This window comes from Pseudomonas nitroreducens, assembly GCF_010994165.1.
In the GTDB taxonomy this organism is placed as follows: Bacteria; Pseudomonadota; Gammaproteobacteria; order Pseudomonadales; family Pseudomonadaceae; genus Pseudomonas; species Pseudomonas nitroreducens.
The window spans coordinates 339,016-454,358 of record NZ_WMBX01000003.1 but is presented as its reverse complement, the minus strand read 5'-3'; the positions used below and the strand labels follow the sequence as shown (position 1 = coordinate 454,358).

The 115,343-nt window shown below is 63.4% G+C and carries 93 protein-coding genes, 4 tRNA genes and 1 pseudogene; 43 read left to right on the top strand and 55 right to left on the bottom strand.

What is annotated here, in order from left to right; all coding sequences use genetic code 11:
• Window positions 1-49 precede the first annotated feature (49 nt).
• The 5 genes from GJV37_RS15430 to GJV37_RS15410 all read right to left on the bottom strand — a co-directional run bounded on the left by GJV37_RS15430 (window position 50) and on the right by GJV37_RS15410 (window position 5,326).
• On the bottom strand, window positions 50-1,213 hold the full coding sequence (locus GJV37_RS15430; protein ID WP_065083946.1) for a type III PLP-dependent enzyme: 1,164 nt from the start codon (window positions 1,211-1,213) through the stop codon (window positions 50-52).
• Between the two features lie 592 nt (window positions 1,214-1,805).
• Window positions 1,806-2,972 carry an osmoprotectant ABC transporter ATP-binding protein OsmV gene (locus GJV37_RS15425; protein WP_170859531.1) on the bottom strand — a complete coding sequence of 389 codons (1,167 nt, stop codon included), beginning with the start codon at window positions 2,970-2,972 and terminating at the stop codon, window positions 1,806-1,808.
• A 2-nt stretch (window positions 2,973-2,974) separates the two neighbouring features.
• Window positions 2,975-3,640 (bottom strand): ABC transporter permease, encoded by a 666-nt coding sequence (locus tag GJV37_RS15420; RefSeq protein WP_024765896.1) that lies wholly within the window; start codon window positions 3,638-3,640, stop codon window positions 2,975-2,977.
• A gap of 1 nt (window position 3,641) precedes the next feature.
• Window positions 3,642-4,583, bottom strand: a complete 942-nt coding sequence (locus GJV37_RS15415; protein WP_170859532.1) for a glycine betaine ABC transporter substrate-binding protein — start codon at window positions 4,581-4,583, stop codon at window positions 3,642-3,644.
• Window positions 4,584-4,609: 26 nt separating this feature from the next.
• The gene (locus GJV37_RS15410) at window positions 4,610-5,326 is read right to left on the bottom strand and encodes an ABC transporter permease (RefSeq protein WP_038803232.1); all 717 of its coding nucleotides are present in this window, start codon (window positions 5,324-5,326) and stop codon (window positions 4,610-4,612) included.
• 448 nt (window positions 5,327-5,774) lie between these two features.
• On the opposite strand from GJV37_RS15410, the gene GJV37_RS15405 reads away from it, so the two are divergent.
• Together GJV37_RS15405 and GJV37_RS15400 are read left to right on the top strand one after the other, a co-directional pair.
• Entirely contained in the window at window positions 5,775-7,046 is a 1,272-nt protein-coding gene (locus tag GJV37_RS15405) for a cation:proton antiporter (protein WP_038803231.1), read from the top strand.
• A gap of 115 nt (window positions 7,047-7,161) precedes the next feature.
• Window positions 7,162-8,745 (top strand): peptide chain release factor 3, encoded by a 1,584-nt coding sequence (locus GJV37_RS15400; RefSeq protein ID WP_024765609.1) that lies wholly within the window; start codon window positions 7,162-7,164, stop codon window positions 8,743-8,745.
• Window positions 8,746-8,971: 226 nt separating this feature from the next.
• Here GJV37_RS15400 and GJV37_RS15395 read toward each other — a convergent pair whose 3' ends face one another.
• Window positions 8,972-9,985, bottom strand: a complete 1,014-nt coding sequence (locus GJV37_RS15395) for a M14 family metallopeptidase (RefSeq protein WP_170859533.1) — start codon at window positions 9,983-9,985, stop codon at window positions 8,972-8,974.
• A 105-nt stretch (window positions 9,986-10,090) separates the two neighbouring features.
• Between GJV37_RS15395 and GJV37_RS15390 the strand changes: the two genes are divergently transcribed.
• Window positions 10,091-10,714, top strand: coding sequence for a TetR/AcrR family transcriptional regulator (locus GJV37_RS15390; RefSeq protein ID WP_024765611.1), 624 nt, complete (start codon window positions 10,091-10,093; stop codon window positions 10,712-10,714).
• A gap of 145 nt (window positions 10,715-10,859) precedes the next feature.
• On the opposite strand, the gene GJV37_RS15385 is transcribed toward GJV37_RS15390, so the two are convergent.
• The 4 genes from GJV37_RS15385 to GJV37_RS29670 form a co-directional block, all read right to left on the bottom strand.
• Window positions 10,860-11,609, bottom strand: a complete 750-nt coding sequence (locus tag GJV37_RS15385; RefSeq protein ID WP_054906668.1) for an ABC transporter permease — start codon at window positions 11,607-11,609, stop codon at window positions 10,860-10,862.
• A gap of 13 nt (window positions 11,610-11,622) precedes the next feature.
• Window positions 11,623-12,333 carry an ABC transporter permease gene (locus tag GJV37_RS15380; protein WP_015475765.1) on the bottom strand — a complete coding sequence of 237 codons (711 nt, stop codon included), beginning with the start codon at window positions 12,331-12,333 and terminating at the stop codon, window positions 11,623-11,625.
• A gap of 81 nt (window positions 12,334-12,414) precedes the next feature.
• A complete protein-coding gene (locus tag GJV37_RS15375) occupies window positions 12,415-13,200 on the bottom strand; it encodes a transporter substrate-binding domain-containing protein (RefSeq protein WP_054906669.1) in 786 nt (261 codons plus the stop codon).
• A 69-nt stretch (window positions 13,201-13,269) separates the two neighbouring features.
• Entirely contained in the window at window positions 13,270-15,333 is a 2,064-nt protein-coding gene (locus GJV37_RS29670) for an aminotransferase class I/II-fold pyridoxal phosphate-dependent enzyme (RefSeq protein ID WP_193452708.1), read from the bottom strand.
• Window positions 15,334-15,611: 278 nt separating this feature from the next.
• Between GJV37_RS29670 and arnB the strand changes: the two genes are divergently transcribed.
• The 8 genes from arnB to GJV37_RS15330 are packed head-to-tail and all read left to right on the top strand — an operon-like array spanning window position 15,612 to window position 24,497.
• Entirely contained in the window at window positions 15,612-16,751 is a 1,140-nt protein-coding gene (gene arnB, locus GJV37_RS15365; RefSeq protein WP_065084835.1) for a UDP-4-amino-4-deoxy-L-arabinose aminotransferase, read from the top strand.
• A gap of 7 nt (window positions 16,752-16,758) precedes the next feature.
• Window positions 16,759-17,763: an undecaprenyl-phosphate 4-deoxy-4-formamido-L-arabinose transferase gene (gene arnC / locus GJV37_RS15360; RefSeq protein WP_024765616.1), complete on the top strand. Its 1,005-nt coding sequence runs from the start codon at window positions 16,759-16,761 to the stop codon at window positions 17,761-17,763.
• Window positions 17,760-19,781, top strand: a complete 2,022-nt coding sequence (gene arnA, locus GJV37_RS15355) for a bifunctional UDP-4-amino-4-deoxy-L-arabinose formyltransferase/UDP-glucuronic acid oxidase ArnA (protein WP_193452707.1) — start codon at window positions 17,760-17,762, stop codon at window positions 19,779-19,781. Before arnC ends, arnA begins: the two co-directional genes overlap by 4 nt.
• Window positions 19,778-20,665: a 4-deoxy-4-formamido-L-arabinose-phosphoundecaprenol deformylase gene (arnD, locus tag GJV37_RS15350; RefSeq protein WP_162484001.1), complete on the top strand. Its 888-nt coding sequence runs from the start codon at window positions 19,778-19,780 to the stop codon at window positions 20,663-20,665. The genes arnA and arnD overlap by 4 nt, the downstream gene beginning before the upstream one ends.
• Window positions 20,662-22,308: a lipid IV(A) 4-amino-4-deoxy-L-arabinosyltransferase gene (arnT, locus tag GJV37_RS15345; RefSeq protein WP_024765619.1), complete on the top strand. Its 1,647-nt coding sequence runs from the start codon at window positions 20,662-20,664 to the stop codon at window positions 22,306-22,308. The genes arnD and arnT overlap by 4 nt, the downstream gene beginning before the upstream one ends.
• Entirely contained in the window at window positions 22,305-22,649 is a 345-nt protein-coding gene (gene arnE, locus GJV37_RS15340) for a 4-amino-4-deoxy-L-arabinose-phosphoundecaprenol flippase subunit ArnE (protein WP_024765620.1), read from the top strand. Before arnT ends, arnE begins: the two co-directional genes overlap by 4 nt.
• Window positions 22,646-23,074, top strand: coding sequence for a 4-amino-4-deoxy-L-arabinose-phosphoundecaprenol flippase subunit ArnF (gene arnF, locus GJV37_RS15335; protein ID WP_024765621.1), 429 nt, complete (start codon window positions 22,646-22,648; stop codon window positions 23,072-23,074). The genes arnE and arnF overlap by 4 nt, the downstream gene beginning before the upstream one ends.
• 40 nt (window positions 23,075-23,114) lie before the next feature.
• Window positions 23,115-24,497: a UDP-glucose dehydrogenase family protein gene (locus GJV37_RS15330; RefSeq protein WP_193452706.1), complete on the top strand. Its 1,383-nt coding sequence runs from the start codon at window positions 23,115-23,117 to the stop codon at window positions 24,495-24,497.
• 99 nt (window positions 24,498-24,596) lie between these two features.
• Here the strand turns inward: GJV37_RS15330 and GJV37_RS15325 are convergent, their stop codons facing one another.
• From GJV37_RS15325 to ptsP, 3 genes are read right to left on the bottom strand one after another with little or no spacing between them, the layout of a single operon-like run.
• Window positions 24,597-26,351, bottom strand: coding sequence for a PTS fructose-like transporter subunit IIB (locus GJV37_RS15325; RefSeq protein ID WP_065084840.1), 1,755 nt, complete (start codon window positions 26,349-26,351; stop codon window positions 24,597-24,599).
• A gap of 26 nt (window positions 26,352-26,377) precedes the next feature.
• The gene (gene pfkB / locus GJV37_RS15320; RefSeq protein ID WP_193452705.1) at window positions 26,378-27,325 is read right to left on the bottom strand and encodes a 1-phosphofructokinase; all 948 of its coding nucleotides are present in this window, start codon (window positions 27,323-27,325) and stop codon (window positions 26,378-26,380) included.
• Window positions 27,325-30,219, bottom strand: coding sequence for a phosphoenolpyruvate--protein phosphotransferase (gene ptsP / locus GJV37_RS15315; RefSeq protein WP_193452704.1), 2,895 nt, complete (start codon window positions 30,217-30,219; stop codon window positions 27,325-27,327). Before ptsP ends, pfkB begins: the two co-directional genes overlap by 1 nt.
• A gap of 203 nt (window positions 30,220-30,422) precedes the next feature.
• Between ptsP and cra the strand changes: the two genes are divergently transcribed.
• On the top strand, window positions 30,423-31,415 hold the full coding sequence (gene cra / locus GJV37_RS15310; RefSeq protein ID WP_024765626.1) for a catabolite repressor/activator: 993 nt from the start codon (window positions 30,423-30,425) through the stop codon (window positions 31,413-31,415).
• Between the two features lie 4 nt (window positions 31,416-31,419).
• A complete protein-coding gene (locus tag GJV37_RS15305) occupies window positions 31,420-32,199 on the top strand; it encodes a TatD family hydrolase (protein WP_193452703.1) in 780 nt (259 codons plus the stop codon).
• 227 nt (window positions 32,200-32,426) lie between these two features.
• On the opposite strand, the gene GJV37_RS29830 is transcribed toward GJV37_RS15305, so the two are convergent.
• The 5 genes and pseudogenes from GJV37_RS29830 to GJV37_RS15285 form a co-directional block, all read right to left on the bottom strand.
• Window positions 32,427-33,131, bottom strand: coding sequence for a methyl-accepting chemotaxis protein (locus GJV37_RS29830; protein WP_376784831.1), 705 nt, complete (start codon window positions 33,129-33,131; stop codon window positions 32,427-32,429).
• Between the two features lie 153 nt (window positions 33,132-33,284).
• A pseudogene (locus GJV37_RS29825) lies at window positions 33,285-33,488 on the bottom strand (HAMP domain-containing protein); the annotation flags it as partial.
• Between the two features lie 1,195 nt (window positions 33,489-34,683).
• Window positions 34,684-35,526 carry a regulatory signaling modulator protein AmpE gene (ampE, locus tag GJV37_RS15295; protein ID WP_193452702.1) on the bottom strand — a complete coding sequence of 281 codons (843 nt, stop codon included), beginning with the start codon at window positions 35,524-35,526 and terminating at the stop codon, window positions 34,684-34,686.
• Window positions 35,523-36,095 carry a 1,6-anhydro-N-acetylmuramyl-L-alanine amidase AmpD gene (gene ampD, locus GJV37_RS15290; protein ID WP_024765629.1) on the bottom strand — a complete coding sequence of 191 codons (573 nt, stop codon included), beginning with the start codon at window positions 36,093-36,095 and terminating at the stop codon, window positions 35,523-35,525. Before ampD ends, ampE begins: the two co-directional genes overlap by 4 nt.
• Window positions 36,096-36,170: 75 nt before the next feature.
• Window positions 36,171-38,468 carry a DUF1631 domain-containing protein gene (locus GJV37_RS15285; RefSeq protein ID WP_170859541.1) on the bottom strand — a complete coding sequence of 766 codons (2,298 nt, stop codon included), beginning with the start codon at window positions 38,466-38,468 and terminating at the stop codon, window positions 36,171-36,173.
• A gap of 278 nt (window positions 38,469-38,746) precedes the next feature.
• Here GJV37_RS15285 and nadC point away from each other — a divergent pair, with 278 nt between their 5' ends.
• Complete coding sequence (gene nadC, locus GJV37_RS15280) at window positions 38,747-39,595, top strand: carboxylating nicotinate-nucleotide diphosphorylase (protein ID WP_170859542.1); 849 nt, start codon at window positions 38,747-38,749, stop codon at window positions 39,593-39,595.
• 100 nt (window positions 39,596-39,695) lie between these two features.
• Window positions 39,696-40,712 carry a UDP-glucose 4-epimerase GalE gene (gene galE, locus GJV37_RS15275; protein ID WP_170859543.1) on the top strand — a complete coding sequence of 339 codons (1,017 nt, stop codon included), beginning with the start codon at window positions 39,696-39,698 and terminating at the stop codon, window positions 40,710-40,712.
• A gap of 58 nt (window positions 40,713-40,770) precedes the next feature.
• On the opposite strand, the gene GJV37_RS15270 is transcribed toward galE, so the two are convergent.
• Window positions 40,771-40,846 (bottom strand) — tRNA-Thr (locus GJV37_RS15270).
• A gap of 163 nt (window positions 40,847-41,009) precedes the next feature.
• Between GJV37_RS15270 and GJV37_RS15265 the strand changes: the two genes are divergently transcribed.
• From GJV37_RS15265 to GJV37_RS15250, 4 genes are read left to right on the top strand one after another with little or no spacing between them, the layout of a single operon-like run.
• Window positions 41,010-42,314, top strand: coding sequence for a nucleotide sugar dehydrogenase (locus GJV37_RS15265; RefSeq protein WP_170859544.1), 1,305 nt, complete (start codon window positions 41,010-41,012; stop codon window positions 42,312-42,314).
• A gap of 8 nt (window positions 42,315-42,322) precedes the next feature.
• Entirely contained in the window at window positions 42,323-43,015 is a 693-nt protein-coding gene (locus GJV37_RS15260; protein ID WP_170859545.1) for a class I SAM-dependent methyltransferase, read from the top strand.
• Entirely contained in the window at window positions 43,012-44,070 is a 1,059-nt protein-coding gene (locus tag GJV37_RS15255) for an ATP-grasp domain-containing protein (protein ID WP_170859546.1), read from the top strand. The genes GJV37_RS15260 and GJV37_RS15255 overlap by 4 nt, the downstream gene beginning before the upstream one ends.
• Window positions 44,052-44,963: a lysylphosphatidylglycerol synthase domain-containing protein gene (locus GJV37_RS15250; protein WP_170859547.1), complete on the top strand. Its 912-nt coding sequence runs from the start codon at window positions 44,052-44,054 to the stop codon at window positions 44,961-44,963. The genes GJV37_RS15255 and GJV37_RS15250 overlap by 19 nt, the downstream gene beginning before the upstream one ends.
• Here the strand turns inward: GJV37_RS15250 and GJV37_RS15245 are convergent.
• From GJV37_RS15245 to GJV37_RS15225, 5 genes are all read right to left on the bottom strand, one after another.
• The gene (locus GJV37_RS15245) at window positions 44,958-45,782 is read right to left on the bottom strand and encodes a polysaccharide deacetylase family protein (RefSeq protein ID WP_193452701.1); all 825 of its coding nucleotides are present in this window, start codon (window positions 45,780-45,782) and stop codon (window positions 44,958-44,960) included. The genes GJV37_RS15250 and GJV37_RS15245 overlap by 6 nt on opposite strands.
• On the bottom strand, window positions 45,782-46,870 hold the full coding sequence (locus GJV37_RS15240; protein WP_170859549.1) for a UDP-N-acetylglucosamine 2-epimerase: 1,089 nt from the start codon (window positions 46,868-46,870) through the stop codon (window positions 45,782-45,784). Before GJV37_RS15240 ends, GJV37_RS15245 begins: the two co-directional genes overlap by 1 nt.
• A gap of 1 nt (window position 46,871) precedes the next feature.
• The gene (locus GJV37_RS15235) at window positions 46,872-47,747 is read right to left on the bottom strand and encodes a glycosyltransferase family 2 protein (RefSeq protein ID WP_170859550.1); all 876 of its coding nucleotides are present in this window, start codon (window positions 47,745-47,747) and stop codon (window positions 46,872-46,874) included.
• Complete coding sequence (locus GJV37_RS15230; protein WP_170859551.1) at window positions 47,748-49,439, bottom strand: hypothetical protein; 1,692 nt, start codon at window positions 49,437-49,439, stop codon at window positions 47,748-47,750.
• A gap of 266 nt (window positions 49,440-49,705) precedes the next feature.
• Window positions 49,706-50,107, bottom strand: a complete 402-nt coding sequence (locus GJV37_RS15225) for a pilin (RefSeq protein ID WP_170859552.1) — start codon at window positions 50,105-50,107, stop codon at window positions 49,706-49,708.
• A 225-nt stretch (window positions 50,108-50,332) separates the two neighbouring features.
• Between GJV37_RS15225 and pilB the strand changes: the two genes are divergently transcribed.
• The 5 genes from pilB (at window position 50,333) to yacG (ending at window position 55,005) form a co-directional block, all read left to right on the top strand.
• Entirely contained in the window at window positions 50,333-52,036 is a 1,704-nt protein-coding gene (gene pilB, locus GJV37_RS15220; RefSeq protein WP_170859553.1) for a type IV-A pilus assembly ATPase PilB, read from the top strand.
• A gap of 3 nt (window positions 52,037-52,039) precedes the next feature.
• Window positions 52,040-53,257 (top strand): type II secretion system F family protein, encoded by a 1,218-nt coding sequence (locus tag GJV37_RS15215; protein ID WP_170859554.1) that lies wholly within the window; start codon window positions 52,040-52,042, stop codon window positions 53,255-53,257.
• Complete coding sequence (locus GJV37_RS15210; protein ID WP_170859555.1) at window positions 53,257-54,129, top strand: prepilin peptidase; 873 nt, start codon at window positions 53,257-53,259, stop codon at window positions 54,127-54,129. The genes GJV37_RS15215 and GJV37_RS15210 overlap by 1 nt, the downstream gene beginning before the upstream one ends.
• Before the next feature lie 64 nt (window positions 54,130-54,193).
• On the top strand, window positions 54,194-54,802 hold the full coding sequence (gene coaE / locus GJV37_RS15205; protein WP_170859556.1) for a dephospho-CoA kinase: 609 nt from the start codon (window positions 54,194-54,196) through the stop codon (window positions 54,800-54,802).
• Window positions 54,799-55,005 (top strand): DNA gyrase inhibitor YacG, encoded by a 207-nt coding sequence (gene yacG, locus GJV37_RS15200; protein ID WP_024765636.1) that lies wholly within the window; start codon window positions 54,799-54,801, stop codon window positions 55,003-55,005. The genes coaE and yacG overlap by 4 nt, the downstream gene beginning before the upstream one ends.
• Before the next feature lie 176 nt (window positions 55,006-55,181).
• Here the strand turns inward: yacG and GJV37_RS15195 are convergent, their stop codons facing one another.
• From GJV37_RS15195 to GJV37_RS15185, 3 genes are all read right to left on the bottom strand, one after another.
• Window positions 55,182-55,397 carry a hypothetical protein gene (locus GJV37_RS15195; RefSeq protein ID WP_193452700.1) on the bottom strand — a complete coding sequence of 72 codons (216 nt, stop codon included), beginning with the start codon at window positions 55,395-55,397 and terminating at the stop codon, window positions 55,182-55,184.
• A 106-nt stretch (window positions 55,398-55,503) separates the two neighbouring features.
• Window positions 55,504-56,193, bottom strand: a complete 690-nt coding sequence (locus GJV37_RS15190; RefSeq protein ID WP_024765638.1) for an energy-coupling factor ABC transporter permease — start codon at window positions 56,191-56,193, stop codon at window positions 55,504-55,506.
• A complete protein-coding gene (locus GJV37_RS15185; RefSeq protein WP_037011476.1) occupies window positions 56,190-56,624 on the bottom strand; it encodes a hypothetical protein in 435 nt (144 codons plus the stop codon). The genes GJV37_RS15190 and GJV37_RS15185 overlap by 4 nt, the downstream gene beginning before the upstream one ends.
• Before the next feature lie 121 nt (window positions 56,625-56,745).
• On the opposite strand from GJV37_RS15185, the gene GJV37_RS15180 reads away from it, so the two are divergent.
• From GJV37_RS15180 to GJV37_RS15170, 3 genes are all read left to right on the top strand, one after another.
• The gene (locus GJV37_RS15180; RefSeq protein ID WP_024765640.1) at window positions 56,746-57,375 is read left to right on the top strand and encodes a DUF1780 domain-containing protein; all 630 of its coding nucleotides are present in this window, start codon (window positions 56,746-56,748) and stop codon (window positions 57,373-57,375) included.
• Window positions 57,376-57,469: 94 nt separating this feature from the next.
• Window positions 57,470-57,640 carry a DUF3094 domain-containing protein gene (locus tag GJV37_RS15175; protein WP_037011479.1) on the top strand — a complete coding sequence of 57 codons (171 nt, stop codon included), beginning with the start codon at window positions 57,470-57,472 and terminating at the stop codon, window positions 57,638-57,640.
• A 53-nt stretch (window positions 57,641-57,693) separates the two neighbouring features.
• Window positions 57,694-58,992, top strand: coding sequence for an NAD(P)/FAD-dependent oxidoreductase (locus GJV37_RS15170; RefSeq protein ID WP_193452699.1), 1,299 nt, complete (start codon window positions 57,694-57,696; stop codon window positions 58,990-58,992).
• A 221-nt stretch (window positions 58,993-59,213) separates the two neighbouring features.
• Here the strand turns inward: GJV37_RS15170 and cyoE are convergent, their stop codons facing one another.
• The 13 genes from cyoE to GJV37_RS15105 form a co-directional block, all read right to left on the bottom strand.
• On the bottom strand, window positions 59,214-60,101 hold the full coding sequence (gene cyoE, locus GJV37_RS15165; RefSeq protein ID WP_170859557.1) for a heme o synthase: 888 nt from the start codon (window positions 60,099-60,101) through the stop codon (window positions 59,214-59,216).
• 11 nt (window positions 60,102-60,112) lie between these two features.
• Window positions 60,113-60,478, bottom strand: coding sequence for a cytochrome o ubiquinol oxidase subunit IV (cyoD, locus tag GJV37_RS15160; protein WP_024765643.1), 366 nt, complete (start codon window positions 60,476-60,478; stop codon window positions 60,113-60,115).
• Window positions 60,478-61,119 carry a cytochrome o ubiquinol oxidase subunit III gene (cyoC, locus tag GJV37_RS15155; RefSeq protein ID WP_081517364.1) on the bottom strand — a complete coding sequence of 214 codons (642 nt, stop codon included), beginning with the start codon at window positions 61,117-61,119 and terminating at the stop codon, window positions 60,478-60,480. The genes cyoD and cyoC overlap by 1 nt, the downstream gene beginning before the upstream one ends.
• A gap of 4 nt (window positions 61,120-61,123) precedes the next feature.
• Window positions 61,124-63,106 carry a cytochrome o ubiquinol oxidase subunit I gene (gene cyoB / locus GJV37_RS15150; protein WP_170859558.1) on the bottom strand — a complete coding sequence of 661 codons (1,983 nt, stop codon included), beginning with the start codon at window positions 63,104-63,106 and terminating at the stop codon, window positions 61,124-61,126.
• Between the two features lie 6 nt (window positions 63,107-63,112).
• A complete protein-coding gene (gene cyoA, locus GJV37_RS15145; protein WP_170859559.1) occupies window positions 63,113-64,105 on the bottom strand; it encodes a ubiquinol oxidase subunit II in 993 nt (330 codons plus the stop codon).
• A 923-nt stretch (window positions 64,106-65,028) separates the two neighbouring features.
• Window positions 65,029-66,630: a TolC family protein gene (locus GJV37_RS15140; RefSeq protein ID WP_170859560.1), complete on the bottom strand. Its 1,602-nt coding sequence runs from the start codon at window positions 66,628-66,630 to the stop codon at window positions 65,029-65,031.
• Window positions 66,631-66,634: 4 nt separating this feature from the next.
• A complete protein-coding gene (locus tag GJV37_RS15135; RefSeq protein WP_338109289.1) occupies window positions 66,635-67,894 on the bottom strand; it encodes an HlyD family type I secretion periplasmic adaptor subunit in 1,260 nt (419 codons plus the stop codon).
• 64 nt (window positions 67,895-67,958) lie between these two features.
• Window positions 67,959-70,148 carry a type I secretion system permease/ATPase gene (locus tag GJV37_RS15130; RefSeq protein WP_081754039.1) on the bottom strand — a complete coding sequence of 730 codons (2,190 nt, stop codon included), beginning with the start codon at window positions 70,146-70,148 and terminating at the stop codon, window positions 67,959-67,961.
• 263 nt (window positions 70,149-70,411) lie between these two features.
• The gene (locus GJV37_RS15125; protein WP_024765650.1) at window positions 70,412-71,311 is read right to left on the bottom strand and encodes an OmpA family protein; all 900 of its coding nucleotides are present in this window, start codon (window positions 71,309-71,311) and stop codon (window positions 70,412-70,414) included.
• Between the two features lie 99 nt (window positions 71,312-71,410).
• Window positions 71,411-79,888 (bottom strand): Ig-like domain-containing protein, encoded by an 8,478-nt coding sequence (locus GJV37_RS15120; protein WP_193452698.1) that lies wholly within the window; start codon window positions 79,886-79,888, stop codon window positions 71,411-71,413.
• 341 nt (window positions 79,889-80,229) lie between these two features.
• A tRNA-Lys gene (locus GJV37_RS15115) sits at window positions 80,230-80,305 on the bottom strand.
• Between the two features lie 6 nt (window positions 80,306-80,311).
• A tRNA-Pro gene (locus tag GJV37_RS15110) sits at window positions 80,312-80,388 on the bottom strand.
• A 9-nt stretch (window positions 80,389-80,397) separates the two neighbouring features.
• A tRNA-Asn gene (locus tag GJV37_RS15105) sits at window positions 80,398-80,473 on the bottom strand.
• 216 nt (window positions 80,474-80,689) lie between these two features.
• Here GJV37_RS15105 and GJV37_RS15100 point away from each other — a divergent pair.
• Both GJV37_RS15100 and GJV37_RS15095 read left to right on the top strand, forming a co-directional pair.
• Entirely contained in the window at window positions 80,690-82,990 is a 2,301-nt protein-coding gene (locus tag GJV37_RS15100; RefSeq protein WP_170859274.1) for a DUF1631 domain-containing protein, read from the top strand.
• Window positions 82,991-83,001: 11 nt separating this feature from the next.
• The gene (locus GJV37_RS15095; RefSeq protein ID WP_024763102.1) at window positions 83,002-83,355 is read left to right on the top strand and encodes a PilZ domain-containing protein; all 354 of its coding nucleotides are present in this window, start codon (window positions 83,002-83,004) and stop codon (window positions 83,353-83,355) included.
• 105 nt (window positions 83,356-83,460) lie between these two features.
• Here GJV37_RS15095 and clpB read toward each other — a convergent pair whose 3' ends face one another.
• From clpB to rluD, 3 genes are all read right to left on the bottom strand, one after another.
• Window positions 83,461-86,025, bottom strand: a complete 2,565-nt coding sequence (gene clpB / locus GJV37_RS15090; RefSeq protein WP_024763101.1) for an ATP-dependent chaperone ClpB — start codon at window positions 86,023-86,025, stop codon at window positions 83,461-83,463.
• 275 nt (window positions 86,026-86,300) lie between these two features.
• On the bottom strand, window positions 86,301-87,026 hold the full coding sequence (gene pgeF / locus GJV37_RS15085) for a peptidoglycan editing factor PgeF (protein ID WP_170859273.1): 726 nt from the start codon (window positions 87,024-87,026) through the stop codon (window positions 86,301-86,303).
• Window positions 87,023-87,982 carry a 23S rRNA pseudouridine(1911/1915/1917) synthase RluD gene (rluD, locus tag GJV37_RS15080; RefSeq protein ID WP_024763099.1) on the bottom strand — a complete coding sequence of 320 codons (960 nt, stop codon included), beginning with the start codon at window positions 87,980-87,982 and terminating at the stop codon, window positions 87,023-87,025. The genes pgeF and rluD overlap by 4 nt, the downstream gene beginning before the upstream one ends.
• A gap of 147 nt (window positions 87,983-88,129) precedes the next feature.
• Between rluD and GJV37_RS15075 the strand changes: the two genes are divergently transcribed.
• From GJV37_RS15075 to GJV37_RS15060, 4 genes are all read left to right on the top strand, one after another.
• The gene (locus GJV37_RS15075; protein WP_024763098.1) at window positions 88,130-89,155 is read left to right on the top strand and encodes an outer membrane protein assembly factor BamD; all 1,026 of its coding nucleotides are present in this window, start codon (window positions 88,130-88,132) and stop codon (window positions 89,153-89,155) included.
• A gap of 155 nt (window positions 89,156-89,310) precedes the next feature.
• Window positions 89,311-89,553, top strand: a complete 243-nt coding sequence (locus GJV37_RS15070) for a PP0621 family protein (RefSeq protein WP_170859286.1) — start codon at window positions 89,311-89,313, stop codon at window positions 89,551-89,553.
• Complete coding sequence (locus GJV37_RS15065; RefSeq protein ID WP_170859272.1) at window positions 89,543-91,132, top strand: sensor histidine kinase; 1,590 nt, start codon at window positions 89,543-89,545, stop codon at window positions 91,130-91,132. Before GJV37_RS15070 ends, GJV37_RS15065 begins: the two co-directional genes overlap by 11 nt.
• Before the next feature lie 15 nt (window positions 91,133-91,147).
• Window positions 91,148-92,485: a sigma-54-dependent transcriptional regulator gene (locus tag GJV37_RS15060; protein ID WP_024763095.1), complete on the top strand. Its 1,338-nt coding sequence runs from the start codon at window positions 91,148-91,150 to the stop codon at window positions 92,483-92,485.
• A gap of 15 nt (window positions 92,486-92,500) precedes the next feature.
• Here GJV37_RS15060 and thiO read toward each other — a convergent pair whose 3' ends face one another.
• Window positions 92,501-93,610 (bottom strand): glycine oxidase ThiO, encoded by a 1,110-nt coding sequence (gene thiO / locus GJV37_RS15055; protein WP_170859270.1) that lies wholly within the window; start codon window positions 93,608-93,610, stop codon window positions 92,501-92,503.
• 194 nt (window positions 93,611-93,804) lie between these two features.
• On the opposite strand from thiO, the gene GJV37_RS15050 reads away from it, so the two are divergent.
• The 7 genes from GJV37_RS15050 to GJV37_RS15020 all read left to right on the top strand — a co-directional run bounded on the left by GJV37_RS15050 (window position 93,805) and on the right by GJV37_RS15020 (window position 101,831).
• A complete protein-coding gene (locus tag GJV37_RS15050; protein ID WP_170859269.1) occupies window positions 93,805-94,317 on the top strand; it encodes a GspH/FimT family pseudopilin in 513 nt (170 codons plus the stop codon).
• A 151-nt stretch (window positions 94,318-94,468) separates the two neighbouring features.
• Complete coding sequence (locus GJV37_RS15045; RefSeq protein ID WP_170859285.1) at window positions 94,469-94,969, top strand: GspH/FimT family pseudopilin; 501 nt, start codon at window positions 94,469-94,471, stop codon at window positions 94,967-94,969.
• Window positions 94,966-95,439, top strand: coding sequence for a type IV pilus modification protein PilV (pilV, locus tag GJV37_RS15040; RefSeq protein WP_170859268.1), 474 nt, complete (start codon window positions 94,966-94,968; stop codon window positions 95,437-95,439). The genes GJV37_RS15045 and pilV overlap by 4 nt, the downstream gene beginning before the upstream one ends.
• On the top strand, window positions 95,436-96,113 hold the full coding sequence (locus GJV37_RS15035) for a PilW family protein (RefSeq protein WP_276511416.1): 678 nt from the start codon (window positions 95,436-95,438) through the stop codon (window positions 96,111-96,113). Before pilV ends, GJV37_RS15035 begins: the two co-directional genes overlap by 4 nt.
• Complete coding sequence (locus GJV37_RS15030; protein WP_170859266.1) at window positions 96,110-96,586, top strand: PilX N-terminal domain-containing pilus assembly protein; 477 nt, start codon at window positions 96,110-96,112, stop codon at window positions 96,584-96,586. The genes GJV37_RS15035 and GJV37_RS15030 overlap by 4 nt, the downstream gene beginning before the upstream one ends.
• A gap of 11 nt (window positions 96,587-96,597) precedes the next feature.
• Window positions 96,598-101,385: a pilus assembly protein PilY gene (locus GJV37_RS15025; RefSeq protein WP_170859265.1), complete on the top strand. Its 4,788-nt coding sequence runs from the start codon at window positions 96,598-96,600 to the stop codon at window positions 101,383-101,385.
• Window positions 101,386-101,408: 23 nt separating this feature from the next.
• Entirely contained in the window at window positions 101,409-101,831 is a 423-nt protein-coding gene (locus GJV37_RS15020) for a type IV pilin protein (protein ID WP_170859264.1), read from the top strand.
• Window positions 101,832-101,886: 55 nt separating this feature from the next.
• Here the strand turns inward: GJV37_RS15020 and ispH are convergent, their stop codons facing one another.
• The 6 genes from ispH to murJ form a co-directional block, all read right to left on the bottom strand.
• A complete protein-coding gene (gene ispH, locus GJV37_RS15015; protein WP_170859263.1) occupies window positions 101,887-102,831 on the bottom strand; it encodes a 4-hydroxy-3-methylbut-2-enyl diphosphate reductase in 945 nt (314 codons plus the stop codon).
• Window positions 102,832-102,928: 97 nt separating this feature from the next.
• A complete protein-coding gene (gene fkpB / locus GJV37_RS15010) occupies window positions 102,929-103,366 on the bottom strand; it encodes an FKBP-type peptidyl-prolyl cis-trans isomerase (protein ID WP_170859262.1) in 438 nt (145 codons plus the stop codon).
• Entirely contained in the window at window positions 103,359-103,868 is a 510-nt protein-coding gene (gene lspA / locus GJV37_RS15005) for a signal peptidase II (RefSeq protein ID WP_170859261.1), read from the bottom strand. Before lspA ends, fkpB begins: the two co-directional genes overlap by 8 nt.
• Window positions 103,861-106,695, bottom strand: a complete 2,835-nt coding sequence (gene ileS / locus GJV37_RS15000) for an isoleucine--tRNA ligase (protein WP_170859260.1) — start codon at window positions 106,693-106,695, stop codon at window positions 103,861-103,863. Before ileS ends, lspA begins: the two co-directional genes overlap by 8 nt.
• 21 nt (window positions 106,696-106,716) lie before the next feature.
• Window positions 106,717-107,655 (bottom strand): bifunctional riboflavin kinase/FAD synthetase, encoded by a 939-nt coding sequence (gene ribF, locus GJV37_RS14995; RefSeq protein ID WP_037015657.1) that lies wholly within the window; start codon window positions 107,653-107,655, stop codon window positions 106,717-106,719.
• A gap of 106 nt (window positions 107,656-107,761) precedes the next feature.
• Window positions 107,762-109,300, bottom strand: a complete 1,539-nt coding sequence (gene murJ, locus GJV37_RS14990; protein WP_169888694.1) for a murein biosynthesis integral membrane protein MurJ — start codon at window positions 109,298-109,300, stop codon at window positions 107,762-107,764.
• 253 nt (window positions 109,301-109,553) lie between these two features.
• Between murJ and rpsT the strand changes: the two genes are divergently transcribed.
• Entirely contained in the window at window positions 109,554-109,823 is a 270-nt protein-coding gene (rpsT, locus tag GJV37_RS14985; protein ID WP_009617555.1) for a 30S ribosomal protein S20, read from the top strand.
• A gap of 130 nt (window positions 109,824-109,953) precedes the next feature.
• Here rpsT and GJV37_RS14980 read toward each other — a convergent pair whose 3' ends face one another.
• The 5 genes from GJV37_RS14980 to rplU all read right to left on the bottom strand — a co-directional run bounded on the left by GJV37_RS14980 (window position 109,954) and on the right by rplU (window position 113,714).
• Window positions 109,954-110,409: a CreA family protein gene (locus GJV37_RS14980; RefSeq protein WP_170859259.1), complete on the bottom strand. Its 456-nt coding sequence runs from the start codon at window positions 110,407-110,409 to the stop codon at window positions 109,954-109,956.
• An 11-nt stretch (window positions 110,410-110,420) separates the two neighbouring features.
• Complete coding sequence (proB, locus tag GJV37_RS14975) at window positions 110,421-111,539, bottom strand: glutamate 5-kinase (RefSeq protein WP_065084213.1); 1,119 nt, start codon at window positions 111,537-111,539, stop codon at window positions 110,421-110,423.
• Between the two features lie 203 nt (window positions 111,540-111,742).
• Window positions 111,743-112,963, bottom strand: a complete 1,221-nt coding sequence (cgtA, locus tag GJV37_RS14970; protein ID WP_024763079.1) for an Obg family GTPase CgtA — start codon at window positions 112,961-112,963, stop codon at window positions 111,743-111,745.
• 158 nt (window positions 112,964-113,121) lie between these two features.
• Window positions 113,122-113,379 (bottom strand): 50S ribosomal protein L27, encoded by a 258-nt coding sequence (gene rpmA / locus GJV37_RS14965; protein ID WP_017521622.1) that lies wholly within the window; start codon window positions 113,377-113,379, stop codon window positions 113,122-113,124.
• 23 nt (window positions 113,380-113,402) lie between these two features.
• Window positions 113,403-113,714 carry a 50S ribosomal protein L21 gene (gene rplU, locus GJV37_RS14960; RefSeq protein WP_015475683.1) on the bottom strand — a complete coding sequence of 104 codons (312 nt, stop codon included), beginning with the start codon at window positions 113,712-113,714 and terminating at the stop codon, window positions 113,403-113,405.
• Window positions 113,715-113,956: 242 nt separating this feature from the next.
• On the opposite strand from rplU, the gene GJV37_RS14955 reads away from it, so the two are divergent.
• Complete coding sequence (locus GJV37_RS14955) at window positions 113,957-114,925, top strand: polyprenyl synthetase family protein (RefSeq protein ID WP_065084212.1); 969 nt, start codon at window positions 113,957-113,959, stop codon at window positions 114,923-114,925.
• 170 nt (window positions 114,926-115,095) lie between these two features.
• Complete coding sequence (locus GJV37_RS14950; RefSeq protein ID WP_024763077.1) at window positions 115,096-115,320, top strand: PA4570 family protein; 225 nt, start codon at window positions 115,096-115,098, stop codon at window positions 115,318-115,320.
• Window positions 115,321-115,343 lie beyond the last annotated feature (23 nt).

The window sequence follows — 115,343 nt, the reverse complement described above, 5'->3', positions numbered from 1 at the left end:
AGAATGAAAAAGCCCCGCAACGGCGGGGCTTTTCGTGGGGCATTCAGCGTTACAGGTAGAACGCCTTCAGCGGCGGGAAGCCGTTGAATTCCACCGCGCTGTAGCTGGTGGTGTAGGCCCCGGTGGACAGCCAGTACAGGCGGTCGCCCGCGGCCAGGTTCAACGGCAGGCCGTACTTGTAGTGCTCGTACATGATGTCCGCGCTGTCGCAGGTCGGGCCGGCGATCACCACTTCTTCCAGCTCGCCTTTCTTCTCCACATGGATCGGGAACTTGATGGACTCGTCCATGGTTTCGATCAGGCCGGAGAACTTGCCCACGTCGGTGAACACCCAGCGCTCCACGGCGGTACGCGACTTGCGCGCCACCAGCACGACTTCACTGACCAGGATGCCGGCGTTGGCGATCAGCGAGCGGCCCGGCTCGAGGATGATTTCCGGCAGGTCGTCGCCGAAGTCTTCCTTGAGGAAGCGGATGATCTCTTCGGCGTAGGTTTCCAGGCTGTTGGTCTTGGCGATGTAGTTGGCCGGGAAGCCGCCGCCCATGTTGATCAGCTTCAGCTCGATGCCGTCTTCTTCCTTCAGGCGCTCGAAGATGACCTTGACCTTGGCGATGGCCGCGTCCCACACGCCGATGTCGCGCTGCTGCGAACCCACATGGAAGGACACGCCGTAGGGCACCAGGCCCAGGTCGCGAGCCAGAACCAGCAGGTCCATGGCCATGTCGGACTGGCAGCCGAACTTGCGCGACAGCGGCCAGTCGGCCGAGGTGGAGCCTTCGGTGAGGATGCGTACGTAGACCTTGGAGCCCGGCGCAGCCTTGGCGATGTTGCGCAGGTCGGCCTCGGAGTCGGTGGCGAACAGGCGCACGCCCTTCTCGTAGAAGTAACGGATGTCGCGGGCTTTCTTGATGGTGTTGCCGTAGCTGATCTGCTCGGCGCGCACACCGGTCTTCATCACCTTGTCCAGCTCATAGATGGAGGCGATGTCGAAGTTCGAGCCCTTGTCGCGCAGCAACTCGGTGATCTCGGTGGCGGGGTTGGCCTTCACCGCGTAGTAGATCTTGGCGAACGGGAAGCAGTCGGTCAGCTGGTCGTAGGCATCGGCGATGGTCTGCTTGTCGATGACGACGAAGGGGGTTTCCTGCTTGTCGGCAAACGCCTTCATGCGCTGGAAGGTGTCGGGGGCGAAGTAATCCTCGACCTTGATGGACATGGTTGGGACTCCAAATGGCAGAACAGGTTATTCGTAGGGGTGAAGCTGAACGTCGAATCCGTTTCCCCACTTTGGTTCGCCTACTTCCCAAGGCATGTCGCCGAGCATTACCGATACCGGGGCAAGGCACCGGCTATCTCTCGTCGTCAGTACTTGAGCCGGATGGATCGTTTCCAGCATGGACGTTCGGGCGCGAACTTTAGGACCTGAAGTTCGTGAGTTCAACCCTGAATTGCCGCTTTTTTACATCCCTTTGTCGCACTACCGGTTGACTGTTTTGGATACTCAACAAAATGCACGGAATACCGCACAGAACGGGGCTTTCGACGGGTTTCAGCATCATCGGCCTACTGAGTTAACGACCGGTGTCAGAGGGGGGAGTTCAGCTGTTCGGGATGGGTGGTGCGGGTGGGGATATCGTGGAGGGTGAACGGGGAAAATCGGAGCTGGGCACTCCCTCTCCCTGAAGGGAGAGGGGACCGTTCGGCACCGGCTGAAGCTGCTGCGTCAGCCGGCACGATCAGCGCCCTCTCCCTTCAGGGAGAGGGCGGGGGGAGAGGGAACCATCCGCAGCGGGGGTACGGGTAACACCCTACGATGCCTGGGCGACTTCAGCCGGCGACACGATATTGGTCTTGCGCCCACGCGAGCGTCCGGAGCTCAGGTAGTCCGCGATGGACTCCTGCGTCACCTCGCCGAGGAACTGCCCGTCCGCATCGAGCACCGGCAGCCACGAGCTGTTGAACTCGTACATGCGCGACAAGAGGATGCGCAGGTGTTCGTCATGGCTGGCGGTCACGCGGAATTCGTTGAGGAAGTCGCTGCATACACCGTCCTTGCGGCGCATGTCCTTGCGGCGCACGTAGCCCAGGCCCTTGCCGTTGGCGTCCACCACGACGAGGTAGCGGCGGTCGTCCTCCTCCATTTTCTCCAGCGCTTCAGCCACCGTGGTCTGCGGGTGGGCGGTGACGATACTGCTGTCGGCGGCATCCTCGGCGCGCACCAGCAGCAGGCGCTTGAGCGTGCTGTCCTGGCCGGTGAAGGCGCTGACGAATTCGTCCGCCGGGTGCGCCAGCAGCGTGTCCGGGTGGTCGAACTGGAGCAGGCGGCCGCTCTTGAACACCGCCACCTTGTCGCCCAGTTTGATCGCTTCGTCGATGTCGTGGCTGACCATGATCACGGTCATGCCCAGCTTGCGCTGCAGCTCGAAGAACTCGTTCTGGATCGACTCGCGGTTGATCGGGTCCACCGCGCCGAAGGGCTCGTCCATCAGCAGCAGCGGCGCATCCGCCGCCAGCGCGCGGATCACCCCGATGCGCTGTTGCTGCCCGCCGGACAACTCGCGCGGATAGCGCGACAGGTACTGCCTGGGTTCGAGCTTGACCATGGCCATCAGCTCGCGCGCCTTGTCCTTGCACTTCTGTTTGTCCCAGCCCAGCAGGCGCGGCACGACCATGATGTTTTCCTCGATGGTCATGTTGGGGAACAGGCCGATCTGCTGGATCACGTAGCCGATGCGCCGGCGCAGGGTCACCTCGTCCAGTTCGGCGGTGTCCTGGCCGTCGATCAGCACGCGCCCGGAGGTGGGCTGGATGATGCGGTTGATCATCTTCAGCGTGGTGGTCTTGCCGCAGCCGGAGGGACCGAGGAACACGCAGATCTCGCCCTTGTCCACGGTCAGGCTGACCTTGTCCACGGCGCGGAATTCCTTGCCGTCCTTTAGGGTGAAGGTCTTGGTCAGTTGGTCGAGTTCGATCATGTTCAGTCTCCTGTCTGCGGGCGCAGGCCCTTCGGGGTGAGCGCACGCTGCAACCACTGCAGCAGCAGGTCGGCGGCGATGGCCAAGAGGCTCACCAGGACCGCGCCGACCACCAGCATGGGCATGTTGGATTGGCTGATGGAATTGAGGATGAGCACACCCAGGCCGCCGGCGCCGATCACCGCGGCGATGGTCATCACGCCGATGTTCATCACCACGGCGGTGCGCACGCCGGCGAGGATCACCGGCACGGCGATGGGGATGTCGACCATGCGCAGGCGTTGCCAGAAGGTCATGCCGATGCCCTTGCCGGCTTCGCGGATGCCGGGCTCGACATTAGTCAGGGCGAGGTAGGTGTTGCGCAGGATTGGCAGCAGCGAATAGAGGAACACCGCGGTGATCGCCGGCAGCGGTCCGAGGCCCTGGCCGATCTTCGAGTAGAGCGGCAGCATCAGGCCGAACAGCGCGATGGAGGGGATGGTCAGCACCACGGTGGCGGCCCCCTGCAGCGGCCCGGCGAGCCACTTGAAGCGCGTCATCAGCACACCCAGCGGCACACCGACGACGATGGCCAGGCCCACGGCGATGGACACCAGCATCAGGTGCTGCAGCGTCAGCTGGCCGACCTGCACCCAGTCGAGGCGGGAAATCACGGTCATGAAGTCCATGTCAGTTCTCCTCCTTTGTGGGCTGGTCCTGTTCAGGTTGAGCCTTGTCGCCCAGCAGATCGTGCTCGCGCAGGAACTGCTGCGCGACGCGCTGCACCGGCTCCTGCTGGATATCGACCTGGGCGTTGAGCGCCTGCATGGTCTTGTCGTCGAGTAGCCTGGCGATGGGATCGAACAACGTCTTCAGCTCGGGATGCTTCTGCAGCAGATCGGCACGCATCACCGGCGCGGCGTTGTAGAACGGGAAGAACTGCTTGTCATCCTGCAGCACGCGCAGCTTGAAGTCCTTCAGACGGCCATCGGTGGTGTAGACGAGGCCGACGAATACCTGGCGATTCTTCAGCGCCGTGTACACCAGGCCCGCATCCATCTGCCGCACGTCGTCGCGGGTGAAACGGAAGCCATACAGCTCGCTCATCGGCGCGAGGCCATCCGGGCGGCCGGCGAACTCCGGGTCCATGGCGAACAGGTGGGTCTGCTTGTCGCCCTGCTCCTTCATCACCCGGGCGAGATCACTGAGGGTGCGCACGCCGAGCTGTTCGGCCTGTTCCTCGGGCATCGCCAGCGCATAGGTGTTGTTGAACGGCGCGGGCGTGGGCCAGACCAGCCCCTTCTTGCCGTCCAGTTCGCGGACCTTGGCCAGCGATTGCTCGGCGTCCAGCTTGTCCTTGACCTTGTTGTAGACGATCAGCGACGAGCCGGTGTATTCCCAGACCAGGTCCAGCTGACCGCTCTGCTGCGCGCTGCGCGCCAGGGTGCTGCCCAGGCCGTTGGTGACCTTCACCTCGTAGCCCTTGCTTTGCAGGTACTGCGCGGTGATAGCGGTGAGCAGGCGCTGCTCGGTGAACGGCTTGCCGCCGATGCGGATCACATCGGCCGCCTGGGCGAGACCGGTTGTAGCGGCGAGCACAAGGCCCAGCGCGCCGAGCAGACGTCGTGTCATGCGGGTTCCTTTCAAACAACTCCCGTTCATTTCGCCAGCCCCCGTTCCAGGAAGCCGCGGCTGAACAGCACCACCAGGCCATCGAGCACCAGCGCCAGCAGCGCAGTGCACACGGCGCCGAGCAGCAGCTTGGACTGGTCGTCCAGGGCGATGCCGGGGAAGATCAGGCTACCCAGGCTGTTGGCGCCGATCAGGAACGCCAGCGGGGCGGAGCCGACGTTGAGCGCCAGTGCAATGCGCACACCGCCCATGATCAGCGGCACCGCATTGGGCAGTTCGACGCGCAGTAGCACCTGGCGCGGCGTCATGCCGATGCCGGTGGCCGCTTCCTTGAGCGACGCCGGCACGGCGCGCAGGCCCTCGTAGGTATTGCGCACGATGGGCAGCAGCGAGGCGAGGAACAGCGCGAGGATCGCCGGGCCGTTGCCGATCCCGACGATCGCCAGGGCGATGGCCAGCACGGCCAGTGGCGGGATGGTGTTGCCGACGTTGAAGATCTGCATCAGGCGCTCGGCCTGTCCTTGCAGGGCGGGCCGGCTGAGCAGCATGCCGGCGGGGATGCCGACCACAATGGCGGCGAACATGGACGCGAACACCAGGATCAGGTGCGCCTGCAGGTAGAACAGCAGGTCTTCGCGGTACTGCCACAGAGTGGCGGGGGTGATCCAGTGGATCAGCAAAGCCAGCACAACGACTGCGAAGCAGACGCCGAACAGGGCCTTGCCCGTGGTGGACTTCACCATGGTTGGGGGACTCCCTTCGGGTGCGCGGCGACTGGCATCGCCGCGCTCACGTGACGCTCGATCCCGTCCTGAGACTTACCTGGGACCTCGATTAAACGCGACGAGAATCAAGTACTTGCGAAAGCGCCTACGGATTGTCGTCGCGAAGGGGTGGACCCCCGTGCGCGCCGTTACGTTCAATAAAATTGCCATCCTTGTGCCACCGCGCGGCCGCGCATTCGGCTTCAGCCCCCATGGTCCGGGGGCTGTGGCGGACAAACTTTTTTTCGAAAAAAGTTGCGATCGGGCTGAACCATCGGCCCCCGCCGCTTGCCCAACGGCGGATGCGCCCGGTGAAAACATACGCGACTTCGCCCAGCGGTTATCATCGGGATCCTTTCGCGTGCCCCCGACCCATGGATAGGTCACTCGGGGCCGGCGTTCTTGCCTACCACGGAGATCCATCGCCATGCTTGATCTGGCCGCGGCGTTCATCGCGCTGACCACCCTGCTCACCTACGTCAACTACCGCTTCATCCGCCTGCCGCCAACCATCGGCGTCATGGCCACCGCGCTGATCTTTTCCTTCATCGCCCAGGGCATGTCGCTGCTGGGCTACCCGGTGCTGGAAGTCGAGATGCAGCAGATCATCAGCCGCATCGACTTCTCCGACGTGCTGATGACCTGGTTCCTGCCCGCCCTGCTGTTCGCCGGTGCGCTACACGTGAACCTCGCCGACCTGCGCAACTACAAGTGGCCCATCGGCCTGCTGGCCACCTTCGGCGTGCTGATCGCCACCACGGTGATCGGCTACCTGGCCTACTACACCTTCGCCCTCTTCGGCTGGCACGTGGACTTCATCTACTGCCTGCTGTTCGGCGCGCTGATCTCGCCCACCGACCCCATCGCGGTGCTGGGCATCCTCAAGTCCGCCGGCGCGCCCAAGCCGCTGGCCACCACCATCGTCGGCGAATCGCTGTTCAACGACGGCACCGCCGTGGTGGTCTTCACCATCCTGCTGGGCATCCTGCTGGCCGGCGAAACGCCCACCGCCTCGACGATTGCCTGGCTGTTCGTGCAGGAAGCCATCGGCGGCATCCTGTTCGGCGCGGCGCTGGGCTACGGGGTGTTCCTGATGATGCGCGGCATCGACCAGTACCAGGTGGAAGTCATGCTGACCCTGGCCCTGGTGATCGGTGGCGCGGCGCTGGCGGCGCGGCTGCACGTGTCGGCGCCCATCGCCATGGTGGTGGCCGGCCTGATCATCGGCAACCAGGCGCGCCACTACGCCATGTCCGACGAAACCCGGCGCTACATCGACAAGTTCTGGGAGCTGATCGACGAGATCCTCAACGCCCTGCTGTTCGCCCTGATCGGCCTGGAGCTGCTCCTGCTGCCGTTCAACTGGCTGCACGTGGTGGCGGCGTTCACCCTGGGTGGCGCGGTGCTGGTCTCGCGCCTGCTCACCGTGGCCCCGGCCATCGTCGTGCTGCGGCAGACCGAGAACGGCCGCCGCCAGGTGCCCGCCGGGACCATCCGCATCCTCGTCTGGGGCGGCCTGCGCGGCGGCGTCTCGGTGGCCCTGGCGCTGTCCCTGCCGCTGGGCGAGCAGCGCGACCTGATCCTCAGCCTGACCTACGTGGTGGTGCTGGTGTCGATCCTGCTCCAGGGCCTGTCCATCGGCCCGCTGGTGCGGCGTATCTACAAGGGCGCCGAGCCGGTCGCCGACAGCGACCACTGACAGCCCCGAGCCTTGCGTCGCCGGGTCTGCCGGCGACGCCTCGATTCAGGCTATAATCCCGCGTTTTTCGGGCCGCTCGCTGCCCGTCTTCACCGAATCGACCAGGCATCCATCCATGAGCATCCAAGCCGCCGAAGTCGCGAAGCGCCGCACGTTCGCGATCATTTCCCACCCCGACGCCGGTAAGACCACCATTACCGAGAAGCTCCTGCTGATGGGCAAGGCGATTGCCGTCGCCGGTACCGTGAAGTCGCGCAAGTCCGACCGCCACGCCACCTCCGACTGGATGGAGATGGAGAAGCAGCGCGGCATCTCCATCACCACCTCGGTGATGCAGTTCCCCTACCGCGAGCACATGATCAACCTGCTCGACACCCCCGGCCACGAAGACTTCTCCGAAGACACCTACCGCACCCTCACCGCGGTGGACTCGGCACTGATGGTCCTCGACGGCGGCAAGGGCGTCGAGCCACGCACCATCGCCCTGATGGAAGTCTGCCGGCTGCGCGACACGCCCATCGTCAGCTTCATCAACAAACTCGACCGCGACATCCGCGACCCCATCGAGCTGCTCGACGAGATCGAGGCGGTGCTGAAGATCAAGGCGGCGCCGATCACCTGGCCGATCGGTTGCTACCGCGACTTCAAGGGCGTGTACCACCTCGCCCAGGACAAGATCATCGTCTACGTGCCGGGCCACGGCCACGAGCGCATCGAGACCAAGGTCATCGACAAACTGGATTCGGACGAGGCCCGCGCGCACCTGGGCGACCTCTACGACAACTTCCTCGAAGAGCTGGAACTGGTGCAAGGCGCCTGCCACGAGTTCGACAAGGACGCCTTCCTCAAGGGCGAGATGACCCCGGTGTTCTTCGGTACCGCGCTGGGCAACTTCGGTGTCGACCAGGTGCTGGACTGCATCGTCGACTGGGCCCCGCAACCGCTGGAGCGTGGCGCCCACGAGCGCACCGTGGCGCCGACCGAGGAGAAGTTCTCCGGCTTCGTGTTCAAGATCCAGGCGAACATGGACCCGAAGCACCGCGACCGTATCGCCTTCATGCGTATCTGCTCGGGCAAGTACGAGAAGGGCATGAAGATGCGCCACGTGCGCCTGGGCAAGGACGTGAAGATCGCCGACGCGCTGACCTTCTTCTCCAGCGAGCGTGAGCAGCTGGAAGAAGCCTTCGCCGGCGACATCATCGGCCTGCACAACCACGGCACCATCCAGATCGGCGACACCTTCACCGAAGGCGAGGCGCTGGGCTTCACCGGCATCCCGCACTTCGCCCCGGAACTGTTCCGCCGCGTGCGCCTGAAGGACCCGCTGAAGTCCAAGCAGCTGCGCCAGGGCCTGCAGGAACTGGCCGAGGAAGGTGCCACCCAGGTGTTCTTCCCCGAGCGCAACAACGACATCATCCTCGGCGCCGTCGGCGTGCTGCAGTTCGACGTGGTCGCCAGCCGCCTGAAGGAGGAATACAAGGTCGAGTGCGCCTACGAGCAGATCAACGTCTGGTCCGCGCGCTGGATCGAGTGCCAGGACGAGAAGAAGCTCAAGGAGTTCAAGGACAAGGCCTTCGAGAACCTGTCCGTGGACGGCGGCGGCCACCTCACCTACCTGGCCCCGACCCGCGTCAACCTGAGCCTGATGGAAGAGCGCTGGCCGGACATCACCTTCCGCGCCACCCGCGAACACCACTGAGTTCGCCGCTGTTCGAAAACGCCCGCCTTGTGCGGGCGTTTTTTGTTCTTCCTTGTTTGCATTTGAGTCGAGATGCGCGGGTAAGAGCCCCTCACCCTAGCCCTCTCCCGCAAGCGGGAGAGGGGACCGTTCGGTGCAGGATGAAACCACAGCGTCAGCCCGCACAATCTGCCCCCTCTCCCTCTGGGAGAGGGTTGGGGTGAGGGATGCCCCGTACAGAAGCCGATTACGGATCGAGCGCGCCGGAGCTCCAGGTACTCGAAGGCGCCGTACCGGTGAACTTGCCCGCGATGGCGCCCTGGGGAATCAGCCGGTCACGGTAACGGGTGGCGAACAAGCCACTCTGCGGCGCGCGCAGGATGTGTTCGCTATCAGGGTCACCCGGACGCGAAACGATGCGCGCGAAGCGCTCACCCGCCTCGAGGTATTCGCCCAGTTCTCGCTCGAACACCAGCACGCCGGCTGCAGGCGCGAACACGGTTTCCATGAAGCCCATGGGCGTAGCGACGCCCTTCCACTCCGGCAGTGGCCCGGCGTCGGTGACCACGCCACGGGCGCCGAGAAAACGGTAGAGTCCCTCGGCATCCTGCTGCGCCAGCGCGTCGCTGACGTCGCCCTGGCCGCGCAATTCGACAGTGGCCACCAGGCGCTCCGTAAAGCGCTGTTCGGCCAGCCATGGGGCGATCACCACTTCTTCGAACGCACCGTCGCCATCGCCTTCCCAGATGATCGCCAGATCCGCGCACAGCGCAGCGGCGAGGTCCTGCGCGGCCGGCCAGAAGCATTCGTGGACGTAGACATACTGCAGCGCCTCGTCGTCGGTGTGCAGGTCGAGGACGATGTCCGCCGGCGCGGCCAGTTCGGCCAGGCGCTTCTGCCACAGCGTGAGGTTGTCCAGGGTCCCGCTGGCCGCTGCCGAGGCGATGAAGCCACGGTTGAAATTGCGCGACGTGGCGTCGTGGTTGCGGCCGAGAATCCGCCCCTGGCGGAACTGCCCGATGCCGATGGGATTGGCCTGCGGCACCAGCGTCACGCTGCCATTGAGCGCGCCACGTTCGGCGGCCTCGCGCAGGCGCGGCAGCAGTTCGTGGAGCACCAGCATCCCGGCGATTTCATCGGCGTGCACGCCGGCCTGCAGGTGTACCCGCGGCCCCGGCTTGCCGCCGTCGATACGCCACGCCAGAACGCGCAGCTCCGCGCCGGAGTCACCCGGCACGCTGAAGGACACATCCTCGATCATCAAGCCCTCTCCTCTGTCCGAATCGCCCATGGAAATCTTTGCCGGCGCCTCCTAGTATCGACTCCAGTCGCCGGTTTCCGGCACGCCGCAAAAGGACCTCGCACCGTGGACATGCCCCGCCAGAAAGCCCAGCGCGCCACCTCCGAGGAACGCCGCGACCATCTGGTGCGCGCCTGCCTCAAGTGCCTGGTCGCCGATGGCCACGCGGGCATCTCGGTGCGCCGCATCGCCAAGGAAGCCGGCGTCGCCGTGGGCCTGGTGAACCACCATTTCGGCAGCATCGACGCGCTGGTTGCCCAGGCCTACGAGACCCTTGCCAGCGAGGTCACCCAGGCGCTCTACCAGCAGGTGGACGCCGTCGGCAGCGATCCCGCCGCACGCATGGAAGCCTTCCTCACCGGCTCCTTCTCACCGCAAGTGCTGGACCCCGACCTGCTCAGCCCCTGGGTGGTGTTCTGGAGCCTGATCCGCCACTCGCCGCCGGTGAACGAGGCGCACGAGCGCGGCTATCAGAGCTACCTTGCCATCCTCGAAACACTCATCAGCGAGCTCGCCCACGCCGAAAACTTCAGCGTGGCGCGCCCGCGCCTGGCCGCCATCGGCCTCTCCGCCATGCTCGACGGGCTGTGGCTGGAGTGGTGCCTGAACCCGAGCAACTTCAGCGCCGCCGACGGTCTCGAACTCAGCCGCTGCTGGGTGGAGGGCCTCCGTCGCGGCGCCTACGCCTGAGGTTTGGCAACGATCTGCTGCGCGTCGGCTGGATTAGGCGAGCGCCGCCCTCAGGTGCTCATTTACTGGGGTAAACTCCGCTCTTCGAGCGCCGCCCGCCTAATCCAGCTCTAGCTCGCAAGATCGTAAGGCGAACTGTGCATTATCAAACTGCCGTCCTTGCCCTGCGCTTGCCCAACCATGATCGCTGCGCCGGCTTCTGTGTTTCGCGGCGAACCGGCGTGGTGCGCTCCAGCACGGCGAACAGCGCCTCGATGATGAAGGTCAGGCAGACATAGATCGCCGCCACCAGCAGCAGCGGCTCATACACCTGGAAGGTCTGCGCGCGCACCACGTTGGCTGCGCCGAGCAGGTCGACCACGGCGATGGTGGACGCCAGCGCGGTGGACTTGAGCAGCATCACGCTCTCCCCCGCCAGGGTCGGCAGCAGCAGGCGGATCGCCCTCGGCAGCCACACACGGTAGAGCACCAGCGTGCGGTTCATGCCGAACGCCGAAGCCGCCTCCAGTTCGCCGCGCGGCACCGCCTTGAGGCCACCGCGAACCACCTCGCCGACGTAGGCGCCGACCGAGAGGATCAGCGCGATCACGATGTACCAGAAGCCATCGCGCAGGTAGGGCCAGAGGAAGCTGCCGCGGATCAGCGGGAACTGCGCGAACAGGCTGCCCAGGCCGTAGTAGAAGATGTAGATCTGCACCAGCAACGGCGTGCCGCGAATCACGCTGGTGTACGCCAGCGCCAGGCGCGAGACCAGGAAGTTGCGCGACATCCGCGCCAACGCCACGACCAGCGCCAGGGCGAAGCCGAGGATGGCGGAAATCAGCAGGATCACCAGGGTGGTGCCCAGGCCCTTGAGCAGCAGGGCCCCATAGACGAATAGCCAGTGTTCGTTCATCGCCGCGCCTCGTTCAGACCGCCGGAATCCAGCGACGGAAACGTCGCTCCAGGTAGCCCGCGAACAGGTTTGAAAGCACGGTGAGCACGTAGTACAGCGCCGCCGCGGTGAGGTAGAAGGTCAGGTAGTGACGGGTCGAGCCGGCGGCCTGCTTGGCCGTGTAGAGCAGCTCGTTGGTGCCCACCACGCTGATCAGCGCACTGTCCTTGATCAGGTTGACCCACAGGTTGGCCATGCCGGCCAGCGCGTTGGGCGCCATCATCGGCAAGGTCACCCGGCGGAACAGGCCGAAGCCGTGCATGCCGTAGGCGCGCGCCGCTTCGATCTGGCCATAGGGAATCGACTGGATCGCGCCACGGAAGATCTCCGACGCGTAGGCGCCCTGCACCAGGCCAAGCACGACGATGGCCACCATCATGCCGTTGAGCTTCACCTGGCCGTAGCCGAGCCACTCGAAGAACTGGTTCAGGCCCATGGAGCCGACGTAGAACAGCAGCAGGATCAGCAGCAGTTCCGGTACCGCCCGGCACAGCGTGGTGTAGCCGCGCGCGAGCATCGCCAACGGGCGCGGACCACCGATCTTGGCACTGGCCGCGGCCAGGCCGATCAGCAGGCCGACCAGGAAGGCCCCGACGGAAATCTGCAGGGTGACCAGCAACCCCTTGAGCAGGGCCGGGCCCCAGCCGGTAGGACCGAAGCCGATCAGGTCGAAGATGCTTTGCATGGCCGTCTCCAGGAAGGGAGGCTCAGGTTCGTGCCCGCGCGCCGGACAAGCGCGCGGGCGCTGAAGCGGATCGCGCCAGAGTTACTGCTTGGGCGCGACGCTCATGCCGAAGTACTTGTCCGACAGCGCCTTGTAGTCGTCGCTGGCGAGCAGTTTGCCGATGGCCTCGTCCATCTTCGCCTTCAGCTCGGTGTCGCCTTTGCGCATGCCGGCGCCAACGCCACGGCCGAACAGGGGGTCGTACTTCACTTCGCCCTTGTTGACGATGCCGGCAGCCTGGGCGTCCGGCGACTTGACGAAGGACGCCACGGCAATGCCATCGGCCATCATCAGGTCGATGCGCCCGGCCACCAGGTCGGCGTTCACCGAGTCCTGGGTGTCGTAGTAGCGCACGTCGGCGATCTTCTCGTAGTACTTCTTCAGGTAGTTGGAGCTGACCGTGGAGATCTGCACGCCGATCGCCTTGCCCTTCAGGCCTTCGGGGCTGATCTGCACATCCACCGCCTGGGGCGCGGCGACGGCGACCGGGGTGTCGTAATAGGGGCGGCTGAAGGCGATCTGCTTCTCGCGCTCGTCGGTGATCGACAGGGAGTTGAAGATCACGTCGATCTTCTTCGCCAGCAGCGCCGGGATGATGCCGTCCCAGGCCACTTCGTCGATCTCGCAGGTAGCCTTCATCTCGGCGCAGACCTTGTGGATCAGGTCCGGCTCGAAGCCGACCCAGCTACCGTCGGGCTGCTTCTGCGAGAACGGTGGATAGGGTTCGGCGGCCAGGGCGAAGCGGATCGTCTCGGCCTGGGCGCTCGCCGCGCCGGCCATCAGCATCGCCGCACCCACCATCAGATTGCACAGACCTTTCTTGCTCATCGTGATCCCCTGCGTTGTTTTCGTTTGTTATGGGTCACGCTCATCGATGCGCCGGCAGCGCGGCATCGGTCAGCGATTCTGGTGCGCGTTGACGAACTGCCGGCAGCGCTCGCTGCGCGGGCGCGAGAACACTTCCTCGGGCGTTCCCTCCTCCTCGATCAGGCCCTTGTGCAGGAACGCCACGTGGCTCGATACGTCGCGGGCGAAAGCCATCTCGTGGGTGACCAGGATCATGGTCCGCCCCTCCTCGGCCAGCGAGCGGATCACCCGCAGCACTTCGCCCACCAGCTCCGGGTCCAGCGCCGAGGTCGGTTCGTCGAACAGCATCACTTTCGGTCGCACGGCCAGCGCGCGGGCGATGGCCACGCGTTGCTGCTGGCCACCGGAAAGGAAGGCCGGGTATTCGTGGCGTTTCTCCGCCAGGCCGACACGTTCCAGCAACGCCTCGGCGCGCTCGCGGGCCTCGGCCCTGCTCTCGTGGAGGACGAAGGTCGGCGCCTCGATCAGGTTCTCCAGCACGGTGCGGTGCGGCCACAGGTTGAAGCTCTGGAACACCATGCCCAGCTGCGAGCGGATACGGGTGAGCTGCTTCTGGTCGGCCACCATCGGCTCGCCCTGGCGGCTCTGAGCCAGGCGGATGGTTTCACCGTTGACGGTGACCGAGCCCTGGTTGGGAATCTCCAGCATGTTGATGCAGCGCAGCAGGGTGCTCTTGCCCGAACCGCTGGCGCCGATCAGCGAGATCACCTCGCCCTCGCGGGCCGACAGCGAAACGCCCTTGAGCACCTCGAAGTCGCCGAAGCGCTTGTGGATATCTCGCACTTCGATCACCGGCTTAGTGGTGGGCTGTTCCCGTAGGAGCGAGCTTGCTCGCGAACCGGTCGCAGCGTCAGAAACATCAAGAGCGTTCGCGAGCAATGGCTGAGGCGCCCCCCTCGCTCCTACAGTTGATTCGGCACGTGCGGGAAGGGATTCGACAAACCGACTGATCCGCGCACAGGCCTCCGCCATGCTCTCGTCGCTCAACCCGAAGGACAACCGCACGAAACCTTCCGCCTGCGGGCCGAAGGCTGCCGCGTCGAGCACCGAGACGCCGGTGGCATGGAACAGCTGCCAGGAGAAGTCCAGCGAGCTGAGGCCGGTGTCACGTACATCGACCATGACGAACATCCCGGCTTCGGGCGACAGGACCTTCACCCGCGGACAATCACTCAGCGCCGCCACCACCAGGTCGCGGCGGCGGCGGTAGATCTCGCGCATCGACGCCACCACTTCATCATGGCGCTCCACCGCAGCGAGCGCGGCCTCCTGCACGAAGCCCGGCAGGCCGTAGAACATGTTCAGCGCAAGGTTTTCCAGATGCCCGACCAGCGTCGGGTTGGCGACTATCCAGCCGGCGCGCCAGCCGGTCATGGCATGGGATTTCGACAGGCTGCCGATGCTCAGGGTGCGCTCGGCCATGCCCGGCAGCGCGGCGAAGCTCTGGTGTTCGCGCTCGAAGGTCAGGCCCTCGTAGACCTCGTCCACCACCACCCAGAGATCGTGGGCCTGCGCCAGTTCGGCGATCGCCAGCAACTCCTCGCGAGTCAGCACGACGCCCGTGGGGTTGCTCGGGTTGGCGAGGAAGATCGCCTTGGTGCGCGCCGTGATGGCAGCCGCGATATCACCGGCCAGAGGGCGGAAACCGTTCTCCGGACGGGTAGGAACCCCGACCAGCACGGCACCGGTGGACTTCAGCGTGGCTTCGTAGGTGACGTAGACCGGATCGAAGGTGATGACCTCGTCGCCTTTTTCCAGCAGGCACATCGCGGCGGCGAACAGGCCGTTCTGCGCTCCGGCGACAACAATGACGTTCTCGGCGGCGACCTTTTGGCCGAATCGTCGCTCATGCAGTGCGGCGATCGCCTGGCGAAGTGCCGGGCGGCCAGCCACATCACTGTAGTGGGTGTCGCCATCGCGCAAGGCGGAAACGGCGGCATCGGTGATGAAGTCCGGGGTTGCGAAATCGGGGTCGCCGACGCTGAGCACGATCACGTCGCGGCCGGCGCGTTGGGCGGCAATGGCGGCGTAGTGAATATCCCAGGCGGCAACGCCGGGTCCGACCATCCTGTCCACAAGCGACGAATAACGCATGCAAGGGCCTCATCCGAATGACGGAATGTCCTGCAGAAGGGTCCGCAGGAGCGTTGGGCCACCATAGCCAAGGATGAACGAGTGTTCAACAGCGTTTTCCGACATCAGACATGTCGTTTTCAGACCGTTCACTCACCTCCCTCCCATCTTCGGGTGCTGCTTGTCGCATGTTCGACCGACGAACGGAATCACGACATCCACTTAACGGCTTCTTAACGATCACCCCCGTAGCGTTCTCTCACCCCCTGACAGAGCCGCCATGGCCTTTGGAACACCACATGGAAATGCCCTTCCTCCCCTTCTCCCGTCCCAGCATCGGTGAAGAAGAGATCCAGGCAGTCAACGAAGTCCTGCGTTCGGGCTGGATCACCACCGGGCCGAAGAACCATGAACTGGAGCAACGCTTCGCCGACTCCATCGGTTGCCGTCACGCGGTGGCCCTGTCGTCGGCCACCGGCGGCATGCACCTGGCGCTGCTGGCCCTGGGCATCGGCCCGGGCGACGAGGTGATCACCCCGTCGCAGACCTGGGTCTCCACCGTCAACATGATCAGCCTGCTGGGCGCCACGCCGGTGTTCGTCGATGTCGACCGTGACACCCTGATGACCGACGCCGCGCGCATCGAAGCCGCAATCACCCCGCGCACCCGCGCCATCATTCCGGTGCATTACGCCGGCGCGGCCTGCGACATGGACCCGATCAACGAGCTCGCCCTGCGCCACGGCATCCCGGTGATCGAGGACGCCGCCCACGCGGCCGGCACCTTCTATCGCGGCCGCCCGGTAGGCTCGCGCGGCACCGCGATCTTCTCCTTCCACGCGATCAAGAACCTCACCTGCGCCGAGGGCGCCATGTTCGTCACCGACGACGAGGCCCTGGCCAACCGCGTGCGCACCCTGAAGTTCCATGGCCTGGGCGTGGATGCCTACGACCGCCTGACCCACGGCCGCAAGCCACAGGCGCAGGTGGTGGAACCGGGCTTCAAGTACAACCTCACCGATATCAACGCCGCCATCGCCCTGGTGCAGTTGCCCAGGCTCGAAGCGATCAACGCCCGCCGCGCCGAACTGGCCGCCGGCTACGCCAGTCGCCTGGCGCACCTGCCGGTGCAACCGCTGGCGCTGCCGGACTACCCGCAGCACCACGCCTGGCACCTCTACGTCCTGCGCATCGACCAGGAGCGCTGCGGCATCGACCGCGACGCCTTCATGCAGGGCCTGCAGGAGCGCGGCATCGGCAGCGGCATCCACTTCATCGGCAGCCACCTGCACAGCTACTACCGCCAGCGCTACCCGGATGTGCACCTGCCCAACACCGAGTGGAACGCCTCGCGGATCGTCTCCATCCCGCTGTTCCCCGACATGACCCAGGCCGACCAGGACCGCGTGGTCGACGCCATCGAAACCCTGCTTCGGTAACGCCACCGTGAAAGCCTATCCGATCAACCGTGTGTCCATCGTCATCCCGGTGTACAACGAAGAGGCCAGCCTCCCCGAGCTGCTGCGCCGCACCACCGCCGCCTGCGAACAACTGGGCCGTGATTACGAGATCGTGCTGATCGACGACGGCAGCCGCGACAGCTCCGCCGACCTGCTGCAGGAAGCCGCCGAAGCGCCCGGCAGCCATGTGGTGGCGGTGATCCTCAACCGCAACTATGGCCAGCACGCGGCGATCATGGCCGGCTTCGAGCAATGCCAGGGCGACCTGGTGATCACCCTCGACGCCGACCTGCAGAACCCGCCGGAGGAAATCCCGCGCCTGGTCGAAGAAGCCGCCAAGGGCTACGACGTGGTCGGCAGCGTGCGCCAGCAACGCCAGGACTCGGCACTGCGTCGCTGGCCGTCGAAGCTGATCAACCTCGCCGTGCAGCGCTCCACCGGCGTGGCGATGAACGACTACGGCTGCATGCTGCGCGCTTATCGCGCCAGCATCGTCAAGGCGATGCTCGCCTGCCGCGAGCGCAGCACCTTCATCCCGATCCTGGCCAACAGCTTCGCCCGCCATACCAGCGAGATCCTCGTCGCCCACGCCGAGCGCGAGCACGGCGAGTCGAAGTACGACTTCCTGCGCCTGATCAACCTGATGTTCGACCTGGTCACCTGCATGACCACTTCGCCGCTGCGCCTGTTGTCCTTCGTCGGCGGCGGCATGGCGGTGGCCGGCTTCGCCTTCGCCCTGATGCTGCTGGTGCTGCGCCTGCTGTTCGGCGCCGCCTGGGCCGGCCACGGCGTGTTCGTGCTGTTCGCCGTGCTGTTCATGTTCACCGGCGTGCAGCTGGTCGGCATGGGCCTGCTCGGCGAGTACCTGGGCCGCATGTACAACGACGTGCGCGCCCGCCCCCGCTTCTTCATCGAGCGCATCGTTCGCGTCGATGCACCGCGCGCCCAGATCACTACTTCTTCCCCTTCTTTCGAGTCCATCCAGCCATGACCCAGCAGACCATCGTCTTTGCCCACCACGACTTCGGCTGCGCCGGCATCGAAGCGCTGCTCGCCGCCGGTTACCAGATCGACGCCGTGTTCACCCATGCCGACGATCCCAAGGAAAACCGCTTCTACGGCTCCGTAGCACAACTCTGCGCGCGCCTGGGCATCCCGGTGCACGCGCCCGAAGACGTCAACCACCCGCTGTGGGTTGCGCGCATCCGCGAACTGCAGCCGCAGTACATCTTCTCCTTCTACTACCGCCACCTGCTCAGCGAAGAGCTGCTGGCCTGCGCCGCCAAGGGCGCCTACAACCTGCATGGTTCGCTGCTGCCGCGCTACCGTGGCCGCGCCCCGGCCAACTGGGTGCTGGTCAACGGCGAAAGCGAGACCGGCGTGACCCTGCACCGCATGGTCAAGCGCGCCGACGCCGGCGGCATCCTCGCCCAGCAGAGCGTCGCCATCGGCCCGGACGACACCGCACTGGTGCTGCACGGCAAGCTGCGCGAAGCCACCCGCGAGCTGCTCGCCTCCGCCCTGCCCCGCCTGGCTCGGGGTGAGCTGCAGGAAGTCGCCCAGGACGAATCCCGCGCCAGCTACTTCGGTCGCCGCACCCCTGCGGACGGCCAGCTCGACTGGAAGCGCCCTGCCAGCGAACTGCACAACCTGGTCCGCGCCGTGACCCAGCCGTACCCCGGCGCCTTCGCCCCGGTGGGCGATCGCAAGCTGATCGTCTGGAGCTCGCGCGTGGTCGCCGGCAACAACGGCCTGCCGGCCGGCTCGGTCCTGTCGGTCGACCCGCTGCGCATCGCCTGCGGTGCTGACTCGCTGGAAATCCTCTCCGGCCAGCAGGGCGACAGCGGCCTGTTCCTCGCCGGCCCGCAACTGGCCCGCGAAATGGGCCTGGTGGACGGCTCGCGCCTGCACGGCGCCAGCGGCAAACCCAAGCGCAAGACCCGCGTACTGATCCTCGGCGTCAATGGCTTCATCGGCAACCACCTCTCCGAGCGCCTGCTGCGCGACGGCAACTACGAGGTCTACGGCCTGGACATCGGCTCCGACGCCATCGAGCGCCTGAAAGGCAACCCGGACTTCCACTTCGTCGAAGGCGACATCAGCATCCACACCGAGTGGATCGAGTACCACATCAAGAAGTGCGACGTGGTCCTGCCGCTGGTGGCCATCGCCACGCCCATCGAATACACCCGCAACCCGCTGCGCGTGTTCGAGCTGGACTTCGAGGAAAACCTCAAGCTGGTCCGCTACTGCGTGAAGTACAACAAGCGCGTGATCTTCCCGTCCACCTCCGAGGTGTACGGCATGTGCACCGACGCCAACTTCGACGAAGACAAGTCGAACCTGATCGTCGGCCCGATCAACAAGCAGCGCTGGATCTACTCGGTCTCCAAGCAGTTGCTCGACCGCGTTATCTGGGCCTACGGCCAGAAGGGCCTGAAGTTCACCCTGTTCCGTCCGTTCAACTGGATGGGCCCGCGCCTGGACCGCCTGGACTCGGCGCGCATCGGCAGTTCCCGCGCCATTACCCAGCTGATCCTGCACCTGGTGGAAGGCACGCCGATCCGCCTGGTCGACGGCGGCGAGCAGAAGCGCTGCTTCACCGACGTGGATGACGGCATCGAGGCGCTGGCGCGGATCATCGACAACGAAGGCAGCCGCTGCGACGGACAGATCGTCAACATCGGCAACCCGGACAACGAAGCCAGCATCCGCCAACTGGGCGAAGAGCTGCTGCGTCAGTTCGAGGCGCACCCGCTGCGCGACCAGTTCCCGCCCTTCGCCGGCTTCCGCGAAGTGGAAAGCCGCAGCTTCTACGGTGACGGCTACCAGGACGTGTCGCACCGCAAGCCGAGCATCGAGAACGCCCGTCGCCTGCTGAACTGGCAGCCGAGCGTGGAGCTCTCCGCCACCATCGGCAAGACCCTGGACTTCTTCCTCCGCGAAGCCCTGGCCGAACGTGCCGGTGGGGTGCCCCACGCCTTCCCGCTGCAGAAAAGCATCGCCTGATGAGAGCGGGACTGCGCATCGACGTCGATACCTACCGCGGCACCCGTGACGGTGTGCCGCGGCTGCTGGACATGCTCGACGAGGCCGAGGTGAAGGCGACCTTCTTCTTCAGCGTCGGCCCCGACAACATGGGGCGCCACCTGTGGCGCCTGATCCGCCCGCAGTTCCTGTGGAAGATGCTGCGCTCCAACGCCGCCGGCCTGTATGGCTGGGACATCCTGCTGGCCGGCACCGCCTGGCCGGGCAAGCCGATCGGCCGCGACCTGGGCCACCTGATGCGGCGCGCCCAGGACGCCGGCCATGAAGTCGGCCTGCATGCGTGGGACCACCACGGCTGGCAGGCCAACGCCGGCCGCTGGAGCACCGAGCAGCTCGAACAACAGATCCGCCGTGGCGTCGACACTCTTGCCGACATCCTCGGCAACCCGGTGGAGTGCTCGGCGGTGGCCGGCTGGCGCGCCGACGAACGCACCGTGGAAGCCAAGGAGCGCTTCGGCTTTCGCTACAACAGCGATTGCCGCGGCCGCTCGCTGTTCCGCCCGCGCCTGGCCGACGGTCGCGCCGGCACCCCGCAGATCCCGGTGGACATGCCCACCTTCGACGAGGTCGTCGGTCCACAGGTGGCGCCGTCCGCCTTCAATGACTACATCCTTTCCCGTTTCGACATGGACGCCTTGAACGTGTACACCATTCACGCCGAGGTCGAGGGCATTCTCATGGCCCACGACTTCCGCCGCTTGCTGGCCCAGGCACGGGCCGGCGGCATCCGCTTCGTCCCGCTGGGCCGGCTGCTGCCGGACGACCCGACCACCCTGCCCGTCGCCAGCCTGGTGCGTGGCGAACTGGCTGGCCGCGAAGGCTGGCTGGGGGTGCAGCACGCATGAAGCGCCTGGCCTACCCGACACTGCTCGCCGCCTTCGTCCTGTGCATCCTGCTGCCGATGGCTTTCCACGGCCTGTGGATCCCGGACGAGTCGCGCAACGCGCAGATCAGCCAGGCCATGCTGCAGAGCGGCGACTGGGTGTCCCCGCACCTGCTGGGCCTGCGCTACTTCGAGAAACCTACCGGCGGCTACTGGCTGATCGCAGCCAGCCAGGCCGTGTTCGGGCAGAACCTGTTCGGCGTGCGCTTTGCCTCCGCACTGGTCACCGCGCTGAGCACCCTGCTGGTGATCCTGGTCGCCCGCCGCCTGTGGAACGACCCGCGCCGCACCTGGGCCGCCGGTCTGCTGTACCTGAGCTTCGGGTTGATCGCGGGGCAGGCCGGCTACGCCAACCTCGACCCACAGTTCACCTTCTGCGTGAACCTCAGCCTCGGTGCCCTGTGGTTCGCTTTCGATGCCAGCACCCCGCGCGGGCGCCTGGCTGCCTGGAGCCTGCTGGGTGCCGCCTGCGCCTTCGGCTTCATGACCAAGGGCTTCCTCGCCTTCCTGTTGCCGGTGATCGTCGGCCTGCCCTACGCCGTGCTGCAGAAGCGCCTGGGCGAACTGCTGCGCTACGGCCCGCTGGCGGTGCTGGTGGCCGCGCTGGTCTGCGCGCCCTGGGTACTGCTGATCCACGCCCGCGAGCCGGACTTCTGGGACTTCTTCTTCTGGCACGAGCACATCCGCCGCTTCGCCGGTGACGACGCCCAGCACGGCCGTCCATTCTGGTTCTTCGTCCCGCTGCTGTTCGCCAGCGCACTGCCCTGGGCTGTGCTGGTCTTCCCTGCGCTGCGTAACGCAATCCAGGGCTGGCGCGACTCGAAGCTGCTGTTCCTGCTGCTGTGGTTCGTCATGCCCTTCCTGTTCTTCAGCCTGGCCAAGGGAAAGCTGCCGACCTACATCATGCCCTGCTTCGCCCCGCTCGCCCTGCTGATGGCCGATGCCCTCGGCCGTGCGCTGCAGCAGCACCGGCAAGTCGCCCTGAAGTTCAACGGCGCGCTCAATCTTCTGCTGGGCAGCAGTGCGCTGGCCGGGCTGCTGTTCATGCAGGCACGGCACCCGCAGTACCACGACGAACTGCCCAGCGTGCTGATGGTTGCCCTGGTGTGCATCGCCTGGCTGCTCGCCGGCCTGCTGCAACTGCTGCGCCCCACTCGCTTCTGGGCGGCGCCGGCCTTCGCGGCCTGGCTGCTGGTGGCCCTGGTGCCCAACGCGATGCCGAACAAGATGGTCAACAGCAAGATGCCCGACCAGTTCATCGCCGAGCACCTGGACCAGCTCAAGGACGCCCGCAGCCTGCTGAGCAACGACCTGGGCGCCGCCACCGCGCTCGCCTGGCGCACCCGGCGCAGCGACATCACGCTGTTCAACACCGAGGGCGAGCTGAAGTTCGGCCTCGGCTACCCCGAAGGCCAGGGCCGCAGCATCCCGCCCGAGGGCATCCACGCGTGGATCGACCGGACCCGCGCCGAGGGCTCCATCGGCGTGATCATGCGGGTCAACAGCGCCAGCGACGAAGCGGAACTGGCCATGCTGCCCAGCGACGCCATCAGCTACCGGCAGAACCACCTGGTGGTCCTGCTGATTCCGCAGGCCGCGCCATGACTGCCCTGCTGCTGGCGGGCGTCTGCCTGCTCACCTGCCTGGGCCAGCTGGCGCAGAAGTTCGCCGTGGAAAGCTGGCGCGATGCGCCCTCGAGCCTGACGGCGAAGCTCTTCTCACCCTGGCTGATCCTGGCCGTCGCCTGCCTGGGCGCCGGCCTGCTGCTCTGGCTGCTGGTCCTGCAACGCCTGGAAGTCGGCGTCGCCTACCCGATGCTGAGCCTGAACTTCGTGCTGGTGACGCTACTGGCGAGCCGCCTGTTCGGCGAGCGCATTGACGGCCGCCACTGGTTCGGCGTGGCCCTGATCGTCGGCGGCGTCGCCCTGCTGGGGATGCACTCGTGAAGCGCGGCATCGCTTTCGCCCTGGGCAGCGTGCTGCTGGTGAGCAGTGCGCAGCTGGGCATGCGCTGGAGCATGTCGCGCCTGCCCTCGCACTGGCCGTTCGACCCGGCGCAACTCGACATCGTTGCGCTCCTGGCGCTGGCCGGGGCAGTGCTCGCCTACGCGCTGTCGATGCTCTGCTGGCTGCTTGCCCTGAAACACCTGCCGCTGAGCCGCGCCTACTCGCTGCTGAGCCTGAGCTACGCCCTCGTCTATCTCGGCGCCGCCGTGCTGCCGGGCCTCGGCGAGCCGCTGAGCCTGCCGCGCACACTGGGCGTAGCCCTGGTGATCGCCGGCGTGATCGCGATCAACGCGCCACGCCGACCTGACAGAACAACCGTCATCAAACCCAGCGACGCTCGCTCCGAGCACGCGCAGTTCGACTGACCTCAATCCCGCTTCAAGTCCCTTTTCGGGAGAGCAGACCATGAAAATCAGCGTATTCGGAATCGGTTATGTAGGCCTGGTGCAGGCCGCGGTCATGGCCGAAGTGGGCCACGACGTCCTGTGCATGGACATCGACGAGGACAAGATCGCCAAGCTCAAGCGCGGCCAGATCAGCATCTTCGAACCGGGCCTGGCCGAGCTGGTGAGGGACAACCTGGAAGCCGGACGCCTGCGCTTCACCAGCGACGTCGCCGAGACAGCCGCCCATGGCCGCGTGCAGTTCATCGCCGTCGGCACCCCGCCGCTGCCCGATGGCTCGGCCGACCTGCGTGCCGTGCTGGCCGTGGCCGAAGGCATCGCCCGCCACCGTACCCAGCCGGTGATCATCGTCGAGAAATCCACCGTGCCGGTGGGCACCGGTGACCGCGTGAAGGCCAAGGTACTCGCGGTGCTCGCCGAAGAAGGCCGCAGCCTGGACTTCGAGATCGTCTCCAACCCCGAGTTCCTCAAGGAAGGCTCGGCGCTGGCCGACTGCCGCAAACCCGACCGCATCGTCATCGGCTGCGAAAGCCCCGAGGTGCTGGACGTCATGCGCGAGATCTACGAGCCGTTCAACCGCAACCACGACCGCATCCTGACCATGAACCTGCGCAGCGCGGAGCTGACCAAGTACGCCGCCAACTGCATGCTCGCCACCAAGATCAGCTTCATCAACCAGATCGCCGAGCTGGCCGAGCACCTGGGCGCCGACATCGAAGCCGTGCGCCAGGGCATGGGCGCCGACCCGCGCATCGGCTACCACTTCATCTATCCCGGCTGCGGCTATGGCGGCTCGTGCTTCCCCAAGGACGTCCAGGCGCTGATCCAGAGTGCCGAGGAAGCCCACTGCTCCAGCGACCTGCTGCGCGCCGTGGAAGCGGTCAACCAGCGGCAGAAGAGCAAGCTGTTCGAGCGCATCCACAGTTACTACGGCGGCAAGCTCAAGGGCCGCACCTTCGCGCTCTGGGGCCTGTCGTTCAAGCCCAACACCGACGACATGCGCGACGCCCCCAGCCGCACCCTGATGGAAGCCCTGTGGGCTGCCGGCGCCAAGGTCCGCGCCTTCGACCCCGAGGCCATGCCCGAGGCGCAGCGCCTGTACGGCCACGATGAACGCCTGACCCTGATGGGCACCCCGGAAGCCACCCTCGGCGGCGCCGATGCCCTGGTGATCTGCACCGAGTGGCGGCAGTTCAAGGCGCCGGACTTCGAGCTGGTGGCCAGCCGCCTGAAGTCCCCGCTGATCTTCGACGGCCGCAACCTGTTCGACCCCGAGCGCGTGGCGCGCTACGGCTTCGAATACTTCCCCATGGGCCGCGGCGACTCGCACCGCCTGCCGGTGCCGGCGCAGGTCGTCGAACAACGCACGCGGCGCACGGCCTGAAGAGCATTCGCGAGCAGGCTCGTTCCTACACGAGGGACACGGCTCTTCGTAGGAGCGAGCTTGCTCGCGAACCCACCCACGCCGACCAGGCCAGGATGCTCAACCCCGCCCCGGCGCCTGCTCGCCCATCACCATCATCGGCGCTGCCTCACTGCGCTTGAGCAGCGCATAGAGCACCCCGGTCACCACGCTGCCGATGGCAATCGCCAGCAGGTAAAGCAGCGCGTGGTTCATCGCGTTGGGGATCAGCAGCACGAACAGCCCGCCATGGGGCGCCAGCAGCTTGCAGCCGAACAGCATCGACAGCGCGCCGGTCAGCGCACCTCCGGCGATACTTGCCGGGATCACCCGCAGCGGGTCCTTGGCCGCGAAGGGAATCGCGCCCTCGGAGATGAAGCACAGCCCCAGTACCAGCGCCGCCTTGCCGGCCTCGCGCTCGCTCTGGGCGAACTTGCGCCGCGCCAGCAGCGTGGCGATGCCCATGCCGATCGGCGGGACCATGCCACCGGCCATCACTGCCGCCATCGGCGCGTAGCTCTGCGAGGCGAGCAGGCCGACCGAGAAGGCGTACGCGGCCTTGTTGATCGGCCCGCCGAGGTCCACGCACATCATCCCGCCCAGCAACAGGCCGAGCAGGATGGCGTTGGTGGTACCCATGCCGGCGAGGAAATCGGTCAGCGCGCTCATCATCGCCGCCACCGGCGAACCCACCACGTAGATCATCACCAGCCCGGTGAACAGGCTGGCCAGCAGCGGGATGATCAGGATCGGCTTGAGCGCCGCGACACTGGCCGGTAGCGGAACCCACTGGGCAATCGCGCGCGCCGAATAGCCGGCGAGCAAACCGGCGACGATGCCGCCAAGGAAGCCCGCCCCCAGCGTGCTCGCCAACAGCCCGCCGATCATCCCCGGCGCCAGCCCGGGGCGATCGGCGATGGACCAGGCGATGTAGCCGGCGAGCATCGGCACCATCAGCTTGAACGCGGCGTCACCGCCGATCTGCATCAGCGCCGCCGCCAGGGTGCCCTGTTGCTTGAACGCCTCGATGCCGAAGACGAAGGACAACGCGATCAGCAGCCCGCCGGCCACCACCATCGGCAGCATGAAGGACACGCCGGTGAGCAAGTGCTTGTAGACGCCGCGCGCTTCGTTCTTCGTCGGTGCCGCACTGTTGCCGGCGGACGCGGCGGACTCCGTCGTCGCCTCCTGCAGCGCGCGCTCGATGGTCGCCTGGGGCTGCTTCAACGCCACACCCGTGCCGCAACGGAAGATGCGCTTGCCGGCGAAACGCTCGGGATTGACCTCGATGTCCGCCGCCAGCAGGACCACGTCCGCAGCAGCGATTTCTTCCGCACTCAGCGGATTGCGCGCGCCCACCGAGCCCTGGGTTTCCACCCGCAGCTCGACGCCCATCTGCTGCGCCGCCTGTTGCAGCGCCTCGGCGGCCATGAAGGTGTGCGCCACGCCGGTCGGGCAGGCAGTCACCGCTACGACCTTCGCCACGCGTCCCGTTGCGGCAGGCACTGGCGAGGCCTCGCCCGGCTGCCAGACGGGAGCCTCTGCCGCCGCGCGCTGGAGGAAACCGGCCGGGTCGGCCAAGGCCTCGGCCGGGCGCGCCTGCACCAGGCGCTTGCCGGCGAAGCGCGAGAGATCCAGCGGCTGCGCGCTGACCACCAGCACCCAGTCGGCCGCGGCAATCTGTCCTTCGCTCAACTGGCGTTCCGGATGCTGCGGGTCGCGTTGCTCGACACACACCGACCAGCCCAGGCGCTCGGCCGCCGCCCGCAGCAGGCGGGCGCTGAGCACGCTGGAAATCTGGCCGTTGGGGCAGGCCGTGATCAGGGCAAGGTTCATCGTCATACCTCTTGTTGTTCTATCGCTCAGGGCTGGCACGGGGCCAACGCCTGAACCTGCACCGCGTCCTCGATGCGCTTGAGCCGCTGCGCGTCGCCGATGCCGAACTGGATCTGGGTGACCGCCAGTGCCGCCACCGCCGTGGCCTGGCGCAGCACACGCTCGGGCGGCCAACCGGCGAGCAAGCCATGGACCATGCCGGCCAACAGGGAATCGCCGGCGCCCACCGTGCTGGCGACTTCCACCCTGGGTGGCACCGCTTGCCAGACACCCTGCGGACCGAACCAGCGCACGCCCTCGGCGCCCTGGGAAAGCACCACCTGCTCGATACCGCGCGCACGCAATGATTCGACCTGCGCGCCCAACTCATCAGCGCTGCCAGCGGGCTTTCCGCAGGCATCGGCCAGCTCCTGGTCGTTGGGTTTGATCAGCCAGGGTGCGGCGTCCACCCCGGCGCGCAGCGCGGCACCGCTGCAATCGAAGGCGACTTTCAGGCCATGGCCCTGCAGGCGCAGCAACAGCTCGCGCAACCACTGCGGATCGACGCCACGCGGCAGGCTGCCGGCGACCACGGCCATGTCGAAATCGGCGGCGATCAGGTCGAGGCGGTCGAGCAGCGCATCCTGCTGGGCGCCACTGACTGCCGGGCCCGGACCGTTGATATCGGTGATCCGCCCGGTGCCTTCGGCGATCTTGATATTCCGCCGCGTTTCGCCCGGCACGCGGACAAAGGCATCGACGAAACCACGACGACGGAACAACGCCTCGAAGGGCAACGCATTGTCCGCACCGAGGAAGCCGGCAACGGTCAGCGAATGTCCCAGGTCGGCCAGCACCTGGGCAACGTTGAGGCCCTTGCCGGCGGCCTGGCTGAGTGCCGACTCGCTGCGGTTCACCTCGCCGGGCGCAAGCGTCGGCAGGCGCACGGTGAGGTCCAGCGCAGGGTTCAGGGTCAGCGTGAGAACACGGGCCATCAGTGCACCTCCGGCAGCGCCAGGGCGACGCTCTGGCGCACGTCCGCTGCCGAGCACAGGGCCAATGCCGCGCGAGCCAGCTCGCGGGATGTCGGCAGGTCCAGCTCGCGCACCCGCGCCTTGACCAGCGGGATGCTGCGCGCCGAAACGCTCAGTTCGTCCACTCCCAGCCCGACCAGCAAGGGCACCGCCAGCGGGTCGGCGGCCAGCTCGCCGCACACGCCCACCCACTTGCCGTGGGCATGGGCGGCGCGCACGGTCATGTCGATCAGTTGCAGCACCGCCGGGTGCAGGCCATCGGCCTGGGCGGACAGACTCGGATGGCCACGGTCGATGGCCAGGGCGTACTGGGTCAGGTCGTTGGTACCGACGCTGAAGAAATCCACCTCGCGCGCCAGTACCTGTGCCAGCAGCGCAGCGGAAGGCACCTCGACCATGATGCCCAGTTGCAGGTCATGCTGACCGCCCAGTTCCGCGCAGATTTCGTGGGTCAGGTCGCGCGCCCGCCGCCACTCCTCCACCTGGCCGACCATGGGGAACATGATGCGCAGCGGGCGGCCGGCAGCCGCACTCAGCAACGCTCGCAGCTGGGTGCGGAAAATCTGCGGGCGTTGCAGCGTCAGGCGCACGCCACGAATGCCCAGGTAGGGGTTGGTTTCCTCGGCGATCGGCCAGTACGGCAGCGGCTTGTCGCCGCCCACATCGAGGGTGCGCGCCACCAGCGGACGGCCGTCGAGGGCATCGAGCACACGGCGGTACTCGATCTCCTGGGTTGCCTGGTCGGGCGCCTGGGGGTTGTCCATGAAGACGAACTCGGTACGCAGCAGACCCACGCCCTCCGCGCCCAGATCCACGGCTTTCGCCGCGCCGGCGGTGTCGCCAAGGTTGGCGCAGACTTCCACGGCATGGCCATCGCGAGTCACCGCCGGCTCATGGCGGCGCGCCTCGGCCTGCGTGGCGCGACGCTGGCGCAGGTCGCGCTGGGTTTCGGCGGCGTGCAACGCTTGTACATCGGGGGCGACCGTCATCTGGCCTTTCTCGCCATCCAGCAGCAACGCCGTGCCGGACTCCAGCGCCAGCACGCTTTCCCCGGCGCCCACCAGCGCGGGAATACCCAGCGCGCGGGCGATGATCGCGCTGTGCGAAGTGGCGCCACCGCGCGCCGTGACGATACCCGCCACGCGTTCCGGATCGAGCCGTGCCACGTCCGAGGGGCCGACTTCGTCCATCACCAGGATGTAGGGCTCGCTCGGCTCCAGCGCACTCTCGACGCCGCACAGGCGCGCCAGCACGCGCCGGCCGACGTCGCGCAGGTCCGCCGCGCGCTCAGCCAGCAGCGCATCGCGCAGGGCCTCCTGCTCGCCGGCCACCCGTTCGATCACCTGGCTCCAGGCCGCCTCGGCGCTGGCGCCTTCGGCCAGGCGCGCCTGCACCTCGTCGAGCAACTCGGGGTCGTCCAGCAGTGCCTGGTGAGTGCCGAAGATGTCGCGAATTTCCTTGACCTGGCTGCGCCCCACCAGCGCTCCGATTTCCCCGCTGATGGCCATCCGCGCCTCATCGAGACGCTGGCGCTCGACGTCCGCCGACTCGCCGCGCACGGCGAACTCGAAGGCACGAGCGACCTGCACGTACGCAGGGCCGTGGGCAATGCCCGGCGATGCGGCAATGGCCTGCAACTGCGCGCCCGCTTCGGGAGCCCGCACGGCCTGCAATTCCTGCTCGTCCTGTCGCACGCTGTCGACGACCAGCTCCTGGGTTTCCGGCAGCGGCTCGACTTCCTCGCCCAGGCCCTGCTCAACGGCCGCGCGAACGGCTGCCAGTGCGGCCTCGGCGATTTCCGGCTCGGCGAAGAACTCCAGCACCTGCCCACGCCGCGCGCCAAGGGTGAGCAGTTTGCTCAGGCTGCGGATGGAAACCGGGGCGCTGTCGCCCTCGGCGATGCGCACGCGAATTTCGCCGCTGTAGTCCCGCGCCAGCAGCATCAGCACCTGCGCCGGGCGCGCATGCAGGCCATGCGGGTTGGCCAGCGGCACACGGATGCTCGGCCAATCCACCGGCAATTCACCGCCCAGGGCTTCCAGCACCGCACGTACGGAGGTGGCGCTGGCCAGCTCGCCGGCACGGCCATCCACCAGCAGGTCGCACAGGCGCGCGAACACCGCCTCGTGCGCGTCGTCCTGGCGAGCCAGGCAGAACAGGCCGCGCACCGGCTGGCCGGCGTGGCTCAGCTCGCGCGCGGGGGTAACGAAGACGAGGCCCGGACGAGTGACGCATTGCTCGCTGTCCTGCCACCAGAGCCCCGCGCCCAACGGCAGGGCCTCCTGGTCATGCAGCGCGGCAGCGAAGCCGGGAACCACGCAGCCGGCCTTCTTCAAACGCCGCGCACCGACCAGCGCCAGTTCGTCGAAGTCTTCGGCAGCGACGCCAAGCCCTACCAGATGCTCGTCGAACAGCAACGGCTGAGGCGCGCCACCTTGCAGCAGCTGCAGCAGGTCCTCGGGTTTTTCCGCTGCGCGCAAGGCCGGGCCTACTTCGCCGTCGCCCAGCGCACGGGTAAGCAGTTGCAGCAGGCGCAGGTGCTCATCGGACTTGGCCGCAATGGCGATGGCCAGGTGCACGGTCTGCCCGTCGCCCCAGGCCACCCCCTCGGGGAAGTGCATCAGGCGTACGCCGGTGCGCTGCACCAGGTGGCGCGTTTCCGGCGTGCCGTGGGGAATGGCGATGCCCTGCCCGAGATAGGTGGAGCCTTGCGCTTCACGGGCCTGAATACCCGCCAGGTAGCCTTCGGCAACCAGGCCATCGTCTTCGAGGGCAGAGCCAAGCATGGCCAGGGCGGCCTGCTTGTCGGCAGCGCGCTGGCCCATGCGGACCTGCTGCGCGTTGAATTCGAGCATCGCGTTCTCCTCACCGGCGTTCGCGCGTGCCGGCGCTGGGGCGGTTATCCGCTTGTACGGTGATCAGCTTAGAGGCTGCGGCGCAGGAACAGGGTTCAGGCAATACTGCGCGCGCAATGCTGAATCGTTTCACCTATTGAGACTGGAACGTTACTCGATAATGCGTGATCCTTGAAGCCCCCAATTGTCGGCAGCATCCCGCGTTGAAACTCAGTGATATCGCCCGCCTGGCCGGTGTTTCGGTCACCACCGCCAGCTATGTGATCAATGGCAAGGCCGTGCAGCGGCGCATCAGCGCCGCCACGGTGGAGCGCGTGCGCGCGGTGATCGAGGAGCATGGCTACCACCCGGACCAGCAGGCGGCCAGCCTGCGGCGCGGGCAGACCCGCACCCTGGGCTTCGTCCTGCCGGACCTGGAGAACCCCAGCTACGCCAAGCTCGCCAAGCTGCTGGAGCAAGGTGCCCGGGCGCGCGGCTACCAGTTGCTGATCGCCTGTTCCGACGACGAACCGGACACCGAGCGCCAGGTGCTCAACCTGTTCCGCGCGCGCCGCTGCGACGCGCTGATCGTCGCCAGTTGCCTGCCCGTCGGCGACGAAAGCCACGCCCGCCTGCAGGCTGACGGCGTGCCGATCATCGCGGTGGATCGCCAGCTCGACCCGCAGCGCTTCTGCTCGGTGGTCAGCGACGACCGCGACGCCAGCCAGCGCCTCACCGCCAGCTTGCTGAAACCCGCGCCGCTCAGCATCGCCCTGCTTGGCGCGCGGCCGGAGCTGATCATTTCCCAGGAACGCGCCGCCGGTTTCCGCAGCGCCCTGCGCGACTACCAGGGCCAGGTGCTGGTCGAGCACGGCGAGACCTTCAGTCGCCCCTGCGGCCGGCGCCTGATGGAGGAGTTGCTGGCCGGCCAGGGGCAGTTGCCCGACGCGCTGATCACCACCTCCTACGTGCTGCTCGAAGGCGTGTTCGACGTGCTCCAGGCGCTGCCCAGCGGCTGGCCGGCGAACCTGCGCATTGCCACCTTCGGCGATACCCAGTTGCTGGACTTCGTTCCGCTGAAGGTCAACGCGATTTCCCAGCAGCACGCGCTGATCGCCGAGCGCGCGCTGGATCTCGCGCTGGCCGCCATCGAACAGAACAGCTACACGCCCGGCGTGCACCCGATCCCGCGCAACCTCAAGCTGCGCACGGAGTGAACCGATGCGCCTGATCGACACCCACAACCACCTCGACTGCCCGGACTTCGAGCAGGACCGCGCCGCCGTGCTGCAACGCAGCCGCGAGCGGGGCGTGGAACGACAGGTGCTGCTGGGAGTGTTCCGCGAGAACTGGGAGGACGTCTGGGCGCTGGTGGACAGCGAGCCGGACCTCTACGCCGCCCTGGGCCTGCACCCGATCTATCTGGCGCGGCACAAGCCGGAACACCTCGCTGCGCTGCGCGAGTGGCTACAGCGTCTCGCCGGCCACCCGAAGCTCTGCGCGGTGGGCGAGATTGGCCTGGACTATTACCTGGAAGAACTCGACCGCGAGGGCCAGCAGGCCATCTTCGAGGAGCAGTTGCGCATTGCCATCGACTTCGAGCTGCCGGTGCTGCTGCACGTGCGTCGCGCCCATGCGGCGATGATCGCCACGCTCAAGCGCTACAAGCCCCAGCGCCAGGGCATCGTCCACGCCTTCGCCGGCAGCCGCGAAGAGGCTCGCGAATACCTCAAGCTGGGTTTCCGCCTGGGCCTGGGCGGCGCGCCAACCTGGCCGCAGGCCAACCGCCTGCGCAAGGTGGTGCCGGAGATTCCGCTGGAGTCCATCGTGCTGGAGACCGACTCGCCGGACATGGCGCCGTCGATGTACCCCGGCGTACGCAACAGCCCGGAACATCTGCCGGAGATCTGCGTGGCACTGGCGGAGTTGAAGGGCATCAGCCCGGAAGAGCTGGCCAGCGCCAGCACGTGCAATGCGATGGAGTTGTTCGGCTGGCGCTGAACCGCCCTACTTGTAGGAGCGAGCTTGCTCGCGAACCGCCCAACAATGAAGTGACCGGCTGACTCCGTTCGCGAGCAAGCTCGCTCCTACAGAAAGCCGCATGTCGAATTCACCGACAAACCGATGCCCGTGAGATGGGGTGCATCCGTGCGACCCACGGACATCGGTCTGCTGGCGAAAACCCTGTAGCGAGGCGGACCGCTGCGCCTGCCTCGCACAACCCGGGATCAGACGCGGAACGCGCCGATCAGCCGCTTGAGTTCCACCACCTGCCCGGCCAGTTCGCGGCTGGCGCGCTCGGTCTCGCTGGCACCTTCGGAGGTGCGCTCGCCGGCCTGGTTGATCTCGACGATGTTCTGGTCGATGTCGTGGGCCACGGCGGTCTGCTGTTCAGCGGCGGCGGCGATCTGCTGGTTCTGGTCGACGATGGCGCCGACCGCGCTGAGGATATTCTCCAGCGCCTGCTGCACCTGGGCCGACTGGCTGACAGTGCCATCGGCGGTCTGGTGGCTGCTGCCCATGGCCTTCACGGCGGCGCCCACGCCGTTCTGCAGGCGGGCGATCATCTGCTCGATCTCCTCGGTGGACTGCTGGGTGCGCTTGGCCAGGGTACGCACCTCATCGGCGACCACGGCGAAGCCCCGGCCCTGCTCACCAGCACGCGCCGCCTCGATGGCGGCGTTGAGCGCCAGCAGGTTGGTCTGCTCGGCAATGCCCTTGATCACGTCCAGCACGCGGCTGATCGAGGCGCTGTCGGCGGCCAGCTGGTTGATCACCGCCACCGACTCGTCGATCTCGCCAGCCAGGCGCTGGATGCTGCCCACCTGGGACGCCACCAGGGCGCGGCCGCTGGTGGTTTCCTGGTTCACGTTGTGCGCACTGCCCACCGCCACGGCGGCGCTGCGCGCGACCTCCTGGGCGGTTGCGGCCATCTGGTTCATCGCCGTGGCGACCTGCTCGATCTGGTTGCGCTGGCCGGCTACCGCCTGGTTGCTCTCGGCGGAAACCGACTCCACGCGCACGGTCTGCCGCTCCACTTCGCTGACCGTGCGACCGACCTGCTCGATCAGGTCATGGATCTTCGACACGGTCTGGTTGAAGGCATCGCCCAGCTCGCCCAGCTCGTCGCGGCTCTGGGCCTGGAAGTTGACGGTCATGTCGCCGGCGGCGACGCGCTCCATCATCTTGCCCAGGCTCTTGAGGGTGGTGCGGGTGGAGACGTAGAAGCCGCCGTAGAGGTAGACGATGGAAACGAACACCACCAGCAGCGCCACCACCAGCAACACCATCTGCCGCTGCTTGCTGGCCAGGCGGGCCTGCAACTGGCCGTCGAAGAACTGCAGGACATGGTCGTCCAGGCGGTAGGTCTGCTCGATCGCCTTGCTGACCTGTTCGTAGAAGTCGAGCCAGGGCGTGTCGAGGGTGTCGGCCATCACCACCTTGTCCTCGAACAGCTTGCCCATGGCCTTGATCGTTTCGCGGCTGGCCTGGGCATCGGCGGCCAGCGCGCTCTGCGCTGCAGCGCTGGCGCCCAGCGCCTCCTGCAGCTTGAGCCCGTATTCGGCGTGGAGCTTCTCCAGCTCCTGCAGCAGGTCATCGAGCTTGCTGCTGGTGGAGGAGTTCAGGAAGCCCTGGCCCAGCGCGCTGGCACCCATGGTGCGACCCTGGCTGAGGGTCTCGGTCACCTGTGGAGTGCCGGAGGTGATCAGTTCGGCCAACTGGCGCAGGTCGCGGGCATCGTCCTGGCTAAGACCGGCCTGGGACACCAGCAGCTTGTTGAAGACCTGCACTTCGCTGAGCAGGCGCGCCGCCATGGCCGACTTGCTCTGCAGCGAGCCCTCGGCGTCGACGCCCTTCAGGCTGGCGAGCAGCTCATCGCGCTTGGTGTTGAACTCGGCAATCTGCTCGGCGTCCTGGGTGACCGGTTGCAGCGCTTCGATCTGCGTCTGCAGGTCCTTGTGCAACTGGCTGATGCGCGAGTCGATGCCGGAAGACTTGTTCGACTGGCCAAGCACCCCGTTGATCTGCAGCAGATCGTTGTAGGACTCGAGATGACGGCGCACCTGCAGTCCGTTGCCGATCAGCTGGAGGCTTTCCAGTTCGGCACGGGTACTGACGAACTGCCCGTAGGAGTCGCGCACCAGGTAGAAGTTGGTAATCAGCATCGGCAGGAAAAACAGCACACTGATCAGGCTGAACTTCATGCCGAAGCTCAGACGGTTCATCAGCGCGATGGCCGGATAGAGCACGGTCCTCACGAAAGACGTCTCCTGTTCCCGTTATTGTTATGTCGCTTGTCGGGGATGGTGCGGCGCGCCCCTGGACGGGGTGTCGCCAAGTGCGCTCATCGGCGCGGCCACTATCTTGCAGCAACCGTCATCTCGCGCTTTGGAATCGATGTGTACCTGATATCGGCGGGAAGTTCTGTAACTTAAGGTTAAAATGCCATCATCGGACCGGCGGCAGCCGGCCCGATTCGCAGCCTCAGAGCAGCAGCGTCCAGATGGCGAAGACCGCATACCAGAGCACCGCAGAGCGCACCAGCAGCTGCCAGAGGGCGTCCAGGCTGGCGACACCCTTGGCGCCCAGCCCGCCTTCGTTGAAGTCTTCGGCGACGTAGCCGGCGCGCGCCAGCAGACGAGCGGCAGGCACATCCCAGGCCAGCAGGTCGTGCAGCAGCGTGCGGGTCACCGCAACGAAGTTGCCCACCAGGGCGAAGCTCAGCACGAGTGCCCGCGCCGGCAGCCAGTCGAAGGCATGGCGCAACTGTGCGGCGCGCTCGCGCAGCACCGGCTGGCGCCCCTGCTCGGCGGCGATGGCGAGCAGGCGGTAGGCCAGCGTGGCCACCGGGCCGAGCAGGGCGTACCAGAAGATCACCGCGAAGAAGGCCTGGTAGGCCTCCCACACCAATGTGCCCTGCACCACGGCGAACAGATCGTCGTCACCATCGGCCTGGACCTGCACACCCAGGTCTCGCTCGGCGACATGGTAGGCCGCCTGGGCATCTTCACGGCGCCAGGCATCGCGGAACGGCCCGATGGCACGCAGCACATCACCGCGCCCCAGGCTCCAGACCACCACCAGCAGCTGTACCGGGAGCGCCAGCAGGCCGTAGGCCACCGGTTCCAGAATGGTCAGCAGCAGCGCCAGCAACAGCAGCGGCGGCAGGATGGCCACCAGCAGGCCGAGCCAGGGCTGCGCCACCAGCGACTTCACGCCACCCACGGTATCCAGCCAGCCGAGCCACCAGCCGTCACGCTGTACCCGCGAGCGCCAGCTGGAAAACTTCTCGACCAACAGGACCAGCAACAGCACCAGGAAACTCATGTCGACTCCTTCTTCACAGCCGCGCCGATATCGGCAAGGTAGCGCGCCCAGTCGAACGCCTCGCCGGGGTCGGTCTTGCGCTCCGGCGCGATGTCGCAATGCCCCTGGATGCGCTCCGCCGTGATCGCGGGATAGACCTTGCGCAGCTGCCGTGTCAGCTCGGCCAGCACTTCGTACTGGCGGTCGCTGTAGGGTTCGATGTCGGTGCCTTCCAGTTCGATACCGATGGAGAAATCGTTGCAGTTCTCCCGTCCATCGAACCTCGACACGCCGGCATGCCAGGCGCGCGAGTTGCAGGAGACGAACTGGAACAGCGAGCCGTCGCGCTCGATGAGGAAATGCGCGGACACCGTCAGGCTGCAGATGCTGGCGAAGTACGGGTGCTCGTCGGCATCGAGACGGTTCTGGAAGAACTCCTGCACCTTGCAGGTGCCGAACTGGCCGGGCGGCAGGCTGATGTTGTGGATGACCAGCAGCGAGACTTCCTCGCCATCGGGGCGGGCGTTGAAGTTCGGCGAGGGGCAGCGCTGGGCGTCGAGGCACCAGCCGGATTCGGGGTCGATCTGCATGGAGACTCCTTGGCAGAGCCCCACTCTAAAGCAGGCGACGGGGGAAATGCACCCGCTGGCACGCGGCCAGCGGACTCAGGCGTTCTTCAGGCGGCGCAGGTTGCCGATCACCGATTCCAGGGCGCGGTCGAACAGCAGTGCATCGTCGAGCAGACGCACGGCATTGCGGCGGAACTCGACGGCCAGGCCCATGCGGGTCTTTTCCAGCACCTTCATGCCAGTGCGGTTGACGAAGATGTAGCGACCGCTCGGGCGGATCACCGCAGCCAGCTTGCAGCGCAGCTTGTGCTCTTCGTCTTCCTGGATCTCCACCCAGCTGCCGACACGCAGGTCGTCGACCTTGCGCAGCGACTCGTCGTCATCGGCGAAAGCTTCTTCGGGCTCCACCACACGGGCCGGTTCCGGCGAGGCGAGGACGATTTCCTCGACCACGGCGACCATCGCCGGCTGCGCAGCGGCAGGCGCGGCGGCTGCCGGAGCATCCAGCGGATCGTCCAGCAGCGGCAGGTCGTCTTCCAGGTCGAGTAGCGGAGCTTCCTCGACCTGCTTGTAGCGCTGGAAGGCTTGCACGTGCAGCCCTTCCAGGCGACTGAAGAATTCGCCCGTGGAGAACGGATCGAAGGCAGCCGAAGCCAGCCCTTCACGCAGCGACTTGAGCAACTGCGGCACCATCTCCAGCAGGCGCAGACGGGAGTCCGGGTCCTCGTGGGGCTCCACGCTCCAGATCAGGTCGTCCATGGTCGCCAGCGCACCTTCCCACTCGGCGGAATGGGTGCCGTGCTTCAGGCAGGTGAGCAGCAGGACCTGGCTCCAGGCCTCCTGCAGCAAGCGAACCACCACTTCGGGCAGGGTGCGACCGAGCAGGCGCTCATTGAGTACGCCTTCCACGTCCTGGCGGGCCAGTTCGGCGCGGGCGCGGCCTTCCTCGGCATCGCGGGTGCGCTGCTCCAGCAGGTCGCTGCGACGGCGCTCGTCGCCGGTGAAGGCGATGAACTCGTCGAGCAGCTCGGAGAAGATCGCCGGGTCGTCGACGAAATCATTCAACAGACGCATCACCACCTGCTCGATCTTCTGGTACAGCTGGTCGCGCTGGCCGTCGGAATGCTCGGCCCAGCCCAGGGCGGCCGAGGCGATCTCGTTGAGCAGGCGGCGCGCCGGGTGGCTGCCGCGGTTGAAGAAGGTCTTGTCGAGCACCGCGACCTTGAGCATCGGAATCTGCATGCGGCCGATCAGGGCCTTGAGCGAATCCGGCAGGGTGCGGTCGTCGAGGATGAATTCGAAGAGCATGGAGACGAGGTTGATGACGTCCTCGTCCACCTGGCCGACCACACGGGAACGGCCGCTCTTGCTGCTGACGCGGGTCAGCAGGTGGTCCAGGTGCTGGCGCACATCGATCTCTTCGATGCTCTGCGCCGGCAGGTGCGACTGCAGGTGGGACAGCAGGCGCATCAGGTCGTTGCTGGAAATCGGCACTGCATCGGCAGGCATCGGGCGCGCCGGGGCTGCGCTGCCGCGCACCTGCGAGAGCAGGTCGCGCAGGGCCGCGAAGGCCGCCTGGCTGTCGGCGTCCATGTACTGGCCAGCGCCTGCTTGCTCGCCGGCCTCGGCGGCACCAGCGGCGGCCGGGGCAGCGCCCTGGCTGCTGGGCACCGTACGTTGCGGCGGGCGACGCAGCGGAACGGACTTGAGCTCCGGCAGCACGTTCAGGGCGATCAGCGTCTGGTTGGCTTCCGCGTACAGGTGCTCGGCATCGGCCAGCACGTACTTCTCGAAGAGCTTGAGGATGATCAGCTTGACCTTGATCTCCACACCCAGGCCGCGGCAGGCCTCCAGGAAGGCCTCGCAGAGCTGGCGCGGGCCGAGCGGGTTGGTCTTGTCCTCGACCTTCTTGCTGACCAGGGTATTGAAACGGGTGGTGAGGTGAGTGAGGGCAACGCCGTCGCGGCTCATCACTTTGGCGACCATGGCATCCAGGGCGACGGACTCTTCCAGCTCGTCGTTCTGCACCAGGGTGAGATTCTCGTAGGAAACCGTATCCAGCACCGGCGCGCGGCCGATTTCATACTGGTTCAGGTTGGCAAAGCTTTCGAAGACCTTCTGCAGGAAGCCACGCTCGATCCCCTTGCGCTTCAGGCGCAGGTCACGCATGGCCTCGAAATAGGCGCTCTGTTCGGCGTTGTTGGCGGCGCGATCGGCCATCTCGAACAGGGTATCGTCGGCGTTGTCGAACAGGGCCTGCATGGCATGACGCAACTGGACGGCGACCTTGTCGCGGACAGCGACGAGCCCCGCCGGAACGCGTCCAGCGAACGAAGTCTGCGAGGATTCCGTGGCCGGCTTGTTCAGCGGCACTACGTTCGCGTCGTTCTGCATCGCAAGTCTCCTGCCGTCAGACCTGGCTGGCGGCACCAACAGTCATCGAAGCGTCATCCATAACGTCAATTTAGTGGCGTCAAAAAGCGGAAAGGTTCAACGTCATTATAGGGAAGCTTCTTACGCAACCAAGAGACATTTCACGCATTCTTGAAGAAATTCACAGAGCAGTAGGCGCCGTCCGTCCGACAGATCCCGCGATGAGACAAAAAATGGCACTCCCTGCACGTCACGCGCCGCCGCCCGTATAATCGCGCCACTGCGAACAGGAGCCTTGCATGCCGAACCTCACCCTCGCCGAGCTTTCCGGGGAAATCCAGGCCAACGTCCGTGCCGCCCTGGCCGAAGACGTCGGTAGCGGCGACATCACCGCCCAACTGATTCCCGCCGAGCGTGCCGCCAGCGCCCGCATCATTACCCGCGAGGACGCTACCCTCGCCGGCACTGCCTGGGTCGACGAGGTATTCCGCCAGGTCGATCCGCGCGTGCAGGTGAAATGGCAGGTCAGCGATGGCGAGCAGGTCAGCGCCGACCAGACCCTGTTCACCCTGGAAGGCCCCGCCCGCGCCCTGCTCACCGGCGAGCGCAGCGCCCTGAACTTCCTCCAGCTGCTCTCCGGCACCGCAACCCGCGCTCGCCACTACGCCAACCTGGTGGACGGCACCGGCGTGAAGCTGCTCGACACCCGCAAGACCCTGCCCGGCCTGCGCCTGGCGCAGAAGTACGCGATCACCTGCGGCGGTTGCCATAACCACCGTATCGGCCTGTACGACGCCTTCCTGATCAAGGAAAACCACATTGCCGCCTGTGGCGGCATCGCCCAGGCCATCGCCGCCACCCAGCGGATCGCCCCGGGCAAGCCGGTGGAAATCGAAGTGGAAGACCTGGACGAGCTGCGCCAGGCCCTGGACGCCGGCGCCGACATCGTCATGCTCGACGAGCTGAGCCTGGACGACATGCGCACCGCCGTCGCCCTCACCGCCGGCCGCGCCAAGCTGGAAGCCTCCGGCGGCATCACCGAGAGCACCCTGCGTACCATCGCCGAGACCGGCGTGGACTACATCTCCATCGGCACCCTGACCAAGGACGTCAAGGCGCTGGACCTGTCGATGCGCCTGAGCTTGTAACCGCCCCGGCAGGCGCGCCTGCCCTCGCCTACGCTTCCAGCCAAGCGCCTGAATTTCCCTAGGCGCTTTCCTACAGCTGGCGAAAGGAGGCACTGGCGCAATGGCGGGCAAGATTCTGCTGACCGGGGGCTGCGGCTATATCGGCTCCCATATCTGTCTGGAACTGATCGAACAGGGTTATCGACCCGTTGTGCTCGACAACCTGAGCAACAGCTCGACCATCCCGCTACAGCGCATCGAGCAGCTCACCGGACAAAGCATTCCCTTCTTCAGGGGCGACGTCCGCGACGAGGCCACCCTCGACCGGCTGTTCAACGAATACGCCATCGACGCGGCCATCCACCTCGCCGGCGTCAAGTCCGTCGCCGAATCGGTGGCCGACCCTATCGCTTACTACCAGATCAACTTCACCGGCACCGTCACCCTGTGCCAGGTCATGCAACGCCACGGCGTGAAGCGATTCATCTATAGCTCGTCGGCCACGGTGTACGGCCTGGCGGCCGAGAGCCCGATCCGCGAAGACGCGCCCACCGGCCCCGCCAGCCCCTACGGGCAATCCAAGCTGATGGCCGAAATCGCCCTGCGCGACATCGCCCATGCCGATCCGCAGTGGAGAATGGCCATCCTGCGCTACTTCAACCCGGTGGGCGCCCACGCCAGCGGGCGCATCGGCGAAGATCCCAGCGGCATCCCCAACAACCTGATGCCCTACGTCTCCCAGGTCGCCACCGGCAAGCAGCCTTTCATCCGCGTATTCGGCAACGACTACCCCACCGCGGACGGCACCGGCGTGCGCGACTACCTGCACGTCGTCGACCTGGCCAACGCCCACCTCAGCGCCCTACGCTGGCTGGACGGCGCCAGCGGCGCGAAGACCTTCAACATCGGCACCGGCCGCGGCTACAGCGTGCTGGAAATCATCCGCGCCTATGAAAAGGCCTGCGGCCGCGAACTGCCCTTTCAGTTCTTCCCCCGCCGTGACGGCGACATCGCCAGCTACCACGCCGACCCGGCCCTGGCGGGCGCAGAACTGCACTGGAGCGCCGCCCGCGACATCGAAGACATGTGCCGCGACGCCTGGAACTGGCAGAGCCAGAACCCCAACGGCTACGCCTGACTTCCCATCTGCCGGAAAACAAAAAGCCCCACTCGAGAGCGGGGCTTTTTGCTGAAGATGGTGCCGGTAAGAGGAATCGAACCCCCGACCTTCTCATTACGAATGAGCTGCTCTACCGACTGAGCTACACCGGCGGCGGGCGTAAGCTACCATCCCCCCTGCAACTAGGCAATTACCCTGGTTCCGCCGGTAATGGGCGAGAGATCAGTCACATATTGTCTCACCTGCGTTTCAGAGAATTCCCACGACCAGCAAAACTCGCCAGAATGGCCGAATTCTTTCTACCCGGGCATTTCGATGAGCGCACTCGACCAACTCCGCACCAGGATATCCGCCGGAACCGCTGTCGTGGGTATCTTTGGCCTGGGCTATGTCGGCCTGCCCCTTGCGCTGCGCTTTGCTGAAGTGGGCATCAAGGTCATCGGTTTCGACATCGACGAAACCAAAGTCAGCGCCCTGAACGAAGGTCGCAGCTATATCGAGCGTCTCGGTCCCGAATTGATCCAGGCCGCCAGAACGTCGGGGTTCGAAGCCACCCGTGACTTCTCCCGCAGCCATGAAGCGGATGCGCTGATTATCTGCGTACCGACCCCTCTGGACCGCCACCACGAGCCGGACCTGAGCTTCGTCATCAACACCACCGAAGCGATTCTTCCGTACTTCCGCGAAGGACAGCTGCTCAGCCTGGAAAGCACCACCTGGCCAGGCACCACCGAAGAAGAGCTCGCTCCGCGCCTGGCCCGCCAGGGCTTCATTCCCGGCGAGAACTGCGCGCTGGTGTTTTCCCCGGAAAGGGAAGACCCCGGCAATCCACGCTTCGGAACCCGCGACATCCCGAAAGTCATCGGCGGCATGACCGCCAGTTGCCTGGATCTGGGCAGTGCGATCTACGCCCACGCCATCAACACCATGGTCCCCGTGAGCAGCCCGCGCGCCGCGGAAATGACCAAGCTGCTGGAAAACATCCACCGCGCCGTGAACATCGGCCTGGTCAACGAGATGAAGATCGTCGCGGACAAGATGGGCATCGACATCCATGAGGTGATCCGCGCCGCCGCCACCAAACCCTTCGGTTTCGTTCCCTACACGCCAGGCCCCGGCCTGGGCGGCCACTGCATCCCTATCGACCCGTTCTACCTGACCTGGAAGGCCAAGGAGTATGGGGTCAATACACGCTTCATCGAGCTGGCGGGAGAGATCAACCACTACATGCCGCACTGGGTGGTGGAAAAAGTCGCCGACGCGCTGAACAGCCGGAAGAAAGCCGTAAACGGTAGCCGGGTGCTGATCCTCGGCCTGGCCTACAAAAAGAACATCGACGACACCCGCGAATCGCCGGCGGTCGAGATCATGTCCCTGCTGGAACAGCGCGGCGCCGAAGTCCAGTACTCCGACCCCCACGTCCCGAGCTTCCCGAACAAGCGCGACTACAGCTTCGACCTCGAATCGATCAGCCTGACGCCTGCCAGCCTGAACACGTTCGACTGTGTCGTACTGGCGACCGACCATGATGCGTTCGACTATGCCGAAATTGGCCGACACGCACGACTGATCGTGGATACTCGCGGCGTTTTCCCCTTTGAAAAAGCTGTCCAAGCTTGAGAGCAGATATGCCCGATACTCGCGGTATGGATTGGAGCGACTTGTACGAAAACAACATTCGCACCTATCAGAAGGGCCGCCCGAAGCGCGGTATGTTCATTGCCGAGTACCTTATTCGAACCGGCTTGCATGAGCAGGTGGAAAACTTTCTGGAGGAAGGCTCTTTCAGCGCGAAAGACTCAATTTACCTGGCCAATCGGTTCCCCGGAAAAACCTGTATTGCTACTGACCTGAATGAATCAGCCATGCGCGGCGCGGCACTCGCACAGGTGAAATCCTGTGTAGCAGATGCCTTCGCATTACCTTTTGCGGCGAAACAGTTTGCGGTGACATTCCATTCGGGACTTATTGTACTTTTCGATAATGCTGACGCATTGCGCATCGTGAATGAGCAACTGCGTGTCACCGAAAAAGTCGCGTTCACATTTGCTCACAATCAGCACAACTTCCTCGATGGGCTGGCTAGTCGGCTCAAACGGCTGTTTGGAAAAAAGATATTTAACTTCCGGCGTTATACGTGGGCAGACTTGCAGGCAATCGGTGAACAGACAGGTCTGCCGTATGAGGTCATCGCCTACGACAACATGCTGGAGAACTTCCTCAGCAGAAATGTCTCCTGGCTGCTGCCTGCCGTTAAGCTCGTGAAACTGCACCGATCGAGAGTCTTCGCCAACGAGTTGGTGTTGATCATCAAGCCATGAGACACATCGTCCTGGGAGGCAGCGCGAACGCACTGGCGGTTTGCCGTCAGCTCGCTTCGCCCGATACCATCCTGCTGGATATCCAGGCGCGAGCACCGGGACATGCGACCAGGCACGCAAGAACGATCACATTGGATTCAAGCGCGTCGGAAGACATTTTGCGGGCGCTCCTTGACCTGGCGTGTGCCTCCCCTCAGATCCTTTACCCAACCAGCGACTTCTGGTTGGAATTCATTCTTCGGGAAGCACAGACACTCAGGCAAAACGGATTCCTCTTCTTCCAGAAGTCCTGCGACTGCGCGGACATCCTGCTCGACAAGCTCAAGTTCTTCGAAGTGATGAGTCCACACTTCCGAGTACCCTATACCTGCGCAGCGAGAGACGCGTCCGTTTCCGACTCGCAAATTGTCAAACCACGCCGAGCTTTCATTGGCAGCAAGGTTTCCGAGAAAGGATTTGACGGCCACGCCATCGCCCCCGGCACTCACGTTACACAGCAGCGTTTGAACTCAGATTTGCGTAATCATCTGTCGATATCCGGACTCTTTGTTGCGGGATCACTCATGACCAGCATCGGCACTCGCAAAGTTCTGGAATACCCGCATCCCGGCGGCACGGCAGTTCTGGTTACTACAATCGACTCAGAGCAACTCATCAGCCGCCTTCGCTCGCTCGCGGAACAGGCACTGCGGTTTCTCGATTACGAAGGAATATTCGAGCTGGAGGCCATACTTCAGGACGGCGAACTATGGCTGCTGGAAATCAACGGTCGCTTCTGGTTGCAGCACGCCATGGGAAGCAAGCTGGGGATCAACTTCTCACAGGCTTACCGGGACATCTTGTTAGGAAAAACACCTGAGCTCCAGCCGGCCCCCAAAGGCAAAGTCGTCTGGATCCATGAAGGTATGCCGGTGGCGTTCATAAAGGCTTCAAGCAAAGCAAGGCTCGATGCTATCAGGACAGTTCTGGGCAAAGGTCACCTGGTCTTCGCTCATTTCAGCCGGAGTGACGCCAAACCACTCATCGAATTCGTCAAATGCAAATTGGCAAACTGATACGAAGAGGCATAGGGCCGGTCACCGCGATCGTCTTTCTGCTTTTGTGTTATTTACACAAGGACGCCCTTGGGGGACTAGCGTCATTTCCGCTGACCGCCACCGTCAATATCATTGCACTTTATCTGCTGTTTCACTTAACCAATGCACTGATGCTCAAGCACCTCAGCAGTAAGATTAATGCATCCGGGAGCCTACTCTTCTTCGTCGGGGTGAATCAGATATCGAGTGCCTGGAATTATATCGCTCCCTTGCGCCTTGCCCAGTTCGGTAGCCGAGCTCTCCTGCTGAAGAAGCATCTGCAGATTTCGGTCAAGCAAAGCGCCTCGCAGTTCTCCATAGCCTCGATCCTGAATGTTATCTGCAACGTAGCCATCACGGTACTGGCGTTGTCCATCGAGCCGGCCCTGATCCCCAACAGCCTGCTGCTGAGTTTGGCCGGAGCGGGAATACTGGGCGGTATGGCATTGCTTCTATACCTGCCTCGGCTAAGCCGCTCGCGCACTGCCTGGGTTCAGGAACTGACAGCCCCATTTCAAGCGCTGCAGTGGCAGGACCTGACGAAGCTCATAGGACTCAACGGTCTGCAGATCGCCCTTTCGACAGCCATCACCTATGCATTGTTTTCGGGCGTGGGCCTTACCTTCGATCTGACCGACTGCATACTTATCAGCACGGCCAGCGTGCTGCTTTCCATCGTGTCGCTGACACCTGGCAACCTCGGATACAAGGAACTCTCTCTGACGGCAATGGGGGCATGGCTTGGGCTGGATCAAGGCCCTTTGCTGGCCGCGCTGCTGCTGGATCGAGCTGTCCAGCTCGGGCTGACCTTGCTTCTGGCAGCGATCTTCTCGCTTTACCTGAGACGCCTGGCGCCTGCGCCGCCGTTATGAGAGCAGTTCGCGCATGGTGACGATCGTGGCCTGCTCCTTCAACGCCTGGATGAATGAGATAAAAGCCTGGCGCCCCTTGCCAGCAATGAAGCATGGGTGCGAGTAGTACACACCAAAACCCGAGGCACCGATGCTTTGCTCAATGGCGCGCTCCATTGAACAGCACTCTCCGGATGCCACGTACGACTCCAGGAAATCGACCGTGTTGGCAGCTGACAGCGTCACTGGTATATCGGGCAGTCCACATTCACGTCGCACTATCGCGCCCTGTGGATCGATGAAGTCGGACAAGTAACCGCACCCTGCGTCGGCAAGCAAGGCATAGGCCGTCTCGTTCACCGAGAAACCAGGACTGGAAAACCCGAACGCTTCTTCGCCGCCCAAAAGCTGGCGATAGCGATCCACAGCCGGCATAAGAAAGCCACGCATTTCATCGGCCGACATGGTAGGCGCTGCAAAATGCCAAAGACTGTGATTGAGCCCCCCATGTAACCCGACCTCATGGCCATACCGGTGGGCCCGTTGCATCGCAAGCCCGGATAGCCTATGCAGTTCCGGATTGAGGAAGACACTCTCGAGCACTCCCAGCCAACCAATCTTGCTGCGAATAGAAAGCTTGGCCGGCATCGCGATCGAAAGCTCGGTCCCGCGATTGCGGGCAATACGCCTGCGAAGAGCAGCGGAGAGGCTGACAGAACGCCCCATGTTGGCAAAGATCGTGAAGCGGATCCCCAAGCCTTCCCCCAACGCAAGGACTTCACCGAGTCGACGAGCGCAGACTGTGGTATCGATATCCAAGCGAATGGCGTATCGGGGCATCACGAAGCAACGTACTCCCGACAAATATCCACGACGCGTGCGGAGGGTGAACCGTCCAATAGCAGCCTCTCGCGAGGGACTCCGTCTTTCAACGAGCTCATGAAGGCCAAAACTCGCTCCGGCCGGTACTCGGACAAGGTGCAGTTGTCATTCAGGCCTTCTTTGCGCTCCGTTGCGGCCCGCAACAGCAACAGCGGCTTGCCCATGTAAAAACATTCTTCCTGGTTGCTGCCGCCATCGCTCACCACGAATCGGGCGGCCTTCACCAGATGCATGAAGCTCAAGTAGTCATAGCGCTGGCGAAACTCAACACCAGGTAACCGGGACAGCCGCTCAAATAGCCCATGCTGCCGCAGCTTGCGTTCGGTAGGCTTGTGCAGGATGAAGAGCAGCGGGAACTGGCCCGCCACCAGTTCGACCAATTCGACGATACGAAGCAAGGCTTCCTTGGTTTTCAGGTTCTCGAAGCGGTGAATACTGACGATGCCGAAGTCCTTGGCTGGAGTCTGCAACTCGAAGTCCTGCGGCTGGCTCAGCATCACCCTCAGAGAGTCCTGCAGCGTATTCCCACCAATATCGACATTTCGTCCACGGCCATACTTCGCCACGTTACCGAGCGCCCACTCTCCCGGACAAAAACGAACATCCGCCATGCGACCTACAACCATTCGGATCAACTCTTCCGGAAATGGGTGAAAGTAATTGAAGGAGCGCAAACCGGCTTCAACGTGGCCGATCCTCTGCCCTGCCATCTTGGCGATGAGCGCACCCAACAATGTTGAAGCAGTATCGCCGTGAACCAGAACCAATCCGTTGCGCTTGGGAAACAGGCTTCGCCGGTGACGGAAAGCACGAAACACTACCTTCATCGACCACATCAGCATCTGGCGGATCGAAACGACGTCCGGTCCTTCGTACAGAAACTGCTCCGGGCCAGCAACCTGGAAGTTCTCCAGAATATCGCCGGTCGTGTCTTTGTGCTGGCCGGTTGAGATGAAGCGGTACGGGACACCACGATCGCGCAGCTCCATCATCACCGGCGCCATCTTGATCAGTTGTGCCTTGGTACCCAGCACGACGTAGATCACCTCAGTCACCGGTCCGGCTGTAGAGCAGATTGGTAATCTGCTCGGATACAAGCCCCATCAGAAAGACCATGATCGATGTCGTGAACAGAAGCGCACTCATGTTGGTAAAGCGCGAATACTCGATGAAAGTGTACAGGTAGTACCCCAACCCTAAGGAAAACAAGCTGGCGCTGATAGGCAGAAAAATCTTCAGCGGCGAATATAGGGTGCCGATCTTGAAGATGATCATCAGGAAGCGGACACCGTCGCGAACCAGCTTGATATGACTCTGCGTGCCAGCCAGACGAGGCTTCACGTCCACCGGGACATAGGCCACTGAATGACCTGCGCGGAAAAAGCACATCGTTGTAGTCGTCGGGTAAGAGAATCCGTTGGGCAACAGGCAGATAAATTCTTCGACCAGCGCACGGCGCATTGCACGGAACCCGGAAGTCAGGTCCGCAACCGGCTGCCCTACCATCCAACTCGCCAGGCGATTGTAAAAGGCGTTGGCGAGACCTCGGTGAACACCGGCCTGCGCGGTCCCCGAGCGAGCCCCCACCACCAGGTCGTAGCCATCCTCGATCTTGCTCAGCAGCGACTCGATATCGGCAGGACGATGCTGACCGTCGGCATCCATGCAGACTACGATCTCCCTGGCCGCCTTGCGCAAACCACTTTTGATCGCGGCACCATTCCCCTTGCTATAGGGATGGCGAACAATATTGGCACCATGCTCTGCTGCTACGGCGGAGGTGGAATCATTGGAGCCATCATCCACCACGATGATTTCGGCTTGCGGGTACAACTGCCGTAACTCCGGCAATACCAGCGAGAGGCCCTGCGCTTCGTTCTTGGCCGGCAAAATGATCGAGATATTGCTCCCGCGTTCTTGCACCTACCCCTCCTTCCGCTTCATAGACTCTTTCTCGATGTGCACCATTGCTGCCGCACAGCGCTCTCGCCGGGCATCGGCCAGCCAGGGATTGCGAGGCAGGCTTCGGCACATCTCGTTCCCGACGAACTGACGCGCCTCATCATATTTTTCCTGGCGCATCCAGTAACCGACGAGCACCTCGGCAACTCCGGGATCGTTCTTGATGACCCAGACCTTCTGCAGGTAGAGCATGGCCGTCTGATCATCTCCCCGCTCAACGGCCAAGCGCTGGAGGTTGGAGTAAAGATGCAACAGATAGCCGGTGGCGCCGCCTTTCTCCTGCGACGATGCCATCGCCAGGAGCAGTCGCTGCAGATCATCAAAGCTCAGCGCCTTGCACAGGCCTGATTCCACTTGCTTAAAGGTACTTGTCAGTGCGGAGGGCGCACTGCCTAAGTCAGGCTTGGCTGCAAGGCTCAACGCCTGTTCGTAGTGACGGCGAACATCGGACTCTCGCCCTTCGATGCAGGACAGCAACATGGCTTGCACTGCCGAACCGACGCAATCAGGGCAGCGCTCGGACTGGATCTCCATCACGCGGCCGGCTTCGTAGACCTTACCTTTGTCCAGGAACATCAAGGCAAGGTGCTCTGCCGCGCGAGATGATCCACGTGCCGAGTCGAACCAGACCAGAGCCGCATCCAGCGGCTTGCCCCATAGCGACGTCACCTGGCACAGAACAGCGAGCATCCCGACACAATAGGCAGCGACGACGCCAAGGGCGATCTTGCGATAACGCTGCGCCAGGCCAAATGCACCCCACACGATAGCCACGCAAGGGCCAAACAGGGCGACATAGTTGCGGTGTTCGAAGTACAACTCGAGGCCGACAACCGTCGACTCCAGTAAATGCGCAGCCAGGTACCAAAGTACGGCGAAGGTAAGCACCGGCAGACGACGGCGCAGTTTGAGGGATATCGTCAAGCTGACGATCAGAGCCAGTATTGCCAGCCCATTCCCCCACGTTAGCGTTCTCTGGACAGGATATTGATCATGAAAAGGGCTGATCGAGAAGGGATCGGGCAGGAATGCGGCCCGTAGATAGTCGAGCAACACCACTGGCTCGGTCAGCAAACGCTGCTCCAGGGTGAAATCACGACCGGAATAATCCGTGCTGCTAAAGCTCCTGAGTACCAAATAAGCCAGCAACGCGAATGTGGCGCCCCCAGTAAGCGAGAGTCGAAGCGTCCGCCACGGCGCCGTAGATACAACGCCAGCCAGCAGAGTCAGTTCCAAGGCAAAAACGAAGACCGGCAGCAGCGCGCCGTTTTCCTTGGCCAGCATGGACAGTATGGTCATGCCGCCAAGAGCGCAGAATGGGAGCAATACGCTGGACAGTTTGCGCTCATTCAACTGGCGCAAGGCATACACGTAAGTGAGCACGCCCAGAAATACGAAAAGTGCAGACAGCCCCGTCATGCGCTGAACTGTAATCAGCGAAGTGGTGGCCTGAATCGGTAATACAGACCAGAGAGCCGCTATCAAAAGAGCAAGGTAGTTCGCAGATGCCCGAGGCGACCCCCTCAGCAATAGCAGAGCCCGAGCAAGAAGAAGGACCAGTCCCGCATTGACTATATGCAGAAGAATATTGATCAACAGAAAGCCTGAAACATTACTCGGCCAATCATGCCGATTGGACAGGAAACTAAGCATGCTAAGCGGCCGCCCGAGGGGCCCGGAAATATCACCCAAGGCGTAGATCATCGAAGAAGGGAGGTCAGTAACCGCAGGCAAACCCGACAGGGGGCGAATATCGTCGTAATAGAACGTTCCGGAAAGCCCCAAGGAATAGGCCAGGAACAGACAAACTGCCCAAGCGGCAGCTGTCGTAAGGAATAGCAGGTTACGTCTCAGAGTTATCCCCTCGAATCAAGATAAAAAAATGGACCGCTAATGCGGTCCATTTTTCAAACCCGCTATTACTGGCAGGCTTTCGGAGCGTACTCGTCATCAATAGTGTTGGTGGAGCACTTCCACTCACCAGTGGACGCGGTACGGGTCCAAATGATGCTTTGACCGTTAACCTGAGTAGGAGCACTTTGCAGTACACAGGTAATTGTGCCGTTGGTGGAGCTAGCCGAAATGGCGCAGTTGGCGGTAGTAGGTTGCAGACCGATGTCAGCAGCGGTGTTGAAGGTATCACCTTCGTTCAGCTTGGTTTCGAAAGCAGTCTTACCAGCAGAGATCTCAGCCAGGCCAGCAGTCACTTTGGCCTTAGCCTGGTACTTGCTGTAAGCCGGGATAGCGATGGCGGCCAGGATGCCGATGATTGCAACCACGATCATGAGTTCGATCAGGGTGAAGCCTTTTTGAGCCTTCATAATTCTCTCCAGGTTTGTAGAAGAGGTCGTTGGACCTGATTCCGATGAAGCAGCTTCCGTGCCAAATCTCCTACACCCTGAAAACCGCTACCCTGTAGGAGAGTAGGAAGTAGATCGAGAGAAAATTACGCAGGAAGTGACAAAATTTGACAGCCCCTTGATGTCAATTTGGCAGACTTGGGCATCTGCGTTATAAGGCAACCAATTCATTGCTGGGCATTTCCCATGAACGATCAAGTCGTGCTGTCCGGGCTCGCTCGCCAACTGGTGATTGCCGAGCTACTGGATGAAAAGAGCGCCCAGCAGGCGCAGCTACAGGCCCAACGCAACAAGCTGTCGTTGGTGACCTACCTGGTCCAGAGCAAGCTGGTAAAGAGCAAGCCGCTGACCGAGCTAGCGGCCGACCAGTTTGGCGTTGCCTATTTCGACCTCTCCTCGCTCGACAAGGAAAGCCTGCCCAAGGAGCTGATCAGCGAAAAGCTGGTGCGCCAACACCGCGTGATGCCGCTTTGGCGTCGCGGCAACAAGCTCTTCGTCGGTCTCTCCGACCCGACCAATCACCAGGCAATCACCGACGTCCAGTTCAGCACCGGCCTGACCACCGAAGCCATCCTGGTCGAAGATGACAAGCTGGGCGAGGCCATCGAGAAGCTCTTCGAAAGCGCCAACAGCGGCCTCGAAGACCTCGGCGACGTGGACCTCGAAGGTCTGGACATCGAGAGTGGAGATCCTGGGGCCAAGGACGAACCCATTGGTGGCGACGCCGACGATGCGCCGGTGGTGCGTTTCGTCAACAAGATGCTGCTGGACGCCATCAAGGGCGGCTCTTCCGACCTGCACTTCGAGCCCTACGAGAAGATTTACCGCGTCCGCTTCCGTACCGACGGCATGCTGCATGAAACCGCCAAGCCGCCGATCCAGCTGGCCAGCCGCATCTCCGCACGCCTGAAGGTAATGGCCGGCCTGGATATCTCGGAGCGCCGCAAACCGCAGGACGGCCGCATCAAGATGCGGGTATCGAAGTCCAAGTCCATCGACTTCCGCGTCAACACGCTGCCCACCCTATGGGGCGAGAAGATCGTGATGCGGATCCTCGATTCCTCCAGCGCGCAGATGGGCATCGATGCGCTGGGTTACGAAGAAGCGCAGAAGCAACTCTATCTGGATGCACTCAAGCAGCCACAAGGCATGATTCTGGTCACCGGCCCTACGGGTTCCGGCAAGACCGTGTCGCTCTATACCGGCCTGAACATTCTCAACACCCCGGACATCAACATTTCCACTGCCGAAGACCCGGTGGAAATCAACCTGGAAGGCATCAACCAGGTGAACGTGAATCCACGCCAGGGCATGGACTTCGCCCAGGCGCTTCGCGCCTTCCTGCGTCAGGACCCGGACGTGATCATGGTCGGCGAGATCCGCGACCTGGAAACCGCCGAAATCGCCATCAAGGCCGCACAGACCGGCCACATGGTGATGTCGACGCTGCACACCAACAGCGCCGCGGAGACCCTGACCCGCCTGCTGAACATGGGCGTTGCTTCGTTCAACCTGGCGACTTCGACCAACCTGATCATTGCCCAGCGTCTGGCCCGCAAACTTTGCCCGCACTGCAAGAAAGAACATGATGTGCCGCAGGAAGCGCTCCTCCATGAAGGCTTCCCCGCGGACAAGATCGGCACCTTCAAGCTCTATTCGCCGGTCGGGTGCGACAATTGCAAGGGTGGATACAAGGGCCGCTTGGGTATTTATGAAGTGGTTAAAATCACGCCCGCACTGCAACGCATTATCATGGAGGAAGGCAACTCCATTCAGATCGCGGAGCAAGCCCGCAAAGAAGGCTTCAATGACCTGCGAACCTCGGGCCTGCTAAAGGCCATGCAAGGCATCACCAGCCTCGAGGAAGTCAACCGCGTGACCAAGGATTAATCCATGGCGGATAAAGCAGCAAAGATGGGCGTCTTTACCTGGGAAGGCACGGACCGCAAGGGCGGGAAGGTCAAAGGGGAGCTTTCCGGCGCGAACACTGCCTTGATCAAGGCGCAGTTGCGCAAGCAGGGCATCAACCCGACCAAGGTACGCAAGAAGGGCATGTCCCTGCTCAGCGCGGGCAAGAAGATCAAGCCCATGGACATCGCGCTGTTCACCCGCCAGATGGCCACCATGATGGGCTCGGGCGTGCCGCTGCTGCAGTCCTTCGACATCATCGGCGAGGGCTTCGATAACCCGAACATGCGCAAGCTGGTCGAGGAGATCAAGCAGGAAGTTGCATCCGGTAACAGCCTGGCCAACTCCCTGCGCAAGAAGCCGCAGTACTTCGACGACCTTTACTGCAACCTGGTCGACGCCGGCGAGCAGTCAGGTGCGCTGGAAACCTTGCTCGACCGCGTGGCGACCTACAAGGAAAAGACCGAGTCGCTGAAGGCCAAGATCAAGAAAGCCATGACCTACCCAATCGCCGTGATCGTGGTGGCTGTCATTGTTTCGGCGATCCTGCTGATCAAGGTAGTGCCGCAGTTCCAGTCGGTATTCCAGGGGTTCGGCGCCGAACTGCCAGCCTTCACCATGTTCGTAATCCACATTTCCGAGGCGTTGCAGACCTGGTGGTTCGTGGTCTTGATCGTGCTTTTCGGCATCGGGTTCGCGCTGGGCCAGGCCCATCGGCGCTCGGAGAAGTTCCGTGATGCTGTGGACCGCGGTGTACTGAAGATCCCGGTGATCGGCCAGATCATCTACAAATCCGCCGTCGCCCGTTACGCCCGCACCCTCGCCACCACCTTCGCCGCCGGCGTTCCGCTGGTGGAAGCGCTGGACTCAGTGGCCGGTGCAGCCGGCAACGTGGTGTTCCGCAATGCCGTCTACCGCATCAAGCAGGACGTCTCCTCCGGCACCCAGCTGAACTTCTCCATGCGCACCACCGGCGTATTCCCCAGCATGGCGATTCAGATGGCAGCCATCGGTGAAGAGTCCGGCTCCCTCGACGCCATGCTGGACAAGGTAGCCTCCTTCTACGAGGAAGAGGTCGACAACGCCGTCGATAACCTGACCACCCTGATGGAGCCGCTGATCATGGCAGTGTTGGGCGTGCTGGTGGGCGGCCTGATCATCGCGATGTACCTGCCGATCTTCCAACTGGGCTCCGTCGTTTAATGTCCCTGATCAACATTCTGGCCAGCACCCCGCTGGCCTTTGTTTTTTGCGTCACCCTCCTTGGCCTGCTGGTCGGCAGCTTCCTCAACGTGGTGATCCATCGTCTACCGCGAATGATGGAGCTGGACTGGCAGCAGCAGGCGCGGGAAACCCTGGGCCTGCCGGAGGGCGAGAAGCGACCGACCTATAACCTGGTGCTGCCCAACTCCCAATGCCCGCACTGCTCCCATGAGATCAAACCGTGGGAAAACATCCCGGTGGTCAGCTGGCTGGCGCTGGGCGGCAAGTGCTCGTCGTGCAAGGCGCCGATCAGCAAGCGCTATCCGCTGATCGAGCTGGCCTGCGGGGTGCTGTCGGCCTTCATCGCCTGGCATTACGGCTTCGGCTGGCAGGCCGGAGCGATGTTGCTGCTGACCTGGGGCCTGCTGGCGATGAGCATGATCGATGTCGATCACCAGTTGCTGCCGGACGCCCTGGTGCTGCCGCTGCTCTGGCTGGGGCTGATCGTCAACCACTTCGGGCTCTTTACCAATCTGGGCGATGCGCTCTGGGGCGCGGTGTTCGGCTATCTGAGCCTGTGGTCGGTGTACTGGCTGTTCAAGCTGGTCACCGGCAAGGAAGGCATGGGCTACGGCGACTTCAAGCTGCTGGCCATGCTCGGCGCCTGGGGCGGCTGGCAGGTGTTGCCGCTGACTATCCTGCTGTCATCGCTGGTCGGCGCCGTACTCGGCGTGATCACGCTGCGCCTGCGCAACGCCGAAACCAGTACGCCGATCCCCTTCGGCCCCTATCTGGCCATCGCCGGCTGGATTGCGCTGCTCTGGGGTGATCAAATAACCGCGACCTATCTGCAGTTCGCCGGTTTCCGCTAGCCTTCTCCGGCGCCGACTTCCCTCGGCGCCTGTGACGGCCACCGGGCCGGCAGAAAGGAGAACGATGAAACCCTGGATTCTGGGCCTCACTGGCGGCATCGGCAGTGGCAAGAGCGCCGCCGCCGAGCATTTTGCCTCGCTGGGCATACACATGGTCGACGCCGACCACGCTGCGCGCTGGGTGGTGGAACCCGGCCGCCCTGCCCTGGCGCGGATCGTCGAGCGCTTTGGCGAAGCCATGCTGCTGCCGGACGGTCAACTCAACCGTGCCGCCCTGCGCGAGCGCATCTTCAAGGCAGAGGATGAGCGACGCTGGCTGGAGCAATTGCTGCACCCGCTGATCGGCCAGGAGATCGCCAGCAACCTGGCGCAGGCGCAATCCCCCTACGCCATCCTGGTCTCGCCGCTGCTGGTGGAGTCCGGACAGCACCGTATGACCCAGCGCGTGCTGGTGGTGGATACCCCCGAGCACCTGCAACTGGAGCGCACCATGCGCCGGGACAAGGTGTCCGAAGAACAGGTCCGTTCGATTCTCAAGGCCCAGGCCTTGCGCGACGACCGACTCAAGCACGCGGATGACGTGCTGCTCAACGATGGCGACCTCGGCTACCTGCACCAGCAGGTCGAGCGTCTGCATCAGTTCTATCTAGGCCTGCGTGGAGGACAACCATGAGCCAACCCCTGACCGTGGAATGCCCCACCTGTGGCGCCCCTGTTGAATGGAGCGCCAAGAATGAATTCCGTCCCTTCTGCTCGCACCGCTGCAAGCTGATCGACCTTGGCGCCTGGGCGGCGGAAGAACACGCTATTCCCGGTGACAACCAGGAAGACGAGCTGTTCTCCGGCGATCTGGAAAAGCCGCCGCGCGGGCATTGATCCGTGAAAAAGCCGCCTCGAGAGGCGGCTTTTTTGTGCGCCACTTCAGGCCACAGGACTCTTTGTAGGAACGAGCTTGCTCGCGGACCGCCCAATCACGAAGGCTGCCTAAAAAGCGTTCGCGAGCAAGCTCGCTCCTACAGAAAAGCCAAGGCCCGCGAATGCGGGGTTTTCAATCAGGGGCGCATGAAGGCGTAGTCCCGCTCCTCATCCAGGTTGTCGGCGAGAAAATGCAGTTCATGCCCCAGGTCTTCCTGTGTGCGGACCTGCGAGTTGGCCTGCACCACGGCGCTCAGCAGTGCACGCACGACCAGTTGCGGGTCCTGGCCGGACGCTTCCGCCTCGACCAGCAGTTCGTGGAGGCGTTGCTCGGCCCAGCTGTGAATGCTCATTGGCAATCTCCTTGCGAAGGGGGGCCAAGCTTCCCTGATCGTAGGAGGTTTCCGAACTGACCTGGATCAAGCCACAGGGGGCATGGGCCTCGCAGATGGCCGAACATCAACGTGGTTCATCGTCATCCTTCCACGGCGCCTGCAGGTAGCGCGTGCGATTGAAGGTCTCCAGCCAGTCCGGGTAGAAGACCACCAGTCCGGTGACGATGGTGCCGTTGATGAAGGCTTCGGGGAACATGATCAGCCACAGGTAACCGATGAAGTCCTCGATCCACGGCGGCATCGGGAACAGCCCGTCCATCCACAACAGGCCGAGCCCGAGCATCAGGCTGCACAGCGCGGCCAGCGCAGCGGGGAAAAAGCCCGAGCAGAAGATGTAGACGAACAGGTTGCGCGGCTGCCGGCGCTCGACGAGGATCGCCGCCACCTCGGTGATCAGCACCGGAATCAGGATCAGCAGGATGCCGTTGACGCCGATAGCCGCCCAGTCCTGGCGGTCGATCAGGCACAGGCCGACCTGTGCGACGAGCCCGACGATAATCGCCAGAGGCCAGTCCAGCAGCAGAGTCACGGCGGTCATGCCGATGAAGTGGAAGGACACCCCGGAAGCAAAATCCCGCCGTACCAGCCAGAGCAGGAATAGCCCGAGCATCGTGCCGAACACCAGGTGCTGACGGCGAAAATCGCTGACCAGTTCCAGCCACGGCGCGCGCCAGATGGCCCAGGCGACGATGGGCAGGTAGATCGCCCAGCCGAGTTCGAGAGTTTCTTCGGACAGCAGCTGCGCGGCGATCACGGTGCGCCCCGCTCAAGCGCCTGGCGCAGGGCATCCGCCGAGTCGAAGCTATGGCTGGCGACAACCTTGCCCTGTTCCAGCTGCAACCAGGTCACCGCATCCGCCGTGGCGGGGAAGCGACTGGCCACGCGCGGCTCGCGGTCGAGCAGCACGCGATAGGAGTAGTCGCGCATCGCGGGGATGGCGAACATGCTCGAGATCGGTGCCGGCATGCGGCTGATGTCAGCGACGAAAGCGGCGCTGCGCGACTCCAGGTAACCCTGCGGACGATCCGCCAGAGCCGCTTTTACCAGCTTCGAACCGGCCATGTCGTGGGCGACCAGCAGCACCTTCAGATCGGCGTTCGCCGTGTAGGGTTTGTCGAACTGGTCCAGCAGCGTCCAACCGATGGCTGGCGACTCCTGCGCCACCGCAAAGCTCGCCACTATCATCAACACAAACCCACTCAGCAGTCGTTTCACGCTTGCCCCTCGCCCCGAACATCAAAGATTGGCAACAGTCTACACGCGCCCCCGCCACCCGCCCGCGCTTCGCAGCAACTATGCTTGAGGCATGAACGAGTCCGACTATCTGCGCCTGCTGACGCGCCAGGCGGAACAAGCCAACGATTTCCTCTCCAATGCCCGCAAGTGGGAACGGGAGTGCTGGGCCTGCCAGCGACTGCTGCAGGCGCTCAAGGTACCGTATCGCCAGGAAGACTTCGTTGCGCCGCCCCAGCAGCCGCCGGACGTATTGTTCCGCGACGCGACCTTCGAGGTGTTCTTCGTGCTCGACCAGGGCCGCCGGCTCAACGAGGAATGGAAGGAAGAACTGCTGCGCCGGCGCATGGCCCAGAGCCTCAACCAGCTGATTCGCCGAGAGCAGCGACCACGGCGGATTCCCTGCGCGGAGCTGCAGGCGCGCCTCGCGCCTACTTTGCGCAAGAAGGCACACAACTACACCGAGCGCGGCATCGACCCGCGCGAGCTGGACCTGCTCGCCTTCGTCAGCCTCAAGCGCGAGACGCCCGATTTCAACACGCCATTTCCGCCGCCCACCGAGTACCTGCGCCAGGGTTGGCGCTCGCTGTCGGTGGTCGGGCCGACTTTTGCCCGCGTGCTGTTCGCCCACAGTGACGCGCCGGATTTCCTGCGCGGCAGCCTGGGCCGAAGCATCCTTTTCGACATGGGCGTCGGCCTGTAAATAGGCGCTCATGCAATGCTGCATTGATCGGCGGCGCATTGAGAGGCCGCCCAAGCCCTACTAGAATGCTCGACATTATAAACGGAGGCCGCCCATGCCCAGTCGCCTGAGCCCCGAAGACCAGCAGAAGGTCGATCACTACCTCAGCTCCCCCGTGCACCAGGTCGAACGCGCGCCGTTCAAACCCTGGCTGATGATGGGAGGCCTGCTCGCGGTAGTCATCGCCCTGGGTTTGCTGAGCCGCCTCCTGGCCTACCTTGCGTGAGCGCCGTGCCGCCACGGGCCGATACAGGATTCCTTAAGCTATGAGAATGCAACATGTCCCATCGTATCGTGATCGTCGGCGGCGGCGCCGGCGGGCTGGAGCTCGCGACCCGTCTCGGCCGCACCCTGGGTAAGAAAGGCCGCGCGCGAGTCACCCTCGTCGACGCCAACCTCACCCACATCTGGAAACCCCTGCTGCACGAAGTCGCCGCCGGCTCGCTCAACTCCTCGGAGGATGAGCTGAACTATGTCGCCCAGGCGAAATGGAACCACTTCGAATTCCAGCTCGGCCGCCTCGATGGCCTGGACTGCGCAAGCAAGCGCATTCAGCTCGCTGCCACGCTCGATGAGCAGGGCGAAGAACTGGTGCCTGCGCGCAGTCTGGAATACGACACGCTGGTCCTGTCCATCGGCAGCACCACCAACGACTTCGGCACCGCCGGGGCCGCGGATCACTGCATCTTCCTGGATACCCGCGAGCAGGCCGAGCGCTTCCACAAGCAGTTACTCACTCATTACCTGCGCGCCCACGCCGGGCAGGACAAGGACGATCAGATCAGCGTCGCCATCGTTGGCGCCGGTGCCACTGGTGTCGAATTGTCCGCCGAGCTGCACCACGCCGCGCAGGAACTGGCGGCCTACGGGCTGACCGGCATCCAGCCGCAGAACATGCGCATCACCCTGATCGAGGCCGGCCCACGTGTGCTGCCGGCGCTGCCCGAGCGCATCAGCCAGCCGGTGCACCAGACGCTGGAGAAACTCGGCGTGCGCGTCGCAACTGGTTCGGCAGTGCAGGAAGTGACGGCTGACGGCCTGCGCACGGCAGCAGGCGAGTTCATTCCGGCGAGTCTGAAAGTCTGGGCGGCGGGCATTCGTGCGCCGAGCCTGCTCAAGGAGATCGACGGGCTGGAGACCAATCGCATCAACCAGCTGGTGGTGCGCTCCACTCTGCAGACCACCCGCGACGACAACATCTTCGCCTTCGGTGACTGCGCCGCCTGCCCGATGGGCGATGGCAGCGAACGCACCGTGCCGCCGCGCGCCCAGGCCGCGCACCAGCAGGCTTCGCTGCTGGCCAAGGCGCTGGTCGCGAGGCTCGATGGCAAGCCGCTGCCGGAGTACCGCTACACCGACTACGGCTCGCTGATCTCGCTGTCGCGCTTCAGTGCTGTCGGCAACCTGATGGGCAACCTGATGGGCAGCGTGAAGCTGGAAGGCTGGCTGGCGCGGATGTTCTATGTGTCGTTGTACCGCATGCACCAGATGGCGTTGTACGGGCCGTTCCGCACGGCGTTGCTGATGATCGCGGACCGGATCGGGCGAAGCACGGAGCCGCGCTTGAAGCTGCATTGATCCAGCAATGAAAGACGAAGGGCGGATACTGCGAGGTATCCGCCCTTTTTTGTACGCAGAGCCCCTGTAGGAGCGAGACTGCTCGAACGCTCCTCCCGGCAGTTCCTAAGCTGGGACGGTTCGCGAGCAAGCTCACTCCTACAAAAAGCTTCATTGCCGAGGAATGCTTGGCACAAAAAAACCGCCCCGAGGGGCGGCTTTTTCGTTGCAGCAGAACGGCCTTACAGCGCCGCCAGCATCGACTGGGCCGGGATGGCCTGGAAGTCGATGGACATCATCAGGCTCAGCACGCTGATCGCGATGATGGAGAAGGCGAACAACTGGCGGGCCCAGCGGCGATCGTCTTCGGCACTGAAGCCTTTCACCGCGATGAACAGCCACCAGGCACTGACGGCCAGTGCCACTACCAGGTAACCGTAGCCGGCGAAGCCGGTGACGGTCAGCAGCAGGGTCGCCAGACCAAAGGCCAGCACATAATAGAGGATCTGCTTCTTGGTCGCTTCGATGCCCCGCTCCACCGGCAGCACGGGAATCCCGGCGGCGCGATAGTCGTTGAGGCGGAAGATCGCGATGGCGTAACTGTGCGGCATCTGCCAGAGGCAGAAGATCAGCAGCAGCACCGCCGCGCCCATGTCGAAGTGACCGCTGGCAGCGCAGTAGCCCACCACTGGCGGCATGGCTCCGGAGAGACTGCCGACCAGTGTGCCGTAGACCGAGGCGCGCTTGAGCCAGAGGCTGTAGAGCACGACGTAGACGAAGAAGCCGAACGCAGCGAGCAGGGTTGCCTGCATGTTGGTCTTCCACGCCAGCAGGCCGAAGCCCGCCGCGCCGAGGACCACGCCATGGGCCAGGGCGGCCTTCAGCGAGATCTGCCCGGTCACGGTGACACGGCTGCGGGTACGCTCCATGAAGCGATCGATGTCGCGGTCGATGCAGTTGTTGAATACACAACCGCTGGCAACGACCAGGGACAGGCCGATCACGGTGGCCAGCAGCAGCATCGGGTCAACGCTGCCGCGAGCGGCGAGGAAGTATCCCCCCGCCACCGCGATCAGGTTTCCGAAGATGATGCCCGGCTTGGCGACCAGGAGATAACGCTTGAGTTTCACGGCATCGGCCCTCAGGGCATCGGCATCATCAGGGTGTCTGCGGTGTAGATGATCCACAGCGACAGACCGACCACCAGCAGGATGATGATGGCGGTGAAGATGAATGCCATGACGTTCCAGCGGCCTTCCGAGGAGAAGTTCATGTGCAGGAAGCAGATCAGGTGCACGACGACCTGGACCAGGCCCAGGATCACCATGGTCAGCAGGGTGGCGTGACGCGAGAAGCCACCGTCGATGACCATGTAGAACGGGATAGCGGTGAGGATCACCGAGAGCACGAAGCCGATGGCGTACGAGCCCAGGCTGCCGTGGCCGGCACCGTGGGAGTCGTGGCCGTGGGCGCCGTGGGAGTCGTGATGATGTGCAGCAGCGGACATTACAGAGCCCCCATCAGGTAGACGACGGTGAAGACGCAGATCCAGACGATGTCCAGGAAGTGCCAGAACAGGCTCAGGCACATCATGCGGGTGTTGTTCTGCGCGGTCAGGCCACGAGTGCCAATCTGCGCCATCAGCACCAGCATCCACAGCAGGCCGGCACTTACGTGCAGGCCGTGCATGCCAACCAGGGTGAAGAAGGACGACAGGAAGGCGCTGCGGCTCGGGCCGAAGCCTTCGACGATCAGGTGATGGAACTCGTTGAGTTCCATGCCGATGAACGCGGCGCCGCAGAGGAAGGTCACGCCCAGCCAGGCGATGGCCTTGCCCTTGGCACCCTTGTGCGCGGCCAGCATGGCCAGGCCGTAGGTGCAGGAGGAGATCAGCAGGATCGCGGTTTCGACGGCCACGTAGGGCAGTTCGAAGATGTCCTTGCCGCTCGGGCCGCCGGCCGTGTGGTTGACCAGCACGGCGTAGGTGGCGAAGACGCTCGCGAACAGGATGCAGTCGGTCATCAGGTACAGCCAGAAGCCGAATACCGTCATACCGCCGCTGTCGTGGGCGTGCTCGTCATGGTGAGCGTGGTCTTGCGCCGCTTGGTGCGCATCAACCACGTGTTGATTCAGTACTGCCGTCGACATGGTTTTATACCTGCTGCGCGGTGGCGAGTTTCTGGAAGTTGGCGTTCTCGATGCGCTCGATCTCATCCGGCTGGACGTAGTAGTCCACGTCGGTGATGTAGCTGCGCACGATGACCGAAGCGATCATGCCGACGAAGCCAACACCCACCAGCCACCAGATGTGCCAGATGGCGGCGAAGCCGAAGAGGAAGGCGAACACGGCGATGGAGAAGCCAGCGGCGGTGTTCTTCGGCATGTGGATCGGTGCGTAGGCCGGCAGCTTGCGGTACGCGGTACCGGTCTGCTTCATGTCGTGGAACGCGTCGATGTCGTTGACCTTCGGCAGTTCGGCGAAGTTGTAGTACGGCGGCGGCGAGGAAGTGGACCACTCCAGGGTACGGCCGCCCCACGGGTCGCCGGTCAGGTCGGCCAGAGCCTTGCGGTTCTTGATCGACACCAGCAGCTGGATCAGCTGGCAGGCAATACCGAAGAAGATCAGCACGGCGCCGAAGAAGGCCACGACCAGATACGGCTTCCACATCGGGTTGTCGTAGTGGTTCAGGCGACGGGTCATGCCCATGAAGCCGAGGATGTAAAGCGGCATGAAGGCCATGTAGAAGCCGACCAGCCAGCACCAGAAGGAACGCTTGCCCCACTTCTCGTCCAGCTTGAAGCCGAAGGCTTTCGGGAACCAGAAGACGAAGCCGGCCAGGTAGCCGAACACCGCACCACCGATGATGGTGTTGTGGAAGTGGGCGATCAGGAACAGGCTGTTGTGCAGCAGGTAGTCAGCGCCCGGGATGGCCAGCAGAACGCCGGTCATGCCACCGATGGTGAAGGTTACGATGAAGCCCAGGGTCCACAGGATCGGGGTGTCGAAGCGCAGGCGGCCACGGTAGATGGTGAACAGCCAGTTGAACAGCTTCACCCCGGTCGGGATGGAAATGAGCATGGTCGCAACGCCGAAGAAGCCGTTGACGTCGCCGCCCGACCCCATGGTGAAGAAGTGGTGCAGCCAAACGGTGAAGCCGAGGAAGGTGATCGCGGCGCTCGCCCACACCATCGAGGTGTAGCCGAACATGCGCTTGCCGGCGAAGGTCGCGGTGACTTCGGAGAAGATACCGAAAGCCGGCAGGATCAGGATGTACACCTCAGGATGGCCCCAGGCCCAGAAGAGGTTGATGTACATCATGGCGTTGCCGCCCAGCTCGTTGGTGAAGAAGTGCATGTCGAAGTAACGGTCCAGCGACAGCAGGCCCAGGGCCGCGGTCAGGATCGGGAACGACGCAACGATCAGGATGTTGGCGAAGGTGCAGGTCCAGGTGAAGATCGGCATCTGCATCAGCTTCATGCCGGGGGTGCGCATCTTGAACACGGTCACCAGGAAGTTGATGCCGGTCAGCAAGGTCCCCATACCCGATATCTGCAGCGCCCAGATGTAGTAGTCCACACCCACGCCCGGGCTGTAGGCCAGCTCGGACAGCGGCGGGTAGGCGACCCAGCCGGTGCGGGCGAATTCGCCCAGGCCCAGGGAGACGTTCACCAGCATGGCGCTGACGACCAGCAGCCAGAAGCTCAGGGAGTTCAGGAAGGGGAACGCCACGTCGCGTGCGCCGATCTGCAGCGGCACGGCCAGGTTCATCAGACCGGTCATGAAGGGCATGGCCATGAAGATGATCATGATCACGCCGTGAGCGGTGAAGATCTGGTCGTAGTGTTCCGGCGGCAGGTAGCCGTGGTTGGCGCCTTCAGCCAGCGCGAGCTGGCCGCGCATCATGATGGCGTCGGCGAAGCCGCGCAGGAGCATGATCAGGGCGACGATGATGTACATCACGCCGATTTTCTTGTGGTCGATGGAGGTCAGCCATTCGGTCCACAGGTAGGTCCACTTGCGGTAGTAAGTGATCGCGCCGAACACGCCGAGGCCCAACAGGGCGACGACAGCCAGCGTGATGACGATGATCGGCTCGTGATACGGCACGGCCGACAGTGTCAGTTTCCCGAACATCTGCGGTTACTCCTGGCTCGGATTCATTTGCATGCCCTGCATGCCTTGCATGTTGCTCATGTCGTGGCCTGCCATGGCGGCCTCTTCATGCGCTTCGCCGTGCTCGCCCTTCTCGGCCTGCTCTTTGGCCTCATGGGCCTTGGCCATCGCATGGCCAGCGTGTTCCCACTTGTTCAGCACGTGGGAGAACAGCTCGGGGCTGACGGTGGCGAAGTAGGTGGCCGGGACGTTCTCGGTCGGCTTCACCAGCTCCGGGTACTGCTCCAGGTTCAGGGTCTGCTGCGAGGCCTTGACCTTCGCAACCCAATCCTGGAAGCCCTGCTCGGAGGTGGAGATGGCCTTGAATTTCATGCCCGAGAAACCGCCGCCGCTGTAGTTCGCGGAGATGCCGTCGAACACGCCTTCTTCGTTGGCGATCAGGTGCAGCTTGGTCAGCATCCCGGCCATGGAGTAGATCTGGCTACCCAGCTGCGGGATGAAGAACGAGTTCATCACCGAATCCGAGGTGATCTGGAAGTTCACCGGGGTGTCTTTCGGGAAGGCGATTTCGTTGACGGTGGCGATACCCTGTTCCGGGTAGATGAACAGCCACTTCCAGTCCAGCGAGATGGCCTGGATGGTCACCGGCTTGACCTCGGAGTCCAGCGGACGGTACGGGTCCAGCTTGTGGGTGCTCTCCCAGGTGATCCAGCCGAGCACGGCGATGATCAGGCAGGGAACCAGCCATACCACCAGCTCGATCTTGGTCGAGTGCGACCAGTCCGGCATGTAGGTGGCCTTGGTGTTCGAAGCCCGGTATTTCCAGGCGAACCCGAGGGTCATCAGAATGACCGGCACCACCACGATCAGCATCAGCAGGGTTGCCGTGATGATCAGGGACTTCTCGTCGGCGCCAACCTGCCCTTTCGGGTCGAACAGCGCCATGTTGCAACCACCGAGCATCAGCATCGGCAGCCACGCCAGTCTCTTCAAAAATCCTGTGTACTGCTCTTTTTTCATCTTGCGGCCTTAGTGGATGAAAATCGCTTCACCGCCCACGAGCCTTCGCCACGCATCGCTCGACGACTCGTTACCCGCGACCTTTCCAGGTCGCCTGCCAGGGCTGTCATGGATTCACGAATGCGGCCGCAAGGATTCCAGGCAAAGGGAAGTCGCCCGGTCTTCGCGATGCGAAACCGATTTCGTCAGCTGATTCGTTCCGTGAGTATTCAGCGTGTGGTGTCTGGACTGGCGGCTCGTAAAAGCACGCGCGTCGCACACCGATTGCACGAGCGGATTGCCCGACTCGACAGATGACAGGAGCCCACCGATGGCAGCCCCCTGTTGTTATGCCGCTGCACCGAAGGGTGAACACTGGCAATGATCTGCGTCAGTGCGACTCAGCGATTTGGGGGTAGGAAATGGACGGCGGGTATTACAAAGCATTTCAGAAACGCCTTTCAAGGCCCCAGCCCCCCATTTTTAACAAGATATTTTCTCAAACCAGGAAACAGTCCGAAGCGTTCCCAGCACGACCAAACGGTCGAAATCAGCCATCCAGCCCCGCGCCCAGAGCAGTTATCCATCTGCGTCTAAAGGGCTGCAGATGCCGTAACAAAGGGGCTGCAGGACAAAGTGAAGTACCGCGAGAGGGGCCGGCACACGTTCGGGCAGGGCCTCGATCAATGTTGCACTCAGGGATATTTTCGAGGGAGCGAATGGGGCATTTCGCGTTGCGACATATCGCCGCACTGGAGCAATTTGCTGCGCTCAATCAATGCAGGTTGTTTCCGGATAAGTCTCGCCTGGACCGCAATCCGCTTTGCCATTCTGTTTGTCATACGGCGCCGCCCCTCGGAAACGAAAGCGCCTCTTCGTTACCAAAGAGGCGCATCTCTTCACGGACAGACCATGGTTGGCGAGGGCCGGCAAGCCCCCCGCAATCACCGTTGCACAGCCGTGCGATCCTCGCCCATGGCAAGCCATGCAAGCAGTCCACTGGCTTCCGAGCGAATCTGCAGGTCGGCCGACTTGCTGGCATAGAAGTTGTCGATCGACTGTACCTGACCCGAGTAATAGTCGTTCTCCGCAATCAGCACATCCAGCAAGGTGCGCTTGCCCAGGTGGTACCACTGGTCATAGAACATCTTGCGCACGCTGTCGGACTCCGCCAGCAAGGAGTCGAACTCGCCAATCCGGGACACGGCGAGATCACGCTGCTCTGCCAGATTGCGAATTTGATACTCCGCTTCCCGACGAGCAGTCTCCATCTTCTGTTCGGCAGCATCGGCGCGCTGGTAAGCGGCACGCTGAGCGGCTCTCCCCGAGCCGCCTTGGAAAGCGTTCCACTGTACGGCGAGTCCGGTGGACCACGGCTCGTTGTTACTCAACACGTCATTGCCGGTGTTGCGTCCGATTACCCAGTTGAGTGCCGGAAGCTGCGAGGACTTGACGGACTCCGCGTTCGCGCGGGCGGCGTCCATTTCCCAACGGGCCTGCTGAATCGCCGGGCTTTCCTGCATCTCGCTGAGGGCTCGCTCCAGGTTCATCCGCGTCCACTCCCATTTCACACTGGCAGGAACCACCACGTCCTCACCGACCAACTTGGCCAGGCTGGTCTTCACTTGCTGCAGCTTGGCCTGCACGTTGGCGCGAGAAGTCTCGGCCTGGAGCAGACGAGCGCGCGCCTGCACGACTTCACTGCGCCGCCCCGGGTCGACCTGGGAAATCTGCGACAGCATGTCCACCAGTTCACGCATGCGCGACACATAGCGATCGGTCGCGACCAGCGCTTCCTGCTGATGGCTGAGCTCCAGCAGAGAGGCAACCGTGTTATAGGCGACCGTGACCCTCGCCTGCTCCACGGCTTGCTCCTGAGCGTTCGCCGTCTTGCTGCGGCTGTCGATGGTGTTGCTGATGGCACCGAAGTCATAGACCGGCGTCACCACCTGAATGGACGTCCCCGAACCATCACCCTCACCATCCTGCTTCTTGGAGCGGATGGTCGGCGAATTCAGCCCTACCTGCACCTGCGGCCAGCGTGCGCCCTTCGCCTGGTCCACATCGCTGTGCGCAGCATCCAGCGAGGCAGACGCCTGCTTCATCTCCGGACTGATGCTCAGGGCGATGCCGACCATGTTACGCAGGTACTCGAGGGTCGACAGTTGCAGGTCGGCACCCTGCGCCGGAGCACCATCGGCACCAACCGCCGACCTCGAATTGCTGGCAAGGGCAGCCGGCAAGGACAGGTCCAACGCACTGGAGGCCAGGACCTTCTTGTCGGCAGCGGCCGGCGCAGGAGCGGCGCGCGCGGAGACGACCGTCTCGACAGGACCGGCCGCCACCGACGACGTGGCAGCAGGCTTGGCAGTCGTAGCGACACTCGCGGCAGGCTTGGTCTGGAAACTCAGCAACTCGCCATCATCATCGGCCGCCACTGCAGCAGGAGCTGAAACGGTCGAAAGGGAAGCCAGAGCGACGGCAAGTGCCGAGCCATTGAGCCAGGCGCGCTTGCGGCCGAGCTTCAGGGGTTTACGCGGTTTCATTTCATCATCTCTCGCGGAACGCCTCGCGTGCTTTGAGCGCGGGCTTAAGTAGGTAATCCAGGATGGTTTTTTCGCCGGTGCGAATGTCCGCGATCGCGGTCATGCCCGGAATGATCGGGAAATGCTTCTCGCCCTTGACCAGTTCGGCCTGGTCGGTTCGGATCAGCACTCGGTAATAGGTATCCGGGCGCCCCTGGCGAGCCTTTTCGTCATCCTTGATGGTGTCGGGACTGATGAGTTCGACCTTGCCCTTGAGGCCGCCATAGATGGCGTAGTCATAAGCCGAGATCTTCACGGTTGCGGGCAGGCCGGGGCGCAGGAAGGCAACGTCGGCAGGCAGGATCTTCGCTTCCACCAGCAACTGGTCCTCCAGCGGGACGATCTCCATGATGTCGTCGCCCTGCCGGATCACGCCGCCGATGGTGTTCACCCGCACGTTTTTCACGATGCCCTTCATCGGCGAAGTGATCGTGGTGCGCTTCATCACATCCTCGCGTCCGGCGAGGTTCTCGACGGACTGGGCGAGTTCGCTTTCCGTGCGGGTCAGATCGGCGTTGGCGTCCGAGCGGTACTTGTTGCGCCGCTCGCTCATCTGGATACGCAGTTCGTTGGCTGCACGGCGCATGCGCAGGATCTCGACATCCGAGATCAGACCTTTCTTGGCCAGCTGCTCCGACACCTTCAACTCGCCTTCCGCCAGTGCCAGGCTCTTCTGCAATCCGGAAAGGCCTTCGTCGAGCATCTGCCGGCGGGCGTTATAGGCTTCGGTCTCGGAGTCGACGATCGACGGAACCGCCTGCACGTCCGCCGGGAAACTCAGCTTCTGCCCATAGGCCTCGGCACGCAGGCGAGCCAACTGGCCCTTCAGTGCCAGCACCTTGGACTCAGTCTCGCGGAAACTCGCGCCGGCCCGGGTCGGGTCGATTTTCAGGAGCACCTGGCCGGCTTGCACCACATCGCCTTCGCGAACATTCATCTGCTCGAGGATGCCGCCCTCCAGGCTCTGGATGACCTGCTCACGACTGGAGGGGATCACCTTGCCCTCGCCGCGGGTGATCTCCTCGACGCGGGCAAAGTAGGCCCAGACCAACGCTCCGCAGAAAATCACCCCGATCAGCAGCAGGAGAATCGTGCTCGCCGTGGTTTTCTGGGAGATCAGTGCCGCCTGTAGGTCTTCTACATAGGCCATGTCGTTTTCACGCAGGCGCGCTACTTCCTTGGCATAGGATGCAACCGCTTTAGTTTCACTCTTGGCGGCCGGCACGTTCGGCGACGCGCCCGTTGGCGCTACCGGGACCTTGATTGGGGAATCAGTCATGTTGGGCTCGTCAGGAGTGGACCGCAGCCTTGCTCGGCTCGGTCGGGGTTTGGTTGGATTGCAGAGCGCGCAGCACTTCGTCCTTGGGACCGTCGGCAACGATCTGGCCGGCATCCAGGACGATCAGCCGATCGATCTGCTCCAGCAGCGAGAACCGGTGGGTCACCACCACCAGCGTGCGGCCTTGCGTAGCCTGTTCCAGGCGTTGCAGGAACATGCGCTCGGTCTGCATATCCATGCCGCTGGTGGGTTCATCCAGCAGCAGCACCTGCGGGTGCAGCAACAGCGAACGCGCCAGAGCAACCAGTTGCCGCTGGCCACCGGACAACGCCTGCCCCATTTCCCCCACCGGACGATCGAACCCCAGCGGATGGCTGCTGGCCACGGAAGCCAGGCCGGTCAACTGCACGACGTGAATCAATTCCTCACTGGTCGCCGACGGGTTGCCAATCAGCAGGTTTTCCCGCAACGAGCCGTAGAACAGCCGCGCGTCCTGCCCGACAAAGCCCACCGCCGCGCTCCAGTCCGCCGGATCGATCTGCTCGGCGTCGATGCCATTCATCAACACCTGGCCTTCCACTGGCTGGTACAGCCGGGCCAGCACTCGCAGCAGGGTGGACTTGCCACTGCCGATGCTGCCGACGATGGCAACACGCTCGCCGTGCTTGATATTCAGGCTGATGTTGTTCAGCACAGTCGGCGCGGGCTGCATTGGCGGCGCCGGGTAATGGAACTTCACACGACGCAGCGACAGGGTCGCGTCCTTCGGTGCCTGCAGATAACGGCGGCTGTTCTCACGAACCGTCGGGATTTCCATCAACTGGTTCAGCGACTTCAAGGCGGTTTTCGCCTGCTGGTAACGCACCGCCAGGCCTACTGCGCTGGCCAGCGGCCCAATGGCACGGCTGGTCAGCATGACGGTCCCGATCAGTGCTCCCTGGGTCAGGTCTCCGTCGGCAATCCGGTAAACGCCCCACAGCACCAGCACCACGGTGGTCATCTGGCTGATCAGCGATATGGAGTTACTGGCCAGGTTCGACAGCGCCTTGGTCTTGATCGACGAGGCTGCCAGCTGCGCGCTGAAATCTTCCCAGCGTCGCTGCATGCTGCCCTCGGCATGGGTTGCTTTCAGCGTCTCAACGCCTTCAATGGCCTCGATCAGCAACCCGTGTTTCTGAGAAGCCTCACGCAGGTTTTCCTTCATCAGGCGCGACAGCGGCAGTTGGATGTAGGTGCAGACGGCCAGCAGCACGATCATCGCCCCCAGGGGCACTAATGCCAGCGGGCCACTGATCAGGAACAATACAAAGATGAACAGTAGGCAGAACGGCAGGTCCGCCAACGTCGCCAGTGAAGCGGAGGTTATGAAGTCCCGCACCGACTCGAATTCGCGAAACTGGTTGGCGAAGGAGCCGGCCGACGCAGGCTTGTGCTCCAGGCGCACCTCCATCAGCTGACGGAACAGCTTGGCACCGAGGATCAGGTCGGCCTTCTTGCCGGCGGAATCGAGCAGGTAGGCACGGGTCTGCCGCGAAGTGAACTCGAAACCGATCGCCACCATCACGCCGATTGCCAGCGACCAGAGTGTGACGAAGGCCTGGTTGGGTACGACGCGGTCGTACACGTTCATGATGAAAAATGTGCTGCACAGCGCCAGGATGTTGATCAGAAAGGTCGCCAGTGCCGCGCTGTAGTAATAGCGGCGATAACTCCACAAGGTGGAGAACAGCCAGTGTGTCTGGCCCTCCCCCTGAGGGATCTCCGTACGCGCATCCGGGGCAGCCTTCGGCCGTACCAGCAGCGCATAGCCTAGGTAGTTTTCCTGCAGTTCCTCCGCGCTCAGAGTCATGGTGCCGCCGCCCGCCTCAGGCACTACCAGCTCGAACTGTTCGCCGCGACGAGCCACCAGGATGCGTGCCTCACCATTCTTGAACAGCAGCATGAGCGGAAACAGGTAGGACGACAGCTCAGCCGGACGGCGCTTGACCCAGCCGGCACCGATGCCAGCTTGCTCCAGCATGCGCACCACCAGGCTCGGCTTCAGGCGCTGGCCGCGTGGCAGACCGGCGTACAGGGACTCGAGGGTCGCCGGCTTGTCGTAATGGGCGCAGAACCATTGCACCCCCGCCAGCAGACTGTCGTTCTCGGAAGAAGCGCCCAGATCCACGGTGGCGGAAGGGGATAACGCAGAGGGATTCATCAATGCACCTACGATGAGGAAGAAAAGGCATGCGCATGGTAGAAACGGCCCGTTTCGCGCGGCATAGGAAAAGCCTGATTGCTCTGACGTATCTTTCTGTCTACCGACAGACCGGGATATCGAAATTGCTATCTGGGCAGAAACGGCTGTAGGAACGAGCGGAGACGGGACGGGTCGGCAAGCGCCGCGAGGGAGGAAAGAAGGGCAGAACAGAACCGCCGGGACCAGGCAAAGCCCGGTCCCGGCGGAGACGGGATTACCTCTTAGGTGTCGCCACGCGCACCGCGAATCACCAATTCGACTCGACGATTGGGAGCGTTGCAGGCAATGCGCTGCTTACGCGAGCCGCTATCACACTGCACAACCGGCTCGCTGCTACCACGCCCGCTGGCCTGCACCAGATCGCTCTGGATACCCAGTTCAAGCAATGCGCGGCGAACGGTTTCGGCACGCGCCAACGAAAGACGCTGGTTGGCCCGGGCATTGCCGATCGGGTCGGCATGGCCCACTACCTCGATGCTCTCGATAGACTGAGTCTGGCTGCTGATCTGCTGGGCGATCTTGTTCAGCTCCGCATGGCCCTGCGCAGTGAGATCGTTGTAGGAACTCTTACCGAAGTTGAATAACACATCGCTGCGCAGACTCAGCTTGGTCGCAGTCTGGCAGGGCACGGCGGCGCTAGCACGATTGAGTATGTGGGTCTGCTGGCGCAGGCCTTGCAGTTCCTGCTCAGCTGTCGAACGAACGAGTGCTGAGGGGACCTTGCTGGTGGCACTGGCCGAGGCCTTGAGGAAGTAGCTCTTGCCTCCAGTGAACTCGGCGTAGGTATTGGGATTGCGTTTGCCTGCATACAACGGCGCATCGCCTTCGTAGGTCTCTAGCGAGTGACGGCCGGGTGCGAGACAGAACACGGTGAAGCCACCCGGCATCAGCGCGCTTTGTAGTTCACCATCGACATAAACGTGATTGGCCTCACGGCCTTCGCCGATGGCGCGATAGAGCACGACTTGAGCCTGCTCCGGCACCGCATTGGGAACCGGGCTGTAGGTATTGCCGTAGATGGAATCGTTTTGTGCCAGGGCAGCCGAAGCGAAACCCAGAGCCACCACCAGGGCACTGAGGCTGGCGCCTTTGTGCAGGGGGGTGAAAAGAGAAAATACCATTTGAAATACTCTCCAAGCCCTCGCCGCTTGCACGGCGAGGTTTGCAATTGAACGGGAGATGGGGCTGGAGCGTGGACAACTCCACGCTCCAGCCTGGGCTTAGGCGATCATGTGCACCTGAACGTGGTCCTCGACCCACAGCTCGCCAGTGCCCGAGCTGTACACCTTGTAGGCGTGGCCATCGCTGCCGGTGGCACTCGATTCGGTCCAGGTGACACCGGTCTTGACCAGGTCGACAGTGCCGCTGGTGTCGCCATTGACCACCAGTTGCTTCTTGCCGTCCTTGAACATCAGATCGGCTTCACCCATCCGCAGCACGTCGTCCAGCTTGACCGTCAGGCTATTGCCACCGTGCCCCAGGTCGAACTTTTCGAAGCTGATCACTTTGGTCTTCATGACCGACAGGTTGATGTCCAGACCTTGGCCATCGAACACCAGGGTGTCGGTGCCCGAGCCGCCGTTAACACCGAGGAAATCGGTGCTGACGATATGGATGAAGTCATTGCCCTCGCCGCCGTTGGCATAGTCCATCGTGCCAATGTTGACGATGGTGTCATTGCCAGCTCCGCCCAGGAGGTAGTCATTGACCGGGTTGCCATGGTCGTCCTTGCCATCCGCCACCAGGTAATCATCACCATTGGTGTACTTCTTGGTGAACGAGTCGGAGGAGGAGTAGTAGACATACATCGCTCCCGAGTCGTTGGCAGTGAAGTCGGCGTTGTAGGCACCGGTGGCGATATCCGCCATGCCGTCGCCGTTCCAGTCGCCCATGGCCACGCCGTTGCCCAGTTCATAGCCGGCACCTTCGCCATACAGCACGAAGCCCTTGCTCGGATCGTTGACAACGTCCTTGATCGACCAGATGGCTGGCAGACCATGCTCGGTGCCATAGACCACATAGACCGCACCGGCGTTATCGCCATTACCCATACCAGGGCGATCGGCATAACGCGCACCAATGATGAAGTCATCAATGCCGTCGCCGTTGATATCGCCACCTGCGCGGATACTGACGCCGAACCATTCGTCTACGGTGCTCTGCGTCCACTTGCCAGTGGCCGAGTTGTAGGTCGCCTTCTCGTTGAGGATGAGCGAGCCGACACTGGAGTCGAAGGTCGGGTTGGTGTTGAACTGCGACGGCACACCGACGGTATTCAATGCATCCAGGTTGATATCGCTGGTGTAGCCACCCGCCTTGCCATAGATGACCCACACGCGACCCGGGTCGCCCGGCTCCGAGTAAGGTGCACTGATCGCAAAGTCACCAATGCCATCGCCGTTGATATCGCCCAACGCGGTGATGGTGTTGGTCGAGTAGTCCTGGCGTGTCGAGCCAAGCCATTCGTAGTGCTGCGCATTGATGCGGATGCCTTGATCCAGAGTCAGGTTCTTCAGGTCGAGGGAAGCCCCCAAACTACCTTCCTTGCCATAGACCAGGTAGGCGGTACCCGCAGAAGCGCCGTAGCCCTGCGACATGATGTTGTTGGCACGGGGGTCGGCGATCACGAAATCGTCGATACCGTCGCCGTTGACATCGCCGACATTGTTGATCGAGTCACCCAGATCGACTCCATTCACCTGCGACGAGTTGGTGACCGTACCAGTGAACGAGTTGATGATCATCGTGCCGTTCACGCCAGCCGGGAAGTGCGCCCAGGTCTGGTTGGAGCCGGTACCAGTGGCCGGGTTGCTCCAATCCATGGCGATGTTCTTGTTGACGCCGGCGCCGCCGTACAGAACGTAACCAGCACCACTGTTATTCGGGCCCGCCTCGCGGTTGCCGAACAACAGGTCCGAGTAGCCATCGCCATTGAAGTCGCCGCCACCGCCCACACCAACACCGTTCCAGCTGTCAAAGCCCGGCGCGGAGGGGTTGTTAGGGTTGACGCCCGCGTTACGGATCACGAAACCATGCGTGTTGTCGCCAGCATCGATGGTCGCGAGGTCCACCGTACCATTGCCCCAACTGCCGTTCGGCCCGCCGAAGATCACATAGATCTTGTCCGGCCAGTGAGAGGAGATGATGACGTCCTTGTAGCCATCTCCATTGAAGTCACCCAGCGCATTGATGCCCGTACCCATAATGTCGCCGTTGTAGGCGCCGGCAAAGAAGATGCCCTGGTCCGGTCTCAGATTGGTGATGGTGTTCTGGTCCAGCACCGGCAAGCCGTTCTCGCTGCCGAACAGGATCCATGCACCGCCGTTGTTAACCCGGCCCAAGGTATCGGAGTTACGTGCGGAAACCAGCAGATCATCGTAGCCGTCGCCGTTGAAGTCACCGATGTTGACGACGTCCCAGCCGAATTCAAAGCCCGCCTGTTTGGCACCGTAATAGTGCTGCGGCGCATCCTTGGTGATGGTCAGGATGTCATTCTTGCCATCCAGCGAGCCAACATAGCCAGGCGAAGCGGTGACGCCGGACGCCGTCGTCACCACGGCCTTCAGCAGGTAGTCGCCTTCGTGCAACGACCACAGGTCGGTGGACCAGGTACCATCGCTGTTGACCTTGATGCCTTGCCCGTAGATGTCCTCGCCGGGATCGATCTGGTTGTTTCCGTTCTTGTCCCAGAACAGCGTGACGGTGAGGTCTTCGAACTTGTGACTACCGGCCTGCACCGTACCGTTGATCGTTGGCGTCATGATCGAGGTGATGTTATCGGTGTTGGACACGCCGTTGTCGCTGGCAGGATCCAGGGAGAAAGTCACCTTGTTGGTCGGCTGGGAGTTATCGATGATGACCGACTGGGAAGTTGCCGCTCCAGCAATACCCGCCTCGCTGACAACACGCGATTCAAAGATGTACTTGCCATCTATCAAGGATATCGCTGTGTTGTCATAGGACCAGCGCAGGCGATCATCGCTGAGCGTGGCGTCCTTCCAGGTAGCTCCTCCATCGGCGGAGAACTGCACCTTCTCACCAGACTGCAGCACGCCGTCGACTGTGCCGTTAATCAGCAATGTGCGGTCCTGGGTGATGAAGTCATGGTCGGAGACACCCGTGTCATCACTGATCCCAGTAATGGTCGCGAGATGCGAAGGAGCTGACGAATCCAGCATGATGCTGTACTTCGCACTCGGGGCGGTGGCATTGCCGGCTGGGTCGGACTCTACCGCGGTCAGGTCGTTCAGACCCGAGGCCAGGGCAGTCGCGGGCTGCAACGTCCAATGCCCAGTCGAGTCCACAATTGCAGTACCGATCCGATGGTTATCGGTGCTGTCCTTGGCGTACACCGTAATGGTGTCGCCGGACGTGCCGGTACCGCTGATCACCGGACGCGAATCGTCGGTAACGCCGCCATTGCTGATGTTACCGGTGACATCGCCCACGCTGTCCAACACGCCAGTGATGGCCAGCTTGCTGGCATCCGGCGGGGTGTAGTCGGTGGTGAGGGTGAACACGTCGGACTTCGGACTGGTGTTGCCAGCCTTGTCGGTCGCATCGGCGGTGAACTTGTGTTCGCCTTCGCTGATACCGGTGGTCGGCGTGTAGCTCCACTTGCCATCCGGGCCTGCGGTCACGGTGCCCAGAATCGCGCCGTTGTCGTAGACGGTGACCTTCGAGCCCGCTTCCGCCTGGCCCGTCAGGGTCGGCGTCGAGTCGTCGGTCACACCGCCATTGGCAATCGGACCGGTGATGGCTCCGACGTCGTCGATGACTTCGCCGATGCTCGGCTTGGCCGGCGCCGTGGTGTCGACGCTGAAGTTGAAGGTCGACGAGTCGCTGACGTTACCCGCCAGGTCCTTCGACTCGGCCTTGAGGCTGTGCGGACCTTCGGCCAGGTCGGTAGTCGGCTTGAAGCTCCAGGTACCATCGGGTTTCACCGTGGTGGTGCCCAGCGCAACGCTGCCATCGTAAACCGTAATGGTCGCGCCAGCCTTGCCCTTGCCGTCGATTTCCGGACGGGTGTCATCGGTGACGCCATTGGCCGCGATGTCACCGGTAATGCTGCCCACCGCGTCGATCACATGACCGATGCTCACGTCGACCGTGCTGGTATCCACCACCACGTTCAGCGGGGCGCCCTGACCACTGCTGTTGCCAGCCTTGTCCAGCACTTCCGTGGTGAAGGCATGGTTGCCTTCGGGCAGGTCGCTGCTCGGGGTGAGGCTCCACTTGCCGTCGTCACCCACAGTGGCAGTGCCGATCGGTGTGCCATTGTCGTAGATGATGACCTTGCCGCCGGCTTCCGCGCTGCCGCTGAAGGTCGGACGGTTATCGTCAGTGGTGTCGCCGTTGTGCAGCGGGCCGGTCTGTGCGCCCACGTCATCCAGTACCACCAGGCCGGTCACGTTGGTCGGTTTGCTGGTGTCGGTGCTGAAGTTCCAGATGCCGGTCGGGTCGCTGACCTGACCAACCGCATTGGTCGCGGTGGCGGTGACGTTGTGCAGGCCATCAGGCAGGATGTTGGTGATGATTTCCCACTTGCCCGAAGCATCGGCCTTGGCACTGCCGATCAGGGTGTTGCCGTCGTACAGCTTGACGACGACGCCAGCTTCCGAGGTGCCTTTGAAGGTCGGCTGGGTGTCGTCGGTTACGGCGCCTTTCTGCAGGAAGCCGGTGTACGGACCTACGTCATCGAACACGCTTTCGATCGCCGGGGCCTGCGGTTGGCCCGTCTGTACGTCGACACTGTACTTCGCGCTCGGCTGAGTGGAGTTGCCGGCTGGATCGCGCTCCACCGCGGTCAGGTCGTTCAGACCCGAGACCAGGGCAGTCGCAGGCTGCATTGTCCACTTGCCATCGCTACCCACAATCGCAGAACCGATCTGATGGTTGCCGGTACTGTCCTTGGCGTACACGAAGATGGTGTCGCCGGACGTGCCGGTACCGCTGATCACCGGACGCGAGTCGTCGGTAACGCCGCCGCTGAGCACGTTGCCAGTGATCTCACCCACGCTGTCCAGCACGCCAGTGATGGCCAGCTTGCTGGCATCCGGCGGGGTGTAGTCGGTGGTAATGGTGAAGACGTCGGACTTCGGACTGGTGTTGCCGGCCTTGTCGGTCGCATCGGTGGTGAACTTGTGTTCGCCTTCGCTGATACCGGTGGTCGGCGTGTAGCTCCACTTGCCATCCGAGCCTGCGGTCACGGTGCCCAGAATCACGCCGTTGTCGTAGACGGTGACCTTCGAGCCCGCTTCCGCCTGGCCCGTCAGGGTCGGCGTCGAGTCGTCGGTCACACCGCCATTGGCAATCGGACCGGTGATGGCTCCGACGTCGTCGATGACTTCGCCGATGCTCGGCTTGGCCGGCGCCGTGGTGTCGACGCTGAAGTTGAAGGTCGACGAGTCGCTGACGTTACCCGCCAGGTCCTTCGACTCGGCCTTGAGGCTGTGCGGACCTTCGGCCAAGTCGGTAGTCGGCTTGAAGCTCCAGGTACCATCGGGTTTCACCGTGGTGGTGCCCAGCGCAACGCTGCCATCGTAGACCGTAATGGTCGCGCCAGCCTTGCCCTTGCCGTCGATTTCCGGACGGGTGTCATCGGTGACGCCATTGGCCGCGATGTCACCGGTAATGCTGCCCACCGCGTCGATCACATGACCGATGCTCACGTCGACCGTGCTGGTATCCACCACCACGTTCAGCGGGGCGCCCTGACCACTGCTGTTGCCAGCCTTGTCCAGCACTTCCGTGGTGAAGGCATGGTTGCCTTCGGGCAGGTCGCTGCTCGGGGTGAAGCTCCACTTGCCGTCGTCACCCACAGTGGCAGTGCCGATCGGTGTGCCATTGTCGTAGATGATGACCTTGCCGCCGGCTTCCGCGCTGCCGCTGAAGGTCGGACGGTTATCGTCAGTGGTGTCGCCGTTGTGCAGCGGGCCGGTCTGTGCGCCCACGTCATCCAGTACCACCAGGCCGGTCACGTTGGCCGGTTTGCTGGTGTCGGTGCTGAAGTTCCAGATGCCGGTCGGGTCGCTGACCTGACCAACCGCATTGGTCGCGGTGGCGGTGACGTTGTGCAGGCCATCAGGCAGGATGTTGGTGATGATTTCCCACTTGCCCGAAGCATCGGCCTTGGCACTGCCGATCAGGGTGCTGCCGTCGTACAGCTTGATGACGGCGCCACCTTCCGAAGTACCCTTGAAGGTCGGCTGGGTGTCGTCGGTCACGGCGCCTTTCTGCAGGAAGCCAGTGTAAGGCCCTACGTCGTCGTAGACGTTTTCGATCGCCGGGGCCAGCGGCTGGCCCGTCTGTACGTCGACACTGTACTTCGCGCTCGGCTGAGTGGAGTTGCCGGCCGGATCGCGCTCCACCGCGGTCAGGTCGTTCAGACCCGAGACCAGGGCAGTCGCAGGCTGCATTGTCCACTTGCCATCGCTACCCACAATCGCAGAACCGATCTGATGATTGCCGGTACTGTCCTTGGCGTACACGAAGATGGTGTCGCCGGACGTGCCGGTACCGCTGATCACCGGACGCGAGTCGTCGGTAGCACCACCGCTGATAATATTACCGGTAATATCACCCACGCTATCCAGCACGCCCGTAATAGCCAGCTTGCTGGCATCTGGTGGCGTCGTATCGATACCCACGGTGATAACCGTCGGCTGGCTGGGGTTGCCAGCGGCATCAGCAGCGGTGACGATAATTTCATTGTTCCCCTCCGCCAATGGTGTTGTCGGCGTCACCGACCAATTGCCCTGGTCGTCGGCCTTGGTGGTGAGGGTTTCACCGTTGGGCAGGGTCACGGTCACGTCCGCGCCCGGCTCGGTCTTGCCGTCGATGGTCGGGGTGGGGTCGTTGGTGATGCCATCGCCCTTGACACCCGTGTCGGACGCCGGGTCCAGCCATGCCTGCGGAGCAGCCGGGCCCTGGGTATCGACATCGACCACGAACGGATCCGACATCGGGCTGGTGTTGCCCGCGACATTGGTCACGGTCAGCGTGATGTCATGCGGGCCTTCGCTCAGGGGCTTGTCTGCCGGCGCTTCATAGCTCCACTTGCCATCAGGGCCGACGGTGACATCGGCAATCTTCTGGCCATTGTCGTACAGGCTGACGATCTCGCCCGGTTCGCCGTTACCGGAGAAGGTCGGACGGGTATCGTTAGTGCTGTCACCGCTCTTCAGATCACCGATTTTCGGCTCGACATTGTCGTAAACGCCGGACAGGGCACCGTCCGGGCCAAAGGTCGGCTTGGGTGGAGTCGAGCTATCGATATCCACGGTAATGACCGTGGGCTGACTCGGATTGCCTGCCACATCGGTGGCGACGATGGTGATGACATTGCTGCCTTCGGGTAAAGGCTGGGTCGGGGTGACCGACCAGTTACCCTGATCGTCGGCGGTGGTGGTGAGGGTCTCGCCGTTTGGCAGCGTCACCGTAATCCCGGCATGGGGCTCGGTCTTGCCATCGATGGTCGGCGTGTTATCGCTGGTGATGCCGTCACCTTTGATACCAGTATCGGAATCGGGATCCAGCCAACTCTTAGGAGCATCCGGAGGGATGGTATCAATCACTACAGGAATGGTGATCTGGCTCTGGTTACCGGCAGGATCCTGCTCGATCACCTTGATATCACCGCTTCCATCCGGCAGCGGCTGGGTCGGTTGCGGGGCTACCCAGGAACCATCCTCCTGAACTTGGGTGGTAACGCTCTCGCCGGTCGGATAAACGACGATAATGGTGTCACCCGGCTCGCCGTTGCCATAGATGACCGGCGTGTTATCCGGACTGTAGTAGTCATTGCCATCGAAATGGCCGCCGTCGATGCGGGCAACAGGTGCGGGCGGAGGATTGGTGTCGACAGAGAAGTCAATCACGTGAACCGGCGCGCTGGGATTACTGCCTGGCACGTCTTGAACGATATCGATACTGTGATTACCGTCGTTCAGATCGCTGGTGGGCACCAACTGCCACTTGCCATCCGATCCAACGGTGGTGGTACCGATCTCGGTACCATTGTCCAGCACGTGGATGACGGCGCCGGGAACACCGCCGCCAGAGAGAGTCGGGCGGCTGTCGTCAGTCGCTTGGCCGTTGGCCAGATCACCCGTGATCGGGCCAACATTATCAGTGACCTTGGTATCGGTTACGCCAGGGCTGGTCTGGGGAGTGACCGGGGGCGTGGGATGATGCTTGTGGTCGTCCTTGTTGGCGGCGTATGCCGCGCCACCCGCACCCAGTACACCAGCACCCGCCAGCAACGGCCACAGCAGGAAACCGCCACTCTCATCGATCTCGCCATCGACCACTGGCACCGCACCGAGCGGATCGCCCCCCAGGGCAACAGGTGCTTCCTCGCCGTCGGCCAGCATCAGCTGACCGTAGAAGCCTTCACCGTCGGTGCGGACATAGGCGTACATCTGGCCATTTTCGGAAACGCCATAGAGCTGTGAGTCCATGCCGTCGGCGAAGAAGTCCTCGATAGTGAGGTCAGGCTTATCGCTGCCCTCGAAGAATACCTGGAGGTCCTTGCCATCGCGCTTGACGGTGACGTTCTCCGGAGCAACGTCGCTGTCATCCAGCTTGAACAAATATTTAGTGCCGACTTTCGCCTTGATCTTTCCACCTTCCTTGAACGCAACCCGCTGGACTGCATTCTCGGCAACGGCGATCAAGCCAACCTTTTCAACTGACATAAAGAACCCACCTTTTGGGGACACGAACCATGAGGTGGGGAGGATAAATTTATGCAGCGATCTTCCAGATCAGACCGGTCCTATGTTACGTAAGGAATTTCCCATACATCAGCTTCCCGCTCGTACGAAACGAGCCAAGCTTCCGGGCGATCAATAGCAATGGTTCGAGCTCGCCGGGGAGACGACACAAAACCATACGAAAGGATAGGACTCCTGGAGCACCAGGAAGACGGGCCGGGAAAAGAAAAAACGGCCGAAACGAAAAAGCCCACCTCGAGAGGTGGGCTTTTTACAGCGGGCTTATCTTCAAGCCCGGATCGCGAAATTTCGCAATCCAAATATGGTGGGTCGTGTAGGATTCGAACCTACGACCAATTGGTTAAAAGCCAACTGCTCTACCGACTGAGCTAACGACCCAAAATTTGGTCGGGGTAGGGGGATTCGAACTCCCGACATCTTGCTCCCAAAGCAAGCGCGCTACCGGACTGCGCTATACCCCGTTTGAAAGTTGGCTCCGCGACCTGGACTCGAACCAGGGACCCAATGATTAACAGTCATTTGCTCTACCGACTGAGCTATCGCGGAACGACGAACCTTTCAATCTCTTCCACTTCGCTTCCGGCTTCACCGGAATCCCGTATCAGAGGCGCGCCATTTTACGTATATCGAAACGCCTGTCAACACTCTGATCCAAAAAGTTTTTCTTCGCTTTGCAGGGGCCGGGCTGATTGCTATATCTGCTTGGAAAAACACGAGTGATCCACCGCGGGTGTAAACGGAACGATCACGCACAGGATGGCCATGAGCAGCAAGGACACCCCACCGCCCTCCCCGATCGCCAGCCGGGTCATCCAGCCCCGCTTCGGCGAGTTGGTCCAGGGCTGCCGCCAATTGGCGATGAATCACATCGCCGAGCTCCTGGGCAATGTTTTCGCCCAGGTGGACGACACACTCTTCGAGTGCGCGGAAAAAGCCGAGAACAATCAGGTCCAGGCGCTGTTCTTCGACGCCATGCGCGAAGTCCGTCGTGAAAGACCTAACCTCGAGCGTTTCTACCACCAGCGTATCGCCCAGGGCCTGAGCGACTTCCTCGAAGGCAAGCTGCCCACCGCCGAGCCGCTGGAAGAGCTGGACATGGACCAGCTGACCCTGGTCGGCAACGACGAATACGAAGAGACCCTGCTGGTGACCAACATGGTCAACCAGGTACGCGCCCACTGTGCGCAATTGCTGTTCGCCCTCGATCAACGCCTGGCGCTGCTCAACAACGGCAGCAAGCTGGGCGAGGACCGCAATCCCTTCGGCCCGCAGGCCGTTGCCCAGGCATTCCGCGACACCCTGGCACGCAGCGCTTTCCCACTACGCATCAAGACCATCCTGTACGTCCTGTTCGATCAGCAGGTCATGCAGCATCTTCAGCCGCTCTATGAACAGTTGAACAAGCGACTGGCCGACGGCGGCGTCCTGCCGAACCTCAAGTACCGCCCGCAGGGGCAACGCTCGGTGTCTGCGCCGCCGCCCCGCTCCGTGACGGAGGAGAAGGACGCAGGGGCGACGAACGGCATTCCATCGGCACCACAGAGCTATGCCACCGGCGACCTGCCGGAGATCCCGCCCGGAGACCGCAATGCGCTGTTCGGCGGCCTCGCCGTGCTGCTTGCCGAACGCCGTCGACGCGGAGACAAGGCCACGCTGTTCGGCAACACCCAGAGCATTGTCAGCTTCGGCCCGAGTTCCGCCACGACGACCTACAGCGCCAACGAGCTACTGGAAGCCTTGAACCGGCTGCAGCGCGAATCGGCCCAGGAACTGGCCCAGCGCCTGCGCCAGCCGCAGCCGGTCGATGCATTGAAGGCCGACCTGCAGCGCCAGCTGGAAGCCGGCAGCGCCCAGCCGAAGAACACTCGGCTGACCGACCAGGAAGCCGACGTCATCGACCTGGTGGGCATGGTCTTCGACTTCATCCTCGATGACGAGAACCTGCCTGACAGCTGCAAGACCACACTTTCCCACCTGCACACGCCCTTCCTCAAGGTGGCGCTGCTGGACAAGCAACTGTTCACCCAGCACCACCATCCGGCTCGCAAGCTGCTCAACGCCATGGCCCAGGCCGGCGTGCTCTACGGCGGAGAGGGCGAGGAGCGCGCACTGCTGGCGAAGATGCACTGGGTGGTCGAGCGGGTGATCCAGGACTTCGTCGGCGACCTTTCGCTGTTCGACACCCTGCTGGGGGACTTCAACGAATACGTCACCAACCTGCGACAGAAGGTCGAGTTGCGCGAGCGCCGCGCCATGGAGGCCGCGCGCGGTCGCGACCGCCTCCTCGCCGCACGGGAGCAGGCGCTGGACGCCATTACCAAGGTGACCCACGAGCGCGAACTGCCGGAACTGGTGCGTAATTTCCTCGAAATGAGCTGGTGTGATGCTCTCACCTTCATCGTCCTGCGCAGCGGAGAGCACAGCGACGAATGGAGGCGTGCCTGCGAGGTAGCCGAGCAGTTGGCCTGGAGCGTGACACCGCTGGATGCCGACGGTCGCGATCATCTGCAAGCGATCCGCCTGGCCCTGCTGGAAGACCTGCGCAGGGGGCTGGAGGTGCTGGGCGGCTATCACGAGGACGGAATCCGCCGGCTGCTACAGGACCTGGTCGCCTGCCAGCACGCGATTCAGGCGCAGAAGCCGCAGATCGCCGCACAACTCAAGCAGGAACTGCCGGAAAGCCCGCTGGGCGCCATGCTTGGTGCCGAAGGGCACACGCTGGTCAAACCCGATAGCGAGGCACTCTCCGAGCGCGTGCGGGTATTGATGAAAGAGCTGAGCCACCTGGAGTTCGGCACCTGGTTCGAGTTCGGCGACACCACTCCGGCTCGCCGGCTCAAGCTTTCGTGGTTCAGCCCGACCACGCGCAACTATATGTTCGTCGACCACACCGGGCAGCGCGTGGCGGTCAAACCGATAGTGCAGTTGGCCCAGGAGATGGAAGCGGGCAAGGTCCGCCTGGTACCGACGGAACAGTCCGCCCCGCTGATGGATCGCGCCTTGAATGCGATCTACCGGGTCCTGCAACGCATTACCTCCGGGCGCAGCCCGGCACAGACCTGAGGAAGCAGTCGATGGGAGAGCGTCGCCAGCACAGCCGGCAGCAGACCGGGCTGACCGTGGAAGTCTTCGACCGCCATACCGGGCGCAGCCTGGGTCGACTCGCCGACCTCTCTGCCGAGGGGTTCATGCTCTGTGGCGTGGACGTCCCGGAGGCTGATTCCGTCTGGGATTGCCAGCTCGTGCCGGCCCCGCCGCTGGACGAGATAGGCGAAATCCATCTGGGCGCGGACTGCCTGTGGAGCCGTGCCGGCGCCGATGGCCAACTGGGCTGGGCGGGTTTCCATATCATCGATATCGCCGAGGACCAGGCCGAACTGGTCGAGCAACTGCTCACCCTGCTCGGCGGTTCCCGCAAGACCATCTGATCGCCCCTCTGGCGGCAAGCCAAAAGCACAGGCGCAAGCGAAGGCCTTTTCCCCTGGCGCAGAAAAAAGCCCGCCGATGGGCGGGCTTTTTTCGTGGAGCGGTGATCAGGAGAAGACGATCTCGTCGTTCTCGACCTTGGCGTGAATCTTCGCGCCAGGGTTGAACCTGCCGGCCAGGATCAACTGCGCCAACGGGTTCTCGATCCAGCGCTGGATCGCACGCTTGAGCGGCCGCGCGCCGTACACCGGATCGAAGCCAACGGCGATAAGCTTGTCCATCGCCTCGTCGCTCAGCTCCAGGCTCAGCTCGCGCTCGGCCAGGCGCTTGCGCAAGCGGCCCATCTGAATCCGAGCGATGCCGGCGATCTGATCGCGGGCAAGCGGTTCGAAGACCACCACTTCGTCGATCCGGTTGATGAATTCCGGGCGGAAGTGCGCATTCACCGCGTCCATGACCGCAGCATGCTGAGCCTCACGGTCGCCGACCAGTTCCTGGATCTGCGCAGAGCCCAGATTCGAGGTCATCACCACCACGGTGTTGCGGAAGTCCACCGTACGGCCGTGGCTATCGGTCAGACGACCGTCTTCCAGCACCTGCAGCAGGACGTTGAAAACATCCGGATGGGCCTTCTCGACCTCGTCCAGCAGCACCACGGAGTAAGGCTTGCGGCGCACGGCTTCGGTCAGGTAGCCGCCCTCTTCATAGCCCACATAGCCCGGCGGTGCACCGATCAGGCGGGCCACGGAGTGTTTCTCCATGAACTCGGACATGTCGATACGCACCAGCGCTTCCTCGGTATCGAAGAGGAATTCGGCCAGGGCCTTGCACAGCTCGGTCTTGCCCACCCCGGTCGGGCCGAGGAAGAGGAACGAGCCGCTGGGGCGATTCGGATCCGCGAGGCCCGCACGGGAACGGCGCACGGCGTTGGAGACGGCCACCACAGCTTCGTGCTGGCCGATGACGCGTTTGTGCAGCTCGTCTTCCATGCGCAGCAGCTTCTCGCGCTCGCCTTCGAGCATCTTGGAGACCGGAATGCCGGTCCACTTGGCGACGACCTCGGCGATTTCCTCGTCGGTCACCTTGTTACGCAGCAGCTGCTTCTCGGTCTGGCCGTGCTGGTCGACCATCTGCAGGCTGCGTTCCAGGTCCGGAATGGTCTGGTACTGGATGCGCGCCATGGTTTCCAGGTCGCCCTTGCGCCGCGCGGTTTCCATTTCCTGCTTGGCCTGCTCGATCTTCTGCTGGATCTGCGCGGAACCCTGGACCTCGGCTTTCTCCGACTTCCAGATTTCCTCGAGGTCAGCGTACTCGCGCTCGAGCTTGGCGATGTCTTCTTCGAGCTTGGCGAGGCGCTTCTTGGTGGCCTCGTCATCCTCTTTTTTCAGTGCCTCGCGCTCGATCTTCAGCTGGATCAGGCGACGATCCAGGCGATCGAGTTCCTCCGGCTTGGAGTCGATCTCCATGCGGATGCGGCTCGCAGCCTCGTCGATCAGGTCGATGGCCTTGTCCGGCAGCTGGCGGTCGGTGATGTAGCGGTGGCTGAGCTTGGCCGCGGCGATGATCGCGCCGTCGGTGATGGTGACGCCGTGGTGCACCTCGTAGCGCTCTTTCAGGCCACGCAGGATGGCGATGGTGTCTTCCTCGCTCGGCTCATCCACCAGCACTTTCTGGAAGCGGCGCTCCAGGGCGGCGTCCTTCTCGATGTACTGGCGGTACTCGTCCAGGGTGGTGGCGCCGACGCAATGCAACTCGCCACGGGCCAGGGCTGGCTTGAGCATGTTGCCGGCGTCCATGGCGCCCTCTGCCTTGCCGGCGCCGACCATGGTGTGCAGTTCGTCGATGAACAGGATGATCCGGCCTTCCTGCTTGGACAGCTCGTTGAGTACCGCCTTCAGGCGCTCCTCGAACTCACCGCGGAACTTGGCGCCGGCGATCAGCGCGCCCATGTCCAGCGCCAGCAGGCGCTTGTCCTTCAGGCCGTCGGGGACTTCACCGTTGACGATGCGCTGGGCCAGGCCTTCGACGATGGCGGTCTTGCCGACGCCGGGCTCGCCAATCAGCACGGGGTTGTTCTTGGTGCGGCGCTGCAGGACCTGGATGGTCCGGCGGATTTCGTCGTCACGGCCGATCACCGGGTCGAGCTTGCCGTCCTCGGCGCGCTTGGTCATGTCGACGGTGTATTTGTCCAGCGCCTGGCGCGAGTCCTCGGCATTGGGGTCGTTCACCGCCTCGCCGCCGCGCAGGTTGACCACGGCGTTTTCCAGGGCCTTCTTGGAGACGCCCTGGCTGGTCAACAACTTGCCCAGCTTGGTGCTGTCGTCCATGGCGGCCAGCAGCACGAGCTCACTGGAGATAAACTGGTCGCCCTTCTGCTGGGCCAGGCGATCCGCCTGATTGAGCAGGCGCGCCAGGTCCTGCGACAGGTTCACGTCGCCGGTGGGATTCTGGATCTTCGGCAGCGTGTCCATCTCTTTATTGAGCGAGGCGCGCAGCGCGGGAATGTCGAAGCCTACCTGCATCAGCAGGGGCTTGATGGAGCCGCCCTGCTGCTCGATGAGCGCAGACAGCAGGTGCACCGGCTCGATGGCCGGGTGGTCATGTCCAACGGCCAGGGACTGGGCATCGGAGAGGGCAAGCTGGAGCTTGCTGGTCAAACGGTCGATTCGCATGAGGGTCGTCCTTCCTTTCAATAGCGGGCCGGAGCGATGAGTGCCCCTGATCACGACTAACCCGCCGGGATGCGAGATAGATAAGGACGATTTTGGTCGGTTCAAGCCATTTGGCCATGACACCCGTCAGTTCGTGCCTACAGAAAGGCCATAAGGAGCGGGTCTGCGAACCTGAACCACGGGAGAAACCTGTAGGAGCGGGCTTGCCTGCGAATCGCTTGTTGCCGTGTTGCCCGGCGACGTTCGCGAGCCAGCCCGCTCCTGCGAAAAGCAGATCAGCTCAGCCAGATCAGGCTCGCCAGGCGGCCGGTGCGGGAGCTGCGACGATAGGAATAGAACCGCTCGGTCTCGGTAAAGGTACAGAAATCACCACCGTAAACAGCCGTCACGCCTTTCGCCGCGAGGCGTATGCGCGCCAGCTCATAGATGTCCGCCATGAACTTGTCGGCCTTGGCGCCGAGCAGGAAGGCGCGCTCGGCCTCGGCATGCTCGGCCAGGAAGGCTTCGCGAACTTCCGCGCCGACTTCGAAGGCCTGCGGGCCGATGGAAGGGCCGAGCCAGACGAGCAGTTCTGTCGGCGCGACGCCCATGGCGTTCACGGTCGCCTCCAGCACGCCACCAGCCAGCCCGCGCCAACCGGCGTGGGCAGCACCAACCCGGGTACCAGCGCGGTCACAGAACAGCGCCGGCAGGCAGTCGGCGGTCATGATGGTACAGGCGATGCCTGGCGCAGCACTCCAACTGGCATCCGCAATGGCGACGGCGGACGGATCGGCCTCGACCACCTCGATGCCATGCACCTGGCTCAGCCAGGCCGGCTGGCAGCCCAGTTCGGCAGTCAGGCGACGGCGATTCTCGAAGACGGCCGCCGGCTCGTCACCGACATGGTCACCGAGGTTGAAGCTGTCGAAAGGCTCGACGCTGACGCCACCGGCACGGGTAGTCACGCAGGCGCGGACATTCTCCGGAGCCGGCCAGTCAGGCGTCAGCCAGGGCGTCATACGAAGGACTCGTTGTCCTGCCGCAGCAGGCTCAGCAGCCAGGTGAAATCGTCCGGCAGCGGCGATTCCCACTTCATGCGCACGCCGGTGGCCGGGTGGTCCAGCTCCAAGAAGCGCGCATGCAGGGCCTGGCGCGGGAAGTCGCGCAAGGACTCGACAAGGGTCGGGCTGGCACCCGGCGGAATGCGGAAGCGCCCGCCGTAGGTGGGATCGCCTACCAGCGGGTGGCCGATATGCGTCATATGGACGCGGATCTGGTGGGTACGGCCAGTTTCCAGCTTCACCCGGGTGTGGGTGTGCGCGCGGAAGCGCTCCAGCACGCGGTAATGGCTGATGGCGACCTTGCCGGTCTCGATCACCGCCATCTTCTGCCGTTGCACACCGTGACGACCGATGGGCGCGTCGACGGTGCCCCCGGCGACGATGACGCCGGTGACGATGGCTTCGTAGATGCGGCTGACCGAGCGCGCCTGCAATTGCGCGACGAGATTGGTGTGGGCCTCCAGGGTCTTGGCGACCACCATCAGGCCGGTAGTGTCCTTGTCCAGGCGGTGCACGATGCCGGCGCGCGGCACGTTGGCCAGGTGCGGCACGTGGTGCAGCAGCGCATTGAGCAAAGTGCCATCCTGGTGGCCCGCGGCGGGATGAACCACCAGGCCGGTCGGCTTGTCGATGACCAGGATGTGATCGTCTTCGTAGACGATGTCCAGCTCGATGTCCTGGGCGACCCATTCCCCCTGAGCCTCCAACTCGACATCCAGTTCCAGGCGCGAGCCGGCATGGACAATGTCGCGCGGGCGCAGCACGGCGCCGTCGACCTTAAGACGGCCGTCCTTGATCCAGCCAGCCAGGCGGGAACGGGAGTGGTCGGAGAAGAGCTGGGCGGCGACCTGGTCGAGACGCTGACCACCGAGGTCGAACGGCACTTCTGCCGCGAGTTGGATCATATTGGACATGACTGGACACGAAGGGCGCGCGGCCTTTTGGTTCGGCTGTGCGCTGTGGTTAAATACGGGGCCTTTGTCCCAGGGGTATCCCTGGGGCGCCAATCATAACAGACGGTTGCGGCCGCGACAGCCGACCGTCCAGGGACGCAAGCCGCCATGCAAGTGAAACACCTGCTGCTGATCGCCACCCTCGCCTTCGTTACCGCCTGCTCCTCCAAGGGCGAGAAGGTGGATGAGAACCTGAGCGAAAGCCAGCTGTACCAGCAGGCCCAGGAAGACCTCAATAACAAGAGCTACACCAACGCCGTCGCCAAGCTGAAGGCGCTGGAGTCCCGCTATCCCTTCGGCCGCTATGCCGAGCAGGCCCAGTTGGAACTGATCTACGCCAACTACAAGAACATGGAGCCCGAGGCCGCTCGCGCTTCCGCCGAGCGCTTCATCCGCCTGCACCCGCAGCACCCGAACGTCGACTACGCCTACTACCTCAAGGGCCTCGCCTCCTTCGACCAGGACCGCGGCCTGCTGGCGCGCTTCCTGCCGCTGGACATGACCAAGCGCGACCCGGGCGCCGCCCGCGACTCGTTCAATGAGTTCGCCCAACTCGTCAGCCGCTACCCCAACAGCCGCTACGCCCCGGACGCCAAGGCGCGCATGATCTACCTGCGCAACCTGCTGGCAGCCTACGAAGTGCACGTCGGCCACTACTACCTCAAGCGCCAGGCCTACGTCGCCGCCGCCAACCGCGGCCGCTACGTGGTCGAGAACTTCCAGGAAACCCCGGCCGTCGGCGATGGCCTGGCAATCATGGTCGAGGCCTACCAGCGTCTGGGCCTGAACGACCTGGCCGATTCCAGCCTGGAAACCCTGAAGGCGAACTACCCGGACAATCCCAGCCTCAAGGATGGCCAGTTCGTTCCGCGTGAAGACGAAGCCGACAACCGTTCCTGGCTGGCCAAGGCCACCCTGGGCCTGATCGAAACCAACGATGCCCCGCCGCACATGGAAACCCAGGCATCCAAGGACGTGATCAAGCAGTACGAGGACGCCGAACAGCAGATCCCCGCCGAGCTCAAGCCCGAGAACCAGAGCGACGTGGAAGAGGAACAGCACGAGTCCGAAGGCAACTCCGGCAGCAGCAACCGTTCCTGGTTCAGCTACATGACCTTCGGTATCTTCGACTGATACCGTCGGGTTCGACGAAAAAGGGAGGCTTACGCCTCCCTTTTTTCATCCTGAATAGATTCAAGGGTCTTTTACCCCTGATCGGCGGAGCGTACACGGGCTCACTGTGCGCCACCGCGAGGCTTGGATAAACTGCCGCTCTTTATGCACAAGGGATTGCCATGACCCGTCTGCTGTTCTGGATCGCCCTCTTCGCCTTCGGTTGGTGGCTGTGGCGCAAGGCCACCCGACCGGCGCGCCCCGTCGAGAAGCCCAAGGGCGACGACCCCGCCGCGCCGATGGTCCGCTGCGCACAGTGCGGCGTGCACGTGCCGCAGAGCCACGCCCTGCAGGACGAGAGCAAGTGGTACTGCAGCCGCGCGCACCTCGAACAGGACCGCACCGAACGTGGTCGCTGAAGGGATCTCCCTCACGGGCCAGGGCCTGCGGGTCCTGCGCCTGTACCACCTGTATCGCCTGACCATCGGCCTGGTGCTGGTACTGCTGATCTCCAGCAGCCTGGATGACGAATTGCTCAAGCTGGCCCACCCCGAGCTTTTCCATGTCGGCTGCTGGGTCTACCTGATCCTCAACATCCTGATCGCCGTGCTGATGCCGACACCGCGCCAGCTGCTGCCGCTGTTCATCCTGGCAGCGCTGGACATACTCCTGCTCAGCGCGCTGTTCTATACCGCCGGCGGCATCCCCAGTGGCATCGGCAACTTGATGGTGGTCGCCGTGGCCATTGCCAACATCCTGCTGCGCGGGCGCATCGGCCTGCTGATCGCCGCCATCGCCGCCATCAACCTGATCTACCTGACCTTCTACCTGAGCCTCAGCCAGGTCACCGCCCTCAACCACTACGTGCAGGCCGGCGGCCTGGGTGCCCTGAGCTTCGCCTCGGCCCTGCTGATCCAGGCCCTGGCTCGGCGCCAGCAGGTCGTCGAGAGCATTGCCGAGCAACGTGCCACTACGGTCGCCAACCTCGAAGAGCTCAACGCACTGATCCTGCAGCGCATGCGCACCGGCATCCTGGTATTGGGCGATCGCCACCGCGTGCTGCTGGCCAACCAGAGCGCCACTACGCTGCTGGGTGGCCACGACCTGCCCGGCCACTCGCTGGCCGAGTACAGCCCGCAGCTCGTCTCCAGCCTGCAGCAATGGCAGCAGAATCCCGCCCTGCGCCCGCCAAGCCTGCAACCTGCGGAGTCCGGCCCGACCGTACAGCCCAGCTTCATCCCCCTGCGCCGGGGCAACGAACAGCATATCCTGATGTTCCTCGAGGACATCTCGCAGATCGCCCAGCAGGCCCAGCAGCTCAAGCTCGCGGCGCTTGGCCGACTGACCGCCGGCATTGCCCATGAGATCCGCAACCCACTGGGCGCGATCAGCCATGCGGCGCAGTTGCTGCTGGAGTCCGAAGAACTGGACAAGCCCGACCGACGCCTGACGCAGATCATCCAGGACCAGTCGCGGCGCATGAACCTGGTCATCGAGAACGTCCTGCAGCTGTCGCGCCGACGCCAGTCCGAACCGCAGCTGCTCGATCTGAAATACTGGCTGCACCGCTATGCCGGCGAGTTGCGCGAGGGCCTGCGCGAGGGACAGCAGATCCACGTGGAGACCGGCCAGGGCACCGTGCAGACGCGCATGGACCCGCATCAGTTGACGCAGGTACTGACCAACCTCGTGCAGAATGGGTTACGGTACAGCACCCAGAAGAACGGCACCGGCCAGGTCTGGCTGCGCCTGTACCGCGACAGCGAGACTGACTTGCCCGTGCTGGAAGTGCTCGACGACGGCCCCGGCATCAGCGCCGAACAGCGGGGGAAACTGTTCGAGCCGTTCTTCACCACCGAAAGCAAGGGCACAGGCCTTGGCCTGTACATCTCCCGCGAGCTGTGCGAAAGCAATCAGGCTCGACTGGACTACAAGACGCGTGACGAAGGCGGCAGCTGCTTGCGCATCACCTTCGCCCACCCGCGCAAACAAAGCTAAGAAGACGCAAAGAACATGAGCCGTCAAAAAGCCCTGATCGTCGACGACGAACCCGACATTCGCGAGCTGCTGGAAATCACCCTCGGCCGCATGAAGCTGGACACCCGCAGCGCCCGCAACGTCAAGGAAGCCCGCGACTTCCTGGCCCGCGAGCCGTTCGACTTCTGCCTCACCGACATGCGCCTGCCCGACGGCACCGGCCTGGACCTGGTGCAATACATCCAGCAACGCCATCCTCAGATGCCGGTGGCGATGATCACCGCCTTCGGCAGCCTGGATACCGCGGTGCAGGCGCTCAAGGCCGGCGCCTTCGACTTCCTGACCAAGCCTGTGGACCTCGCCCGTCTGCGCGAGCTGGTGAACTCCGCCCTGCGCTTGCGCTCGCCGGAAGCCGAGGAAGCGCCGGTGGACAGCCGCCTGCTCGGCGACTCCCCACCCATGCGCACCCTGCGCAACCAGGTGGCCAAGCTGGCCCGCAGCCAGGCGCCGGTTTATATCAGCGGCGAATCCGGCAGCGGCAAGGAACTGGTGGCCCGGCTGATCCACGAGCAGGGCCCGCGGGAGGTACAGACCTTCGTGCCGGTCAACTGCGGCGCCATCCCGTCGGAGCTGATGGAAAGCGAGTTCTTCGGCCACAAGAAAGGCAGCTTCACCGGCGCCGTGGAAGACAAGCTGGGCCTGTTCCAGGCAGCGAACGGCGGCACCCTGTTCCTCGACGAGGTGGCCGACCTGCCGCTGCCGATGCAGGTCAAGCTGCTGCGCGTCATCCAGGAAAAGGCCGTGCGCGCCGTGGGGGGCCAGCAGGAGGTCGCGGTGGACGTGCGCATCCTCTGTGCGACGCACAAGGACCTGGCCGCCGAAGTGGCCGCCGGGCGCTTCCGTCAGGACCTCTACTATCGCCTGAACGTCATCGAGTTGCGGGTTCCGCCCCTGCGCGAGCGTCGTGAAGACATCCCGCTGCTGACCGATCGCGTACTCAAGCGCCTGGCCGGCGACAGCGGGCTGACAGCCGCCTCGGTCAGCGCAGACGCCCTGGAGAAGCTCAAGAGCTACCGCTTCCCGGGCAACGTGCGGGAGCTGGAGAACATGCTCGAGCGCGCCTACACGCTTTGCGAAGACGACGTTATCCAGCCCCACGACCTGCGTCTGGCCGAGACAGGTACCGCGGACGGCGGTGGCGAAGCCAGCCTGGCGCAGATCGACAACCTCGAGGACTACCTCGAGGACATCGAACGCAAGCTGATCATGCAGGCCCTGGAAGAGACGCGCTGGAACCGCACCGCGGCGGCGCAGCGCCTGGGCCTGACCTTCCGCTCCATGCGCTACCGCCTGAAGAAGCTGGGGATCGACTGATCCCCCCAGCCGCCCCTAGACGATGGGCGTCGCCACCAGGCGCCCTTCCGGCGCGTAAGGCGCCGCTTCGATGATCGGCGAGCGTTTCTGCATCAGGTCCGCCAGCAACTGGCAGGACGCCGGCGCCAGCACCAGGCCATTGCGATAGTGACCAGTGTTCAGCCACAGGCCCTGATGGCCGGGCACCTCGCCAATAAAGGGAATGCCCTGTGGCGAGCCCGGGCGCAGCCCGGCCCAGTGATTCACCGGCTCCCTGCCCGCCAGCGCGGGGATCAGCTCCTCTGCCGAGGCACGCAGGCTGCTCAAGGCCTCACCCGTCGGAGTCTTGTCGAAACCGGCATGCTCCAGCGTGCTGCCTACCAGGATGTGCCCATCGCGGCGCGGAATCGCGTAGCGACCTTTGGCCAGCACCATGCTGGAGAGGAAGTCCGGGGCGCAGCGGTAAAGGATCATCTGCCCCTTCACCGGCTCCACCGGCAGCTGCAGGCCCAGCTTCGCCAACAACTCGCCGCTCCAGGCACCGGCCGCCAGCACCACTGAATCGGCAATGAAATCGCCCTGCTCAGTGCACACGCCGTTCACGCGCTCGCCCTCGCGCAGGAAGCCGGTCACCTCGACCTGCTCGCGCACGCTGACATTTGGAAGTCGCAGCAGCGCCTCGCGCAGCGACTTGGCCAGGCGCGGATTGCGCACGTTGGCCACCCCGGACATGTACACGGCACGCTCGAAGCCCTGCCCCAGCACCGGAACGGCCTCATGCACAGCGCCGATGTCCACCTCCGCAAGTGGGCGGCCATGGGCCTTGGCCCAGGCCAGCGCCTCGGCCTGGTCATCGAGGTCCAGCCAGTAGAGGCCCGTGACATGTACTTCCGGGTCAAGCCCGGTATCGGTGAGCAGTCGGTCACCCAGCCGCGGGTAGAAGTCCTGCGACCAGTGGGCCAGGTTGGCGACCGCCGCACTGTAGCGCCACGGATAAAGCGGCGAGACGATGCCACCGCCAGCCCAGGACGCTTCACGCCCGGTCTCGCCCTTCTCCAGCAGCACCACCTCGGCACCTGCCTGCCCCAGAGTCCAGGCAGTCAGCATCCCGACTACCCCACCGCCCACCACGATCATGTCCGGCATACCACGCCCCACATCACAGGAAAATCAACGGCCCATCGCCGGCCGCACACTATACCGGGCCTGGTTCGTTGACGGAGCACGACGGAAGTCGATGCGGCATCGGACCGCTCCTACATCCTTCATCCAACTCGACCACAAGCGCCCGCCCGTTCGCGACCAATACTTCCCGCACCTCAACTGCCCGGAAGCGAACCATGACCAGGGAACGTGGCTTCACCCTTGTCGAACTGCTGTTCACCCTCGCGATACTCGCCATCGTACTGTCCGTCGCCGCTCCGTCCTTGAGCGAACTCCTGCGCGACCAGCGAGCGAGCGTCGCCACCCAGGAGCTGCGCAACACCCTGGACTTCGCCCGCGAATCGGCCGTGCACAGCGGACAATCGATCAGCATCGCTGCGACTCGTGCTGACTGGGCCGCCGGCTGGGAGGCCTTCGTCGATCCTGGCAATCGCGGCTCCCGCGACCCACAACAACCTCCGCTCGCCGCTCACGACGCCCTGAGCGGCATCAGCATCCGCACCGACAGCACTTCGCGCCGCTACATTCACTTCACCCCACGCGGTAACGCGATCCAGCCCAACGGTGCCTTTCACTCCGGCACGCTGACCCTCTGCGGCGAGGGCCGAACGAGCTATCGGATCGTGTTCAACAAGGCTGGGCGCATTCGCACCGAGCCTGGGAGTACCGAAGACTTCTGCCCTCGCTGACCGAGTTCTCAGCCCCTGAGCGACGGGGTTCACAGAACCTGGGCCCGCATGACCGAACGTCCCCCTAATACGAACGGTCATCCACAGAAAAAAGACATTTCCCACACGACTAGGCAGCATTGCTGCTATCGAAAATGTGAGGAATGCGCCTATGTCGCGCCCCAAGGAGCAAGCCGGGCTTACGCTGGTGGAACTGGTCACCGTGATCGCGATCATCGCGATCCTCGCCTCAATTGCCTTTCCGAGCTTCCAGCACACGCTCGCGAGCAACCGGGTGACGACCACGTCCAACAACCTGCTCGGTCTGCTGCAACTCGCCCGCAGCGAAGCGATGACCATGGGCAGAACGGTGACTGTCTGCCCCAGCACCGACCAGAGCACCTGTACTCAGGGTGCTACCTGGAACAACGGCATGATCGCCCTGCGTAACGGCAGCAGCACGCCGGTACGGGTAGTGCCGGATATCAGCAACGGTACCGCGATCAGCGCCAGCAGTGGATCGAACAGCGTCAGCAGCCTGACCTTCAATGCCAACGGCACCATCAGCTCCGCTACATCCTTCGGCATCTGCAACAGCAGCGGAAACGTTGCGCGGCAGATCAACGTCAACCTGCTCGGCCATGCCGCCATCGTAGCGGGGCAATGCCCATGAAACGCCAATCCTCCGGTTTCACCCTGCTCGAAGTGATGATCGCGATGATGATTCTCGCCATCGGCCTGCTCGGAATGGCCAGCCTGATGGTGACCAGCCTGCAGAACAACCAGAGCGCTTACGCCCGCGCTCAGGCCACCGTACTGGCTTACGACATCGTCGAGCGCATGCGCGCCAATCGCTCCAAAGCCGAGGCAGACAGCTCCCCTTACGCACTGGCCAGCGGCAGCCCGAGCGACGCCGCCAGGGACTGCCAGCAAAACGGCTGTACGCCTGCGCAGATGGCCGCCTGGGACATGGCGCAATGGTGGGCCGACCTGCAAAGCAGCATTCCCGGAGCAACCGCCACGGTCAAACAGATCTCCGGGCGCAGCTACGAAATCAATCTGAGCTGGCAGGAAACCTCACTGACCCACAACACCAACAACACGCCCGATACGCTGAACTACAAGCTGAGAACCGACCTATGACGTATGCGTATCGACAGCCCGCAGCACTTCGCCAGCGGGGCTTTTCGCTTGTCGAACTGATGGTGGCAATCGTCCTCGCCAGTCTACTGGTACTGGGCGTGACCCAGTTGTACTCGAACTCGGCAGCGACCGACCGCACCAACTCCGCCCTCGCTCGAGTTCAAGAGAGCGGCCGCACGGTACTGGAACTGATCCGCCAGGATACCTGGCGCGCCGGGTTCGAGGGCTGCGTCAACCCGCTCACACTGATCAAGGTCGGCAACATTACTTTCCCGGACGATGTGGTGCTCGCTCAATCAAACCCACTGGGCGTGACCCTGCGCTACGCCTCACGCGACAGCACGGCCACCAGCTTCCCGCAGAGGGACTGCGACAACTCTCAGTTGTATCTGCACGACGTCACCTATGCCAACTGCTCCGGCAGCCAGGGTGGCATCTGCGTCACCAGCAACGGCGGCACTGCCGCACAGCTCACCAGCGACGTGACCATCAGCGCCATTCGCTACGGCATTCCGAACAAGGCCGGCACTACGATCATCTGGCAGGCAAGCCCGACCCCGGACGATCTCAGCCGAGCGACCTCGCTCCAGGTGTCGGTTCGTGCGACCGATACCCAGCAGAACATCACCCGTGATTTCAGCACCACCGTCCAGATCAGGAACCGCTCGCAATGACTTCCCGCGAACCGCAACGAGGCATGGCCCTGCTGGTCAGCCTGATGCTTCTGCTGCTGTTGACGGTGATCGCCATCAGCGCCGCCAACATGTCCTCCTTACAACAGCGCATGGCGATCAACAGCCAGAACCAGAACGTCGCCTTCCAGGCGTCGGAGAGCGGTCTGGCGGCATGGATCGACAAATACGTGAAGACCGGCATCACGCTGGATACGCGCACGGCCCCCGCAACGCTGAAAGATGCGGACAACAACGTGGTAGCCAAATACGCCGTGTCCTCATCCGACCCGATCATCCTGCCTCCAGGTGCGGGCAGCTCCATCGGCACCGAAAACCCCGAGTTCCGCACCTACCCCATCACCAGCCTTGCTGTCGCCTGCGGCAGTGACGCCAATACCTGCACCCCCGCTACGGACAATGGGTATGCACGCGCGCGTCACATGCAAGGTTACGAACAACGTCGGGTCAAGTAACAGGAGCGCCCATGAACAGAATCCCGAAAATCCGCGCCCTGCTGACCGGTATGCTCGCCACCGGCCTGATGTCGTCGGCGACCCTGAGCTATGCCGACGACACTGAAATCTTCTTCGGCGGCCCGGCCATCGACAGCGGCATCCGTCCCAACGTGCTCTTCGTGCTGGATAACTCCGGCTCCATGGCCTGGCGGACCGACAGCAACGACAACCCTTCGGGCGGCCAGTCCTCACGGATGACCATCCTCAAGGGCGCTTTCTCCGACATCATCCAGAGCGTAAAAGGCATCAACGCCGGCGTGATGGTGCTGAACTCGCGTACCGAATACGACGGCACGCGCATGGTGTTTCCGGTGGAGAACATCGACGACATCATGCCCAGCTCGGTTACCCAGGTGGCCAACGCCCCTGAGCTGCTCGACAGCGTGGGTGACGGTACCGAACGCACCGACGTGAGCAGCGCACCGGTGCTGGACGACCCCAGCCTGGTGATGGGCTACGTGGGAGTCAATATCGACACTCCCGGGCTGAAGGATGTACCGCTCACCGGCTCCAACGCGTTCTTCAGCAGCACTACGTATAACACCGCACCGGCTGCGGCAGATTACGCCTGCAACGTCGCAGCGACCGCCAATCGCACGAACTGCAAAGCGGTCACCAGCATGAACGTACGCAACTCCACTGCGGGCATGACGGCATTGCTGCTGATCAAGGGTGTCAACTTGCCTCCGAATGCGACGATTCAGAGCGCCGTTCTGCAGTTGACCCCGACCAACAGCAACACCGGCACGCCGCCGCAACTGAGCATTCGCGCCCAGCGCAGCAAGACGCCTGCAGACCTCAACGACGATCAGAAACTTGGCAGCAACCGGACCTTCAGCGCCACTGCCTCCAGAATCACCGCAACCACCTGGCGAAATGGCACCAGCGTCCAGTTCAACATCTTGCCGCTGATCACCGACATCATGGCGACGAACCCGGTAGCCGACCCGATCGGTGACGTATTGCTGGCCTTCCGTGCCAGCCAGAACAACGACTACACCTTCTGCGCTTCGGGCTGCCCAACCGCTTCGGCGCCGCGCCTGATCATCAACTACACCACGCCGACCACCCAGACACAGACCCGTGTCGGCGCAATGCGCTTCGAGAACGTCTCGATTCCTCAGGGTGCCACCGTCACCTCGGCGCGCCTGGACTTCGTGCCGGCCTCATCCAGCAGCCAGGCCGTGACCTTCCAGGTCAAGGCGCAACTGAGCAACGACGCACCGGTACTGAGCACCGGCGAACACTTCGCCAACCGCACCAAGACCACTGCACTGACCAACTGGCAGGCGCCTGAATGGATCACCGAAAACCCGCCCGTGTATGTGAACGGCCCTGACGTCACCGGGCAGGTGCAGGAGGTCGTGAACCAGACAGGCTGGTGCGGCAACAACGCGATGGCCTTCTTCCTCACGCCAAGTTCAGGAACGGGTTCACGTACCGCCTACAGCTATGACGGCGGCGCCGGTCTGCAGCCGCGCCTGACCATTTCCTATACCGGTGGCGCCAACGGCTGCCTCAACCCGATCCTTGAAGCCCGTGTCACCGACCAGAAGAACGACGCCTACGAAAGCCGTACAGGCGGTATGAACCTGGCCGGTAACAGCCTCACGCTGAACCGCGCCTACGTCGGCGCGCGCTACGAGGGCCTGGCTCTCAACCGCAACGCCAACATCCTTGACGCCCGAGTGATCCTGACCCCGGCGTCCTCTTCCAACTCGCCCAACGCAACTACCACGATCAGTTTCGAAGCGGCGGACAACTCGGCGGCCTTCACCTCCGACACCAGCAACCTGAGCAACCGCAATCGCACCAGCACGGCGACTTGCGCCATCAACAATGACGGTGGTGGATGGACTGCCAATACTCCGTACATTTGCCGCGACGCAGCGATCAAGACCTCACTGCAATCGGTGGTCAACCGCAGCGGTTGGCAACCGGGTAACGCCGTCACTCTGCTGCTCAACCAGGGATCGGATACCAACCTGAGCGTACGCGCCTATGAGACCAACCCGTCGCAGTCGATCAAGCTGCGCATCAAGGTGGCCAACGGCGGGCTTGGGGTCAGCACCAACACCGTGCGCAACCACCTCGACGCCCTGGTGCAGAACATGACGGCCAAGGACGGTACTCCGATCGTGCCGACCTACCTTGAGGCTACACAGTATTTGCGGGGAGAACGCAGCGGTTTCAGCTCGCCTATGACCAGCGCCTGCCAGGCCACGCACATCGTGATACTCACCGACGGCCAGGCCAACAACAACACCAACGACGCCAAGAACGCGATTGGCAGCCTGATCGGCAAGAGTTGCACCGGCGATGCCAGCGACGATGGCGAACGCTGCGCACGGTCCCTGGCCGGCTGGCTGTCCGCCAATGACCAGTCCGCGTTCGACGGCGATAACTACTTCATCACCCACACCGTCGGTTTCGCCCTGGATGCCAGCGGCGGCACGGCCAGTACCAACATCAAGAATTTCCTGCGCGACGTAGCCAGCAACGGCAAGGGGTCGTTCTATACGGCCACCGACGCGGCCCAGCTATCGGCGGCATTCAACGCCATCATCCAGCAGGTATTGGCCACCGACACCACCTTCGTCAGCGTCAGCGCCCCGGTGAACTCCTTCAACCGCGCGGACAACAAGGACGAGCTGTACTACTCGCTGTTCAAACCCTCGGAAAACGACCGCTGGGCAGGCAACGTCAAGCGCTACCGCTTCGCCACGCCTAGCAACGGCGACACATCCATCGCGCAGATCGTCGACGCCGACGGCACTCCGGCTATCGATGCCAACACTGGCTTCTTCCGTAACACGGCACGCAGCTACTGGAGCAACCCGGCCGACGGCAATAACACAGCTGCCGGCGGCGCAGCGGCCCTGCTGACCGATCCGGCAAGCCGCAAGTTGTACACCTATACCGGCTCTACTCTGACGTCCGCTGTCACCCTGAGTACCGGCAACAACAACCTGCTCAGCACGGCAAATACCGCCTTGACTGCGGACATGCTCGGCGCGGCGGATGCTACCGAGCGCTCCAACCTGATCAACTACATCCGCGGCACCAACCCGGCGGACAGTACCGTTCGCAAAGCCATGGGTGACCCCCTGCACTCCTCGCCCCGCCTGGCGACCTGGGGTTGCAACACCAGCGTTGCCAGCGATGGCAGCTGCAGCGATGCAGACCAGAGCGTGGTGGTTTCCTCCAACGAAGGATACCTGCACGTCATCAACTCCAAGACCGGCGTCGAGCAGATGGCCTTCATGCCCAAGGCCCTGCTGGGCAACATCAAGGCGCTATACAACAATGCCCGCTCCACCAGCCAGAAGCCGCGCCCATATGGCCTCGACAACACCGTCACCCTGTGGGTCAACGACGCCAACAACAACGGCGTGATCTACGGCGGCAAGAACTTGCAGACCGGCGAAACGATCAGCGGCCTGAACGATGGCGAATTCGTCTATGCCTATGTGACCATGGGTCGCGGCGGTCGCGACATGTATGCCTTGGATATCACCGACCGGGCGGCACCTCGTTTGATGTGGCAGATCCTCGGTGGCACCACCAGTGGCTTCAGCAAGCTCGGCCAGACCTGGTCGGCCCCAGTGAAGACGCAGATCCAGGTGGGCACGGCCAGCGACAGCAATCCGCCCACGGATGTGCTGATCTTCGCTGGCGGCTATGACGTTGACCAGGACAACGCCAGCGTCCGCACTACCGACGATCAGGGCAATGCTCTATACATCGTCAATGCCAAGACCGGCGCACTGATCTGGTCGGCCAGCAACGACAGTTCGGCCACCAAGGTTCTGAGCAAGATGAACTACAGCATGCCGGGGCGCGTTCGGGTCCTCGACCTGCAGAAGAACACCCAGGGCGCACTGATCTCGGACAGCCAGCAACTGGCCGACCAGATCTTCGTCGGCGACCTGGGTGGCCAGGTCTGGCGCTTCTACATCAACAACGGCAGCAGTGGCACCAACCTGGTCACTCCCGGCGGCAACAGCGGCGACGGCGTCTTCGCCAACGTCGTCCCGGCCGATACCACCAGTGAAACGACCGCCGATCGCAAGGCCAAGCTGCGCCGCTTCTATAACGAAGTGGACGTCGCCCTGCTCAACGACAGCGGCACCCTGGCACTGGCGGTGAACGTTGGGTCCGGCTACCGCGGCCACCCGCTGGACAAGAATGCCCAGGACCGGTTCTACTCGTTCCGCACCCAGAACATCACCAAGCCAGCCAGCGGCAACGAAGGCACCATCACCGAGAGCGACCTGTACGACGCCACCGCGAACCTTGTGCAGAATGGCACCGACGACGAGAAAGCCGCTCAACTGGCATCGTTGAAGGCCGCCAAGGGCTGGTACATCAAGATGAACAGTCGGGATGGAGAAAAAGTCCTTACTCGCGCCGTGACCCTCAACGGCAAGTTGTTCTTCAACACCTACCAGCCCACGGCAGTCTCCAACTCCTGCCAGGCTGCCGTCGGGTTGAACCGCTCCTATGAGGTGAACATCCTCGACGCAACGCCGACCATCGTAGACAGCAGCGACCCATCGGACCGCTTCAAGAACAGCCTGGCCAACGGTGGCCTTGCACCCGACCCGGTAGTCTTCTGCCAGGGCTCCAGTTGCTACGTGAACGCCGCGGGCACCGGTTATTCGGTGACTGGCCAGAACGGCACCACCACTGGCCAGTTCAAGCGGATCCTGCTCGACAACGACCCCCGCTCGTTCTGGATCGACCAGACCCCATGAGCCCAATAGACCAGGTTGCAAGCATGCACAAGGAACAAGGATTCACGCTGATCGAACTGATGATCGTGGTCATCATCATCGGCGTACTCTCGGCGATCGCCTTCCCCAGCTACCAGAGCTATGTGAGGCGCGGCGCCTGTGAAGACGGCAAAGGTGTGCTCCTGGGCGCGGCCAACGTGATGGAGCGCTACCGTGCCCAGCACAACACCTATTCATCGGCGAAAGCGACGGACCTTGGGGTCTACCAGTCGGCTCCGGTGGACGGCACCAAGAAGAACTTCACCATCGCCCTTAGTGGCTTGAGCGATTCGGCATACACCTTGACTGCCAGCGTCACCGCAACGGGGGTGCTGGCGGGCAAGGGCACGCTGGTCCTCAACTCCTCCGGGGCCAAGTCAGGCACTGGCGCATTGACGAACGCATGGGGCAGTTGCAACGGCATCTAATCCACGCCCAATAAGAAACCCGCCTTCGCGGGTTTCTTATTGCTCGGAAAATGCCTTACAGCACCTTGACCCGCAACTCCTTGGGCATCGAGAAAGTAATGTTCTCCTCCCGCCCATCCAGCTCCACCTCAGGCTCTGCGCCCCAGTCGCGCAGTTGCTGGATCACGCCGCGCACCAGCACTTCCGGAGCCGAAGCGCCGGCGGTGATACCGATGCGCTGCACGCCATCGAACCACTCCTTCTGCATATCCTCCGCACCGTCGATCAGGTAACCGGGAGTGCCCATGCGCTCCGCCAGTTCGCGCAGGCGGTTGGAGTTGGAGCTGTTCGGGCTGCCGACCACCAGCACCAGGTCGCACTGGTCGGCCAGTTCCTTCACCGCGTCCTGGCGGTTCTGGGTGGCGTAGCAGATGTCGTTCTTGCGCGGGCCCTGGATGTGCGGAAATTTCGCGCGCAGGGCGTCGATCACCTTCGAGGTATCGTCCATCGAAAGGGTAGTCTGGGTGACGAAGTGCAGCGCCTCGGGGTCGCGCACTTCCAGCGCAGCGACGTCTTCTTCGTCTTCCACCAGGTAGATGGCGCCGCCGTTGGAGGCGTCGTACTGCCCCATCGTCCCTTCCACTTCCGGATGGCCTTCGTGGCCGATCAGGATGCACTCGTGGCCGTCGCGGCTGTAGCGCACGACCTCCATGTGCACCTTGGTCACCAGCGGGCAGGTGGCGTCGAAGACTTTCAGGCCGCGGTTCTCAGCCTCCTTGCGCACGGCCTGGGAAACGCCGTGGGCGCTGAAGATGACGATGGTGTCGTCCGGCACCTGGTCGAGCTCCTCGACGAACACGGCGCCGCGGTTGCGCAGGTTCTCCACCACGAACTTGTTGTGCACCACTTCATGGCGCACGTAGATCGGCGGGCCGAAGACGTCGAGGGCGCGGTTGACGATCTCGATCGCCCGGTCGACGCCGGCACAGAAGCCGCGGGGATTGGCGAGTTTGATTTGCATGGTGGCCTCGGGTGCTACGCAAGCCGGCCCGCGAGGGGCCGGTAGGAATACTTCGCCTGGCGCGAAACGGCCCGCTGAGTGCGGGCCGCCCGCTCATTCAGGCTGGCTGTACATCGATGATATCGACTTCGAAGGCCAATGTTTTGCCGGCCAGCGGATGGTTGAAATCGATGGTGACGTGCTGCTCGTCGAATTCCTTGACAACGCCCGGCAGCTCGGTCTTGGCGGCATCATTGAAGATCACCAGCAGGCCTTCGGCCAGCTCCATGTCCTGGAACTGATCGCGCGGCATCACCTGCACATTGGCCGGGTTCGGCTGGCCGAAGCCATTCTCCGGCTCGATGGTCAGGGTGCGTTTGTCGCCAGCTTTCAGGCCAAACAGCGCCTGCTCGAAGCCCGGCAGCAGGTTGCCGTCGCCGACCTTGAAGGTGGCTGGCTGCTTGTCGAAGGTGCTGTCGACGACGTTGCCGTCTTCGAGCTTCAGGGCGAAATGCAGGGTGACATGGGAATCACCACCAATACGGACATCAACCATTGGCGGTCTCTCCGGAATTTTTCGATTTGAACATGTCCAGCGCCAGCATGATGGCGCCGACGGTGATGGCGCTGTCGGCCAGGTTGAAGGCCGGGAAGCGCCAGCGGTCCTGCCAGTGCACGAGGATGAAGTCCACTACGTGGCCCAGGACCATGCGGTCGTACAGGTTGCCCAGCGCGCCGCCCAGCACCAGGGCCAGGGCGATGGCCAGCCAGGTCTCGCCGCGCTTCAAGCGCTTGAGCCAGACCAGCAGCACCATGCTGACCACGATGGCGATCAGGGCGAACAGCCAGCGCTGCCAGCCGGAACTGTCGGCCAGGAAGCTGAACGCGGCACCGGTGTTGTAGGCCAGGGTCCAGCTGAACAGGTCGGGGATAACCACGATCTGCTGGTACATGCTCAGCTCGGCCTGGAAGAAGGCCTTGGAGGCCTGATCCAGGACGAACACCAGCACGGTGATCCACAGCCAGGGCAGGCGACCGAAGCGATCGGCATTAGGCATAGTGACGAACCTCGCCGGCACCTTCGATGTTCTCGACGCAGCGGCCGCACAGTTCCGGGTGCGCGGCATTGCTGCCGACATCCGCGCGGAAGTGCCAGCAACGGCCGCACTTGGCGTGGGAGGACTTCACGACCTGCAGTTTCAGGCCCGGCAGTTCACTCGCTACCGCATCGGCGGGCGCTGCGGACAGCGGCGCGACAGTGGCGGCGGAAGTGATGAGCACGAAGCGCAGCTCGTTACCCAGCTTCTCCAGGCGCTTGGCCAGGGAGTCTTCGGCGTAGAGGGTGATCTCGGCCTGCAGGTTGCCACCAATGGTCTTGGCGCTGCGCAGGTTCTCCAGTTCCTTGTTCACGGCGGCCTTGGCAGCCATGACCTCGTCCCAGTAGGCGCGATCCAGTTCGGCGTCGGCCGGGAGTTCCGAAAGGCCGTCGTACCAGGTGGTCAGCATCACCGACTCGGCGCGCTCGCCCGGCATGAAGCTCCAGATTTCCTCGGCGGTGAAGGCCATGATCGGCGCGATCCAGCGCACCAGGGCCTCGGCGATGTGGAACAGCGCGGTCTGGCAGGAACGGCGGGCAACGCTGTTCGCCTGGGTGGTGTACTGGCGGTCCTTGATGATGTCCAGGTAGAAGCCGCCCAGCTCCTGCACGCAGAAGTTGTGCACCTTGGAGTAGACGTTCCAGAAGCGGTAGTCGCGGTAGGCCTCTTCCAGCTCGCGTTGCAGCTGCAGCGCGCGGTCGATGGCCCAGCGGTCCAGGGCCAGCAGCTGGTCATTGGGCAGCAGGTCCTTGGCCGGGTCGAAGCCGGACAGGTTGGACAGCAGGAAGCGCGTGGTATTGCGGATACGACGGTAGGCGTCGGCGCTGCGCTGGAGAATCTGCTGGGAAACGGCGATCTCGCCCGAGTAGTCGGTGGACGCGACCCACAGGCGCAGGATGTCGGCGCCCATGCTGTCGATCACGGTCTGCGGCACCACGGTGTTGCCCAGGGACTTGGACATCTTGCGGCCGGACTCGTCCACGGTGAAGCCGTGGGTCAGCAGCTGGCGGTACGGCGCATGGCCGTCGATGGCGCAACCGGTCAGCAGCGAGGAATGGAACCAGCCGCGGTGTTGGTCGGAGCCTTCCAGGTAGAGGTCGGCAGCCGGGCCACTGGCGTGGCCCAGTTCGGCGTGGGAGCCGCGCAGCACGTGCCAGTGGGTGGTGCCGGAGTCGAACCAGACGTCCAGGGTGTCGTTGATCTTGTCGTACCGCGCGGCCTCATCGCCCAGCAGTTCGGCGGCATCGAGTTTGAACCAGGCTTCGATGCCCTCTTTCTCCACGCGCAGGGCAACTTCTTCCATCAGCTCGACGGTGCGCGGGTGCAGCTCGCCGGTGGCCTTGTGCAGGAAGAACGGGATCGGTACGCCCCAGTTGCGCTGACGCGAGATGCACCAGTCCGGACGGCCGGCGATCATGCCGTGCAGGCGCGCCTGGCCCCAGGTGGGCACGAATTCGGTTTCGGTGATGGCTTCCAGCGCGCGCTCGCGCAGGGTGGCGCCGGTCTGCGGCTGCTTGTCCATGCCAACGAACCACTGTGCGGTGGCGCGGTAGATCAGCGGGGTCTTGTGGCGCCAGCAGTGCATGTAGCTGTGGTTGATGGCCGCGTGCTTGAGCAGCGCGCCCACTTCGTCGAGCTTGGCAACGATAGCCGGGTTGGCCTTCCAGATGAACTGGCCGCCGAAGAACGGCAGGTCGGCCACGTACACGCCGTTGCTCTGCACCGGGCTGAGGATGTCGTCGTTGACCATGCCGTACTGCTTGCAGGTACGGAAGTCGTCCTCACCGTAGGCCGGGGCGGAGTGAACCACGCCGGTGCCGGCGCCCAGTTCGACGTACTCGGCCAGGTAGACAGGCGAGAGGCGCTCGTAGAACGGGTGGCGGAAGCGGATCAGGTCCAGCGCTTCGCCTTGTGCGGTGGCGATAACCTTGCCTTCCAGGCCGTAGCGTTGCAGGCAGGACTCGACCAGCTCCTCGGCCAGCACCAGCAGGCGCTCGCCGGTATCGACCAGCGCGTAGGTGAATTCGGGGTGGACGTTCAGCGCCTGGTTGGCCGGGATGGTCCAGGGGGTGGTGGTCCAGATGACGATGGCGGCCGGCTTGGACAGGCTGGCCAGACCAAAGGCGGCGGCCAGTTTGCCTTCGTCTTCCACCGGGAAGGCGACGTCGATGGCGTCGGACTTCTTGTCGGCGTATTCAACCTCAGCTTCAGCCAGGGCGGAGCCGCAGTCGAAGCACCAGTTCACCGGCTTCAGGCCCTTGAACACGAAGCCTTGCTTGACCATCTCGGCGAGCGCGCGGATTTCACCGGCCTCGTTGGAGAAGTTCATGGTCTTGTAGGGATTGTCCCAATCACCCAGCACACCCAGGCGGATGAAGTCGGCCTTTTGCCCTTCGATCTGCTCGGCAGCATATTCGCGGCACAGCTCGCGGGTCTTGCCCGCCGGCAGGTTCTTGCCGTGGGTGGTCTCGACCTTGTGCTCGATCGGCAGGCCGTGGCAGTCCCAGCCCGGCACATAAGGGGCGTCGTAGCCAGCCAGGGTCTTGGAGCGGACGATGATGTCCTTGAGGATCTTGTTGACCGCGTGACCGATATGGATGCTGCCATTGGCGTAGGGCGGGCCATCGTGCAGGATGAATTTCGGGCGACCTTCGCCAATCTTCCGCAGCTGCTGGTACAGGCCAATGTCGTTCCAGAGCTTGAGAGTTTGCGGCTCGCGCTGCGGCAGGCCGGCTTTCATCGGGAAGTCGGTTTCGGGAAGGTTCAGAGTGGCTTTGTAATCGGTCATCTCAGGGCCTGTTCAGGATCTTCAATCAAGCGGTTGGCCCAGCCAGTAGGCTCGGGCGGCGGCGATGTCGGCGAGGATGGCCGCCTTGAGCGCCTCGAGCGAGGCGAAACGCTGCTCATCACGCAGCTTCTGGTGGAACGTAATATCCAGGTGCTGGCCGTACAGATCGCCGGCGAAATCCAGCAGATGCACTTCCAGATGGGGCCGACCGTCGCCATTCACGGACGGCCGGGTGCCGATGTTGGCAACCCCGTTGCGACGCTGGCCAGCCACGAGAGTGCTGACCAGGTAGACGCCATTGAGCGGCGCCTTGCGGCGCTTGAGCTGGATGTTCGCAGTGGGCGAGCCCAGGGTGCGCCCCAGCTTCTGCCCGTGCAGCACGCGGCCGCTCAGACGATACGGGCGACCCAGCAGGCGTTCGACCATGTGCAGGTCGCCGTCGGCCAGGTCCTTGCGGATACGCGAACTGCTCACGCGCATGCCGTCGACTTCCACCGTGGTCGCGGCCTCGACCGTGAAGCCCTGCTCCGCGCTGGCGTTGACCAGGAAGGCGAAGTCGCCGGAACGATCGCAGCCGAAGCGGAAATCGTCGCCCACTTCCAGATGGCGGACCTGCAGGCCTTCCACCAGCACCTGGCGAACGAACTCGGCGGCCGACAGCTCGCGCAGGCGGCGATTGAAGGCCAGGCATAGCACGAAATCGACGCCGTACTGACGCAGCAATTCGAGCTTCTCGCGCAGGCGGCTCAGGCGTACCGGCGCGGCATCGGGTGCGAAGTACTCGCGCGGCTGCGGCTCGAAGATCACCACGCAGCTGGGTACGCCCAGCTCCAGCGAACGCTCGCGCAGACGCCCCAGGATCGCCTGGTGGCCAAGATGGACGCCGTCGAAGTTACCGATGGTGGCGACACAGCCCCCGGACAGGGGCCGCAGGTTGTGAAGGCCTCGAAGCAGCTGCATAGCGCGCGTATTGCTCAGAAAGTGGTCGATTATACCTGCACCCGTTGCCATGCGACAGGCAAAATGCCGTCGCCGCAAACCGATGCAATGCTTTGCCTGGCGAAGGTTACAGCACCGCGCGGCGGGAGAAGTCCCGCAGGCGGAAGCCCAGGAGCGCGAGCATACCGAAATAGGCGACCACACCGGCCACCACCAGCGCACCCAGGCGCACCAGGCGAATCGGCATCCCCCCCTGATCCCAGGCCGGCATGAAGTGCATCATGCCCATCAGCACCGCACACATCACCAGTACAGATACGACTAATTTGGCGATGAACTTGCCCCAGCCCGCCTGCGGCTCGAAGAGCTGCTGCTTGCGCAACTGCCAGAACAGCAACCCGGCATTCAGGCAGGCCGCGAGGCTGATCGCCAGCGCCAGCCCCGCATGTTTGAGCGGGCCGATAAACACCAGGTTCATCAACTGGGTGGACACCAGGGTGAACAATGCAATCTTCACCGGCGTCTTGATGTTCTGCCGCGCGTAGAAGCCCGGCGCCAGCACCTTCACCAGGATGATGCCGAGCAGACCGACCGCATAGGCGATCAGCGCACGCTGGGTCATCAGGGCATCGTGGGCGCTGAACTTGCCGTACTGGAACAGCGCGACGGTCAGCGGCTCGGCGATCACCGCCAGGGCCAGGGAGCACGGCAGCACCAGCAGGAAGCACAGGCGCAGGCCCCAATCCATCAGCCGCGAATATTCATGACGATCGTCGCTGGCGTAGGTCTTGGCCAGCGACGGCAGCAGGATGGTGCCCAGTGCCACGCCGAGAACCCCGGACGGCAGCTCCATCAGGCGGTCCGCGTAGTACATCCAGGACACGGAGCCTGCGACCAGGAACGAGGCGAAGATGGTGTTGATGATCAGCGAAATCTGGCTGACCGAGACACCGAGGATCGCCGGGCCCATCTGCTTGAGCACACGCCAGACGCCGGAATCGCGCAGATTGATGCGCGGCAGCACGAGCATGCCGATCTTCTTCAGGTGCGGCAGCTGGTAGAGCAACTGCGCCAGGCCGCCGGCCAGCACCGCCCAACCCAGCGCCATGATCGGCGGGTCGAAGTAAGGCGTCAGGAACAGCGCGAACAGGATCATGCTGACGTTCAGCAGCGTCGGCACGAAAGCCGGCACCGAGAAGCGGTTCCAGGTATTGAGGATCGCCCCCGCCAGCGAGGCCAGCGAAATCAGCAGGATATAAGGAAAGGTCACCCGCAGCAGGGAACTGGTGAGCTCGAACTTCTCCGGCGAGTCGACGAAACCGGGCGCCGTCACCCAGATCACCCAGGGCGCAGCGAGCATGCCCAGCGCAGTGACCAGCGCGAGGATCAGGGTCAGCAGGCCGGATACATAGGCGATGAAGGTGCGCGTCGCCTCCTCGCCCTGCTGGGTTTTGTACTCCGCCAGGATCGGCACGAACGCCTGGGAGAACGCCCCTTCGGCGAAAATGCGGCGCAGCAGGTTGGGCAGCTTGAAGGCGACGAAGAAGGCGTCGGTGGCCATGCCGGCGCCGAACATGCGGGCGACGATCGTGTCGCGCACGAAGCCGAGCACCCGCGAGATCATGGTCATCGAGCTGACCGCGGCCAGCGACTTGAGTAGGTTCATAGCGTCCAGAACTGGTAGAATGACCGACCCTGCAGGGTGCAGCCCTGGCCTAGAGCGATTGCTCGACTGCCAGGCGAAGCGCAGCAGTGTAGGGCCGCGGGGCGAATAAATCACCCCATCCGCCGGAGAGCGTGCACCTGTCGCACCACTCGTCGGAGGCGGCTCATACCCTTGACAAGGCCTTGATGCAACGGCATTATTCGCGGCCTTAATTTATTCGCAACATCCCAAGTTTTTTTCGAGGAGCTCGACGGTGGCCAACACACCTTCCGCCAAAAAACGCGCCAAACAGGCTGAGAAGCGTCGCAGCCACAACGCCAGCCTGCGTTCCATGGTTCGTACCTACATCAAGAACGTAGTCAAAGCAGTCGACGCCAAGGACCTGCCGAAGGCCCAGGCCGCTCTGGTTGCTGCCGTACCGGTCATCGACCGCATGGCCGACAAAGGCATCATCCACAAGAACAAGGCCGCTCGCCACAAGAGCCGCCTGAACGCCCACGTGAAGGCCCTGGCCACCGCGTAAGCGTTCCGTTCTTGAAAAACCGGCCCCAGGGCCGGTTTTTTATTGCCTGCGATTTGCCTATTGGGAACTTATCCACAGGTGCACTTTCTGCGGGCAAAAAGAAAGGGCGGTCAATCCGCCCTTCTTCGTCTTACTTTTCAGGCCACGGCATAATCGGAATCGCCGTCACCGCATTCTGCGGACTGCCCTCGATGACGCGGTCGCTGTAGACCAGATAGACCAGCGCATTGCGCCTCTTGTCGAAGAAACGCACCACCTGCATGGTCTTGAACACCAGGGACGTGCGCTGCTGGAAGACCACCTCGCCATCCTTCAGCTCACCAGAGAATCGGATCGGCCCGACTTGACGACAGGAGATCGACGCTTCGGCGCGATCCTCCGCCAAACCCAGCCCACCCTTCACACCGCCGGTCTTGGCGCGCGACAGGTAACAGCTGACGCCTGCCACCTTCGGATCATCGAAAGCCTCGACGACTATCTTGTCATTCGGCCCAACCCACTTGAAGACGGTGGACACTTCACCGATCACATCGGCCCGAGCCAATGCCGGCAACAACAGCAATGCAGCGATCAATCCCTTGCGCATGCGAGTACCCCTCAGACCAGAACCAGGTTGTCGCGGTGCACCAGCTCCGGCCCATCGACATAGCCCAGCAGGCCCTCGATGGCATCGGTCGGCTGGCCAATGATCTTCTGCGCCTCAAGTGCACTGTAGTTCGCCAGCCCGCGAGCGATTTCGCGCCCCTGCTGATCCACACAGACCACCATCTCGCCGCGACGGAAGCTGCCCTGCACAGCCTTCACACCGACCGGCAGCAGACTTTTGTGATCCTGAGCAACGGCCTTGACCGCACCATCATCCAGCACCAATGTGCCGCGCATCTGCAGGTGGCCGGCCAGCCACTGCTTGCGCGCCGCCTTGCGGCTCTGTTCGGGAGTCAGCAGCGTGCCGAGACGCTCGCCAACACGCAAGCGATCCAGCACACGCTCGATACGACCGCCAACGATAACGGTATGCGCGCCGGAACGCGCCGCCAGACGGGCCGCACGCAACTTGGTCTGCATACCACCACGCCCCAGCGCACCACCGGTGCCGCCAGCGACCGCATCCAGCGCCGAATCATCGGCACGCGCCTCGAAAATCAGCTGCGCGTCGGGATTATTGCGCGGGTCGGCATCGAACATACCGTCACGATCAGTGAGGATCACCAGCAGGTCAGCCTCGACCAGGTTGGCCACCAGCGCCGCCAGGGTGTCGTTGTCGCCGAAACGGATTTCGTCGGTGACCACGGTGTCGTTCTCGTTGATCACCGGAATCACGCCGAGATCGACCAGCGTGCGCAGGGTATTACGGCCGTTCAGGTAGCGCTTGCGGTCGGATAGGTCGTCATGGGTCAGCAACACTTGCGCGGTCTGCAGGCCATGCACAGCGAAGCTGGACTCCCAGGCCTGCACCAGCCCCATCTGCCCCACGGCAGCGGCGGCCTGCAGCTCATGCATGTCGCTAGGCCGGGAAGCCCAACCCAGGCGACTCATGCCTGCCGCGACGGCGCCCGAGGACACCAGCACCAGCTCGACGCCCGCGCGATGCAGCGCGACCATCTGCTCGACCCAAACCGCCATGGCATCGCGATCCAGACCGCGACCATCGGCGGTCAGCAACGCACTGCCAATCTTGACTACCCAGCGCTTGGCGCCAGTTACCTTCTCACGCATACCCTCAACCTTAGAACCTGTCCAATGTCTGCCTGCGCTTGCCCATACTGCGTTAAAGCAGGCTCAAAATGCTCATTTACCACTCGTAAACTGCGCTTTTTCACCTGCTTTTGCCTTGCCTGAGCTGCGCTCGGCGAGACGTTGAACAGGCTCTAGAAGTCAGGCTTCACACGTTTCATCCGGACCGGCGGGCACCGCTCCGATCAAGGCACGTAGAAGATTTCCGGCCCATCGCCGTCGTCTTCGTCATCCTCGAAATCATCGTCGTCCACATCGTCGACATTCTTCAGACCGGAACGGCGCAGAGCACGGGCGTCGTCCAGAGCCTGCAGACGAGCACGAGCCTCGTCTTCGATGCGCTGATCCAGGGCCGCCAGGGCTTCGCCGTAGGCCGGCTCTTCCTCGATGCGCAGGGTGCGCTCGTCGAGGTATTTCATGATGTCCTGGCTCAGCTTCTCGGTGCCTTCACGCTCCAGGGCGGAGATCACATAGACCGGACCTTCCCAACCCAGGCGCTCGACCACGGCCTGCTTGCGACGCTCCTGCTCCTCGGGCTCGAGGATCTGGTCCATCTTGTTCAGCACCAGCCAACGGTCGCGCTCGGTCAGCGCCGGACTGAACTTCTCCAGCTCGTGGACAATGGTTTCCGCGGCATCGGCCGGATCGCTTTCATCCAGCGGCGCCATGTCGACGATATGCAGCAGCAGGCGGGTACGCGCCAGGTGCTTGAGGAAGCGGATCCCCAGGCCAGCGCCTTCGGCAGCACCTTCGATCAGGCCAGGAATGTCGGCGACCACGAAGCTCTTGAAGCGGCCGACACTGACCACGCCCAGGTTCGGAACCAGAGTGGTGAAGGGATAGTCGGCAACCTTCGGCTTGGCGGCGGAAACCGCGCGAATGAAGGTGCTCTTGCCGGCGTTCGGCAGGCCGAGCAGACCGACATCTGCCAGCACCTTCAACTCCAGCTTGAGGTCACGCGCGTCGCCGGGCTTGCCCGGAGTGGTCTGGCGCGGCGCGCGGTTGGTGCTGGACTTGAAACGGGTATTACCCAGGCCATGCCAGCCACCCTGGGCAACCATGATGCGCTGGCCCGCAACGGTCAGGTCACCGATGATTTCCTGGGTATTGGCATCGATGATGGTGGTACCGACCGGCACGGGCAGGACGAGATCGTCACCCTTGGCGCCAGTGCAGTCCTTGCTGCCGCCGTTCTCGCCACGCTGGGCGTCGAAACGACGGGTGTAGCGGTAGTCCACCAGGGTATTCAGGTTCTCGTCGGCCTCGAGATACACCGAGCCGCCGTCGCCACCGTCACCGCCGTTGGGACCGCCTTTCTCGATGAACTTCTCGCGGCGGAAGCTCATGAGGCCGTTGCCGCCGTCACCGGCTTTCACGTGGATGGATACTTCGTCGACGAATTTCATTGCGAACGCCTCCCGCCTAGCGGCGGGTTGAAAATAAGAAAAGGAGCATAGGATACAGCCAAGTCCACGCAAACGCCCGAACCGACGGCACCTCGCCTGGAAACGCCAGAAACAAAAAAGCCCCGTCGCGAGACAGGGCTTTTTCAGTGAGAGCTCGCTTAGGCAGCGACGACGCTTACATAGCGACGGCCAAAGGCGCCTTTCACTTCGAACTTGATCACGCCGTCGACTTTAGCGAACAGGGTGTGATCCTTGCCCATGCCAACGCCGTAGCCAGCGTGGAACTGGGTGCCGCGCTGACGCACGATGATGTTGCCTGCTTTCACAGCCTGGCTACCGAACAGCTTCACGCCAAGGCGTTTGCTTTCTGAGTCGCGGCCGTTGCGGGTACTACCGCCAGCTTTTTTGTGTGCCATGAGTCAATTCTCCTGAAGAGGAATTAGGCCTGGATGCCGGTGATCTTGATTTCAGTGAACCACTGGCGGTGGCCCTGACGCTTCATGTGGTGCTTGCGGCGGCGGAACTTGATGATGCGCACTTTGTCGTGACGGCCGTGGGAAACCACTTCCGCGGTCACTTTCGCGCCTTCTACCACCGGCAGGCCGATCTTGACGTCATCGCCGTTGGCGACCAGCAGGATGCGATCCAGGTTGATCGCTTCGCCGGTGGCAACGTCGAGTTTTTCGACCTTGAGGAATTCGCCTTCGGTGACTTTGTATTGCTTGCCACCAGTAACAATTACTGCGTACATCTGGATGTCTCCGTTAGACCTGCTCACCCGACGCTTTATAGAAAGAGGAATCGGTCGGCATGGCTGCATGGGGCCGGAAAGGACGCCCGTGCAATTGCGTAAGGCAGGATATGCCAGGGAAGTTCGGGGCCGCGATTCTACGCAAACGCTCGGCGCGGATCAAGCCCCATGGGGCCTCGCCTTGACAGGTCTTCCCCGCGGCACCTAGCATGCCGCGCAATCTACGAGGAGCGCTGTCTTTAATGCAACCCCAGGCTTTCTATCGCGTGGTGGCGGACGACTTCACCGCCGTCGACGGCATCATCCGTCGCCAACTCACTTCCCGCGTTCCCCTGGTGGAAAAGATCGGCGACTACATCATCTCCGCTGGCGGCAAGCGCCTGCGCCCGCTGCTGGTGCTCCTCTCGGGCAAGGCATTGGGCTATTCGGGCGACGACCTGAAGCTGCTGGCCGCCACCATCGAATTCCTGCACACCTCCACCCTGCTGCACGACGACGTGGTCGACGCCTCCGGCCTGCGCCGCGGTCGCGCCACCGCCAATGCCCAGTGGGGCAACGCGCCGAGCGTGCTGGTGGGCGATTTCCTGTATGCACGCTCCTTCGAAATGATGGTCGAACTGGGCTCGATGCCGGTGATGCGCATCATCTCCCAGGCTACCCGCGTGATCGCCGAAGGCGAAGTGCTGCAGCTGTCCAAGGTCCGCGACGCCAGCACCACCGAAGAAACCTACATGGAAGTCATTCGCGGCAAGACCGCGATGCTTTTCGAAGCCTCTACCCACAGCGCCGCCGCACTGGCCAACGCCCAGCCGGAGCAATCCGAGGCGCTGCGACTGTTCGGTGATGCCCTGGGTATCGCCTTCCAGCTGGTGGACGACCTGCTCGACTACCGCGGCGATGCCGCCAGCCTGGGCAAGAACGTCGGCGACGACCTCGCCGAAGGCAAGCCGACCCTGCCGCTGATCGCCACCATGCGCGATGGCACCCCGGATCAGGCGGCACTGGTGCGCAAGGCCATCCAACAGGGCGGCAGCCAGGACCTGGAAGGCATCCGCGCCGCCGTGGAAGCCGCCGGCGCGCTGGACTACACCGCCAAACTGGCGCGCGAGTATGCCGCCCGCGCCATCGAGCACCTCAAGGCGCTGCCGGACAATGAACACCGCGCCGCGCTGATCGAGCTCGCGGAATTCTCGGTCGCCCGCACGCACTGATGCGCCGTTTCACAAAGGCCCGCCCCGGTTCGCCGCGGCGGGCTTTTTGTTGCCTGCCCGTTGATCGGGAACAATAGATCGTCACCGGCGCGAAATTTTTTCCAATTCAGGCTTGCTATTGAGATAATAAGAATTATTCTCATTAAACGGTCTGCACGGAGGAACATGCCATGACCTACATGATCGACGCCTGGCTGGATCGCCCGCACCCCTATCTGCGCATCCTGCATCGGGACACCGGGGAAGTCTGCGCGGTGCTGGAAGAAGAGGCCCTGGATGAGCTGCGCGAACAGGGCGGCCTGGAGCTGTCCGAGCTCAGCACCAGCGAACCGCTGGTGCTCAAGGAACTGGTGCGCAACCTGTTCCTGTTCTGTTACGCCCGCGCACTGCGCTAGGCAAAAGCCTGTGAGAGCGAGCG

Excerpts from the sequence above, each read along its gene's own strand:
- yacG (WP_024765636.1), top strand. The coding sequence starts at position 54,799 with ATGAGCCAACCCCTGACCGTGGAATGCCCCACCTGTGGCGCCCCTGTT.
- GJV37_RS15175 (WP_037011479.1), top strand. The coding sequence starts at position 57,470 with ATGCCCAGTCGCCTGAGCCCCGAAGACCAGCAGAAGGTCGATCACTAC.
- GJV37_RS15330 (WP_193452706.1), top strand. The coding sequence starts at position 23,115 with ATGAAAATCAGCGTATTCGGAATCGGTTATGTAGGCCTGGTGCAGGCC.
- GJV37_RS15250 (WP_170859547.1), top strand. The coding sequence starts at position 44,052 with ATGCAAATTGGCAAACTGATACGAAGAGGCATAGGGCCGGTCACCGCG.
- GJV37_RS15030 (WP_170859266.1), top strand. The coding sequence starts at position 96,110 with ATGACTTCCCGCGAACCGCAACGAGGCATGGCCCTGCTGGTCAGCCTG.
- GJV37_RS15170 (WP_193452699.1), top strand. The coding sequence starts at position 57,694 with ATGTCCCATCGTATCGTGATCGTCGGCGGCGGCGCCGGCGGGCTGGAG.
- galE (WP_170859543.1), top strand. The coding sequence starts at position 39,696 with ATGGCGGGCAAGATTCTGCTGACCGGGGGCTGCGGCTATATCGGCTCC.
- arnB (WP_065084835.1), top strand. The coding sequence starts at position 15,612 with ATGGAAATGCCCTTCCTCCCCTTCTCCCGTCCCAGCATCGGTGAAGAA.
- GJV37_RS15380 (WP_015475765.1), bottom strand. The coding sequence starts at position 12,333 with ATGCAAAGCATCTTCGACCTGATCGGCTTCGGTCCTACCGGCTGGGGC.
- GJV37_RS15035 (WP_276511416.1), top strand. The coding sequence starts at position 95,436 with ATGACGTATGCGTATCGACAGCCCGCAGCACTTCGCCAGCGGGGCTTT.
- GJV37_RS15260 (WP_170859545.1), top strand. The coding sequence starts at position 42,323 with ATGCCCGATACTCGCGGTATGGATTGGAGCGACTTGTACGAAAACAAC.
- GJV37_RS15195 (WP_193452700.1), bottom strand. The coding sequence starts at position 55,397 with ATGAGCATTCACAGCTGGGCCGAGCAACGCCTCCACGAACTGCTGGTC.
- GJV37_RS15050 (WP_170859269.1), top strand. The coding sequence starts at position 93,805 with ATGACCAGGGAACGTGGCTTCACCCTTGTCGAACTGCTGTTCACCCTC.
- GJV37_RS15430 (WP_065083946.1), bottom strand. The coding sequence starts at position 1,213 with ATGTCCATCAAGGTCGAGGATTACTTCGCCCCCGACACCTTCCAGCGC.
- thiO (WP_170859270.1), bottom strand. The coding sequence starts at position 93,610 with ATGCCGGACATGATCGTGGTGGGCGGTGGGGTAGTCGGGATGCTGACT.
- GJV37_RS15100 (WP_170859274.1), top strand. The coding sequence starts at position 80,690 with ATGAGCAGCAAGGACACCCCACCGCCCTCCCCGATCGCCAGCCGGGTC.
- GJV37_RS15285 (WP_170859541.1), bottom strand. The coding sequence starts at position 38,468 with ATGCAGAACGACGCGAACGTAGTGCCGCTGAACAAGCCGGCCACGGAA.
- cgtA (WP_024763079.1), bottom strand. The coding sequence starts at position 112,963 with ATGAAATTCGTCGACGAAGTATCCATCCACGTGAAAGCCGGTGACGGC.
- GJV37_RS15215 (WP_170859554.1), top strand. The coding sequence starts at position 52,040 with ATGGCGGATAAAGCAGCAAAGATGGGCGTCTTTACCTGGGAAGGCACG.
- GJV37_RS15095 (WP_024763102.1), top strand. The coding sequence starts at position 83,002 with ATGGGAGAGCGTCGCCAGCACAGCCGGCAGCAGACCGGGCTGACCGTG.
- GJV37_RS15400 (WP_024765609.1), top strand. The coding sequence starts at position 7,162 with ATGAGCATCCAAGCCGCCGAAGTCGCGAAGCGCCGCACGTTCGCGATC.
- GJV37_RS15020 (WP_170859264.1), top strand. The coding sequence starts at position 101,409 with ATGCACAAGGAACAAGGATTCACGCTGATCGAACTGATGATCGTGGTC.
- proB (WP_065084213.1), bottom strand. The coding sequence starts at position 111,539 with ATGCGTGAGAAGGTAACTGGCGCCAAGCGCTGGGTAGTCAAGATTGGC.
- GJV37_RS15130 (WP_081754039.1), bottom strand. The coding sequence starts at position 70,148 with ATGAATCCCTCTGCGTTATCCCCTTCCGCCACCGTGGATCTGGGCGCT.
- GJV37_RS15225 (WP_170859552.1), bottom strand. The coding sequence starts at position 50,107 with ATGAAGGCTCAAAAAGGCTTCACCCTGATCGAACTCATGATCGTGGTT.
- pfkB (WP_193452705.1), bottom strand. The coding sequence starts at position 27,325 with ATGGCCCGTGTTCTCACGCTGACCCTGAACCCTGCGCTGGACCTCACC.
- GJV37_RS15120 (WP_193452698.1), bottom strand. The coding sequence starts at position 79,888 with ATGTCAGTTGAAAAGGTTGGCTTGATCGCCGTTGCCGAGAATGCAGTC.
- GJV37_RS15375 (WP_054906669.1), bottom strand. The coding sequence starts at position 13,200 with ATGAGCAAGAAAGGTCTGTGCAATCTGATGGTGGGTGCGGCGATGCTG.
- GJV37_RS15045 (WP_170859285.1), top strand. The coding sequence starts at position 94,469 with ATGTCGCGCCCCAAGGAGCAAGCCGGGCTTACGCTGGTGGAACTGGTC.
- ampE (WP_193452702.1), bottom strand. The coding sequence starts at position 35,526 with ATGAGTTTCCTGGTGCTGTTGCTGGTCCTGTTGGTCGAGAAGTTTTCC.
- coaE (WP_170859556.1), top strand. The coding sequence starts at position 54,194 with ATGAAACCCTGGATTCTGGGCCTCACTGGCGGCATCGGCAGTGGCAAG.
- GJV37_RS15425 (WP_170859531.1), bottom strand. The coding sequence starts at position 2,972 with ATGATCGAACTCGACCAACTGACCAAGACCTTCACCCTAAAGGACGGC.
- GJV37_RS15415 (WP_170859532.1), bottom strand. The coding sequence starts at position 4,583 with ATGACACGACGTCTGCTCGGCGCGCTGGGCCTTGTGCTCGCCGCTACA.
- GJV37_RS15140 (WP_170859560.1), bottom strand. The coding sequence starts at position 66,630 with ATGAAACCGCGTAAACCCCTGAAGCTCGGCCGCAAGCGCGCCTGGCTC.
- GJV37_RS14980 (WP_170859259.1), bottom strand. The coding sequence starts at position 110,409 with ATGCGCAAGGGATTGATCGCTGCATTGCTGTTGTTGCCGGCATTGGCT.
- murJ (WP_169888694.1), bottom strand. The coding sequence starts at position 109,300 with ATGAACCTACTCAAGTCGCTGGCCGCGGTCAGCTCGATGACCATGATC.
- cyoD (WP_024765643.1), bottom strand. The coding sequence starts at position 60,478 with ATGTCCGCTGCTGCACATCATCACGACTCCCACGGCGCCCACGGCCAC.
- GJV37_RS15255 (WP_170859546.1), top strand. The coding sequence starts at position 43,012 with ATGAGACACATCGTCCTGGGAGGCAGCGCGAACGCACTGGCGGTTTGC.
- cyoA (WP_170859559.1), bottom strand. The coding sequence starts at position 64,105 with ATGAAAAAAGAGCAGTACACAGGATTTTTGAAGAGACTGGCGTGGCTG.
- pgeF (WP_170859273.1), bottom strand. The coding sequence starts at position 87,026 with ATGACGCCCTGGCTGACGCCTGACTGGCCGGCTCCGGAGAATGTCCGC.
- pilV (WP_170859268.1), top strand. The coding sequence starts at position 94,966 with ATGAAACGCCAATCCTCCGGTTTCACCCTGCTCGAAGTGATGATCGCG.
- ispH (WP_170859263.1), bottom strand. The coding sequence starts at position 102,831 with ATGCAAATCAAACTCGCCAATCCCCGCGGCTTCTGTGCCGGCGTCGAC.
- GJV37_RS14955 (WP_065084212.1), top strand. The coding sequence starts at position 113,957 with ATGCAACCCCAGGCTTTCTATCGCGTGGTGGCGGACGACTTCACCGCC.
- GJV37_RS15395 (WP_170859533.1), bottom strand. The coding sequence starts at position 9,985 with ATGATCGAGGATGTGTCCTTCAGCGTGCCGGGTGACTCCGGCGCGGAG.
- rpmA (WP_017521622.1), bottom strand. The coding sequence starts at position 113,379 with ATGGCACACAAAAAAGCTGGCGGTAGTACCCGCAACGGCCGCGACTCA.
- GJV37_RS15075 (WP_024763098.1), top strand. The coding sequence starts at position 88,130 with ATGCAAGTGAAACACCTGCTGCTGATCGCCACCCTCGCCTTCGTTACC.
- GJV37_RS14950 (WP_024763077.1), top strand. The coding sequence starts at position 115,096 with ATGACCTACATGATCGACGCCTGGCTGGATCGCCCGCACCCCTATCTG.
- GJV37_RS15405 (WP_038803231.1), top strand. The coding sequence starts at position 5,775 with ATGCTTGATCTGGCCGCGGCGTTCATCGCGCTGACCACCCTGCTCACC.
- fkpB (WP_170859262.1), bottom strand. The coding sequence starts at position 103,366 with ATGGTTGATGTCCGTATTGGTGGTGATTCCCATGTCACCCTGCATTTC.
- GJV37_RS29830 (WP_376784831.1), bottom strand. The coding sequence starts at position 33,131 with ATGGCCGCAACCGCCCAGGAGGTCGCGCGCAGCGCCGCCGTGGCGGTG.
- GJV37_RS29670 (WP_193452708.1), bottom strand. The coding sequence starts at position 15,333 with ATGCGTTATTCGTCGCTTGTGGACAGGATGGTCGGACCCGGCGTTGCC.
- GJV37_RS15305 (WP_193452703.1), top strand. The coding sequence starts at position 31,420 with ATGCGCCTGATCGACACCCACAACCACCTCGACTGCCCGGACTTCGAG.
- ribF (WP_037015657.1), bottom strand. The coding sequence starts at position 107,655 with ATGCAGCTGCTTCGAGGCCTTCACAACCTGCGGCCCCTGTCCGGGGGC.
- GJV37_RS15265 (WP_170859544.1), top strand. The coding sequence starts at position 41,010 with ATGAGCGCACTCGACCAACTCCGCACCAGGATATCCGCCGGAACCGCT.
- arnA (WP_193452707.1), top strand. The coding sequence starts at position 17,760 with ATGACCCAGCAGACCATCGTCTTTGCCCACCACGACTTCGGCTGCGCC.
- GJV37_RS15325 (WP_065084840.1), bottom strand. The coding sequence starts at position 26,351 with ATGAACCTTGCCCTGATCACGGCCTGCCCCAACGGCCAGATTTCCAGC.
- GJV37_RS15385 (WP_054906668.1), bottom strand. The coding sequence starts at position 11,609 with ATGAACGAACACTGGCTATTCGTCTATGGGGCCCTGCTGCTCAAGGGC.
- ptsP (WP_193452704.1), bottom strand. The coding sequence starts at position 30,219 with ATGCTCGAATTCAACGCGCAGCAGGTCCGCATGGGCCAGCGCGCTGCC.
- cyoB (WP_170859558.1), bottom strand. The coding sequence starts at position 63,106 with ATGTTCGGGAAACTGACACTGTCGGCCGTGCCGTATCACGAGCCGATC.
- cyoC (WP_081517364.1), bottom strand. The coding sequence starts at position 61,119 with ATGTCGACGGCAGTACTGAATCAACACGTGGTTGATGCGCACCAAGCG.
- GJV37_RS15410 (WP_038803232.1), bottom strand. The coding sequence starts at position 5,326 with ATGGTGAAGTCCACCACGGGCAAGGCCCTGTTCGGCGTCTGCTTCGCA.
- rplU (WP_015475683.1), bottom strand. The coding sequence starts at position 113,714 with ATGTACGCAGTAATTGTTACTGGTGGCAAGCAATACAAAGTCACCGAA.
- GJV37_RS15230 (WP_170859551.1), bottom strand. The coding sequence starts at position 49,439 with ATGCTTAGTTTCCTGTCCAATCGGCATGATTGGCCGAGTAATGTTTCA.
- GJV37_RS15185 (WP_037011476.1), bottom strand. The coding sequence starts at position 56,624 with ATGATAGTGGCGAGCTTTGCGGTGGCGCAGGAGTCGCCAGCCATCGGT.
- GJV37_RS15025 (WP_170859265.1), top strand. The coding sequence starts at position 96,598 with ATGAACAGAATCCCGAAAATCCGCGCCCTGCTGACCGGTATGCTCGCC.
- GJV37_RS15125 (WP_024765650.1), bottom strand. The coding sequence starts at position 71,311 with ATGGTATTTTCTCTTTTCACCCCCCTGCACAAAGGCGCCAGCCTCAGT.
- GJV37_RS15245 (WP_193452701.1), bottom strand. The coding sequence starts at position 45,782 with ATGCCCCGATACGCCATTCGCTTGGATATCGATACCACAGTCTGCGCT.
- lspA (WP_170859261.1), bottom strand. The coding sequence starts at position 103,868 with ATGCCTAATGCCGATCGCTTCGGTCGCCTGCCCTGGCTGTGGATCACC.
- rluD (WP_024763099.1), bottom strand. The coding sequence starts at position 87,982 with ATGTCCAATATGATCCAACTCGCGGCAGAAGTGCCGTTCGACCTCGGT.
- pilB (WP_170859553.1), top strand. The coding sequence starts at position 50,333 with ATGAACGATCAAGTCGTGCTGTCCGGGCTCGCTCGCCAACTGGTGATT.
- GJV37_RS15180 (WP_024765640.1), top strand. The coding sequence starts at position 56,746 with ATGAACGAGTCCGACTATCTGCGCCTGCTGACGCGCCAGGCGGAACAA.
- ileS (WP_170859260.1), bottom strand. The coding sequence starts at position 106,695 with ATGACCGATTACAAAGCCACTCTGAACCTTCCCGAAACCGACTTCCCG.
- arnE (WP_024765620.1), top strand. The coding sequence starts at position 22,305 with ATGACTGCCCTGCTGCTGGCGGGCGTCTGCCTGCTCACCTGCCTGGGC.
- clpB (WP_024763101.1), bottom strand. The coding sequence starts at position 86,025 with ATGCGAATCGACCGTTTGACCAGCAAGCTCCAGCTTGCCCTCTCCGAT.
- arnT (WP_024765619.1), top strand. The coding sequence starts at position 20,662 with ATGAAGCGCCTGGCCTACCCGACACTGCTCGCCGCCTTCGTCCTGTGC.
- GJV37_RS15060 (WP_024763095.1), top strand. The coding sequence starts at position 91,148 with ATGAGCCGTCAAAAAGCCCTGATCGTCGACGACGAACCCGACATTCGC.
- ampD (WP_024765629.1), bottom strand. The coding sequence starts at position 36,095 with ATGCAGATCGACCCCGAATCCGGCTGGTGCCTCGACGCCCAGCGCTGC.
- GJV37_RS15420 (WP_024765896.1), bottom strand. The coding sequence starts at position 3,640 with ATGGACTTCATGACCGTGATTTCCCGCCTCGACTGGGTGCAGGTCGGC.
- GJV37_RS15210 (WP_170859555.1), top strand. The coding sequence starts at position 53,257 with ATGTCCCTGATCAACATTCTGGCCAGCACCCCGCTGGCCTTTGTTTTT.
- nadC (WP_170859542.1), top strand. The coding sequence starts at position 38,747 with ATGCCGAACCTCACCCTCGCCGAGCTTTCCGGGGAAATCCAGGCCAAC.